73 protein-coding genes and 1 pseudogene are annotated in these 102,004 nt (G+C 49.4%); 63 read left to right on the top strand and 11 right to left on the bottom strand.

Annotated features, from left to right (window positions below):
- The first annotated feature begins 49 nt into the window (after positions 1–49).
- From AC6RNO_RS25640 to AC6RNO_RS25625, 4 genes are all read left to right on the top strand, one after another.
- On the top strand, positions 50–4,657 hold the full coding sequence (locus AC6RNO_RS25640) for an RHS repeat-associated core domain-containing protein (protein ID WP_497107210.1): 4,608 nt from the start codon (positions 50–52) through the stop codon (positions 4,655–4,657).
- Between the two features lie 16 nt (positions 4,658–4,673).
- A complete protein-coding gene (locus tag AC6RNO_RS25635) occupies positions 4,674–5,171 on the top strand; it encodes a hypothetical protein (RefSeq protein WP_497107209.1) in 498 nt (165 codons plus the stop codon).
- A gap of 192 nt (positions 5,172–5,363) precedes the next feature.
- Complete coding sequence (gene tnpA, locus AC6RNO_RS25630) at positions 5,364–5,744, top strand: IS200/IS605 family transposase (protein ID WP_497107208.1); 381 nt, start codon at positions 5,364–5,366, stop codon at positions 5,742–5,744.
- Positions 5,732–7,618, top strand: a complete 1,887-nt coding sequence (locus AC6RNO_RS25625) for an IS1182 family transposase (RefSeq protein ID WP_497107207.1) — start codon at positions 5,732–5,734, stop codon at positions 7,616–7,618. Before tnpA ends, AC6RNO_RS25625 begins: the two co-directional genes overlap by 13 nt.
- Here the strand turns inward: AC6RNO_RS25625 and AC6RNO_RS25620 are convergent.
- Positions 7,531–7,869: a helix-turn-helix domain-containing protein gene (locus AC6RNO_RS25620; protein ID WP_497107206.1), complete on the bottom strand. Its 339-nt coding sequence runs from the start codon at positions 7,867–7,869 to the stop codon at positions 7,531–7,533. The genes AC6RNO_RS25625 and AC6RNO_RS25620 overlap by 88 nt on opposite strands.
- 162 nt (positions 7,870–8,031) lie before the next feature.
- Between AC6RNO_RS25620 and AC6RNO_RS25615 the strand changes: the two genes are divergently transcribed.
- The 10 genes from AC6RNO_RS25615 to AC6RNO_RS25570 all read left to right on the top strand — a co-directional run bounded on the left by AC6RNO_RS25615 (position 8,032) and on the right by AC6RNO_RS25570 (position 20,937).
- Positions 8,032–8,301 (top strand): hypothetical protein, encoded by a 270-nt coding sequence (locus AC6RNO_RS25615; protein ID WP_497107205.1) that lies wholly within the window; start codon positions 8,032–8,034, stop codon positions 8,299–8,301.
- Positions 8,302–8,413: 112 nt separating this feature from the next.
- Positions 8,414–8,902, top strand: coding sequence for a hypothetical protein (locus AC6RNO_RS25610; RefSeq protein ID WP_497107204.1), 489 nt, complete (start codon positions 8,414–8,416; stop codon positions 8,900–8,902).
- A 934-nt stretch (positions 8,903–9,836) separates the two neighbouring features.
- Positions 9,837–10,361, top strand: coding sequence for a transposase (locus AC6RNO_RS25605; RefSeq protein WP_497107203.1), 525 nt, complete (start codon positions 9,837–9,839; stop codon positions 10,359–10,361).
- Positions 10,339–10,587, top strand: a complete 249-nt coding sequence (locus AC6RNO_RS25600; protein ID WP_497107202.1) for a hypothetical protein — start codon at positions 10,339–10,341, stop codon at positions 10,585–10,587. The genes AC6RNO_RS25605 and AC6RNO_RS25600 overlap by 23 nt, the downstream gene beginning before the upstream one ends.
- 99 nt (positions 10,588–10,686) lie before the next feature.
- Positions 10,687–10,983, top strand: a complete 297-nt coding sequence (locus tag AC6RNO_RS25595) for a hypothetical protein (RefSeq protein ID WP_497107201.1) — start codon at positions 10,687–10,689, stop codon at positions 10,981–10,983.
- Between the two features lie 490 nt (positions 10,984–11,473).
- Positions 11,474–14,191 (top strand): GmrSD restriction endonuclease domain-containing protein, encoded by a 2,718-nt coding sequence (locus tag AC6RNO_RS25590; protein WP_497107200.1) that lies wholly within the window; start codon positions 11,474–11,476, stop codon positions 14,189–14,191.
- Positions 14,192–14,195: 4 nt separating this feature from the next.
- Entirely contained in the window at positions 14,196–16,955 is a 2,760-nt protein-coding gene (locus tag AC6RNO_RS25585) for a GmrSD restriction endonuclease domain-containing protein (RefSeq protein WP_497107199.1), read from the top strand.
- Positions 16,956–17,753: 798 nt separating this feature from the next.
- Positions 17,754–18,275, top strand: coding sequence for an AAA family ATPase (locus AC6RNO_RS25580; protein ID WP_497107198.1), 522 nt, complete (start codon positions 17,754–17,756; stop codon positions 18,273–18,275).
- The gene (locus AC6RNO_RS25575) at positions 18,248–19,759 is read left to right on the top strand and encodes an AAA family ATPase (protein ID WP_497107197.1); all 1,512 of its coding nucleotides are present in this window, start codon (positions 18,248–18,250) and stop codon (positions 19,757–19,759) included. The genes AC6RNO_RS25580 and AC6RNO_RS25575 overlap by 28 nt, the downstream gene beginning before the upstream one ends.
- Positions 19,756–20,937: a hypothetical protein gene (locus AC6RNO_RS25570; RefSeq protein ID WP_497107196.1), complete on the top strand. Its 1,182-nt coding sequence runs from the start codon at positions 19,756–19,758 to the stop codon at positions 20,935–20,937. The genes AC6RNO_RS25575 and AC6RNO_RS25570 overlap by 4 nt, the downstream gene beginning before the upstream one ends.
- Before the next feature lie 119 nt (positions 20,938–21,056).
- Here AC6RNO_RS25570 and AC6RNO_RS25565 read toward each other — a convergent pair whose 3' ends face one another.
- Positions 21,057–21,173: a transposase gene (locus AC6RNO_RS25565; protein ID WP_497107213.1), complete on the bottom strand. Its 117-nt coding sequence runs from the start codon at positions 21,171–21,173 to the stop codon at positions 21,057–21,059.
- Positions 21,174–22,289: 1,116 nt separating this feature from the next.
- Here AC6RNO_RS25565 and AC6RNO_RS25560 point away from each other — a divergent pair.
- From AC6RNO_RS25560 to AC6RNO_RS25540, 5 genes are all read left to right on the top strand, one after another.
- The gene (locus AC6RNO_RS25560) at positions 22,290–23,957 is read left to right on the top strand and encodes a competence protein CoiA family protein (protein WP_497107195.1); all 1,668 of its coding nucleotides are present in this window, start codon (positions 22,290–22,292) and stop codon (positions 23,955–23,957) included.
- Between the two features lie 13 nt (positions 23,958–23,970).
- Complete coding sequence (locus AC6RNO_RS25555) at positions 23,971–25,803, top strand: hypothetical protein (RefSeq protein ID WP_497107194.1); 1,833 nt, start codon at positions 23,971–23,973, stop codon at positions 25,801–25,803.
- A gap of 2 nt (positions 25,804–25,805) precedes the next feature.
- Positions 25,806–26,879, top strand: coding sequence for a Druantia-type antiviral defence protein DruD (gene druD, locus AC6RNO_RS25550; RefSeq protein WP_497107193.1), 1,074 nt, complete (start codon positions 25,806–25,808; stop codon positions 26,877–26,879).
- Entirely contained in the window at positions 26,872–32,421 is a 5,550-nt protein-coding gene (locus AC6RNO_RS25545; protein WP_497107192.1) for a DEAD/DEAH box helicase, read from the top strand. Before druD ends, AC6RNO_RS25545 begins: the two co-directional genes overlap by 8 nt.
- Before the next feature lie 73 nt (positions 32,422–32,494).
- On the top strand, positions 32,495–34,396 hold the full coding sequence (locus AC6RNO_RS25540; protein ID WP_497107191.1) for a Druantia anti-phage system protein DruA: 1,902 nt from the start codon (positions 32,495–32,497) through the stop codon (positions 34,394–34,396).
- Positions 34,397–35,160: 764 nt separating this feature from the next.
- On the opposite strand, the gene AC6RNO_RS25535 is transcribed toward AC6RNO_RS25540, so the two are convergent.
- A complete protein-coding gene (locus AC6RNO_RS25535) occupies positions 35,161–35,661 on the bottom strand; it encodes an AAA family ATPase (RefSeq protein WP_497107190.1) in 501 nt (166 codons plus the stop codon).
- A gap of 873 nt (positions 35,662–36,534) precedes the next feature.
- On the opposite strand from AC6RNO_RS25535, the gene AC6RNO_RS25530 reads away from it, so the two are divergent.
- The 11 genes and pseudogenes from AC6RNO_RS25530 to AC6RNO_RS25480 all read left to right on the top strand — a co-directional run bounded on the left by AC6RNO_RS25530 (position 36,535) and on the right by AC6RNO_RS25480 (position 46,143).
- The gene (locus AC6RNO_RS25530) at positions 36,535–37,362 is read left to right on the top strand and encodes an AAA family ATPase (RefSeq protein ID WP_497107189.1); all 828 of its coding nucleotides are present in this window, start codon (positions 36,535–36,537) and stop codon (positions 37,360–37,362) included.
- Positions 37,310–37,790 (top strand): annotated as a pseudogene (locus AC6RNO_RS25525) (ParB/RepB/Spo0J family partition protein). The gene AC6RNO_RS25530 and the pseudogene AC6RNO_RS25525 overlap by 53 nt, the downstream one beginning before the upstream one ends.
- Positions 37,791–38,492: 702 nt before the next feature.
- Entirely contained in the window at positions 38,493–39,413 is a 921-nt protein-coding gene (locus tag AC6RNO_RS25520) for a TniB family NTP-binding protein (protein ID WP_497107188.1), read from the top strand.
- A gap of 165 nt (positions 39,414–39,578) precedes the next feature.
- Positions 39,579–39,869, top strand: a complete 291-nt coding sequence (locus AC6RNO_RS25515; protein ID WP_497107187.1) for a ComEC/Rec2 family competence protein — start codon at positions 39,579–39,581, stop codon at positions 39,867–39,869.
- Between the two features lie 115 nt (positions 39,870–39,984).
- Positions 39,985–40,752, top strand: a complete 768-nt coding sequence (pxpB, locus tag AC6RNO_RS25510) for a 5-oxoprolinase subunit PxpB (RefSeq protein WP_497107186.1) — start codon at positions 39,985–39,987, stop codon at positions 40,750–40,752.
- The gene (locus AC6RNO_RS25505; protein ID WP_497107185.1) at positions 40,749–41,759 is read left to right on the top strand and encodes a 5-oxoprolinase/urea amidolyase family protein; all 1,011 of its coding nucleotides are present in this window, start codon (positions 40,749–40,751) and stop codon (positions 41,757–41,759) included. The genes pxpB and AC6RNO_RS25505 overlap by 4 nt, the downstream gene beginning before the upstream one ends.
- 7 nt (positions 41,760–41,766) lie before the next feature.
- Positions 41,767–42,540: a LamB/YcsF family protein gene (locus AC6RNO_RS25500; protein ID WP_488435534.1), complete on the top strand. Its 774-nt coding sequence runs from the start codon at positions 41,767–41,769 to the stop codon at positions 42,538–42,540.
- 190 nt (positions 42,541–42,730) lie between these two features.
- Entirely contained in the window at positions 42,731–43,615 is an 885-nt protein-coding gene (locus AC6RNO_RS25495) for an ABC transporter ATP-binding protein (protein WP_488435533.1), read from the top strand.
- Positions 43,616–43,652: 37 nt separating this feature from the next.
- Entirely contained in the window at positions 43,653–44,396 is a 744-nt protein-coding gene (locus AC6RNO_RS25490; protein ID WP_474683416.1) for an ABC transporter permease, read from the top strand.
- Positions 44,397–44,398: 2 nt separating this feature from the next.
- Positions 44,399–45,520 carry a histidine kinase gene (locus AC6RNO_RS25485; RefSeq protein WP_497107184.1) on the top strand — a complete coding sequence of 374 codons (1,122 nt, stop codon included), beginning with the start codon at positions 44,399–44,401 and terminating at the stop codon, positions 45,518–45,520.
- A gap of 20 nt (positions 45,521–45,540) precedes the next feature.
- Positions 45,541–46,143 (top strand): response regulator, encoded by a 603-nt coding sequence (locus AC6RNO_RS25480; RefSeq protein ID WP_497107183.1) that lies wholly within the window; start codon positions 45,541–45,543, stop codon positions 46,141–46,143.
- 2 nt (positions 46,144–46,145) lie between these two features.
- On the opposite strand, the gene AC6RNO_RS25475 is transcribed toward AC6RNO_RS25480, so the two are convergent.
- From AC6RNO_RS25475 to AC6RNO_RS25465, 3 genes are read right to left on the bottom strand one after another with little or no spacing between them, the layout of a single operon-like run.
- Positions 46,146–47,267, bottom strand: coding sequence for a Ger(x)C family spore germination protein (locus AC6RNO_RS25475; protein ID WP_497107182.1), 1,122 nt, complete (start codon positions 47,265–47,267; stop codon positions 46,146–46,148).
- On the bottom strand, positions 47,260–48,363 hold the full coding sequence (locus AC6RNO_RS25470) for an endospore germination permease (protein ID WP_497107181.1): 1,104 nt from the start codon (positions 48,361–48,363) through the stop codon (positions 47,260–47,262). The genes AC6RNO_RS25475 and AC6RNO_RS25470 overlap by 8 nt, the downstream gene beginning before the upstream one ends.
- Entirely contained in the window at positions 48,360–49,892 is a 1,533-nt protein-coding gene (locus AC6RNO_RS25465) for a spore germination protein (RefSeq protein ID WP_497107180.1), read from the bottom strand. The genes AC6RNO_RS25470 and AC6RNO_RS25465 overlap by 4 nt, the downstream gene beginning before the upstream one ends.
- A gap of 393 nt (positions 49,893–50,285) precedes the next feature.
- Between AC6RNO_RS25465 and AC6RNO_RS25460 the strand changes: the two genes are divergently transcribed.
- The 3 genes from AC6RNO_RS25460 to holA all read left to right on the top strand — a co-directional run bounded on the left by AC6RNO_RS25460 (position 50,286) and on the right by holA (position 53,362).
- Entirely contained in the window at positions 50,286–50,834 is a 549-nt protein-coding gene (locus tag AC6RNO_RS25460; protein WP_474683422.1) for an RNA polymerase sigma factor, read from the top strand.
- Positions 50,831–52,078 (top strand): zf-HC2 domain-containing protein, encoded by a 1,248-nt coding sequence (locus AC6RNO_RS25455; RefSeq protein ID WP_497107179.1) that lies wholly within the window; start codon positions 50,831–50,833, stop codon positions 52,076–52,078. Before AC6RNO_RS25460 ends, AC6RNO_RS25455 begins: the two co-directional genes overlap by 4 nt.
- Before the next feature lie 264 nt (positions 52,079–52,342).
- Positions 52,343–53,362, top strand: coding sequence for a DNA polymerase III subunit delta (holA, locus tag AC6RNO_RS25450; RefSeq protein WP_497107178.1), 1,020 nt, complete (start codon positions 52,343–52,345; stop codon positions 53,360–53,362).
- 66 nt (positions 53,363–53,428) lie between these two features.
- On the opposite strand, the gene rpsT is transcribed toward holA, so the two are convergent.
- The gene (rpsT, locus tag AC6RNO_RS25445) at positions 53,429–53,701 is read right to left on the bottom strand and encodes a 30S ribosomal protein S20 (RefSeq protein WP_474683425.1); all 273 of its coding nucleotides are present in this window, start codon (positions 53,699–53,701) and stop codon (positions 53,429–53,431) included.
- 197 nt (positions 53,702–53,898) lie between these two features.
- Here rpsT and gpr point away from each other — a divergent pair, with 197 nt between their 5' ends.
- The 11 genes from gpr (at position 53,899) to dnaJ (ending at position 68,458) form a co-directional block, all read left to right on the top strand.
- A complete protein-coding gene (gpr, locus tag AC6RNO_RS25440) occupies positions 53,899–54,897 on the top strand; it encodes a GPR endopeptidase (protein ID WP_474683426.1) in 999 nt (332 codons plus the stop codon).
- 140 nt (positions 54,898–55,037) lie between these two features.
- Positions 55,038–56,258 carry a stage II sporulation protein P gene (gene spoIIP / locus AC6RNO_RS25435; RefSeq protein ID WP_497107212.1) on the top strand — a complete coding sequence of 407 codons (1,221 nt, stop codon included), beginning with the start codon at positions 55,038–55,040 and terminating at the stop codon, positions 56,256–56,258.
- A 33-nt stretch (positions 56,259–56,291) separates the two neighbouring features.
- Positions 56,292–56,711: a DUF3679 domain-containing protein gene (locus tag AC6RNO_RS25430; protein ID WP_497107177.1), complete on the top strand. Its 420-nt coding sequence runs from the start codon at positions 56,292–56,294 to the stop codon at positions 56,709–56,711.
- Positions 56,712–58,128: 1,417 nt separating this feature from the next.
- Positions 58,129–59,943: a translation elongation factor 4 gene (gene lepA, locus AC6RNO_RS25425; protein ID WP_474683428.1), complete on the top strand. Its 1,815-nt coding sequence runs from the start codon at positions 58,129–58,131 to the stop codon at positions 59,941–59,943.
- A gap of 73 nt (positions 59,944–60,016) precedes the next feature.
- Positions 60,017–61,177, top strand: a complete 1,161-nt coding sequence (gene hemW / locus AC6RNO_RS25420; RefSeq protein ID WP_497107176.1) for a radical SAM family heme chaperone HemW — start codon at positions 60,017–60,019, stop codon at positions 61,175–61,177.
- 361 nt (positions 61,178–61,538) lie between these two features.
- The gene (locus tag AC6RNO_RS25415) at positions 61,539–62,006 is read left to right on the top strand and encodes an N-acetyltransferase (RefSeq protein WP_474683430.1); all 468 of its coding nucleotides are present in this window, start codon (positions 61,539–61,541) and stop codon (positions 62,004–62,006) included.
- Between the two features lie 105 nt (positions 62,007–62,111).
- Positions 62,112–63,140, top strand: a complete 1,029-nt coding sequence (gene hrcA / locus AC6RNO_RS25410) for a heat-inducible transcriptional repressor HrcA (protein ID WP_474683431.1) — start codon at positions 62,112–62,114, stop codon at positions 63,138–63,140.
- Between the two features lie 33 nt (positions 63,141–63,173).
- Entirely contained in the window at positions 63,174–64,715 is a 1,542-nt protein-coding gene (locus tag AC6RNO_RS25405) for a TCP-1/cpn60 chaperonin family protein (protein ID WP_497107175.1), read from the top strand.
- 50 nt (positions 64,716–64,765) lie between these two features.
- The gene (grpE, locus tag AC6RNO_RS25400) at positions 64,766–65,338 is read left to right on the top strand and encodes a nucleotide exchange factor GrpE (protein ID WP_474683433.1); all 573 of its coding nucleotides are present in this window, start codon (positions 64,766–64,768) and stop codon (positions 65,336–65,338) included.
- 72 nt (positions 65,339–65,410) lie between these two features.
- Positions 65,411–67,255, top strand: a complete 1,845-nt coding sequence (dnaK, locus tag AC6RNO_RS25395) for a molecular chaperone DnaK (protein WP_497107174.1) — start codon at positions 65,411–65,413, stop codon at positions 67,253–67,255.
- Between the two features lie 84 nt (positions 67,256–67,339).
- A complete protein-coding gene (gene dnaJ, locus AC6RNO_RS25390) occupies positions 67,340–68,458 on the top strand; it encodes a molecular chaperone DnaJ (RefSeq protein ID WP_497107173.1) in 1,119 nt (372 codons plus the stop codon).
- A gap of 780 nt (positions 68,459–69,238) precedes the next feature.
- Here dnaJ and AC6RNO_RS25385 read toward each other — a convergent pair.
- Entirely contained in the window at positions 69,239–70,144 is a 906-nt protein-coding gene (locus AC6RNO_RS25385; RefSeq protein WP_497107172.1) for a cation diffusion facilitator family transporter, read from the bottom strand.
- Between the two features lie 387 nt (positions 70,145–70,531).
- Here AC6RNO_RS25385 and AC6RNO_RS25380 point away from each other — a divergent pair, with 387 nt between their 5' ends.
- The 12 genes from AC6RNO_RS25380 (at position 70,532) to AC6RNO_RS25325 (ending at position 82,113) form a co-directional block, all read left to right on the top strand.
- Positions 70,532–72,277 carry an alkaline phosphatase gene (locus AC6RNO_RS25380; protein ID WP_497107171.1) on the top strand — a complete coding sequence of 582 codons (1,746 nt, stop codon included), beginning with the start codon at positions 70,532–70,534 and terminating at the stop codon, positions 72,275–72,277.
- A 100-nt stretch (positions 72,278–72,377) separates the two neighbouring features.
- On the top strand, positions 72,378–73,055 hold the full coding sequence (locus tag AC6RNO_RS25375; RefSeq protein WP_497107170.1) for an ATP-binding cassette domain-containing protein: 678 nt from the start codon (positions 72,378–72,380) through the stop codon (positions 73,053–73,055).
- On the top strand, positions 73,052–74,257 hold the full coding sequence (locus AC6RNO_RS25370; protein WP_497107169.1) for an FtsX-like permease family protein: 1,206 nt from the start codon (positions 73,052–73,054) through the stop codon (positions 74,255–74,257). Before AC6RNO_RS25375 ends, AC6RNO_RS25370 begins: the two co-directional genes overlap by 4 nt.
- Positions 74,258–74,273: 16 nt before the next feature.
- On the top strand, positions 74,274–74,987 hold the full coding sequence (locus AC6RNO_RS25365) for a hypothetical protein (protein WP_497107168.1): 714 nt from the start codon (positions 74,274–74,276) through the stop codon (positions 74,985–74,987).
- Positions 74,988–75,089: 102 nt separating this feature from the next.
- The gene (locus AC6RNO_RS25360) at positions 75,090–75,239 is read left to right on the top strand and encodes a YfhD family protein (RefSeq protein ID WP_474683441.1); all 150 of its coding nucleotides are present in this window, start codon (positions 75,090–75,092) and stop codon (positions 75,237–75,239) included.
- A complete protein-coding gene (locus AC6RNO_RS25355; protein ID WP_474683442.1) occupies positions 75,239–75,610 on the top strand; it encodes a hypothetical protein in 372 nt (123 codons plus the stop codon). Before AC6RNO_RS25360 ends, AC6RNO_RS25355 begins: the two co-directional genes overlap by 1 nt.
- Positions 75,611–75,755: 145 nt before the next feature.
- Positions 75,756–76,730, top strand: a complete 975-nt coding sequence (gene prmA / locus AC6RNO_RS25350; protein WP_474683443.1) for a 50S ribosomal protein L11 methyltransferase — start codon at positions 75,756–75,758, stop codon at positions 76,728–76,730.
- A gap of 11 nt (positions 76,731–76,741) precedes the next feature.
- Positions 76,742–77,413, top strand: a complete 672-nt coding sequence (locus AC6RNO_RS25345; protein WP_497107167.1) for a site-2 protease family protein — start codon at positions 76,742–76,744, stop codon at positions 77,411–77,413.
- Between the two features lie 103 nt (positions 77,414–77,516).
- Positions 77,517–78,284, top strand: coding sequence for a 16S rRNA (uracil(1498)-N(3))-methyltransferase (locus AC6RNO_RS25340; protein WP_497107166.1), 768 nt, complete (start codon positions 77,517–77,519; stop codon positions 78,282–78,284).
- A gap of 5 nt (positions 78,285–78,289) precedes the next feature.
- The gene (mtaB, locus tag AC6RNO_RS25335; protein WP_488435517.1) at positions 78,290–79,630 is read left to right on the top strand and encodes a tRNA (N(6)-L-threonylcarbamoyladenosine(37)-C(2))-methylthiotransferase MtaB; all 1,341 of its coding nucleotides are present in this window, start codon (positions 78,290–78,292) and stop codon (positions 79,628–79,630) included.
- Positions 79,631–79,920: 290 nt separating this feature from the next.
- Positions 79,921–80,634, top strand: a complete 714-nt coding sequence (locus AC6RNO_RS25330) for a hypothetical protein (RefSeq protein ID WP_497107165.1) — start codon at positions 79,921–79,923, stop codon at positions 80,632–80,634.
- A 1,050-nt stretch (positions 80,635–81,684) separates the two neighbouring features.
- Positions 81,685–82,113: an NUDIX domain-containing protein gene (locus AC6RNO_RS25325; RefSeq protein ID WP_497107211.1), complete on the top strand. Its 429-nt coding sequence runs from the start codon at positions 81,685–81,687 to the stop codon at positions 82,111–82,113.
- A gap of 43 nt (positions 82,114–82,156) precedes the next feature.
- Here the strand turns inward: AC6RNO_RS25325 and AC6RNO_RS25320 are convergent, their stop codons facing one another.
- A complete protein-coding gene (locus tag AC6RNO_RS25320; RefSeq protein WP_497107164.1) occupies positions 82,157–83,227 on the bottom strand; it encodes a Na/Pi symporter in 1,071 nt (356 codons plus the stop codon).
- 56 nt (positions 83,228–83,283) lie between these two features.
- On the opposite strand from AC6RNO_RS25320, the gene AC6RNO_RS25315 reads away from it, so the two are divergent.
- Positions 83,284–84,651, top strand: coding sequence for a methyltransferase domain-containing protein (locus AC6RNO_RS25315; protein ID WP_497107163.1), 1,368 nt, complete (start codon positions 83,284–83,286; stop codon positions 84,649–84,651).
- Between the two features lie 47 nt (positions 84,652–84,698).
- Here AC6RNO_RS25315 and AC6RNO_RS25310 read toward each other — a convergent pair whose 3' ends face one another.
- Positions 84,699–86,267 (bottom strand): helix-turn-helix domain-containing protein, encoded by a 1,569-nt coding sequence (locus tag AC6RNO_RS25310; RefSeq protein WP_497107162.1) that lies wholly within the window; start codon positions 86,265–86,267, stop codon positions 84,699–84,701.
- Positions 86,268–86,485: 218 nt separating this feature from the next.
- On the opposite strand from AC6RNO_RS25310, the gene AC6RNO_RS25305 reads away from it, so the two are divergent.
- Positions 86,486–87,511, top strand: coding sequence for an ABC transporter substrate-binding protein (locus AC6RNO_RS25305; protein ID WP_497107161.1), 1,026 nt, complete (start codon positions 86,486–86,488; stop codon positions 87,509–87,511).
- A 27-nt stretch (positions 87,512–87,538) separates the two neighbouring features.
- Complete coding sequence (locus AC6RNO_RS25300) at positions 87,539–87,832, top strand: hypothetical protein (protein WP_474683451.1); 294 nt, start codon at positions 87,539–87,541, stop codon at positions 87,830–87,832.
- A 190-nt stretch (positions 87,833–88,022) separates the two neighbouring features.
- On the opposite strand, the gene helD is transcribed toward AC6RNO_RS25300, so the two are convergent.
- Positions 88,023–90,440 (bottom strand): RNA polymerase recycling motor HelD, encoded by a 2,418-nt coding sequence (gene helD / locus AC6RNO_RS25295; RefSeq protein ID WP_497107160.1) that lies wholly within the window; start codon positions 90,438–90,440, stop codon positions 88,023–88,025.
- Positions 90,441–90,815: 375 nt separating this feature from the next.
- On the opposite strand from helD, the gene addB reads away from it, so the two are divergent.
- The 4 genes from addB to AC6RNO_RS25275 all read left to right on the top strand — a co-directional run.
- Entirely contained in the window at positions 90,816–94,379 is a 3,564-nt protein-coding gene (gene addB / locus AC6RNO_RS25290; RefSeq protein ID WP_497107159.1) for a helicase-exonuclease AddAB subunit AddB, read from the top strand.
- Positions 94,376–98,332 carry a helicase-exonuclease AddAB subunit AddA gene (gene addA / locus AC6RNO_RS25285; RefSeq protein WP_497107158.1) on the top strand — a complete coding sequence of 1,319 codons (3,957 nt, stop codon included), beginning with the start codon at positions 94,376–94,378 and terminating at the stop codon, positions 98,330–98,332. Before addB ends, addA begins: the two co-directional genes overlap by 4 nt.
- Before the next feature lie 16 nt (positions 98,333–98,348).
- Entirely contained in the window at positions 98,349–99,524 is a 1,176-nt protein-coding gene (locus AC6RNO_RS25280; protein WP_488435562.1) for an exonuclease SbcCD subunit D, read from the top strand.
- A 23-nt stretch (positions 99,525–99,547) separates the two neighbouring features.
- The coding region (locus AC6RNO_RS25275; RefSeq protein WP_497107157.1) for an AAA family ATPase at positions 99,548–102,004 on the top strand (2,457 nt) is incomplete at its 3' end.

The raw sequence follows: 102,004 nt of genomic DNA, 5'->3' as shown, positions 1-102,004 counted from the left end.
TGTAGATGGTTCGAACTATAGAGGATGCAACGGAAGTATATGCAGCTTTGTGCCAGTTACATCAGATTCGTATATTCAGCTTGCAGGTACAGCAGGTGCAAGCATCACGTTAAGTTCAATCGACGGCTCGAACGTGAGCCAGGCATACAGCTTGACAGAAAGAAATGGTTTTGCCTTTACTACAAATGATCAACCGAGTAATAGTACTTCGTACTATGCTGTGACCCTTCAAGCTGGATTAAAGTACAGTTTTTACTCACAAGGGAATACTCCAAGCGGACTTGCTCTTTACAATAATAGCAATGTGAAAGCCATGGACGGACTTATACAGTCATTGCACTTTAGTCCGACAGTCACGGGAACCTATTATTTGCAAGTGAATGCGGGAGCAAGCGCTGGTAGCTATAACGTAGTTATGGAACGAGGAGCAATTCCATTTCAAATTCCAGGACCATACTCTAGTCCAATGCCTGATACTGGAAGCATTCGTTATGAAGTTGCTTTACAGTCTGAACGTACGGCAAACATTCATATTTCAGGGGCTACGACGATTGAGTCCTACGATAGTACAAGCAATGTAAGAATGCAGCTATGCTCGGGTGCTGAATGTAACTTCATACCGGCAAGCAGTGGCACCTATATTATCAAAACTTACGGTACGCCTAGTGCGTCTCAATCTTTAACCGTGCAGGATGGTTCAGGGTTCCAAGGAGCTTACGATTTGTTATTGTCAAATAGTATTGGCAGTCTCACGACGAATGCCCCGAGAGATGCAAACGTGTATTATAAAACTTTTTTATCTTCCAATACGGTATATAATTTCGCCGTAATAGGTTCTAAAGGAATGACCATTTACGATAGCAATTTCGCAGAGGTCATGAATAATGCTGGTCAAACGAAAATATCATTTACACCGATGAATACCGGTATTTACTACATTAAAGCAACCAGCGGATCGACTAGTGGCGCTTACACGCTGAAAGCCTATAAAACGATAGCCTCCCTGAATCTGGCTGATGATGCTATGGTTTCGGGTATTGTGCAAGTGACAGGAACGGCTTCTAGCGAAGCGCTAAAGAAGTGGGTGTTAAGTTATGGCGAAGGTTCTACTCCGAGTACGTGGAAAGAATTAAAAACTGGGTATAAGGTTATTGCTAATGGTTCTCTCTACGACTGGGATACGAATACTTTAGCAGCAGGGATCTATGCGCTGAAGCTGCAGGCTTTTGACGAATCGGGAACCACGATTACAGCGACAGTTAAAGTAAATGTGACCAGGAGTGGGCTCGTACTCGGAACGCCAACATCCATTACGGAAAATGCAGCTGAACTAAACTGGTCGATCGTCGATACGGTCTCCCTGCTTCGATTTGAATTGTATCAATCGACGAGCACAGGAGCAGCTTTTGTAATGAATGCTTCAACAATGAAAGCTTCGATAACGGATGTTGCGCGGCGTAAATACGAAGTCGTCTCTTTGACGCCAAACAGCACAACGTTCTATAAGGTACGAGCAGTGTATCAAGACGGTCGCATCTTTGATTCAAACGAGGTTTCTGTTACGACGCGAGGTAACTTGGCAAATACGCAAGTGACTACGTTCCAATATGATGCCGTCGGCGATGTCATTTCTGAGACGGATCCGAACGGGCATATGACCAGCTATGAGTATGATGCTCTCGACCGTGTCGTCGCGATCATTAGACCTAACCAGTCGAGAACAGCGAGTACATACGATCCGATGGGGAGGAGGCTGACGGAGAAAGACGGACTCGGCAACACAACTACGTATACGTACGATAAGCTGGGGCAACTGACCAGCATCACGGATGCAGAGGGAGGCGTTACCCAATTCGATTACGACAACAAGGGGAACCTACTCCAGACGCGCGACCCGAACGGCGGCTTGAGGCAGCAAACCGTTGATGTGCAAGGGAGAATAACGTCCCAAACGGATCCGCTTGGTAATCGAACGAACTATGTGTATGACCCGAACGGCAACCTGACACAAGTAACGGACCCGAATGGGCATACAACAACGTATACGTACAACAGTGTTAACTTGCAGGAGAGTATTACAGACCCTATTGGCAATAAAACCATCGTCAAGTACGATCTGCTCGGCAACCGATCGGAAGTGACGTTGCCGAATCAGGCTCGATGGCGCTATGCATATAATGAACGCAGCCAGCTTACTCGGGTGACAGACCCGGCAGATAGCGACACGACGATCACGTATGATGTGGCAGGCCGTATGCAAAGTATTACGGATGGCAACGGTTTGATGACGAGCTACGCTTACGATGCCTTGGGACGCTTGGCGACGGTTACTGATCCGATGGGATTACGTACACAAAATGCCTATGATAATGTCGGAAATCAGGTTGCCATGACAGACCGTTCGGGCCGAACGACAACCTACTCGTACAATGAGATGAACCAGTTAGCAACTGTTAACCTTAATGGGATAGACCCTATCACGTACGAATACGATGCGAGAGGCCAACGTGTCAAGATGAGCGACAGTACTCAGATGACAACATATACGTACACGAAGACAGGCATGCTGAAAGAAAAGAAAATCAATGACGGAAAATTCATCACCTACACTTATGATCTAATGGGGCAACTGATCGGTACAACGGATTTTAGCGGCATGCATGTAGCGCGATCTTACGACGCAGCCGGTCGCTTGGTTCAAGTGAAGGATGGCGATGGAACGATCACGTCCTACCAATATGATGCAGGCGGGCGGAGAATCAAGACGCTATTACCGATGGGAGCAAGCACCGAATATCGATACGATGCCAACAACCGCATCTTGCAATTGATCAATAGCAGTGTCAGTCAGTCTGTCTATGGCAGTACAGTAAGCCAATCCGTATATGGCAATACGGTAAGCAACAGTGTGTATGGTACGCTTCTTCCGCCACTGACAGAAACATACGCCTACACATATGATGCAGTGGGCAATATTCGTACGGTGACGGATGTGACAGGCACAACCGAGTATGGATATGACCTCAATGGACGTTTACTGCAAGGCATAACTGCTGATGGAACATTCCGAGGGTATACGTACGACCGTGTGGGCAATCGATTGACCGAAACGATCCGCTCTGCTGGAGAGTCGACGGGAAGAACGCAGATGTATCGGTATGACAAAAACAATCGACTGCTAGGCATGCAAGGTCCTTTTGGACAACGGGATTACACGTATGATTTGAATGGAAACCTGCTCGGCGACGGAAGCATGCAGTATACCTATGATGTGTACAACCAGCTTAGCTCGGTCACCCAGGGTACCTATGGTGGCACTATGTACCGCTACACCTATGACGGGGACGGATACCGCGTGAGTTCATCGGTGTATGGGGAGATGACGCGCTTCTATTGGGACGGCAGTCAAATCAATCTGGAGACGAACGCTAGGGGCCAGATCGTAGGACGCAATCTGTATGGGCTAGAGCGGATTTCACGGACACTCGGACCAGGTTCTACCGCCTACTTGACCGCACCGAATCTCCGCGGCTACTATGTATATAACGGACACGGGGATGTGACAGCCCTACGCGGTGCGGGCAACGAACTGCTCAGCACGTATTCGTACGATCCTTGGGGACAAGTGATCGGGGGCAGTGACGTTTTTGATAATCCGTACAAATATAGCGGAGAATATCAAGATAGTAGCGGATTACAATATTTGAGAGCGCGGTACTATAACCCGGCAGTAGGCAGATTCCTAACGGAAGATACGTATACAGGGAAGATTGATGATCCAGCTAGTTTGAATCGTTATGTGTACGTAAAGAATAATCCAATGATCTACACCGACCCGAGCGGGCATATCCCGATCGAGACAATCGCGGATGTTATCAGCATTGGTTATAGTGGGTATCAGTTATGGCAAGACCCGAGTTGGGGGAATTTAGGGTACTTGCTTTGGGATGTAGGAGCCACGCTGATTCCATATGCACCAGGTTCCTATGTAGGACGCGGAGTCAAAGTAGCAGCAACATGGGCAGATCGCGCACAGGATGCTTACGATTATACGAAAATAGGTATAAATACTACTCAAGCGTTAAGCAATATAGATGGGTGCGATACATTGCTTGGCGTGCTCTATGATGGTGTGGGCAGTGGTCTTGCCGCAGATATTCTGACACATTCTCGGAAAAAAGGTTTAGACTTCCGACATACGTTCTCGATGAACGGTGTTGGTGGAAGCAAAAGTAAGGGGAATGCTGTTGTGGATGAATACGGTATCTTGAAGAAAGATAATAGTGTTCCAGGGCAAGCCCATCATCTAAACCAAGATGCTGCATATAGGGACGTAATTCCCTCAAATAAAGGAATGTCAACAAAATTAGAAGGCAATGCATTTTCGGGAGTAGGTTCTCAACACTACAATGCACATGAAAGTCTGGAGCAGTTTTGGAGTCAATATAGACGGGGTGGAGCAAAGTTTGGTGAAGTGCCTACAAATTTAGAATATTCAAAGGCTATGGTTGATTCCTTAAAAGCAGCTGGGTATACTAAGCAGGAAGCGATGCAGATCGCCGCTAATGCTATAAAACAACGCGTCCAACACGGTTTACTTGGGGGAATGCCCGTGCCTAGAATACCCGGAAAAATGAATCAGAGACCAAGGCCCTAAAGCGAGGTGCTTCGTATTGAAAATAAATAAGAAAATATTTGAAAGAATTGATAACATTAAGTGGTTTGAAAAATGTGGCGCCGCTGTAAAGGAAGTGAGCATTAACCCCAATATTCTTCAAGTTAACAGTTGGGGGCAAGCACAAACATGGTACTCAGATGCTAACTGGGAGAACACAACACTAGAGGCAAGGAATATCTTAACTGAGTTTTTGCACAGCAGGTATCCCAGTAAGTATCTGGAATGGAATGCTACTGTAAGAGACGCAAAAGAATACATTGACTCGTCTCTCTCGGCCAAATTACAAAGTTACCAAGAGCAGTATAACCTTGATAACGTCTTTGTTGATTGTGTGAAATGGGACATACTGAATGCAATTATGGAACTGGTTTATTCTGATTGCAAAAAGCTTCCTGTATTTTTCATGGAATTACTCCTGGTTTACGAGAGTGGAAAATTCCCGTGCGGTTGGAACGGGGAATATCCAAACAATGGAGAGTTAGTAATATACTAAATGATTTGAAAATTAATACGTCCAAACCTTGATTGGCTTAGGCCAGTCAAGGTTTTTTTTGTATACGAAACCCCCCAGTTCGACTAGGGGTTCAGGAAAGCTTATAGCTATGAGTAGTCAATCCTTTGACCTCCATGATAAGATGAGTGCCGGTCTGCCAACCGCACAAAAGAAATCAAAGGAGAGCAAAGGATGGACAACAGCAGTCTAGCACATACGAAATGGAACTGCAAATACCATATTGTGTTTGCACCGAAGTATCGCAGACAAGTGATTTACGGAAAGTTGAAACGGGAAATTGGAAGGATCATTCGTCAGCTGTGTGAGAGAAAAGGGGCGGAAATTCTGGAAACGGAAGCATGTCTGGACCACATTCAAAGCTCGCTGATGATCCTCAATCAATTTGCGAATATGAAATACCGATACGGTAGTCGCCAATTTTGGTGCCGTGGGTATTACGTGGATACGGTAGGACGAAGCAAAAAAGTGATTGAGGGGTACATCGCCAAATCTTGTAGAATGGAAGTTACCACACAACCACTACGGAAAGGGCGATTTTTTTGCGTAATCTGAAGACTACTACCGAACAGTATACCATGCAACTGACACTTCCTCTAGGGAAAATCGAAGAAAAGGTGAAGGCTAAGCGGAGTCTCGCTCCCTCCTTCCAAGCCTACGACAACAAACAGATGCATATGATTGTAGATATAGAAGCACTGATCCCCGCCCGCCACGTGGCTCGCGTCATTGATGAGATGATTGACTCTATCCCTGACCCGCAATTGTTTGCCCACTATACGGGTGGAGGCCGCAGTTCCCGCCATCCGAAGATGATGCTCAAGGTCATTTTGTACGGCTACTCGCAAAAGGTTTATTCCTGCCGCGGCATCGAAAAGCTGCTGCGCGAAAACATCCCGACGATGTGGCTGGCCGCCATGCAGCAACCGGATTTCCGCACCTTGAATGACTTCCGGGGCGTGCGCATGAAGGCGTGCATGGACGAGTTGTTTGAAACGATGATCCGCAAGCTCATCGCGGACAACTACATCACGATGGAGAACTACTTTCTCGATGGCACGAAGATCGAAGCAGACGCTAGTAAGTACTCCTTTGTATGGAAAAAGTCTACGCTCCGCTTCGAGGAGAAGCTCCAAGAAAAGGTGCAGGCGACCCTGCAGCATATTCAGGCGCTCACGCAGCAAGAAGCCAGTGAATATGCCAAGGCACAGCCAGACGAGCTCACGGCCCGGCTCGAAGCCGCAGCGGCTGATCTGGAGGACAAGGTGGAGGAGTTAACCCGGCACATCGCGGAGGAAAGCAGCAGTGAAGGTCGGAAAGCGTTGCGGAAGCAGCGCAGTGCGATGAAGAAGCCCTTGAAGCACATTCGTGAGGATTTTCTTCCCCGCCTGGCCAAGTATGAGCAACAGAAAGAGATCTTTGGTGATCGCAACAGCTACTCCAAAACCGACCCCGACGCTACGTTTATGCGAATGAAGGAAGACCACATGAAAAATGGTCAACTGAAACCGGGCTACAATGTGCAAATGGCGACCGAAAACCAGTTCATTTTGTTCTACAGTCTTCATCAGCGTCCTACGGACACGCGCTGCTTCATTGCGCATATGGAGCAATTAGCGGCGTCTTCTTTGCCGATGCCCAAAACCGTGATCGCCGACGCGGGCTATGGCAGCGAGGAGAACTATTTGTATGCAGTGGGCGAAGAAAAAGAGCCGCGCTTTGATTTTCTCATTCCCTACGGCAGCTACATGAAAGAGAAAACGCGGCGCTACAAGAAGGATATGCGGCACGCCTCGAACTGGACGTATGAAGAACACGATGACCGGTTCGTTTGCCCGAATGGCCGCTACGTTTGCTTTAAGAAATACCAAACGAAGAAGAACGCTTCAGGACTGGAACAAAGCTTCAAGATTTATGAATGTGAAGATTGCAGCAACTGCCCTTTCAAGCCCGGATGCACCAAGGCCAAGGGAAACCGCCAGATACACTGGAATACGATCTGGGAAGAGTTAAAAGCAACAGCGAAAAAGGCCCTTGAGGATGACGAGAAATCCGCGATCTATGCCCGGCGCAAAGTCGAGGTAGAAAGCGTGTTCGGTCACATCAAGGGCAATCGCTCGTTTCGGCGCTTCTCCTTGCGAGGGCTGGAGAAGGTCCACACCGAGTTCGGGATTGTGGCTTTGGCCCACAATCTGCTGAAGGTGGCAAGCATCCGCCTCGCCCCTTTCCAGCAAAAACAAAAGAACCAAAAAAGTTGGTCGGAAACCATTGCGTTTTTCCGCCATCTTTTTTGGTTTTGGGGCTTTTTGGACAGCCCCTTATTTCTTTATAATCAGATTCATTATTTTCTCAGGAATTCAGTCAAAATAAACTTGGCTCGTTTAATTACCTCACTTGATTCACGAATTAGTAGATCGAGCACCTCTTGAAGATCTCTTTGTTTACTCGTTTCTTGGCCTAAATCAATTTCAGCGTATCTAAAAAGCTCCTGAACTTCAGCATCCAATGCCACAGCTAATTTTTCTAAATTAAGCAACGTAATATTCTTCTCCCCGCGTTCAATAGCTCCGATGTAAGTGTAATGAAACCCTGACACTTCTGCTAATTGTTCTTGTGTAAGTCCTTTAGCTTTTCTAATATCTCTAACTCGAGCTCCAACCACTTTTAGAATGTCACCCATTGTTAACACCTCTGATTAAAGTGTAGACAATGAGCAGGGAACGAGACACAACCGTAAAAATAGTAAAAACTAAAATACTATTCAAAAGTATTATTTCTAAAAATTTGGCAATAATTATTACTAGTTTAATAGAATCTAAATTTCATGGTGAGGTGTTTTAAAATGACAAAAATTTTTTCATTCGCATTAGTTACACCAATGGGTATTTATATCAATGATTCGTTTTACACATGTGCTAAAGCTGTTGAAAAACAATGGTTTAATCAAGCAGCAGTATGCGGAGTATGGATGATCCCGGTAATTTACTCAAAAGAAGTGAGGGATACGATCAGAGTCATTTACAATGGTGAAATCTTTACTGCTGCCATAGTTCCAGATACAACAAAAATTGCTGAATTTGTCGTTCGCTCAATCGCGAAGGAAATTTCATAACGAAGGAGAGTATTTCCCAAGAATTTTTTCGAGCCGCCTATCAACTTTACTTTTAGAGCTTATTGAGCCGGTTTCAAAATTTCACGAGAGAATTATTGACAGGAGTAATGAAGTGGTTATTAGCAATCAGAAAAAAAATCTTATCCAACAGGTAAGTCACAAGATTTTGCAGCTTAGCTGCTTTGGAAAAGTTACTTCTTATTATTGGGGTGTGAGGAAAATGGAAGAAATCTTGAAGGTAGTAAAAGAAAAAATAAAGATAATAGACGCCAACATAACCAGAAATAAAAAGTATTTTGATTATCCATTTACGAGTAACTGTAATCATTATTACAAATTAATTCTCTTGCACAGTCAAGTTGAGTGCTGGGAAGAATTTCTAAAATTACTTGTAAAATTTAATGGAGATCGACAACTGGACTTCCATAAGAAGTGTGATGGTTTCGAAAAACAAATTTCTTTTGAAAAGTCAGTTGCACCTGGATTCGTAACATCTAAGACATTGGCACAAATGTTTGAATATATGCGAACACTTGAGTGGAATATTGAAGAACTAATGAATAGACTCTCGGAATTAAGGGAACGTTCAGAGCTGGAATGAAGCCTAAAGCATGGAAAGCAAGCAGGGAAATCTGGATTTGAAATCCATTTACAAAAATGGGTATAGCAAAAAAGCCAACGAGGTTCATTTTTTAAAAATTAGAACAAGAAGCTAAAAATCCAGTAACATCATCTAACACCATATTATGCGAACCATTTTTCGACCCGTCAAAAATGCTGGAATCCCTTGTTCAATAAGGCTTATCTTTATCCCACTACTTCGCTTTTCTCGCTTCGTATTCACATAACTTTGATTTTGTCAGCTAAGATATACGAACCAGGCGCTAATAGGTTATATGCAGAAAAAGATATACGCACCTGATTTTTACGTGATATACGAAGCTGATAGTTAGAGCATACCTTGTGTCAAATTATCAGTCAAGGTTTAGTAACGATAAAGCAGCAGCCTGAATCATTGAAGTGACTTTACAAAAAGAGTGCGCCTCGGCACAATTTTTCTTATGTATCGTGATATTATCCGTAATTGAATATTTCATTACCAGGGAGCCATTGAGTTAATGTGTGAGAGCCACTTCGTTAATCATTAGAGCCACGCTGTTAACGACGAAAGCCAAATCGATCTTATGTCAATGAATGCAAGCTTCCCCTTCCGTCCCCCTCTCGGGGGAAACGCAGGGAGCACCAATGTTATCAGGTTAAGCAATGAGGCAATCTACCGTTGAGAGAATAGTAGATTTTGGTATAGTAGAGGTAAACGATAGAAATGGACGATAGCGCGTGAAAAAACGGAAAAGCCATTTTGCAACGTGTGTTCAGCCAAATGAGAAGCGACGAACTGAAAGATAAGGCAAAAAAAGAACAAAAACGATTTCAAACGAAACCGCAAGATCGTTTTTTTTTCGCTGGAGGTACTCATCCTGCGGATGGTTTGAAAATCGACACAACTGGAACTGGATGAGTTTCGAGAAAGATTCATGCCGGAGGAAGCGGCAAAGACGGCCTACACGAAGCAATCCTTTTCCGAAGCTCACCAGAAATTGCTGCCGGATGTCTTTACATTACTGAATGACGATCTGATCTGGGTGTATCACGAGGATGGCAATTTCAAAGCCTATCTCGGCTTTCGCCTGCTGGCGGTGGACGGAAGCGTGATGGAACTGTCGAACACCAAAGAGACCCAAAAGGAATACGGATACACGACGACCTACAAAGTTGGGTTTCGGATTGCCCGGGAGCTGTCCTCCCATCTCTACGACTTGGAAAACAAACTGGCGATCAGCATTTGCTTGAGCCGCTACGATGACAACGAACGCGATCTGGCCAAACAAAATATCGCGCATATGCTTGGTTTGGAGACCGCGCCGGTACCGAATTTGATCTTGTTTGATCGCGGCTATCCGTCTGCGGACTTTATGCTGTATTTACAGGAAAAGGGCATCTTTTATGCGAGCCTAAGACTCGTTTTACAAAGAAATCGTGAACACGACATGCCCGGATGAACTCGTTACTATTGAGATCATGAAGGCCCGGACGAAAGAACTGAAGAAGCAAGGGAAAAACAATGCGCCCGGGTCGGTGCTGCAAGTCCGTGTCATTAAAGTGGAACTGTCCACCGGCGAAACCAAAATCCTATTGACCAACGTGGGCGCGGAGGAATTGAGCTATGACGCATGCAAGCCCTTGTATTTCAAGAGATGGGCGTGGAAACCCGGTTCGACGATTTGAAACACAAATTCGAGATTGAGAATTTTTTAGGTCAGAAGCCCCTGTTTGATCGAATAGGACTTTTACACCACTGTGTTACTCAGCAACATGGCTTCGGTCATGGAACAAGAAGCCGAGGGGCAGATGAAAGAGAGCCAGCGGACAGAGACGTTGAAATATCCAGAGTACCGCATCAACAAAAACATGTTGGTCGGAAAATTACGTAATCGGCTCATCGCAATGGTACTTGAAGAAGACGATACGAAAATGGACGAGTTGCACGAGCGGTTTTTGGAAGAGCTGCGACGCAACATCGTCCCCATCGTCAAAGATCGCTCCTTTAAACGCGACAAGCAGACCATGGCTAATAAATTTACCAAAAAGCAAGCGACGAGGACTATAGCACTCTTCACCTGACGACATTGGCCTTACCTCCCCCCCTCGTCAAATTAACCTCCGGATATAAAAAGGGCTTTAACAGCAGTATTCACACTCAGATGGGAAAACAAATTCAAAAAAACCTTCATTATTTACTTGAATTGTAAGAGCCCATGAGAGAATTATCGTATAGACTGCTTTATTTTGTATCTATCTACTCAATAGAATATAATTTACAATATTAAGGGATAAAAGGGTGATGCTTAGTCTTTGAATAGAATGAAAGTATGGATTGAATTTTCTCAAGTTCATGAAGACCAATAAGAACTGATTGGAGGCTGGATATATCCGCTGAGTTAAAGAATGTGATGCAATATTTTATTCGTAATGAGGATTACTCCAGATTTATCAATGCGTCTCTGAACTCAGTATATGGGGGATCATCTCCCAGAGTCGACTTTCAAAAATTTGAATGTCATGACAGGCGCATTGGACAAAAAACAGAGAAGTGCTATTGTGGAGGTGCACAATGATAGAGGCAATTGATACTGAAAAAACAATAAGTGAAATTAGGAAAACAGTAAGTGAAATATTTAAGCTAGGAAAGGGTTTAAATATTCCGGCATATCAAAGAGGATATAGATGGAGCAAAGTACATGTTGTGCAAATCATCGAAGATATACTTGAAGGCTATCACAATAATGAGGAGTCTTATTGCTTACAAACGTTAATTCTGTCTGAGCATGAGAAAAAATTTCATATAATTGATGGTCAGCAGAGGTTGACGACAATACTGATTATTATGGGGGCGCTGAATTATTTATCGGGAATATATAATCAAGCAAGAACTGCTGATTTAACTTTAAGTTTAAAGTACGAAACGAGAGGGCACAGCGAGAAATTTCTCCATTTTCTGCTCATTATACCCAAGGAACTAGCTGATTTGAGCTGGAGTTCTATATGGATGGAATATTGCAACTATTTGGACGAGAGCTGTCACGATGAAAACATCGACTTTCGTTTTATGGTAGAAGCTTTTATTGTCTCTGTGAAAACATTAGAGGGAGTTAGGCCCTATGAAAAACTATATGAATACATATTAAATAAATGTTTTTTTCTATGGTATCCTGTAGCTCCGAGCATTAATGAAGAAGAACAGTTTTATAAAGTGAATATGGGCAAGTTGAGTTTGACTAATTCTGATCTTATCAAATCTGAATTTATGAAGCCGAGAATTTCTGGAGATGAAGAACACGATAAAAGAATTGCGTTGCTTGCTGAGAAATGGTACTCCATTGAAAAAGAGCTGCGAAACCCTGAGTTTTGGGCATTTATTCCGCATAAAAACCAGTACGGAATATGGAGTAATAGAGAAAAAAACTATGAGGAACGAAATGTTTACCTTCCAAGAATCGATGAAATATTTCAATTGTTTATTACAAGTCTGCCAGAAAAGTCGGAAACAGATATGTATGCTGAGAGTGATAAATATTTTCTTTATAATAAGTTGACTGAATGGATGAATGAGAAATTGCAAAATCAAAATATATCTATTATATGGGGAAATATTGAACGGTTGTATTTAGAAATAGTCGATTTGTATAATGCCGATGGCAGAGAAACGCTATATCATAAGTATTTTGAAACACAAAAAAAAGCCTATAAAGAAGGTTCGCTTTATAATTTGGTGGCCTATATTATATATTCATATTCAATAACTCTGGAAAAGTCAGAGATTTTTGTTGGAGAGGTAATATTAGAGATAATCGAAACCAACAGACAGGGAAGAAGACGTAAGATAAGAGAAATTATTCAATCGATATTGGAGGAGGTTACGGGGCTCAGTTCGGAAGAATTAAAGAAAAAAGACAGCTTCAAGGAAAAGCTAAGCTTAATGAAATATGAATCAGATCAAAAGAGTGAATATGATACTCATGATGAAAGAAAAGATAAAAACAAAAAAATTAAAAATCTTTTAATGCTGTTTAATTTTATTTTATTGGACAAAAATTCAGGGTTAAGTAATAGGTATGATTTTTTAAATCATAGGTACTGGGGAATAGAGCATATTTTTTCTCGAAAAGAAAGCCCAATTTCAGGTAATGATGAACTTAATAGGAAAAGGGAGGGAATTGAAAAAAACCTTCAGGAGCTTTGCACTTTTGAAAATAATAAAATTGAAAACCTTGATGTACAGCAATTCCAACATCATGATGACTTGAAGTCATTTGTCGAAAGCAAGAAAACCCAACTTGAAAAGGCTTCAGAGTCGAACAAAGAAGGTATAAGCGATAAAATAAATAGTGACTTTAAGAACAAGATTGAGAAAGTAAAACAAAAATTAAGAGGAGAATTAAATACTTTTAAAAAAACAATATCAACCGAAAGAGCCTTTGCAATGAGAAAAATCGTTTTAGAAAGTTTGTGTGAGTACTACGATTCAGTACAAGAATCAAAAGATTCAGGTTCAATTGATACTGAACGAATAAAAAAAATATTTAGGTTAACAAAACATATAGATGAATTAGGCGGATGCTGTAAAAATTTCGAATGGAAACAACTTGTTGAGAACGATATTATAGATGCGCAAGAAGATGAAATACTTGATGAAATGATAAAGAAAAATACGAAAGAAACTCTTTCATACGATGATTTTATTAAAAAGTTACTTAGCGAAAAGAATGAAAAGCAACGTGCAGCAAATGGAATCGAACAGGCTTTTGGGCTAGAAGAATTACATTTATATTTTGATTACATCGTTCTGAATGAAAATGCCGATGATGTTCATACTGAGGACTATGCAGGCCAAACAGAGTCATCTGAAAATAATTATGCAAAAGTTAAGGAGTTTGTACGAAAAGCAGCTATAAGAAAATTTAAAGAACATCATTCAGATATTAATAGTGAAATTTTGCGGTCCATTTATATAAGAGAGGTGGATCATTACTTCCTTAATGTGCATACAGAGCTATTAAAGGATGATTCATTACGGAATTTGTCCTTATTAAGGAGCAAAGAGAATAGGATTCTAGCCAATAGTTTTATTGAAAAGAAAGAAAAAGTCAATGAGTTTTTATCAAGAGGGACTGCTATTCCTTATTCAACCCTTTTGGTTTTTACCGACCGTTATTTTAAACTGGATGCAGTATTTAGTGGTGAAAGATTACAATGGTTACCGTCTTCTAGAGACAAGTATTTTGATGACATAGTAAATAATATACATAATTTTATTTTATCCGGAGATTGATTTCATGAAAAAACATACCCTAATTTCTTTGAATAAGAGCTACACTATTTGTATTCCTGCTATTCAGAGGGAATATGTGCAAGGATTTGATGAGGAAAAAAGCAAGGCAGTACGCAAACGTTTTCTTGATGACATATTTGGAGTTCTTGAAAGTGTTGATTCTGAAAAAACGCTAAACACAAGTATAATTTATGGATATAAAAAAAACGACACTTTTTATCCGGTGGATGGTCAGCAACGAATAACAACTTTATTTATTTTGCATTGGTTTTTATGGAATAAAACGGATAACAGTGCTGAGCCATTTTTTCAAAATAAGCCGATCGTTTATGAGATAAGGAGTGCTACGGGTAGTTTTTTCAGAGAATTGGTTAACCCGGATAGAATGTCCGCGTATAAGGAAATGTTGAATTCTGACAAACGTTTGTTTGATAGTATGGTTCAAAGCAAATGGTTTAAAAGTGAATGGCTTAGCGATGTTACGGTCTTATCTATAATTAATGTAATATCGGAATTAAAAGAAAGAAATATTTCTAAGGAACAGGCGGAGAATTATTATCTTAAGCTGGAAGAAAAAAAAGTAACCTTTGATTTGTATGTATTGGATAGTGAAAGTGCGAAGAGATCATCTATTACCGATTACGTAAGATTGAATTCGCGAGGCAAAGAATTAGAATGGTTTGAGAATATTAAAGCAATTATATCAACGATTGAAAAGCAGTTGGAAATTAGCAAAAAGGATAGATTTGTATATAAATACGATAAAATATATAGTGATTATTTTTATAAAGTATATAAATCAGATAATAAGTCTTTAGAGCAAATTACTAAGGACATGAATGATGCTACCTTAAATTTTATGATTAATTCTTATAATCTAATGGAATTATTATTAAATGATAAAAAGCAGGGGGGCGTGGATTCCTGGTTTAAACTGTATACAACTTTAAGTGAGGAATGTGATGCGATTAGAGGAAATAAACATACTTTTTTGGAGAACTATCTAGCATTTATAAATAATGCACTGAGTAGTATTGTTCAGTTAGCTGACAATGATTTAAGAGAGAGGTTTCAAGTTTACGAACAATTACTAGATATCAACAGCTCTTTTTCTGATAAAAGGAAAGAGATTGCTAAATTAATCTACTATCATCAATATTATTTAAAGCAGGGAGAGTTGGTGGATAAAGAGGCGAATCAAAAATTCAATTACGTTTTAGAGAATATGGCCTACCCGAAATGGAATCAACTATGGAGTCAACAAGGGGATCAACAAGGGCTGAAAATTATATTTCATTTCTCAAAAAAAATCTCTGACTTCAAAAGTATAATGGATTATTTCCAAGAAAGAAAAGAATCAGATATAGCTGATGATCTGCATTTAGGGGATTACAAGACTAATGCAGAGGGTATACGGATCAAAATAAAAGATGTAGCTACGAAAATACAAGAACAGAAAGTAAAGGCCAAGCTCTGTGGTTTAAATAACTTGCCATATGATTACTTTTACGAGTGGGAGGAAAAATTTCCGGACAAAAGAAGCGTTTACTTTCTTCTGGAATTTGTCGGTGTATGGAGCGATTATTCTGATGAAAAATGTAAAGCGGTTTTTATAAAATTAAAAGAGTATTTAAAGACAGCGAAAGCATTGTTTGAAAATAGGGCATCCTTAAAATTAAGGAAAATATTTGCGGTGGCAGCATATTATGATGAGGGGAATGAACGTTTGCTTAGTTCGGACGAAATTAATAGAAATGTAAGATCTAATTTGCATTATTGGGATGATTCATTTTATTTTATTGAAGATGAGATGCAGCTAAGAGATAAAAATCTCAGGAAAATGAAGTTAAGTAAATTAAAACTGGCATATGATTTATATGTTGCTAAATTGCCAAAGCTAGAACAAGAGTTAACTGCTGATAACTATAAAGATTGTTGGTTAAGGTATGCATATAAGAATAATTTTGAACCTTTATTGTTGCAGCCGATGACGTTTGAAAATAATAAAGTGAGGATAAAACCAAAGCTAGGAAAGAGTGATCATAGAATAGAGAAAAGCTTCGTAAATTTCTTTGCATATTTATACTTGCTTGAAAAATCTAAAGAGGGGTGGGTTGATAATCAATACCAGTCTCCTGTTTACGATCTGTATACTACTAATGTAAGGGATACGTTAACGGTTGAGAGGTTTACCAAGGTTAAAAGTATTGATAAAGATATGGATAAAAATAGAATAATAAACATGATTGAGCTTAACTTGATATGGGAAAATGAGATAGAAAGGCAACTGTATAGCAGGAGTTTCTTCTATATTAAGCAAACCATCGAGGTAGCTGGAGATGCTGATACATTGATAGCTTTGGAAGGAAATAAAATCATTAAAAGAATCTTTAATTATTCTGACTATAAAGAATTTATGTATGATTTAAGTCGCGATCTTGAATCAATTAACATGAATATAAAGAAAGAACAGAAGTGCAGAAATGAGATTTCGAAAAGATACGATGAATATCGGAGTCTTAAAACAGAGAAAAACATTAAGGAATCACATGAAAATAATGCACATCATGATGCACTTATTAAAATGGAAGAAGATATAAAAGAGAAATTTAATGAATTTAACTCTTCCATCAAAGAGAATTACAGTCTCGTGAAGTCATACTACAGGAACGGAATTATAGAAAAATATTTATATCGTTCAGGTTTGAAAAAGGAAATTGGTGCTGAATTGTTTAAGCAAAACGAAGAAAATGATGAATATTAGAGAAAGCAGATAAGAGTTCGACAATTTCAGGTTGAAAACGATAACTGAAGTGATTGCAGTGGTACGATATACAGCGATTAAAAATAGAAGCTAAGCCCGCTCCTATACAGTGACTAAATCAAAAAAGTTCCAACTAAATGAAAGGTGTGGATTATATTCTTATTCCCCAATACGACACATGTGCAGTGCGTGGTGGGGATATGTCGAGTCGATACCTAGAAGTCTATATTTATCAGTATTCGGCAAAGTATTTCTCCTTTGCGCAGGATGAGAGTGACTATAAGAACAAGGTGTTGAGAAATACGATAAAGGTTATAGATGTTTTGGCCGTGTTCTGTTATTCATGTGATGAGACTTAAACATTGGAATTAGCGGAAAATCGGAACGAAAGACCACCTTCTAAAGTAGAACGGAGGTGGTCTTTCTTATTACACCATACTATGTGAACCGTATTTTGGTCCTTTAAGAATGCCGCGGACCTCTGCGTAGCAAGTTTTTATCCCATGTCCTTATCTCGCATTTGTTGCTTTGTTTTCGCATACTTCGATTTTTAAAGCACGCCAACTGTGGTCACCGCAAAGGTTGTGGCCAGGACTTCATTTATTTTGGAAATAATGATAGTCATAAACCCAATATCTTGACGAAATACAGGAATCGGGACGGCGGTTTTATCATCAATTGTAGGAAAGAGGTATTATAAGTCGAAATGTGGAATGGGACTTATGAACTAACTGCTAGGCTTGAACGTTGGCAGTGAAAAGAATAGTGAGCAAGCACAAGGGAGGATAACCAGAAACAATGAAGCCACAGCTATTATACTTATACATTCATGATATTGGGAGATGCTTTGAACGACAGCAATTTTCATTTACAAACGATTTTGACATTCAATTCAATTCAGAAGACCGAAAGCTCAGCATTAAAAAACGATATAATCCCTTTAACGGTATGTGGGGGAATAACGTGAGCAGCATCAATCTTATTGTGGGGAAAAATGGTGCTGGAAAAACGACGATTATGGATTTGCTCGGCTCCACCAAAACTAGAAAGATAAATATGTTCTACAATTCTCAACGCAGAGAGCAGGAAATTAAGCCAGAAATGGACTGGTTTGTTCTCTATCATATGACTGACGATATTTTCGTAATCGAAGGATATGAACCTGATTTTATTGCCAATTTAGAAGGATTGTGGGGGGGAGCCAGCCAAGATTACAGCATTAGCGTACAATATAATATGATTATGCCGAGCAGAAAGCCCTTTTTCGCAGTTACATACAGGAGCCGGAGGAAATGGAAAAAAGACGATCGCGACCGCTAGAGGCTATATTTCGGACTTTATATATGACGAACGAGAGAAAGCGGGATTGGTTCAAGAGTAGTTTCCCAGCAGAAGGAGATGACCACTTTGTAGGTTTCAAGCGAGATTACATGAACCGTCCAGCAAATGCTGTCTTGTACCAGTTTATGAGCGCTCGGGTCATTTCACTGGAGCCCGACTTTGCGGCCATCGACCCGCGTTGTTCGCTTGAGTTGAAAGATTGGATGTTCAGAGATATAACGTTTACCGAAGATAGGAAGGGCGCCTTCGATCTGGAACTATACCAAGATAAGGAGAAAGCGATTTATTTCGACTGGCAATCTAAGAATGACCAAGTGTTCACCAATCCGGTGTCTTATCTCAAAAGACAACCACAGTATGGCCAATTGACCTTCAAACAGATGTTTATAATCTGTTATTTGGAGATGCTGATCATGGATATTTGGATGAATTCAATCAAAACACGTTATAAGCAGGAATTAATTGAGGAGTACCAAGAATATTTTCGGGAAGAATTGAAATTCACTGACGGAAACGAAAATCAGTATGACGCCAGGTTTTCTTATTTGTGCGATGCTTTGCGGTTTTTTGAGCAAATAAGAGTCGGATACTATGACCCTGATTGGCCTAATTTTGATACGGAATCAATCTTTCGCTTTGTTACGGTACTTCTTGACCTGCCAGACAATCTTTTCTCGTCAAGCAAAAAAATGCTCGTATCTGTTCGCGGAGGCTTCAACGAGGAGGTTTTTAAATGCTTGAAGTGTATTGACGACGAGGGCAAGGCACTGCATGGCAATCATTTTTTATTTCAGGTTCGTTTTGAAAATCTGAGCGCAGGGGAACTGGAATTTATCAGTGGTTTCGCTAATTTGTCTACAGCGATAGAATACACTGTAGCAAAATGGGAATTCGATACACTACTCCTGCAACTGGATGAGCCTGATGCTTCCTTCCACCCCGAGTGGTCGCGCCGGTATATCCACAATCTTGTCTCCTTTTTGAATGATATTGATATCAGACGACCAGTGAATTTTCAAATTATGATTACGACTCATTCACCTTTTATCGTATCGGATGTTCCAAGTCCGTTCATCACTTGTCTGGAGTTGAAAAGAGAAGAAGACGGCAGTTATACGCGAATCGTCAAAAAAGCCGATTTTGGGCTGATGAGCAATATTTACGATATTTTACGTACGGATTTTTTTATTAGTTCTCCAATCGGCGAGCAAGCGAGACATTTTTTTAATGAGCTGGCAGACCGCATCGACAAGCTTGACGATTATAACCCGGAACAGATAAAAGAACTTAGAGGACGTGTCACTGCGATCGGCGAACCATTCATACAAGAAAAGCTGATGGAGCAGCTTGAAGAAGCGGAGCGAAGACTGATGCCGGTTGATTGGCGTGAACGACGCATTCAAGAACTGCAAAGGCAAATCGAGCATCTTAGACAACTGAACGGAGATGAGGGTAGCCAATGATCAAACTGGACCGGATGCGACTCGCCAGACTTGAAGCCGATTACAAGGATCAGATGCGTGATACGCTGTTAAGAAGCTATGACCGAGCACTAGCGGATCAACCTATACCTGCTAATCCGTTCACGAAACGCAAGTACACCGCTATTTTCGAAAATGCCCATGGAACAGTCAACCTTACTTTAATCGACGATTTGCTCTCGAAACCGCTGGATGTCGTATGCCAGTCTTATCCAGAGATTAATAATTACCTACAGACTTGTAAACTCGTCTACTACAGCGCTTGGCAGATTGACCGCGAACTGGAGAAGACCGGCCGGCCTCTAACAAATGCGAACAGGCAGGATTATCGTAGTCGGTACGTAGACCGTTATAGCAATGTGAATTGGTGGCTTAACGACTTGCTTGCGAAGCATCGTAATTATGCGCAGAACATGGAATGCTTTTATGCGTTCATTAAGGATGCGAGACAGCATCTCGAAGTCCTAAACGGCTTCTTGAGCTGTATCGTCAATTATGGCATGATGGAACCGGATTATCGACACGATCTATTGACTCGGATGGGAACAGAGGTGTGTCCGTATTGCAACCGGCAATATATTACCAAGTTTGAGACGGATGACGGCAAGTTCAGGAGCATGGCTGATCTCGATCATTTCTATCCGAAGTCTGTTTTTCAACTTCTGTCGCTTTCGTTATATAACTTCGTTCCTTCCTGCCAGCATTGCAACTCTAGATTCAAATTGGCAAAAAGCTTGGAGATCATGTATCCATACGAGCAAGGGTTTGAGGACGATGCTTACTTCCAGGTGACGATGAATGGCAATACGAACATCGACTCACTTACCGGATTAAATACAGCTTTTGATCTGAAGCTTTTTGTTACGAAGAAGGGTGCGGACTCCGGGCCCATAAATAACAGCGTGAAAATGTTTCATATCAATGAGATGTATCAAAGTCATAAAGAATATGTGAGGGAGTTGCTTTATAAGAAACAAGCGTACTCCTCGCACTACAAGAATGAATTGTTGCATTTGTTCAAAATGATGAAGTTGACAGAAGCGGATATTCATCTATTTTTGTACGGTAATCGTCTTTCACCCGAGGAGTTACACAAAAAGCCGTTGTCCAAGCTCGCTTACGACGTAATTGTGCGCGAGCAAGAGGGAAGGAAAGTTTGAGAATCTTAGTTGATTGAAAGTGTGAGCAGGTGTCGAATCTGGATTAACCGAAGCGGGCTAGAGGAACTTGCAGAGGCTGCTTGCTTTTGGTTGAGGATTCGAGTGAAATAGTGGCGACGCTAAAAGGCTTTAATCCGATTATGGTGGTCTTCTACGGCTGCATTAGTCCAGTGGCACTGATGGTAATTCACAATTTCTTCTTCCCAATGGTACGTGGTTTTGAGGGACGGTAGCATGGCCAATTCGATCTCCTCGCTCATAACATTGTTCATCGCTGTTTCACAACCGCATAGTTAGAAGAGCAGTCATACCACTCTGTGAAGGCATCTTACCATTTCCATATATCGTGGAAAAAGAGAGAATAGTTGAGCATTGTTCCCAATCGCTTTCTACTTTCTTTACTAAGGGATTCCGCAAGCCGATGGTTGGACCTTAGCTCGGCTTTCGCCGCGGTGTTAGGGTGCACGCTTTCAATCACTTATCCCATGAACGTGGAAGCGATCGACGATGCGAATCTCATTCGGAAAGCATTCGCTAATCCAAGTGTGTGGTACGCCTGGGCTAACTCCATCACCAATGCCTTGGGTTTCAGCAGATAAACTTACTAAAGCAGATAATAAAATATTTTCAGCTAAACGTGATCCAGATACGGGACGCATTATGGATCAGAAGACATCTGGCGGGAAGTTCAAGGGCGTTCGAATAGAAAAGTGATAAGTCTAAGAGAACCGTCAGACCATAAACTGACGGTTCTTTCTATTATGATAACCGGCTTTCCGCATGAATAAAATGGAAAAAAGGAATTATCAAAAGTGGTGTTTACGCACTTTCTCTTAGATATCTCCAATTAATTTTTATGAACTACGCGTTTTTTTGAAATTAACTTGTTATTTTTTGACCAACTCGACGTCTCTGAGAGGTTCAATCAGGGATCTGCACAGACCAAACGAGATTATTTACTTGTTGGTCATAAGGTTTTGCTCTCATCAGAGCCCAAACGTGTTGAAAAACAGAAAAAAGTGCCGTCCTTTGAGCTAAATTTGAATATCTATAGCGATTTAATTCGAAATTGGAAAATTATTTCATGCGGAAAGTCGGATGATAAGATGCGACCTTCCCTCAGATGTTGGCGCGACACAAACATCTCTCGCTTTTGCCGATATGTACATACTAACTATTTTCAGGATAGTAGACTCCAAGCCTTGGCGATTAATCAATTCAAAATTTCGAATAGTTGTATTTGAGTATTCTTCTGATAGAAGAGATGGAAAATATGGAGGAAATGACCGATGAATGTCGAATTTTAGAGAGTAGGTATATAGTCTCAATTTTATTTGTTAGGTGTGATTATTATGGAATGGGCATTGAATTCAAGTTTGCAACATGTCCATGCGTTCTCTTCAGATGCGATAAGGGGCTTATCTTATACATGTCCTAGATGTAGAAAAGAGACATTTTTAAGAAAAGGAAAAAAAAGAATTGCTCATTTTGCACATGTTTCAGGGCAAACTATAAAAGATTGCGAATTATATGTTCCTCCTACGATTTATGCATCAAAAGTTGAGGACAGAATAATAGATAACTTACACGAAAAAACATTGGATTTGTATGTGGAAATAGAAAAGGAAAATTGGTCGCTACATGTAAAAATACCATCCGCAGTTGGGCAATATACGGGTAAGGCATTCCTTAAGATTCCATTTGCATGGGATGGTGAGAGAACAATCCCACTGTCCTCTGTTCGAAGCAATGGAAAGAAAGTAAGAGTTAAATTACAAGCACAAATTTATAATGTAATAGTAAATGGAGAAATAAAAGACGATTGGAAAAAGAAAGTTAATCATTCTGTAAAAGGTTTGGATGAAGATATGATTACTACCTTCTATTTTTCAAAATTAGGAGGGCGAAGGCTACAACTGAACACTCCCCTTCAATGGGGAGAGACCTATGTATTAATTTATGATCATCAGAACATAAAGAATTTTCTTAATTTGCCGCATCGTATTGCCCATCGAAACCTGAAAAAAGTAAATAGTTGGTCTGCTATGATCATAAAGTTACCAACTTCTTCGGATAGCTTTGTTGAGCAATGGATCAGAATTTATTTAAACAAGAGCGTGGTTGCCCCTGTCCCCCAATTACGACTAGTATCACCAGTTTCAAGTGCAGTAGATGATCAAGAAGCGGTAGTGATTTCCCCATCTGATAATGTAATTATTGCTGTAACTGGGGAACAAGGCGCGAAAGCGTGGTCAACAATACATATTTACAAGATAGATGAAATGCAGTTAATACGTCATTTTGGAAATGGCGAGATGCCTATATTGTTATCAATTGGAAATCTTCCAGAGGGAAGAGTGGAGATATGGTTGGATGATGACAGGCAAAGTGCCTTGAGATTAGTATGTCAAAATACAATTCAGGCAGTCCCAAGTATCAGAGGAGTCGTGTTTAAAGGAATATACTCTTCTTCGGGTACAGAAGATACATATAGCTTGCATTCTAAAGATGCCATGATTTTTTTTGAAATGATTCAAGAATATAAGTTTACTCTAACAGATGTCAATCTTCCAAGCAACGTTGCCCTCTTCTTAAAAACACAAGTGAATGAAATTGTTTTTAAGAAGGAAAATCCTATTGAAATTGCTCAAACCCTAAATCAAGTGCTACGTCAAGATGACGATGTCTATCTTGATGCTGGAGGATATGGATCTCTTGCAGTAAAGCCGTTAAAGGAAAGGGAGAATAGCTCAATTTCGATGAGCATGAGTTGGAGAGAGCAAGTGAAATGGATATTACTGAGTTTGCGCACAAAGCATCGGGCAGTAGGAATGATTAGGAATGACATTTTTAATGGAATTGATATAAAAAAATTAAAATACTTGAATCGATCTGATAAAGAAATGTTTCTTAAGGTGTCAAAGATAGAATTTTTTCCTGTTTCAATGTTACCTCAAATAAAGGAGTGTATTAGTGAGTTTTTACGAACTGTATCCATTAAAAAAACTGATAGAGACTAGGTGATGGAGAGAAATGAGTTTAATTGGCTATCCCGAGAATCGAAGAAATGCAATACAGACTTATTCGTTTGATGATTTCAAAACATTTTTGGAGAGTATACCCGCTGGAACTTTATCAAGTGCTATTAAAATACTGCCTAAAAGAAAAGGCTTTCGTGCAGGCAAGGATATAGAAATACGGCTGAGAGTGTATTTTACAAGAATTGAGCGTTGGGATGATAAAGAATGGAGTTTGTTTTTAAAACTATGGATTTTATGGACAGACTCGTATGAACCATTAAAGAGATTGCTGAATTATCAAGATGTAAAAGAATTTAATAGCTTGGTAATTAAGATGATAGAGAATCAAGATGAATTATTAAAAATTTTAAATAAGCTAGTAATTGGGGAATTGGAACAAGATGTTATCAGAGAGTGGATAAAATTTAGTCCATTCAGTATGAATATCGACAGCTTGTGGTTAGTCAATTTAGCACCTACATCATTTACTAAAAAACTACAGGCGCGCTTAGAATTACTAGAGGAGCGAGTGGTGTCAGATGTTAAGCAGAGTGAAGAGAAAATGCAAAACATGGTTAATGGGATTGACGAAAATGTGTTTGCGTTAAGAAAAGAGTTCAAAGAATTTAGTACGATTGCCGTTACATTGCGAGAAGAGACATCCGTTATGGCAAAGAAATCTCAAGATATTGAAGAAAATGTTTTAGAATTGAACGGTGAGATTGAAGTATTAACAAAACGAGAATCTGTTCCTTCAAATACATTTAAACATTTGACGGAACAGATTGGTGTTATAAATAAACAAAGTAACGAGCTAGTTAAACAAATTAATGAAATAGAATTAAAACTATCAAGACATGAGGAATCCTATAAGGGTCTTGATCTGAAAGAACTACTCTCAAATACACTGTGGGATAGAAAAACTACACAGGTGGCAGTGACTACAGAGAAAGTCAATCAACTCACCATAGAAGAGGTTGAATTCAAACTTCCACCAGTTCAACTTGCAAATGGTCAGGAAGCGATGACTCATTTGAAGAAAAACTTGAATAGTTTAGGTATAAAACTGGCTGATGCAAAAGAAATTGCATTTGAAGTATTGGCTGCAGTTCTTACCAATCAAATGATTATGTTTAGCGGATCTATGAGTTTGTTTGCTGCAGAATATTGCGCTGCTAGCCTATGTGGGAGTACTGTGAAGGTTATCAACATCCCATTTGGGCAAATAGATGAGCTAATTTCTGCAGAACAACTTAGGCAATGGCTTGATGAAGCGGAATCTTGTCATCATCCGATAGCAATTATACTTGAAGGGATCAATAGGTCAGCTTTTGAAATCTACGGTTCTAACTTAAGAAAATATATAGCTGAGCAAATAATAGGAAGAGCAAACTGGAATTATCCTATCATATTTATGGCAACCCTGGTTACGGGTCCTTCAGTTTTAAGTTTAAGTAAAGAATATCTGGAAATTGGTCCGGTGTTTAATACGGATTGTATTGGGTGGGGTTACAAAAATATCGAACCCTATGTCAATGGAGTCATTGATCCAAAGTTGCTCTTAAAGACAGATATGGATATAAGTGATTATTTAGAAATAGAGGATCTATTACCCGAAGCTATAATTGAACATGGCAGCATCCTATGGCGTAAAACAATAGCCGCAACGTATAAAATGATGATTCAATTAGATTCCTCTTTTAACTTTTCATCTGTAAATTATGGTTGGTTAATTCCAATAACCTCATTGCATTTCAAGGAACGGGTGGAGCAGTCGTTTGATGAGATTGAGTTAGATGAACGAAGTAAGTCACTTATCAAACATATGGCTATGGAAGATCGATAAATATGGAAGAACCAAAAGTGCTAACCTCAAAAGAATTTATTGAGTTGACAATGTCTCACAAGACTGTTTCATTCCCTGGAGATGATTATTTTCAAAGAGAACTATTTTTAACAGAATACTGGAGGTCCATTCTCTTTGAAATAGCAATTAAAGGTGATTCTTCAAACGACAATATACAACCAGTACACAATCGCAAAATTAAGAATAGGTTAAGCCAACAAGTAGATGCTATATGGCCTGAATTAAAAGAAGCAAATTTAAAAGAGCAAACGGATGTTACTAAACATGTTCGAAAGTGCTTGGAGAAAATTGGTGATACAGTCCACTTGGGAAGTGGATTTTATGTACCTTTGCCACTACGGATGATTGAACTCCCGGAAAGTGAGTACGCAGTCATTGTTGGTGGAACACCTACGACATTAATTCGAAATATGATCCCAAGCGCACGAATTTCAGGATACGGGCGAATAGTTGAGAAGAAAAGAATACCTGACTCAATAAAAACGGATCGGCATTTATGGCAAGATTATTCAAATTGGATAGGATGGAAACCTCGGAACATTAAGAATTGGATGATGTTGCAAATGCGTCAATTGTCTACTTTAGGAAGCCAAAGTATTCAAGGATTTGAAGAATTTGAAGTGTATAATTCTTTGGGGCATAAGGAACGCGGAAATAGGTCTTTCTGGATTGATCAAAGAACAATTCAAGCACAAAAATTATCAGGCATATTGCTTTGTAAAACATTAGACTCAAATAGACGTTATTTCTTGGGAGAACTAAATGAAGGTTATTTGTTGAGGGAATTTACAATCACAGATACTGATACTATTAGATGGTTGATGATAGGATTTCGATTAAATAGTGGACGATCTCCAATAGCCCGCTGGAATGATAGTTTTTTGAAAGTCAACTCTCTGCTCCCACAGGCATTAGAACGTCATATATTAGTTTTCTCGCTAAAACAGAATGCTTTTGAGTACTATGTATGTGAACAAGTTCAGGATCATGTTGAACAGTTCCTGAAATCACACGGATATGAGATTTTGGGTACAAGGAGGAACCACAATGAGTGATGCATACGGTGCATTTGAAGTTTCCAAATCATTGCACAAAACTTTAAGATCTTATCTTGAATCAGCGTATCATATTAAGAATGAAAGTTTAATTAGAGAGAGAAATCTTTTGCTTGACCAATTTGGCCAAATAAGCCAACAACCTTTTATTGAGGCAACTCCGAGTTATGAATTAGGCTCGTCATATGAGAAATTAAGTATTCCTGACGCAGCAAAAAATATTTTATTACAAGTCTCCCAATTGAGCAACCCTAGTGTAGGTGTATTCCCTAGTCCCTATACTCACCAGGCTAGAGCACTTGAAGCTTTTTTAGACGAGGACGAAGATATCATTGTTGCTACAGGGACGGGGTCAGGGAAAACAGAGAGTTTTTTGATGCCAATTCTAGGATCTTTAGCAATAGAGGCTGCTGACCGCCCAAATGTAGCTTCAATGCGCGGCTGCCGGGCAATTCTGTTATATCCAATGAATGCACTGGTCAATGATCAACTCGGAAGAATAAGAAAACTGTTTGGTGATGAGCGAGTTGCAGCTTTATTGAAGCAAGGTCGAGCTAGAAATGTTCAATTTGGATCATACACTTCAAAAACCCCTTATCCAGGGGTACATAAGTCTGCGAAGACTACAGCGCATATTGAGCCTTTATTTGAAAAGTTTTATTTGAAGTATGCGGGGGATGTCAATAAAGTTCGTGAACTTCAAGCCAAAGGGAAGTGGCCTAGTAAGGATCTTATTAAATTCTATGCTAAACATAAGGAACAGAATGAAATATATAGAACAGGCAAGCGTCAAGGGAAGCCTAGAATTATAAGGAATTGGCATGAACGTTTGAAAACACAACCCGATGATAGGGAATTATTGACTAGACATGAAATGCAAACATTATGCCCAGATGTTCTTATTACTAACTATTCGATGTTGGAATACATGCTCATGCGGCCAATTGAGAGGAGTATTTTTCAAGATACAAAAAAATGGCTAGAAGCCGACCACAGAAATAAGTTAATTCTTATTTTAGATGAAGCACATATGTATCGCGGAACTGGTGGAGCCGAAGTTGCTTTTCTAATAAGAAGGTTAATGGCCAGACTAGGAATTGATCGTAATAGAATGAAATGCATACTCACAAGTGCTAGCTTAGGAAAGAGTGAGGCTGATGAGCAAGCTATTATAAATTTTGCTGGTGAACTTACAGGTATCAATGAAAAAACATCACGTAAATTCCAATTGGTTACGGGTAATTTGGAGTTGCGTCATGGAGCACGCAGGGGAATTGCAGAAGAGGCAGTAATTTTGTCACGAATAAATCTTTCCGTAATTCAGAATACATTAGTATACCCGAAGGCTGCGATTAAGGAATTTAATGCTGTAGCAGGCATGCTAGGAATGGATGGTTTTAAAGGCAATGAGGTTAATGAATTTGTTAATCACCTTTTTTATCAACTGTCAGGATGGGGTCCAGTTGAGCAGATGATTAAAGCTTTAAGTGGGAATACTTTACCACTGCATCGTCTATCAACCGAACTCTTCCCTATTCAGGATACAGTGACCGCCCAACAAGCGACTGAAGTTGTTTTGGCATTGGGAGCACTGGCTAAGAGAAAAGTTGATAATAAAGTCTTGTTGCCTACAAGAATGCATCTGTTTTTTAGAGGTATTCCAGGTCTATACGTTTGTACCAACCAGGATTGTGAGGGGAGATTGGATAAAACAGAAAATCAATCAATATTAGGGCGGTTGCATACTGTTCCTATGTTGAACTGTAATTGCAAAAAAAATGCCCGGGTTTATGAATTGCTTACACATCGAGATTGTGGTGCTGCATTTATAGTTGGATACGTGCATGGTGAGAATGGTGACTTTTTACTCCATGAGCCTACAAATATAACTGGAGTAAATGATGAGAATGAAGATCGTCTGTATAAAATTCAACTGTTAGTTGATGGTCAACCTAACGAGCGAGATATTGAAAACAGTGTACCTGCATGGCTAGATATCAGTTCAGGCAAGTTATTTTATAATGAACCTCAGACAACAGAAGGGTTTCTGAAAGTGTATAGACCAATCAGTTCCGGTTCTGGAGATAAGCTGTTTCAACGTTGTCCAATCTGTTTGAAAAAATGGAAAAAGAACAGAAGTAAGATCATGAATCTAGCTACAAAGGGAGAGGCTCCGTTTGCAAACCTTGTTAAGGCTCAATTGTTTAATCAACCAGCACAACGTAGAGAAAACGATGAATTTCCGAATGGCGGAAGAAAAGTTTTGTTGTTCTCTGATGGACGACAGAAAGCAGCTCGCTTAGCGAGAGATATTCCAAGAGAAGTTGAATGGGATACTTTTAGACAAGCAATTGTTTTGGCTGCTGTTCGATATAAAGAAGTATGTAATAGAGAGCCCAAGATAAACGATGCACTCTATATTGCCTTTGTGTCGGTCGTAGCGGAGTTCAATCTCCAGTTTTTTGATCTAGAGGATAGAATAGCATTGCTTAAGCATGTTCGAGATTTTAAAGAAGACTATGATGGATCTTTAGAATTTGCAACAGAGCAGCAATGGGAGTGCAGACCTTCTTCCAGCTACTATAAAGCAGTCCTGCGACAATTGTGTAATAAAGAATATTCGTTAAGGGCTGCGATGGTTGGATATCTTGTACCTACTAATCTAATGGTACAAAAGATAAATAAAGAAGTATCGGTAATTACGGATAAACTAGATGCTTCCCATATAGAAGCTTTAACTAACTATTATATTGAAGATATTTTGGAGGATTTTGCTTTTGAATTAGAGACAAAAATATCTGCTTCTATAAGGCGAAAAGCGGCTGGATACCCGCAAAGTTCATGGACAAGTTCAGGGAAGATTGGAGAAGAACAAAGGTTTATCTTAGAAGAATATTTTAAATGCACTCCAGAAGAAGTAACGAGTATTCAAGAAGTTTTGCGTAAGAGACTGTGTCATAAGGTTGGCGATGCCTATGTTATAGACAGTAATGATGTTGTATTAAAGATTGACATCGATTCAGATTGGTACAAATGCAACTGTTGCACCTTTATATCTCCAGTAAAACTAGAGGATTACTGTGTTAACTGTGGGGACAAGGATGTCATCATTCTTGATCCTGACACCCATGATTATGTGCAGGCACGAAAGGGATTTCTACGCACTCCAGTCGTGCAGTCTATCCGAAATGAAAGTAGCCCTAAATACGTAACTGCTGAAGAGCACACAGCACAGCTATCACATAAAGATGCAGGTGAAATTTTTGCATCGAACGAAATATATGAGTTGCGTTTTCAAGATGTAAAATTGGAACAAGACGAATTAGTAGAAGGTTCGGTAGATGTGCTGAGTTGTACCACTACAATGGAAGTTGGGATTGACATAGGCTCTCTAGTTGCTGTTGGACTAAGAAATGTCCCGCCTCAACGTGAAAATTACCAACAAAGAGCAGGGAGAGCAGGGCGCCGCGGCTCGTCATTGTCAACAGTTATTACTTATGCCGAAGGGGCACCGCACGATAGCTTCTATTTTCAAAATCCAGAGAAAATTGTAGCAGGTTCCCCACGATTACCAATGATTAAAGTAAATAATACTAAGATTGCCAAAAGGCATGTTTTTGCTTATATGTTCCAAACCTTCTTTCATGAAATGATTGATAGAAGCGAAGTGAAAATAGATGAGGATAAGACATTATTTGCTGCTCTTGGTTCTGTCACAGATTTTTTTGGCATGGATTCAGATAATCAATTCAACAAGTTCAAGTTTATCGAATGGATTATACAGGGTATTTATGAGAATCACACTCTTGTTGATCGCATTATCGAGTGGTTGCCAGAAAACATAGCAACTGACAAAATTAAATGCGTGCACGACTTCGTAGAGGAATTGTTGTCAAAAATGGAATTAGTCTTGCCAAATAACGTAAATAAAGACGAGATTAGTGAAGAAGACGATGAAAATGAATTCGATCTCGGCATTAATAGAAATGAACTTCTTAGTTATTTATTTGATGAAGGATTTTTACCGAGTTATGCATTTCCCACGAATCTTTGCAGTTTTCCAATTGAGATAAAGAAAGAGAAAGGAAAAAATAGCTTCAAAATAATTACCAAAGAGTTGCCACAGCAATCTATTGATCAGGCATTGAGTGAATATGCGCCTGGCAGGTTAGTGGTTATTGATAAAACGACGTATCGATCAGGTGGGATTGTAGCAAATACAGCAAGAGCTACGGATATCAATCGAGCAGAAAAGCTATTCCAGGCGAAATCAAACTTTAGAAAATATGTGTCCTGCAGGAGATGTACCTTTGTTCGTGACATAGATGAGGCTGAAAAATTAAGTGAAAGAGATCCATGTCCTGTTTGTGCAGGCACACTTGATTCAGGACAACTTTTAATACCCGAAGTATTTCTACCTGAAAAGGGTGCAGCTATCATAGAAGGTGATGATGAACAAGAACTGACGTATGCTACAACTGCGCAATTCCCTCTTCCGTTATCTGAGGATGATATGGGGGGATGGACAAGGATTGGTGAAAAGTTGATTTCTGTTCAGGCGAAGGATCAATGGCTCGTTACAATTAATAAAGGCAATGATGAGAGTAATGCTGGATTTTATGTATGTGAATTGTGCGGAGCAGCAAAAGTTGTTGATCCTGAAGACAAAAAATCCCCTAACGTTTCTCATGATCGCCCCTATCAAGTAGAACCTACTTATGGCGTTCAAGTGCCGTCTAAATGTCACGGTGTATTTCATAACGTTTTTTTGGGACACGACTTTAAAAGTGATTTGTTGCTATTGCGTTTAAATATTGAAGAACCACTTATTAGTTCAGTAAAACTTAATCTTGACAACCATATCATTAATGACGCTCTGCGGACAGTTTCTGAAGCCTTGTTATTATCTGCTAGTAGAGAATTAGATATCGATCCCGCAGAGTTCAAAGTTGGATTTAGACTTGTGAAATTAAATCCAGATGATCCATTAAGAGCTGATATTTACATGTTTGATTCCTTAGCAGGTGGTGCGGGATATGCAGAACAAGCAGCTCACAAGTTGCCAATGATCCTAAATAAAGCCTTGGATCTATTAGAAAATTGTCATCAAGTGTGTGACCGTTCTTGTACGGATTGTATTCGACATTATCAAAATAGGTACTGGCACCTTCATTTGGATCGTCATTTAGGCGCGAGTTTGTTGAGATACATGGTTCATTCTAAGGTACCCAATATTTTGCATATTGATCGGCAAAAAAAAGTTCTTGAGCCATTGGTTAGAATTTTAGAATTGGAAGGCTACACATGCAAAGATAGTGTGAGTTATAATGGGATTCAGGTGCCGTGGGTGATAAGCTCTCAAAATCGTCAAATCGCTCTTGGTGTAACTCCAAGTCTAATTGATAAAGATCATGTAGAGAAACTCCATCCTCTCACAAGACATTATTCTGAAGCTCAGTTATTATTGATAAATGAATATCTAATAGGAAGAAACTTGTCTTTGGTCTATAAACAGTTTAAAGAGAAAATCGAAAAAAGTTAATTTTGCTTATAAAAATGTTACCTCCGAAAGGTGGGAGGTAACATTTTTATTTTAGGCGGTTAGGTGAGAGTTAATGATTAATAGAAAAACCATATTACAGCCTTCTCTATCTGAAGAAAACTTGAAGACGCTAAATGAAATATTAGAACAGGCTCTAGACATCCCAGAGGGGGAGGAGAGGGCCTATTGGATCACAAATAAAATTTCAGAACAGGATAATGAAAGTCTAGATAGTATTAAGTTCCGAGGCTTATTGCTATTGTTAAGAGATTTATTTCTACAGGGATGGGACTTGAAAATCCAAGACAAAACAGTGAGCATTCATCATCCTGAAACACCAGAGAATATGGAAAAAAAACAGTGGTTTAGAGAGGCATTATTCTATGAAAGAAACAAACAATTAGAAAGCGATTCATTTAAGAAGTTTATATTGAGAATGGAAAGACACAAAAAATATAAGGGAAAAGTTGTGTCTATAAAGAGTTTAACTGCACCTGTTAATCGACTTTTAAGTACGATTCAAGAACAAAAGGCGGATGCAATAAGGCCCTACTTACAAATCGTACAGAGTAGCACAGATCGGGATGAGCATACCGGATATAGGCTTCTAGATATTTGGAGATATTTCCGATTAACATGGACATTACCTCATAAGCCTACACCAGGGAGAAACATTTTTGTGTTAGTGAGAGATTCTGCACAGGAATGTCATCCAGTTATAGGTATTGCTGCTCTTGGCAGCAGTATCGTACAGATAACTTGCCGCGATAACGAAATAGGATGGACCATCGAAAGCTTGCGGGAACGTCTTCAAAACATGGACGAACTTACTGCTCAACAAGTATTAAATGGCTTAAGGCACTCTATTGAAAGATCAATTTTAGAAATTCAGTCACGAGATTTAATAAGTGAAGATATAAATCTTTTGAATGTCAATGAGTATGTAAATGATTTAAATGAGTTTTTGGAAAGTGAAAAAGACAATGTTGCAGTAGCACCGAAAATTACTTCGAATATTAATAATGCTGATTGGGATGATGTTTGTCAAGGTTTGTTTTATAAGAAGAAGCGAGCTAAGACGCTTCTTAAATTATTCAAAGCACAGGACTTTTTCAATCATCTAAATCTAAATGAGCCCCAAGAGTCGTTGCAACGACTCGTACAAACGTCACGAGGGCGATCTGCTTTATCTGTAGCTCTACAGTCGAATAAAAGAGAAAAGGTTGGCGCGAATATGATGGATATCATCGTTTGCGGCGCGGTTCCTCCATACAACTTTTTATTGGGCGGTAAGTTGACTGCATTATTGATGATGAGCCCTCAAATTATCCAAGCTTATGAAGAAAAATATAGAAAGCAGGTGTCAGTAATTGCTTCAGCAATGAAAGGTGAGCCTGTTATCAAACCTGCTCATTTAGTTTTGCTAGGAACAACAAGTCTATACGAGTCCGGTAGTAGTCAATACAACAGATTATATATTCCATCCCATGCTATCAATAGTAGCGAGCCCCCAAATAAAATTGGGTATCAATCATTAGGACTCACTAAAGGTTTTGGTACCGTATATATTTCCGATGAAACAGTTGAATCATTTTCTGAATTAACTACCAAAATACATGGGAGACGTTTAGTGAGTAATACTTTCGGGGAAGGAACTAGCCCTAGAATGCGTTTGATACGGGCAGGGTTAGATGCGCTAGGACTCCCGTCCGAACATTTGCTTAATCATAGTTTTAAAAGAATCGTATATGGCATCAAGTTAGCTGAGAATGCGTATGAGTACTTGCGAGGCGAAGAAGGTAGGCCAGAGTATTACTTATGTCAAAATACTCCAGTTCAGACGACCGAGGAAATTTGTAATTTTTGGAGAGAACGTTGGTTGTCGATGAGAATTGAAAATCACAGCGTAATACAACAATTACATGATTTTAATGTAGACAACTTTTTGTTGGGTAATAAATTTAATGGTAATTAAAGTTTTTAACTGATGCAGGGGATTTCTGAGTCAGCTTTTTTAATAATTCAGTCATCGGTTTGGCGAGTAAAGCTTACTTACTGTTTCTCAGTACTCTATTTAGAAGCCAATTTTTTGTGAAAGAGTTGCTTTCATGCAGGGGTTGCGGCCGGTGTGCCATGAATGTGTTCAGTGAACATCAGCACAATCAGCTTTTTTTATGAAAGCAGCAATCATTTTGGTTAATGTAATTGCCTTTGCCCAAAAAAACGTTGTGTCGTTAAAACGACAACCATCATAAATCTGTGCATCGGTTGCGGGAGGCAAGCTGTTGCCGTTGTACAAGGGAATCTTACATGCGCTTTAGGCTGTAGGGCTCTCGACAATCTGTTGATATCCTTTGCCACATTGCTAGGGAAAACGATGAAGGAAGAGCAGAATGAGCCGCTGTAAGGTACCTTGCCCAATTAGGAAGGCATCGGCTGGATGCCTGGCTATGGTGGTTGGAGTGTCACAGTTCAACATGTTGGCCCGGAAAAAGTGCCCATTGACGGTCAATCGTGTTTTGCTTAAGTGTCCTGTTGTCACAGAGCGCATATCAAACATGGAAATCAGCAGCGACAGTCCGAGTGAGAGGCCATCTTCGATATTAAAAGCGAAGGTGGCCTTTCACTTTCTTGGCAACGACTTTCAATTAAATGAAAGAAAATCCTCATTGACTACGCATTCTCTTAAGCTGTGTCTCTTTGTAACTACTGATTTCGTGTGGTTTGAATACTGACACTTCATATCTCCAGACCAAGCCTTTCACGAAGCATCCGCAAACTTTCGTCTACTGATTGATGAGCAGTATCGATAATAAGCCGTTCTCGATCCCACGCCTCGTATTGTCTATTTTTAACTTCATTCCAAGTCGGGAGAATAAAGCCAGGAATATCTGTTAGACGTGTGCGGACACGATGCCTGTGTTCACGTTCATCAGAGCAAATAACCTCGATTTCAACAAACGGAATCTTGAGAGATTCCACCACGTCCCGCCAAGCTTGGCGCGTGATGCTTATCGGATTGACCGTATCTGCGATGACATCAAGACCTAATCGCAGGTTTTGTTTTGCAAGTTCGTAGCATAAGATGTAGCCTTCCGGCCCGTTCACACGGATTCCGGCAGTACGCATCGCCTGTTCAACTACATCAACTCTGAGATACGTGGTTTGGAGTTCCTTAGCTAAAGCTGCTGATAATGTGGATTTGCCGGTACCCGGCAAGCCGCCAAAGATATATAACATATTGCGCCCTTCCCCTCAAAAATCGAGCTCGCCCTCAAAAAACGGTCTAACCTCTCACCATTCTACCTTTTAAAACAAGATATCCAACAGCTGTAGTCCGCTGCTGCAAGTTTTTTTGGCAAACAGAAGACCGCGAGATGTCCTCGAAAACTTTCCTCAAAAAAGTTTTTTCTCAGACTACCCGATTTTGCCCGAAAAATGAAACGGCTTATAGAGGGACAAAAACTCCTCGCCATCGCTCATTGAAAATTGAATACAAGTTTGTCCGGTACATTCCCCATGCAGCCTCGAAGGAAAGCCAATATGCCAGCGCGCCATGACCATTTTGTTCCTGCCCGTCCGTTCAAGACGCAGGGCAAGATAAGAGCGATTTCGTGATGCATAACGAAATGGTGGTTCCATTTACGGCGATGACCTGTGTGGAGAGATTATGATACTTCCGCCCAGCCACTGCTTATCGCAATGGGGGCGGCCTGCAGCGATCCTGGAGGAAGCGCAAGCTTGCGCTCATGGAGACAGTTCACCGCTGTTCGCCGGATAAATTTTTTCTATGTTTACCTGTAACTTGCCTATCAGTGATCCCTGCTGGGATACGTAAGGATTACTCTTTTTATGAAAATTTCAGATTGCCGTAGGTTTGGAGTCTGCATGGGTACAGACTCGTTGTTATTAGTCCCTGCTGCAACACAAAAAGCAAGAAACTTGATGGAAATGCAACATGCTATTGCCTGTAGATGAAAGTATAACGTTTAAAGTCGAAAATCCAAGAGTTCATCCTATGCGGGTGATCTCTTTTATATAGATAGCTTTGAAAACCGGTGTTTGGATTCCTCGAAACAATTGGTTTCTTCTATTGAAAGGAGACTGGACCACATGGCCAAGGTAATCGCTCTCGCCAATCAGAAAGGTGGCGTGGGCAAAACAACGACAGCGGTTAACCTCGGTATCGGGTTAGCAGCGGAAGGTAACCGGGTACTGCTGCTGGATGCTGATGCACAGGGGAATTTAACGGATTCGCTTGGCTTTCAAGAGCCGGACAACCTCCCCGTATCGCTAGCGACGATGCTGCAAAAATGTATGGCCGAGGAAGCCTACGACCCGCAGGAGGGTATTTTGCAGCATAATGAAGGAATTGACCTGATGCCCGGCAACATTGAACTATCTGCCGTTGAAGTGGCGCTCGTCAATACGATGAGTAGGGAAACGATTATGCGCGCGTATATCGACACCGTAAAGGACCGTTACGATTACATCATGATCGACTGCATGCCCAGCATGGGCATGATGACGATCAATGCTTTGGCAGCGGCAGATAGCGTGATCATTCCTGTTCAGGCGCACTATTTGCCCGCAAAAGGCATGACACAGTTGTTGCAGACGGTTGCTCGTATTCGCCGCCAAATTAACAAAAAGCTGGTGGTGGAGGGTGTGCTGCTTACAATGGTGGACAGCCGCACCAATTTTGCCAAGGATATTTCGTTCATTCTTCGCCGCGATTATGGGGACAAGTTGCGTGTGTTTCAAACGGAAATCCCTCTCTCCATCCGCGCGGCGGAAACCAGTACTCGCGGCAAAAGTATTTATGCGCACGATCCAAACGGACAGGTCGCCAAAGCGTACGCTTCATTAACGAGGGAAGTGCAGGGTATTGACAGCGAAAGAAGATCGGCGCGCCAGCATAAAGCTGACCACAGTCGATGATTTGTTTACAACGGAAGAAACACGGAATTCGACCCAGAAGGAACAGATTAAGGAAATTTCGCTGGCGGAGATCAGTGATTTTCTCGATCATCCTTTTAAAGTAAAGGCGGACGATGCAATGCTGGAGATGACAGAAAGCGTAAAGCAATACGGGGTGCTGGTTCCTGTGCTGGTACGTCCCAAAACAGATGGTGGCTGGGCATCGGCGTAAAAAGGCAAGTGAAATGGCGGGAATGGAGTCTATTCCATGCCTTGTTCGGGAATTGGACGACGACCAGGCGACCATTATTATGGTGGACAGTAACCTGCAGCGAGAGCATGTGTCCCCGAGTGAAAAGGCGTTTGCTTATAGGATGAAGCTAAATGCGATGAAACGTCGGCAGGCAGACCGAGCAAAGAAAATGCTGCCCAAGTTGGGCAGGATATAAATGGTAAATATTCGGTCGAGACTCTGGCGGATCAAGTAGGGCATACTTCCAGTACCATTTCTTCTGTTTTACGCAGTTGCTGCATAAGTTTGCGGACGGCTTCTTTCGTATGCGGAATCGTCCCCCAATAGCGAGGCTCTTGTCTGCCTTCTTCTGCGTAGCAACTGCGATTTTGGATTTAGACACGTCTAGGCCGACGTATTTTGTGGAAATACTCATAGTAGAAACCAACTCCTTTTTGTTTTGTAGCTCTGATTTGGCAACCAATGGTTCACTGACTCTCTGTACAATGCCATTGTTTCCAAATTAACCTACGTAGAAGCAAACTGGGATGTTGGTTTCGTTCATTATAACTATTATCTAATTTTTTCTCATAACACATCATAATCTCGGGTCAGTCTAAAACTTATTTTTTAAAAGCTGACGATTTTCCGATACAAAAACCGCGGCAAATCTGCAACATTAGTCTAATACTTTATTTTTCATTGACACCTCGGCGTATGCCGAGAGGCTATATGAGATACAAGGAGGATGATAAATAAAAAATATTGGAGTGATAGGAAGTGGAGAATGAAATATCGTATGGAGTATTATCCGATATATAACGTCCAAACATGCACTAAGGGACACTGTTTAAAAGACAAATTTGTGGGAATACTTGGAAGCGATGAAACAAATTACGATGTAAAGGTGTGAATGGTGATGGTAGCTACTTCTAGTGAGTTCTATAGTAATGACTTTGCTAGTACAATTATGAGGATAAAGCACACTATTTTCGTACATTTCGAATTTAAAAAAATAATTGACGCTATTTTTGAGTGTCATCAATCCTCAAAAGATGGATGTCCTAATAATCTTTTATTGACTGGGTCCTCAGGAACTGGAAAATCTGCTCTTTTATCATATTACAAAAACGAATATTTGGAGAACTATAAAGGTGATTCAGCTTTTCCAATCCTTTATTTGAAATTACCACTTCAAGCAAAGCCAAGGGAAATTGCTATAAGTCTATTAGAAGAAATGGATGTTAATTACCGTAGTAACCTCTCTTTATCTTCGATTACAAACAAAGTTGCTCAGTCAATTGAACAATCTGGTATTGAATTAATTTTTCTCGATAATACAGAACATCTTTTAGATATTAATACTGGAAGAATTCATAGTGATTCCGTCGAATGGCTTAGAATACTTTTTGAAAATTTACATGCTTCAGTTATTTTATCGGGTTTAGAAATTTCTAATAAATTACTAGTCCATAATGAGGCATTCGCTAGTAGGATTCTATCTAGGCTTACAGTGTCTCCATTCGATCAAGATGAGTATGACCGATTTCTTCGAATGATTGATTCTTGCTTGCCATTTTCTGAGAAGTCATGTCTTACTGAAGAGAAAGTGACTGAAAAATTGTTTCTAGCATCAGGCGGGCTAGCAGGCTACACTAAAGAGATAATAATAAAAGCAACGAGATTGGCTTTTAACGAGGACCGTCTTACAGATTGTCACATACTTAAAGCTTGTAATTTACTTAGTAGTCCGCAAAATTTAATGAAAATAGATTTTGATATGTTCGACGGACAGCTCCCCAAAGGAGTGATAAAAAGAAAGTCTAAGAAAGTATATTAAAAAGTTGAAAATAAATTCCAATAAATGGTAAGTACTAAGTTTGACTTTGATTGTCATAACTTAGTACTTTTTTTTATCCTAACCGTTACCATAATCTGCAGATTGACCTTGGTGTTATTTGGATGCATAAGTTTGCCACATGAAATTGGAAGCATATGCTTTCAAATGCGGCAAACTTATGGGTTAGGTCTCACGAAAGAACAGCCTGTCGATGTGCTGAAAGTGGCGCATCACGGCAGCAAAACCTCGACTATGGAAGAGTGGCTAGCTTATTGGCGGCCGGGCACAGCGGTCATTTCCGTCGGCGCGCAAAACAGCTACGGCCACCCGTCGCCCGCCGTTACGGAGCGGCTGCTGCAGCACGGGGCCAGGGTGCTGCGAACAGACACGATGGGGGAGGTTCAACTGGAAGTGAGAGATGGGGCAATATTCGCCAGAACGAGATTTCAGCAGTAAACGGCGCTTCAGCAGGGCAAAGGGAGGGTACATCTTGTATCTTTTTGGCCCAATTCATATAATGAAAGGGTAAATTTTAGTGCGGATGGGACAAACGTCATAAGAGGTGATCAGCATGTCCGAAATGCGATTGAATGACGGGGCGGATGTGGAGTTGTCGCCGCTCGGAGATAAGGCGGTTCTTGTCCGGTTGGGCGACAGCATTGACCGGCAAACGCACGATAAAGTTCAAGCCTTGAGCTTGCTCCTGAATCGGCAGCCATTTCCAGGCTTGGTCGAGATCGTGCCTGCTTTTGCGACGGTAGCCGTATTCTATGAACCTATGAAGGTGTGCGATCCGCATACGGGAGAGAGCTCGCGGCCCGGGCGCGGCGGCGCACGTTCGCCGTATGAATTGGTGTGCGGCGTGTTGAGGCGGATGGCTGCGAATCTGGACGGACAAGCTGCGGAATCGCCAAGAGTGATTCATATCCCCGTATGCTACGGAGGGGAGCTGGGTCCCGATCTGGCGGATGTCGCCGGGCATAACGGACTCGCCGTGGAGGAAGTGATAGAGATTCATTCCGCACAGGAATATTTGGTGCACATGATCGGGTTTGCTCCTGGATTCCCTTATTTGGGAGGCATGTCCGAACGCATTGCTGCGCCGAGGCGAAGCACGCCGAGATTCATGATTGAAGCGGGAACGGTCGGTATCGGGGGAAAGCAGACGGGCATTTATCCCGTACCGACTCCGGGGGGCTGGCAATTAATCGGCCGGACGCCGGTAGCGCTGTTTCGCCCGAACGACGAGAATCCCAGCCTGCTGCGAGCGGGAGACCGGGTTCGCTTTCAGCCGATCAGCTACGCGGATTTTGTCGAGCGGAAGGAGGGATTGCGATGAGTATCCATATTCTGCTCCCGGGTCTGCTTACTACGATTCAGGATAAAGGGAGATTCGGTTTTCAACAGCAGGGCGTTATTGTCGGCGGGGCGATGGACGGCTTTGCACTGCGGGCTGCGAATCTGGCGGTGGGCAACGAGGAAGGGGCCGCGGCATTGGAAGTTACTTTGCTGGGGCCGAAGCTCAGGTTTGACCGGGAATCGGTCATCGCTATATGCGGCGCAGATTTGTCTCCCGCAATGAACGGGGTGCCTGTCCCCCAGTGGCGCCCCGTTTTTATACAAGCCGGCGGCATACTTGAATTCGGGGCCTGCAAGTCGGGCGTCCGCGCGTACATAGCCGCAGCGGGCGGATTCGACGTGCCTTTGGTGATGCGCAGCCGCAGCACGTATCTTCGGGCCGGACTTGGGGGCTGCGAGGGCCGGGCGTTAAAAGCCGGCGATGTGCTGCATCCGGATCGGCCAACCGATTCGTCTCTTCTTTTGATAAAGCGATTATCAAAAGAAGGTTCTTCGCAGCCTTACCGGGCGGCGGATTGGTGCATAGGCCATGACGTGCGGCCCGCTTACGCGAAAAACCCGGTTGTTCGTTTCGTCCGGGGGAGCGATTACGGGCATTTCACCGAGGAAAGCCGGCACCTTCTGGTCTCGGGCCAGTTTCAAGTGTCCCCGCAATCGGATCGGATGGGTTATCGGCTGGAGGGAATAAAGTTGGGCTTGCAGGAAGCTTTGGAGCCGATTTCCGAAGCCGTCACGGCGGGGACGATTCAGGTGCCGCCCGGCGGAAATCCGATTATTCTTATGGCCGACCGTCAAACGATCGGCGGTTATCCGAAAATAGCGCAAATTGCCGAGGTCGATCTGCCGCTTCTTGCGCAAGTGCAGCCTGGCTCGGCCATTCGATTTTGCGAAATATCCCGGCAGGAGTCCGAGGAGCTTTATATCGGGCAGGAGCTGCAAATCCGGAAATTGTCCAGAGCTATTGAAATCAGGCTGAGGGAGATGTGATAAAAAGATGAGGACTGCGGTCGATTTGAACTGCGACCTAGGAGAAAGCTTCGGAGCTTATACGCTGGGCCGGGATGGAGAGCTGCTGTCGCTTGTTACTTCGGCCAATATTGCGTGCGGGTTTCATGCAGGCGATCCCGGCACGATGAGAACTACAGTGAAACTTGCTCTTGAACGGGGCGTAGCGATAGGGGCGCATCCGGGCTTGCCGGATCTGGTCGGTTTCGGCCGCCGGGAAATGAACATATCTACGCGGGAAGCTTGCGATATGACGGTTTATCAGATCGGCGCCCTGGACGCTTTTGTGAGAGCGGAAGGCGGTACCATGCAGCATGTAAAGCCGCATGGGGCCTTGTACAATATGGCCGCGCGCGACATGAAGCTGGCCGAGGCTATTGCCGAAGCCGTCTATCGGGTCAATCCCGAGCTGATTTTGTTCGGTCTCTCGGGCAGCCGGCTTATCGAGGCGGGGAACAAAATCGGCTTGCGTACCGCCAGCGAGGTTTTTGCCGACAGGACTTACCGGCAGGATGGATCGCTTACACCGCGCAATGAGCCGGAAGCCGTCATTGAAGACCCTGCTCAGGCCATGAAGCAATTGCTGCAAATGGTCAAAGCAGGGAAAGTGACTTCCAGGGAAGGCGCCGGCGTGCCCATTGCTGCCGAGACGGTGTGCGTTCATGGGGACGGCGAACAGGCTTTGCTGTTCGTCCGACAAATCCGCGAGCTGTTGGCGGCGGAAGGCATTGCCCTGAGCGCAGTCGGCGGCAGCCGACACTGACCCCGGGATTCGAGGGGCAAATAAAAGATTGCACATTCAGCCACTTGCCGAAGTGGCTTTTTGCTTTGGACATCGTTGTGGTTACGAAAATGACATTTGTCATATCAGATTGATGATATTCGTGAATTACGCATCGGAGCCATGCGCGGTATGATACATACATGACAACAACAATTACGAGGTGAACATAATGAAATCGATCATTGAATTGGAACATGTCTGTAAAGAGTTCAAAGGAAAGCGGGCTGTCGACAACTTGTCCCTTACTGTCGAGGAAGGCAGCGTAGTGGCGCTGCTCGGACCGAACGGCGCTGGCAAGACGACGACGGTTTCGATGATTCTCGGGCTTTTGCAGCCGACGCAGGGCACGATTCGCCTGCTGAACGGAAATCCGCGGGACCGGGCGGTTCGGGATCGGATGGGTGCGATGCTGCAGGAAGTGAATGTCATCGAAGGGCTGACCGTCGCCGAGACGATCGAGCTGTTCCGGCATTATTATTCCAGGCCGCTGTCGCTGGAAAAGCTGCTGAGCGTCTCGGGTCTGGAATCCGAGCGGAACAAGCGGGCCTCGTCGTTGTCCGGCGGGCAAAAGCGGCGGCTCGGCTTTGCGCTGGCGCTGGCCGGCGATCCGGCCGTGCTCTTTTTGGATGAGCCGACCGTCGGGATGGACATTACTTCGCGGCAGCAATTTTGGGAAACCGTCCGCGAGATGGCAGCCAGAGGAAAGACGATCATATTGACGACCCATTACCTGGAAGAAGCCGACAGCATCGCCGACCGGATCGTCGTCATCAATGGCGGCAAGCTGGTTGCCGACGGAACTCCGGCTGAAATCAAGGCTTCGACGAATCAAAAGACGATCTTTTTTACCGCCGGTCCAAAGCTCGATCCGGAGTCGCTGCAATCCATTCCGATGATTTCGAAGGTGACGTGGAGCGGACGAAAGGTGAAAATTACGAGCCCTGACACGGATCAGGTCATTATTGCGCTCATTCAGCGTCAGTTGGACATCAAAGATATCGAAATTCATACGGGCGGCTTGGAAGATGCCTTCCAGTTTTTGGTTCAAGCCTAAGCGGAAAACGAGTATACCAAAGGAGATGCAAAACATAATGATGAGAGCGATGATTGCCCAATGCAAGGCCGAACTGTTAAGGACGGTTCGCAATAAGCGGTTTTTCGTATTTTCGATGATTATGCCGGCCGTGTTTTATTTCATTTTCTCTTCAACGATAGGGGACAATGTTAATGTAGGCGGAGTCGCGTGGAAAGCTTACTATTTGATGTCGATGACCGTGTTCGGCGTTGTCGGGGCGTGCGTCAACACGCTGAGCATTAAATTCGCCCAGGAAAGAACGCAGGGCTGGGTCAAAATGATCGAGATTACGCCGCTGCCGTCGAGCGCTTACGTGCTATCCAAAATTGTGTCCCAATCGATCATTAATCTGTCCACGATCGTTTTCATGTTTATTTTGGGCGCCGCGTTGAAAGGGGTCGATCTGACGCTGGCGCAGTGGATCGGCTGCGGGCTCTGGATCTGGCTTGGCGCGCTGCCTTTCATGGCTCTGGGAACGCTGATCGGCACGCTGAAAAGCGTAGAGGTTACCCAAGTAGTCGCGCAAATCGTCTTTATGGGCACTTCGCTGCTGGGCGGCTTATGGATGCCGACGCAAAGCATGCCTGCGATACTGCAAAATATTGCTCTCGCTTCGCCGACTTACCGGTTCGGCCAAGGGGCGTGGAACATTATTGCGGGAATCGCTCCCAGTCTGAACGGCATGCTCATTCTTGCGGCGTACCTGATCCTGTTTGTGATATTATCTTCATATATAATCAAAAAGCAGAAAGCGGTCTGAGCATGAATTCTACCGGTTTTTCCCGCAAAAAAACGTTTGAAAGCTTTTGGCTGTTATGGTCTTTGTATTTGATCTTTCCGACTATGACTTTACTGAACAAGCCGGTTCCGCAAATGTGGATCGGCTTCGCTTTGCTGGCCTGTTTTGTCGGTCTGCTGATCATGTCCGTGAGAAACGCCGCGCACAGAATCTTTTATTTGCCGCCGGTTTTTACGATCCTCGTTATATTTTCATTAAACTACAGTCCTTATCTCGTCTATATGTTTTTTTATACCGCGCCGTTGATCGGCATGCTGCCTACGCGGAAGCAATTTATGACCATGTTCGCGTTGATGATAGCGGCAATCGGAGTGACTTGCCTGCTGGCTTTCGGCAAGCAGCACGAAGACGAACTTATGTATTTGCTTCCTTCGCTGCTTGTGCTGCTTGTGCTTCCGTTCGGCATCCGCTCCAGAATGAAGTCGAATGAGCTCAAGGCAAAGCTGAATCTGGCCCATGAGGAAATCACGCGCCTGGCGATGGTCGAGGAAAGGCAGCGCATATCCCGCGATCTTCACGATACGCTGGGGCATACGCTTTCGCTCATTACATTAAAAAGCGAGCTGGCGGAGAAATTAATTCCGACCCAGCCTGCACGTGCCGTTCAAGAGGTCAGGGACATACAATTGACTTCACGCGCGGCGCTCAAGCAGGTCCGCGAGCTTGTATCGGGAATGAACGCCTTGTCGATCGACGAAGAGCTTCGGCAGGCAAGACAAATGTTATCCGCCGCATCCGTGCAGCTCGACACTATCGGAGACGTGAAGCAATGGGACGCTCCTCCTCTGGTTCAAAACATATTGGCGATGTGTCTGAAAGAAGCGATCACCAACGTAGTCAAGCACAGCGGCGCGCGGCGGTGCCGCATCGCTTTTCAGGCCGCCCCCGGATATTGGGAAATGACCGTCGCCGATGACGGCTGCAGCGAGAGCCGTCGCGGAGATCGGCCTCCTTCTTCCGGCCGGGGACTGCTGGGGATTAAGGAGCGGCTGGAATTAATCGAAGGGACGATGTCGTTCCAAATGGATGCGGACAAAGGGACGCAATTGACCGCCAAAGTTCCGCGCATTATTAAGCATCAATGATCCGAAGGGAGCAGAAACAGATGAGAGTTATCGTTGCCGAAGACCAGGGCATGCTTCGCGGTGCGCTGAGCGCACTGCTCGATCTGGAAGCCGACATCGAAGTGGTCGGGCAGGCGGAAAACGGGGAGCAGGCGCTGCAGCTGATTCAAACGGTCGAACCGGATATTTGCATTATGGATATCGAAATGCCGAAGATGACCGGGTTGGATGTTGCCGAAAAATTAAAGGAACTCCGGCATCCTTGCCGCGTCGTCATCTTGACGACGTTTTCCCGCTCCGGATATTTCAGGCGGGCGATGAAGGCCGGCGTACACGGCTTTTTGCTCAAAGACGCCCCTATCGGCGAACTGGGCGAGGCGCTGCGCAAGGTGCATGCGGGCGGGCGCGCCGTCAGTCCCGAGCTGGCGTTGTCGGTTTGGGAAGCCGCCAATCCGCTGTCCGAAAGGGAACGGGAAATATTAAAGCTGATTGCGCAGGGCTTGTCGGCGGGCGAAATGGCCAAGCGGCTGTTTTTGTCAGGGGGCACGATCCGCAATTACGTTTCGGAAATTATGCAAAAGCTGGATGCCAAAAACCGCATCGATGCGATCAGCATCGCCGAAAAAAACGGCTGGCTGGACTAAAATCATTTCATAGGTCCGGTATCTTTGATCGTTGCCTTAACAGCTACGCGAATGTCCGCCTTGGCCAGCTCTGCGCCCCAGTTTTGCGCCACCTTCTCAAATTCGGCAAATGAATTCGCCCGTGCATACAGCCCTAGACCGATCGGATCGATCTTGTGGGCTTGAATTTTTTTAATCAACCGTTCAAACCGCTTTTCCAACTGCTTTGTAATGAGTGCCTCCAGTTTTTTTTCATTTTTTTGCACATCAAAAGGGAGCATTCGTTCCCTGATACCAATGAACATGCGAACTTTAATATCGTAGTGAAACTTGTTCCCGCTGTACGATGTTCGAATGTTCGTTTTGATCCGGCTGGCCTCGAAACCTAATTTATTCGTAGAAAACGGGTCCTGCGGGGGAGCGCCGGGAATGGTCGCCGTCATGTTGACCGGGGTTTTCGCCTCTTTTTGTAGTATTCGCAGCAATTTCGTTTCCGAGGCATTCAACGTGAGCACATATTTTCCTTTGTTGTCCAGCAGCGCCGTACCTTTTAACCGGATTTCTTTTCTTTTGTCCAATGTAATTTCGGACATGCTGGGGGTAAGCCCGGTATCGCTCATTTGCCGGCGCAGCTCCAGCAGAGTCGTGGCTACGGTCTCCGATCTGGCGTTTTTGGTGTCGACCATCCCGCGAAGCAGCATTGGCGTGTACGGCTGGTCTTTCGGATTCAAATAAATAATTTTGGAGACCGGCCCGTCCACAGCGATCATTCTAGGTGTCAGCTGATTTTTCGTATCGCGGAAAAACACATCAAGGAGCGGGAACCAGTCTTCACGCTCGAGGATGCGCTTGCCGATCAGTATCGTCAGCACCTTTTTGCCGACGATAGATCCCGCCGATTTCTCCTCCATTTTGCTTCTCGCCTCGCGAATCGTATCCACTTCGACGCTTCTCTCCTGCGTTTTCTTTTTTGCGCTTTTACTGTATACGGGCGAACTCATATAGAAAATCACATGTTTATCCGGAGTCAGATCGATGCCAAGCGAGAAGTTATTCGTAACATTTTCCAAATCCACGCGATCGCTGCAACCGGTGGCGGCAAGGAGTGCGGCGATAAGCCCGGCACGCAGAAGATGTCTAATCATTGTTCCTCCTCCGGCGAAAGCGATCATACAGCCACAAGTAAAGAAGCATGCACACGGGAAACACATATTCTACGCCCAAGCCGAGCTGGCCAAGCAGGGCATTCAACTTCGTGCTCTGCGGAAAGGTCGGCATGAAGAAATACGTGCCCACGGCGAGCAGCAGCCACAGCGCCCGCAGGTGGTTGGTGTGATCCGATTTTCCGAGCAGCCAGCTCGTGCAGTAGACGATAATGAACATCGGAGGTATCCATGCCATCGTAAAAATGATCAAATAGAAGACGATAAAGATCATTTCGATTCGTTCAACAAACTTGAATTCTATAGTCTTCAGGGCGAAGATCCCAGGTTCGCTGTATTTTGCTATGTCATTCGGGCTGAAATAGACGAAGCAGACGATCGTGACCAGCAGGTAGGCGAGTGTAGCTAACGAATTGGCGATCGTCAAGCCGAGCGCAGCCCTCCTTTTGTTTTGCAAATACGGATAGAAAATAAAGGTAGCCGCAAAACCCAAGAAATAATATATCGTATCCGGTACCGCAGCAATAACGGGCTGCCATCCTTTCTTGAACAAGGGAAACAAATGGAGCCAATGGGCGTTTTTCAGCGGAAGCAGGTAAACGAGCGGTATCCATAAGGTGAGAAGCAGCACGGTTTCGGCGAATCTGCCTGTTATGCGCAGACCGCCGCGCACGACGTTATACGTGGGAATGAGCAGCAAAATCATAATCAAATACTCGGGAGTTTGCGGCAAAAGCCACTCTTTCGTAATCAAAACCGCATACACAATACATGTATAGCTGAAATAGAAGAAGTAAAGCGCAAGCAGAACTGCCCCCGTTCTGCCAGCCCATTTGCCAAAGTAATGCGTCAGCAGGTCAAGCAAAGTCCCGTCGGGATATTTTTTCATCACCTGGACGACAACCAGGCTGGAAACCGTGGTAATGACCCAACAGGCAAAGAGCGTCATCCAGCCGTCTGTGCCCGCCTTCTCGGCCAACACCCGCGGTATGGATATGAAGCCGACGCTGATCACCATGCTCGCTTGGATGCAAATAAATTGCACGAGCGTAATCTCGTTGCGGACGCATTTGTTCATCCCGGATCACCGTCCGAACGACTCGGCTTTTTTCTCCGCGATTGTATCGCCTTTGTTCCGGAAGGGCGTCTTCTCATTAGCCAAAGGGGCAGCCGGACAGCCGTATCTTTCCAATCGGCGGGACGCGCCGGCGCGAACGGATTGGTGTAAGGAGTGCCGAGCGACTCCAGCGAAATCAGATGGCTGATCATCGTCAGCATTCCGATCAAGATGCCGACGAGGCCGAACATGGAAGCTGCGATCATCATTCCGAAGCGGGTAAGCCGGATGGCGGCGACCATATCGTAGTTGGGCAAAATGAACGATGCAATAGCCGTGAAAGCGACGACAATCACCATGACACTGCTGATTAGCCCTGCCTGTACGATGGCCTGCCCGATGACGATGCCGCCGACGATGCCGACCGTTTGCCCGACCGGCGCAGGGAGGCGGACTCCCGCCTCGCGGATCATTTCGAGGGTGAGCTCCATCAGAACGGCTTCAAAGAACGGCGGAAAGGGAACCCGGCCCCTGTATTCGCCGATCGACAGCAGCAGTTTAACTGGAATGATCTCAAAATTATAGGAAATAACGGAAATATAAAAGGCCGGCAAAAGAATCGCAACGAAAAAAGCGAACATCCGCAGCAGCCGAATAAAAGTGGCGATCGACCAGCGCGTGCTGTAGTCGTCAACGGTCTGAAAGAACGACATAAAAACGACGGGCGCAATGAGCACGCTTGGAGAACGGTCCAGCACAACGGCGAATCTGCCCTGCAAAATTTGCGAAGCGGCGGAATCCGGCCTTTCCGTTGTAATAAATTGCGGGAACAGAGAACGGGGATTGTCTTCGATCATCTCGGCCAGCTCGCCGGTGGTGATCACAGTGTCTACATCCAGATTTTGTAGACGGCTCTCCAGCACTTGCAAAACTTCCGGATTTGCGACATCGGCCAAATATAAAATCGATGCGGAAGTTTGCCCTCGTTGTCCTACCGTCAGTTCCTTTATTTTCAATTCCCGGTCCGGAATGTAGCGGCGGATTAATGCGATGTTTTGCATGCCTGTCTCCACAAAACCTTGGTGGGCTCCGGACAGGGAAGCCTCAAGCTGCGGATCGACAATCGCGCGCTGCGGCCATCCCTGCGTATCCAAGGCATAGGCTTCGGTCCGCCCGTCGACAAAAAGCACGCTTTTGCCGTGAAAAATGGCCGCCTGCACATGCGACCATACGGAGAGGGACTGGACTTGTCCGACCAAGGTCGTAAAATCGCTGTTTGCGACGCCCGTTTCATGTTGAAGCGGCTGAAGCACATTGTTATTGATCGAGCTTTTGTCCACGAGCCCATTCAGATAAACGAGCGCTGCCGCCTCACCGGTCTGTCTGATCGTAAGCCGGCGGATATTCAGGTCCGGCGTCTTCGTGAACAAGGTTTGTATGTCCGCAATATGCTGCGACAATGACGCGGTCAAGTGTTCGTTCAAGAGCGGACTGCACTGCTTTTTGGCCGAGCGGTACTTTGTGCTTCCGAACCAACTGGTAAATTGCATCGATCGTCACCTCGCCAAAGCATCATGCTGGAATCTCTGCCATACGCAGCAACAGCCGCACAGGCAGTTGATCGTATTTTTACCGTTTATAGAAAATTCTAACCGCGTTTTCTCGGTACTACATAAACATAGTACTATGCCTTCTGCAGGAATTCCTTACAATGGAAGTAATTCTAGTCTATAATAATCGGGAGGAGCTGCGTGTTTCCATGAATTCTCTTTAACCTAATTCCGCTTTGCCTCGTCTAATATACGGATCAAGGATATTTTTTTGTTTTTTGCGCTATTTTTGTTATTTCGATAGTGACTTTTGGTAAAATGTTTTTTATTCTATAGATTGCAACCTTCTGAGCTAAGCATACGTCTGTAAGGTTGCAAGAGGGAGGGATCCCAGTGGTAGCACCCGAACTGGTAAGAAACGCTCAAGCCGGTGACCGTGATGCTCTCATAACCCTATTGCGAGAAATTGAATCTCACGTCTATCGAACCGCTTACTATATTCTTGGCAATGAACAGGATGCGCTCGACGCTTCGCAGGAGGCGTTGATCCGAATTTATACCAAAATTCATTCATACGAGGAAAAAGCGTTATTCAAGACGTGGGTACAGCGGATTGTGACCAACATCTGCATAGATAAATTCCGCAAAGCGAAGCCTACGGTATCCATTGATGAGCATGAGATGATTTTTACAGCAGAGCACAATGTAGAACAGGAAATTTTAACCGGTTATTTGGCAAAAGATATTCGAGAAGCGATTGACAAGCTTCCCGAGCACCATCGATCTGTAGTTGTGCTTCGCTATTTGCAAGACTTTTCGTATCATGAGATTGCAGAATCGTTGAACTTGCCGCTGAATACGGTGAAGTCTTATTTGTTTCGAGCCAGGCAGCAACTGCAAACTTTACTCCAAGATTATCAGAAAGGAGGTGTTCGGGGATGAATTGTCAAGAGGTGATGGAGCTTATGCAAAGACATCTGGATGGAGATTTGAATGCTCAGGAGGAAGAGGAGCTGCATGTCCACCTGATGCATTGTTTGGAATGCGCGGAAATGTTCGAACGGCTGCGAAGTTTGTCCGATGAGCTGACCCAGCTGCCCAAGGTGCTTCCGCCCTACAGCCTGGTTGATGCCATACTGCCGCAGTTGAACGAAATACGGTTGCAGGCAGAAGCTCCCATTGCCGATACAACAATGGTTGCCGTTCAGCCGGCAAGCCATTCATCCGTTTCCGGGCACCCTCAACGACAACCTCGGAGACGCGCGTTCGGATCGCAAATTTCATGGAAGTTGGCTGGCGGTATCGTCGCTGCCGGTTTAATTATCGGATTTTTTGTTTTCCAGACAGGCAAGCCTTCATATGACCAGGCGGACGCGCTTCTTCAGCCGCAGGCCAAGAAGGAGTCGAAATCCACAGCAGCGCAAACAGCCGCATCGGCGGATAACAGCGCCGGCGCCGGCGGTGAAGCAAAGCGGAACGTGTTGTCCGTTCCAGAGCCGACCGCTTCCATATTTCCGGCACAGCAGGAGTCTAAAGCTTTCGGGCCGACAAGTACCCCGGGTGCGGTGAGTGCGGGCAGTGCCGCCAAGCTGGAGCCGCCGGCTATGCTCGATCAGCGTTCGGATTCCAAAGACGATAAAGCTTCGGCTGCATCTTCCAAAATGGGACCGATAGCGACCGATCCCGAGCCTTTGGGCCATCAGGCTGCGCCCGCTTCTTCGCCAAGCAGTAAGCAGCCGCCTGCCGCAAATCAGACGCCGGCTGCTTCGCAGGAGTCCGCCGCTGCTGACCGGGCGCCGGTGCCGACGGAGACGCCCCAGGCCGCAAACAAGCTGAAAACGGAGGGTCCTTCATCTTCCCCTGCTCCTACGTCTTCAGAGCCGCCGGCAGATCCGAATGTAAGCAATCAGGCCGGAATGCGCGGATTTCTGATGGCCGAACCGCAAGCTTTCAAATCTGTCACGGGAACGTATGAGGCTGTCGTGAAAGATCAGCAGGTTGTCGTTCGGGACGCTGCGTCCAAGGAAACCGTCTTTACGTCCAAACAAAAATGGCCGTCGTCGGATGAAATTGTTTTCGTTGAATGGTCCAAAGACAACAAGCTTACGTATCAGGTGTCCACGGGCGACGGGAAGACGCAGACGTTCGTCATCGACGTTTCGGCCAAATCGGAGAAATCCAAATAATTTTTTTAACACGATGCACCAAACGTTAACGTTCAGCGTATTTTATCGTAAAGAGAGTTTAAGAGAGCGAACCTCGGGTTCGGTCACTCGGCCAAAGGTTTCTAGAGCCTTTGCGCCGGTGTTTAAATAGATGCTGTTTCCGGGAGAAGGAGACTGCTTCCGGTACAAATTCTTCCTGTTGCTCGGCAAAGGGATTGCGTCAACATCTTCGGATTTTGACGCAATCCCTTTGTTGTTGGTAAGATAGTCAAGAGGTGGATGCACATGGATGCGAAAAAGGCGTTGAAAGAAATTCAAGCAGGCCGCACCGCGCCGGTTTATTTATGCTACGGACCTGAGAAATATAGAATGCGCGAGTTTATTCAATATCTGTCGGACGCGCTGATTGAGCCCGAGCACAGGGAATTTGCCGTAAGCAAATTCGACCTCGGGGAAACCGGTTTGTCTTCCGTGCTGGAAGATGCCGAGACGCTGCCGTTTATGGTGCCCAAGAAGCTGATTATCGCAACCAATGCGGTATTTTTCACCGGGGCCAGAGACAACAGCAAGGCGGAGCACAACCTGGAACGTTTGATCGAATATTTAAAGTCGCCTGTCGACCATTCCGTCATCGTGTTTACCGTAGACGCGGACAAGCTGGATGAGCGCAAAAAAGTGGTCAAATCGCTGAAGGAGCGCGATGCGGCGATTCCTTTCTTGTCGCTGACCGCGGAAGAGCTGCAGCAGTGGGTAGTAAGGCAGGCCCAGAAGCTGGGCTTTTCGTTCGCGTCCGGCGCAGCCGACCAGCTGATTTTGTATACCGGCGGTAATCTCCAGGCGCTGTCTGCCGAAATCGAGAAAATATATTTATACATCGGCTCCGGAGGCACGGCGACCGGGGAGACGATCGATCAGCTTGTCGCCCGCAGCACCGAGCAGAACGTATTTATTTTGATCGAAGATATCGTACAGCTCCGGCTGGAACGCGCCTTTGTCATTCTTGAAGAGCTGCTCAAGCAGCGTGAAGAGCCGATCAAAATCGCCGCGCTTATTGCCAGGCAGTTCCGGATTATGCTGCAGGTAAAAGAGCTTGGCAAGCAGGGATATTCCCAGCAGCAGATGGCTTCCCAAGTCGGTCTGCATCCGTATGCGGTAAAAATCGCGGAAGGCCAGGCGAGAAAATACGAGACGGACAAGCTTTGTCTCATTTTATCGCAGCTCGCCGACCTCGATTTTCAAATGAAGAGCGGCCGCATCGACAAGGTGCTCGGTTTGGAAATGTTTTTGCTCCGCCTGGCGGCGTGAGCGGCTGACAACAAAAAAGTCCAGTTCCCGCGAGGGAAACTGGACTTTTGCTTGTATGTGCTGGGATTACGCTTGAGCCGAAAGAGCGTTCAGCTTTTTAGCCAGACGGGACTTCTTGCGGTTAGCGGCATTTTTATGGATTAAACCTTTAGAAGCTGCTTTGTCCAATTTCTTAGAAGCATTGATCAGCGCTTCTTTGGCAGTTTCTACATTATTGCTAGCAGCAGTGGTTTCGAAAGCTTTCACAGCGGTGCGCAGAGCGGACCTTTGGGAAGCGTTGCGAAGACGGCGCTTTTCGCTAACTTTTACTCGTTTGATAGCGGATTTAATGTTTGGCATGAAATTCACCTCCTACTTCACAAAACACGTTCAACGATACATTTTCATGTTTGCTGACAACTTTAAGTATTCTACCATGCTAAATCTGAAAATGCAATAGCTGGTATTGTTCAATGAGCTTTCTTTTTTGCATAACGGCCGCGTCTTCGTCGCACAATAATTTTACTTGCCGACAGAGAAGAGGGAGAGCATTCACTATGGACTTAAACATTTACTCATCGCATACCGACCTGGCTCTGGACGCCAGAGACATGGCGCAAGCAGCGCGACAGGGGCAAAATATTCCGGGCATTGAAACGGAGTCCGAACGGGAGAACGGAATCAGAGTGACGAAGATTCACGTCATGGACGAGCAGGGCTCGCAAGCGCTCGGCAAACTTCCCGGTCATTACATAACGATCGAAGTGCCTGCGCTGCGGCAAAAGGACAGCGATCTTCAGGACCGGGTTGCGACCAAGTTCGCCCAGGAATTCGAGCGCTTCCTGAAAGATATCGGGATCGCTGCGGACGCCAAAGCGCTGATCATCGGTCTCGGCAACTGGAATGTTACGCCCGATGCGCTGGGGCCGCTCGTTGTGGAGAATGTGATGGTGACCCGCCATTATTTTGAGCTTTACCCGAACGACGTAACGCCCGGCTACCGGGCTGTGAGCGCCGTGGCCCCCGGCGTACTTGGCACTACGGGCATTGAAAGCGGCGATATCGTACAGGGAATTGTCGACAGATCCCGTCCGGACGTCATTATCGCCATCGATGCGCTCGCTTCGCGGTCGCTGGAGCGGGTGAATACGACGATCCAGATCGCCGACACCGGCATACATCCGGGTTCGGGCATCGGGAATAAGCGCAAAGGGCTGACGAAAGAGGTGCTGGGCGTTCCCGTAATCGCGATCGGCGTGCCGACCGTCGTCTACGCTTCGACGATCGTGAACAACACCTTCGATATGATGCGCAAACACTTTGGCGAGCGGACGAGCAACACCGGGCAAATTCTCGGGCTGCTCGACGGGATGCAGGAGGAAGAGAGACTGATGCTCGTCAGAGAGGTGCTCAATCCGGTCGGTCACGACCTGCTCGTAACGCCAAAGGAGATCGACGAGTTCATCGAGGACATCGCCAACATCATCGCCAGCGGCCTTAACGCCGCGCTGCACGACGCGGTCAGCGCCGAGAACGTCTCGGCTTACACGCATTAAAGGCATATGCTTTTTTACGGGAGCTCCTGAACAGGGGTTCTTTCTATTTTGTCTATCAAAAATTTTCTATCGTCTCGGGTTCTACGCGGGCAGGCCTGTTTCATAGATTAAAGTAAGATAGATTAGGAGGAATCGCTGTGATGAAATGGACATCCGCCACACTCAATCTTAGCCGCATCCGTAAAACGTACCAGAGCGCCAACACGCTGGGGAGAACTTTTTTCCTGCTCGGCCTGGCCACCCTAGCCATTTTCGTTCTCATAGGGCTCGGAAGCTACCTGCAATCGCGGGTGATGACCGCCTCCCCCGTCTCATCCATGAAAGGACTTGCCGCATCGGTTACCAATCAGTTTTTTATCGACATGCTGGGCATGGAAGTGCCGCATCTGAACAAAAACAACAAAAAATTTACGTTTTCCCAACATAACGTATTCAATTTCGCTTTTCGCCTCGTGACCGATATTAATCCGCATGATCCGAAAAGCTTGATGGCCCGCGAGCTGCCGGGCATGGATACGGACAGAACGACGGTGCTGGTCGCGGGCAGCGCGGCCAATCCCAGCGAGCCGTTCCATGCGAACCCGCCTGCCGATGTTTTTGCAAAGGCAGAACAGACGTCGCTTCCCGCCGCCCCTGATGCGTCAACGGCTCCAAGCCCTATGCCGACTGCAGTTTCCGGTGCCACGCCGCCGAAATTGGCAGGCAAAAATGTCGCTTTTGTTTATCAAACGCACAGCAACGAATCGTTCCTGCCCGAGCTCAAGGGCATTACAGACCCTGACGAAGCCTACAGCGACAAGATCGGCGTCATTAACGTCGGCAGTCGGCTGGCGCAAAACCTGGAAAAAGACGGCATCGGCGCGGTCCACTCGGATACCGTTTATCCGAACACGGTGAAAGGTTTCAAGTACCCGTACTCTTATAAATATTCGCTGAAAACGCTGCAGGAAGCAGCGGCCGCGCATCCGGACCTGCAATATTTTTTCGACATTCACCGCGACTCGGCCGTCCGCAAAAATACGACGGTCACGATCGACGGGAAAGACTACGCTCAGGTTTACTTTATTATCGGCGGCAAAAACCCGGAATGGAAAAAGAACGAAGAGTTCGCAAACGCTATCCATCAGGCGCTGGAATCGAAGCATCCGGGAATATCGAAGGGCATCCATGCGAAGGAAGCCAACGAAGGCAACGGCCTGTACAACCAGAACTTCTCGCCGAGCAGCATCCTGATCGAGGTCGGCGGACCTTACAATACGCTTGAAGAGTGCTACCGGACAACCGACTGGCTGGCGGGCGCCATATCGGAAGTCATTCTGAACGCGAAAAAAGTGGACGCCCCGGCGCCGAAACCATTATGAGCCGCTTGGGCCGGAGGGAAGGGGACGATGAGGATGAAACATTTTTACCTGAAAGTGGCGCTGCTGGGACTGCTGCTGTTGTTCTGCATCTTGTTCGGGGTTAGCCTGGCCACCAACGGCGTCGAACAGATCCAGGGGCCGCTGACGCTCGCCACGGCAAACGTGCAGGAGGCCGCGGCCAAGCCGAAGGAGAAGGCGGCCGTTCCTTCGCCAAGTCCAGCCCCGGCCAAGGCGGACAGCGGCGCGAAAGCGAAAACGTCGGCCGCCAACGCCAAGGAAAGCCCGGCGAAGGACAAGGAGCAGGCCGATCCCGTCGCCGACCACGACAACGCGCTGAACCGCGTCGGCAACAAGCTCGGCGACCTGCTGCAAATCACCGCCCACCACGGGATCAAGGCGTTCGTTTCGCTATTCGACGGCGTGCTCGGCAAAGGGGAAGGGAAACAAAGCTGAAGTGGCTTCGCACCGCGTGCAGCTAGCTCCCAGCGCGTGGTGTTGCGCTGCATGACGGCGGGTAGGCCGACCGCTNGTGCTCGGCAAAGGGGAAGGGAAACAAAGCTGAAGTGGCTTCGCACCGCGTGCAGCTAGCTCCCAGCGCGTGGTGTTGCGCTGCATGACGGCGGGTAGGCCGACCGCTCCGCCGTCATCCCGCGGCCGGGCCGTCCGCAAAAACCTGCGATGCGTGCAAACCTGTGGTGTGTGCAAAACCTGTGATGCGTGCCGAACCTGTGGTATGTGCAAAACCTGGGATGTGTGCCGAACCTGTGGTATGTACAGAACCTGGGAACCTATGGTATGTGTAAAACCTGCGATGTGTGCGGAACCTATGGTATGTGTAAAACCTGCGATGTGTGCGGAACCTGTGGTATGTGCAAAACTTGCGATGTGTGCCGAACCTGTGGTATGTGTAAAACCTGCGATGTGTGCGGAACCTGTGGTATGTGCAAAACCTGCAATGTGTGCGGAACCTGTGGTATGTGCAAAACCTGTGAAAATCAGGCTGCTCCCGAACTCCATACGCCAGAGTCCAGTTGTACAATCTGCCTGGTTGCGCGAAGAAAACCTGCAAAAGTACAGTTTTTGCTCGGTTGATACGCTGGAGACGAAAAATTCCTGCGAAAGTGCAGGCTTTTTGCCAAGAACATGGGCTCAGATTCATTTTCGTTGAAAATTCCTGCACAATTGCAGGCTTTTCACCAAAATGAAATACTTTTACAGAAAAAAACTGCACTTTCGCAGGTTTTCTCCCTGCCAAGCCACCCGTATCCCCATTTCAGCACCGCAACCCGTGCAAGAGAGGCGTGGGTTGGGAAGAGCGTTAACTCGCCACTTTATCAACAATCTACGTGTTTATACAGATGAGCTCTTTCTAATGTGCATTATTTCAAAAATATGGAAAATGCAGATTTTGGCTAGCAGATAATGCTTGTTAGGAAAAATTCCTGTAAATCTACAGTTTTTTCAGTTAACATGCTGCTCTCGACTCCCACTGACGGATAGTTCCCGCACAATCGCAGGCTCTTCTCAAAAACGGGCTATTTCCTGGGCAAAAGTCTGTACAATCGGGTACAATCGCAGGTTTTCTACATGATGGCGGGATACACACGCACGATGCCGGAGGTACTGACGCAGGTTAGCGGCGGTGTGCACACATGCTACCATCGATGTTCACGCATGCCGATGAAACACACTCATGTGCCCGACAATACGTACGCAAGCAACTGTTTATGCTCACGCACGATGTAGGCGATACGCGGGCGGCAGGCTCCGAAAGGCGGAGTTTTTCCGCAGTATTCTAGCAGCACATTGCTGTACATTCCCACAACTGCTATAATGAAAATTATTTGCATGTTGGGGGTTAGTCGTAAGAATGACGGACATTCGGGCCAGACAAAAGAAAATTCGCAACTTTTCGATCATTGCACATATCGACCATGGAAAGTCGACGCTTGCCGACCGGATATTGGAATATACAGGCGCGCTCTCCTCGAGGGAAATGCAGGAGCAGGTGCTCGACCAGATGGATCTGGAGCGGGAACGCGGCATTACGATCAAGCTGCAGGCGGTGCGGCTCAGCTACCGCGCGGATGACGGCGAGGAATATATCCTTAACCTGATCGATACGCCGGGACACGTCGATTTTACATACGAGGTGTCCCGTAGTTTGGCGGCCTGCGAAGGGGCGCTGCTTGTCGTGGACGCCGCGCAGGGCATCGAAGCGCAAACGCTCGCCAACGTGTATCTGGCGCTCGACAACAATCTCGAAATCTTGCCTGTTATTAATAAAATCGATTTGCCAAGCGCCGATCCGGAAAAAGTGAAGCAGGAAATCGAGGACGTGATCGGACTTGACGCCAGCGAAGCGGTGCTCGCCTCCGCGAAAGCCGGTATCGGCATCAAGGAAATTCTCGAGCAGGTGTGCCAAAAAGTTCCGGCTCCGCAGGGCGACCCGGACAATCCGCTGAAGGCGCTGATTTTCGACTCGCATTACGATGCCTACAAAGGCGTAATCGTGTACGTGAGGGTTGTGGACGGCTCGATCAGGGCCGGTTCCAAAATCAAGATGATGGCGACGAACAAAACGTTCGAGGTCATCGAGGTAGGCGCGTTCAAGCCGCGCATGTCCATCGTCGACTCGCTCGACGTGGGCGACGTAGGCTTTATCGTAGCCGGCATCAAAAACGTAGGCGACACGCGCGTCGGGGATACCGTGACGGAAGCGGGCCGGCCTGCGCTCGAGCCGCTGCCGGGTTATCGCCGCATCAACCCGATGGTCTTTTGCGGATTGTATCCGATCGAAACGTCGGATTACAACGATCTGCGCGAGGCGCTGCAAAAGCTGGAGCTGAACGACGCTTCGCTGCGCTTCGAGCCGGAAACATCCTCGGCGCTCGGATTCGGCTTCCGCTGCGGCTTTCTGGGCCTGCTGCACATGGAAATTATCCAGGAGCGGATCGAGCGGGAATTCAACATTCCGCTCATTACGACCGCGCCGAGCGTAATTTACCGCATCACGCTGACCAACGGCGAAGTGATGGACATCGACAACCCGTCCAACTACCCGGATCAGCAGCGCATCGACTTCGTCGAGGAGCCTTACGTGAAAGCTTCCGTCATCGTTCCCAATGATTATGTCGGAACCATTATGGAGCTTTGCCAGGGCAAGCGCGGCGAATACCTGAACATGGAATATTTGGATGCCAACCGCGTCACGTTGACCTATGACATCCCGCTGTCGGAAATCGTCTACGATTTCTTCGACCAGCTGAAATCCAGAACGAAAGGCTATGCGTCGTTCGACTACGAGCTCACCGGCTACAAAAAATCCAGTCTTGTGAAGATGGACATTTTGCTGAACGGCGAGCAGGTTGACGCGCTATCCTTTATCGTGCATCGCGACGGCGCCTACAACCGCGGCAAAATCATCTGCGACAAGCTCAAGGAGCTGATCCCGCGACAAATGTTCGAGGTGCCGATTCAAGCGGCGATCGGACAAAAAATTGTCGCCCGCGAAACCGTGAAGGCGATGCGCAAAAACGTTCTCGCCAAATGTTACGGCGGCGACATTTCCCGGAAAAGAAAGCTGCTGGAGAAGCAGAAGGAAGGGAAAAAGCGCATGAAGCAGGTCGGCAGCGTCGAAGTGCCGCAGGAAGCGTTCATGGCCGTATTGAAAATCGACGAGTAAAAGATGATAAGCCGGGGACAGCTGCGAACTGTCCCTTGGCTTTTTTCGCAAAGAAAAGAAAGGAACGGTTGCGATGCAAGTCATTCAAAAAGCCCAAGCGGCCCCGGCGGCCGTTTATATTCATATCCCTTTTTGCACGAACAAATGCCATTATTGCGACTTCAATTCTTATGTGCTGAAAGGCCAGCCGGTCATGGAGTATCTCGACGCCCTGGAGCGGGAGATGGAGCAGACGGTGCAGCGGCAGCCGATCGGCAGGGTAGAGACGATTTTCGTCGGCGGGGGCACTCCGACCGTCCTGCTGCCCGATCAGATGGAACGTTTTCTGCGCATGGTGCGCACTTATTTTCCCGCAGACAGCGGCGAGGTCGAGTTCACGATGGAAGCGAACCCCGGCACGACGGACGAAGACAAGCTGGCTGTCATGAAAGAAGGCGGCGTCAACCGCATCAGCTTCGGCGTGCAGTCCTTCAACAACGATCTGCTCGCGGCAATCGGGCGGATTCATAATACGGACGACGTCTACCGCAGCCTGGACAACGCGAAAAAGCTGGGCTTCCGCAATTTGTCCATCGACCTGATGTTCGGCTTGCCGAAGCAAACGGTGGAGATCATGCAGGCAACGCTAAAAGAGGCGCTGGCGCTAAATTTGCAGCACTATTCGATCTACAGCCTCAAAGTGGAGGAAAATACATTGTTCCACACGCTGTACCACAAAAATCAGCTTCCGCTGCCGAGCGAAGAGGAAGAAGTGGACATGTACTTGCTGATTATGCAAACATTGACGGAGGCCGGTTACGGACAGTACGAGATCAGCAATTTTGCCAAGCCGGGCTACGAAAGCAAGCACAATTCAATGTACTGGCGCAACCGCAGCTATTACGGTCTCGGTGCAGGCGCGCACGGATATATGAACGGGCAAAGGCACGTCAATGTGAAAGGCATCCAGCCTTACATCGACGCAACCCGAACGGGCCTGCCGATTATGGAACAGTTCGAGGTGACGCGGCAGGAAGCGATGGAAGACTTCATGATGGTCGGACTCCGCATGATGGAGGGTGTAACAAACACCGATTTCACCAGCCAGTTCGGCGTGACGATCGAATCCGAGTTCGGCCCGACGCTGGATAAATGGCTCCAGCGCAAACTGCTGGAACAAACGGCAGACGGATACCGCCTGTCAAAGGAAGGCATCCTGCTGGGCAATGAGGTTTTTGGCTCTTTCTTGTCGTAGCAGTGGGTACGGGGGAAGCGCGTCACGCCGCCAGGCGCTAAGACCGCTTCCCTCATCACTCTAGCTGAAAGCGTGTACCTGAAAGGTACGAAAGCGATCCAACCGCTCCCGAAGCTCACAAACGCAGACGTTCCTCTTTCCCGCAAATCGCCGTCGTCCAGGGGACGGAACCCCTGGGGTCTCCCTTTCAGGGAGATTTAGAGGGTGCCTTGCCTAGATTTAGAGGGTAAAAAAAGTCTTGTGCAAATATACGAATTACTGTATATTTATACATAAATCCACGGGCGCTCCGCGGTGCAGCCGCTTCCTCGCGCCGGCGTGGGTTTTATGTATTTTTCGTGTGTGAATGGTGGGATATAGGATGACGACGACAGTTACGGTGAGAAAAGCTTCTATAGAGGATATAGAAAAGCTTTACGATATTATACAAGGGTATGCGAAGCAGGGAATCATGCTCCCAAGAACGAGGCAGATGCTTGAAGAACAGATCGAGACGTTCGTCGTGGCGGAATTTGACGGCAAGCTGATCGGCTGCGGCTCCTTGACCAGACTAGGCCCCGATCTGGTGGAGATTCGCTCGCTCGGCATTACGCAAGGTTACAAGGGACAAGGCATCGGCGGCAAATTGGTCGATTTTCTCGTAGAAGAGGCGCGGAACCAGCACATCGTAAAAGTGATGGCTTTGACCTACGAGGTCGCTTTTTTTCAAAAAAACGGCTTTACCGTCGTGCCAAAGGAAATTTTTCCGGAGAAGGTATGGAAGGATTGCATTCATTGCAAAAAGCAGTACTGCTGCGATGAAATCGCCGTGCTGAAACGATTGGATTGACTTGACAACAGACCTTAGGGTCTGTTATTTTTGTATTAGGATTTAGCACTCACTCAGCAAGAGTGCTAACGACATCGAGAGTGCGATTAGCAGGGAGGGGTTTGGATGTTATCTGAGCGTCAACGAATGATTTTGAGTACGATCATTGATGATTATGTTCGCTCGGCAGAGCCGATCGGATCGCGGAGCATTTCCAAGCGGGGGAACGTCGGGTTCAGTCCGGCTACGATCCGCAATGAAATGTCGGATCTGGAGGAAATGGGCTTTTTGGAGCAGCCTCATACATCGGCAGGACGTATTCCCTCTCACAAAGGCTATCGCTACTATGTCGACCATCTGCTTCAGCAAGGTACGCTGAACGCGCATGAGCTTGATGCGATGAAGCTGGTATTCGCCCAACGCATCCAGGAGATGGAGGATGTCATCCAGCACGTTGCGGGCATGCTGTCCAGCCTTACCAATTACACATCCATCGTTCTTGGACCCGAGGTGTTCAGCACGACGCTCAAGCATCTTCAAATCGTGCCGCTTACCGATACGACGGCGGTAGCTATTATCGTCACGAATACGGGACATGTCGAGAACAAGACCGTCACGATTCCCGACGGGGTTCCGATGTCGGAAATCGAGAAAGTCGTTAACCTTTTGAACGCCAGGCTGAAAGATGTGCCGCTGCTGCAATTCAAGTCCAAGCTATATAATGAAATTTCCACAGAGCTGAGCAAATATGTGAATGGCTACGAGGAGCTGCTTTCCGTTGTGGAGAGCGTGCTTCAGAACGATGAGAAGGACCGCGTTTTTCTAAGCGGCATGACCAATATGTTGATCCAGCCCGAGTTCAAGGACGTCGATAAGGTGAAAAGCATTCTCGACCTGCTCGAAGAAGCGCCGACCTTGATCAAGTTGTTTGCGCCGTCGAGCGGGGGCATTGAAGTCAAGATCGGCACCGAGAACAGCCTTGAAGCGATTAACGATTGCAGCTTGATTACCGCGTCTTACTCGATTGGCGACAAGCCGATCGGCACGATCGGCATTTTGGGGCCTACCCGGATGGAGTACGGCAGGGTCATTAATTTGCTCAACCATTTATCCAGACACCTTGAAGTTGTACTGGGCCGATGGTACGGTAAATAAGATGCTAACGTTTGAAAGAAGGTGCCTGCAGGGATGAGTGGAAACAAGCAGGTCCACAGCGATGGGGAAGACCGCTACTCCACGCTCATGAACAATGCGTCGGCCGTTCGGGCCATATGTTCGGCTGTCGAAGGCACATTAGGCCCCAAAGGGCTGGATACGATGCTCGTAGGGGCGCATGGGGAAGTCATTATTACGAATGACGGCGTGACGATCCTGGAGAAAATGGATGTTACGCATCCCGCGGCCAGGCTGATGATCCAGGTCGCCCAGAGCCAGCAAAAGCAAATCGGCGACGGGACGACGACAGCGACCGTGCTCGCCGGCGCTTTGGTCAGCGAAGGCGTCGCGCAAGTGACGCGCGGCGTACCGGTCGCCAAAGTCGTGAGCGGCATGCAGCACGGCATCGAGCTGGCCGTCCGCAGCTTTCGCGAGCGGCGCAGGGAAATATCCGGACTCGGCGACGCCGCACTCGTCCGGATCGCCTATACGGCAGGCCGCGAACAGGCTGATTTGGCCAGACTGATCGTGGACGCCGCGGAGGCGGTCGGCGAGGCAAAGCTGCGCGATGAAGGCTACTGTTTCGCCGATAGCGTGCTGGCGCATGAAGATGCGGGAAGCGAAGTGTGGCCCGGCATCGTCTTGAGTCAAAAGCCGATGAACGTGCATATGGATACAGAATTAAGAGATATATCCGTTCTCGTGCTCCAGGACGCTTTGGAGCCGGAGGCGGTCAGCGAGGAATCGCTGGTGACCGAAGCGGGCTATCAGCGGTACATGTCGCTGAGAGAGCAGTTCCGCAGCAGCCTGGACCTGCTGCCGGAACTCGGGGTCGGCCTGATCGCGGCCGACCGGGGGGTGGACCCGGAGGCGGAGCAGTTTTGCTCCGACCACGGCATTCTCGTGCTGCAGCGGCTGTCCCGCAGGGACCTGCAGCAGCTGAGCGAGCACACCGGCGCCCGGCCGGTGAGGCGCACGGCGCTGCGCAAGAGCGCACGCGAGCTTGAGGCCGCGCTCGGCCGCGCAGGCTACGCCGCGTACGACGAGCGGCTTGCGCGCGTGCGCGTCGGCCGCGGCGGCGGCGAGCAGCGCGTGACGGTCGTCGTCGGCGCGGCGACGCGCGAAGCCGCCCGAGAGCGCGCGCGTATCGCGAAGGACGCCGCCTCGGCCGTCCAAGCCGCCGTGCGCGGCGGGTACTTGCCCGGCGGCGGCGCCGCGGAGCTGGCGGTCGCGCGCGATCTGGAGCGCCGCCGCGAGACGATGCGCGGCATGGAGGCGTTCGGCGTTGACGCGGTAGCGGGAGCGCTGCGCAAGCCGCTGTCGCAGATTGTCGTCAACGCGGGCTACAACCCGCTGGAGAAGGTCGAGGAGCTGAAGGCGGCGCAAATTGCGCGCGATTCCGACAGTCTCGGCATCGACTGCGACAGCGGCCAGGTGACGGATTTCATCGCGGCGGGCGTCGTCGACCCCGCGGAAGTGAAAATCCACGCGCTGCAAGCAGCCGGAGAAGTAGCTGCGGCGGTGCTGCGCATTCATACCGTAATCAAAATGAAACAGCCTTTTGAAGAGGCTTGAAGATGGGTACACTTACGGTAAGAAGCAGTTTTTTAAGGAGGTGAAGGACATTGAGTACAGGAGAGAAGCAAGCAGAGCAGGAAGTGAATGCTACATACGCAGCCGAAGAAGCGCAAAACGGCCAACAGGAAGAAGCGGTAGAGCAGGGAGCTTCGGCAGAAGCTGCCGAACAGCCTGATGAGTTGGCACAGCTGCGTGTGCAAGCCGAAGAAAACTATCAACGGTTTTTACGCGTTCAAGCAGACTTCGATAATTTCCGCCGCCGTGCAAGAACGGAGAAAGAAGATTTTGCGAAGTACGCTTCGCTTAAATTAATCGAACAACTGCTGCCGGTAGTTGATAACTTCGAGCGCGCGCTTTCTTCAAGCAAGGAAACGAAAGATTTTGACTCGCTGGTAAAAGGATTGGAAATGACTTTCCGCCAAATCGACCAAGTGCTTGCCCAAGAAGGCTTACAGCCGATTGAATCGGTCGGACAACCGTTTAACCCGGAATTCCATCAGGCGGTTATGCAAGTTGAATCCGATGAGCACGAGGAAGGCATCGTTGTGGAGGAACTGCAAAAAGGCTATATGCTGAAAGAAAAAGTCATCCGTCCGGCGATGGTTAAAGTTAGCGTGTAATCGATCTTATTCTTCGATTCGAATAGATGGCAGTATGACAAAGCATGAATACAATCAAAGGAGGCAACTCTCATGAGTAAAGTAATTGGTATTGACTTAGGTACGACAAACTCTTGCGTAGCCGTAATGGAAGGCGGAGAGGCTGTCGTCATCCCTAACGCCGAAGGAAACCGTACAACCCCGTCGGTCGTTGGCTTCAAAAAAGACGGAGAACGGGTAGTGGGTGAAACGGCGAAACGCCAGGCGATCACGAATCCGGACAAAACGGTTATTTCCATCAAGCGCCATATGGGTACCAACCATAAGGAAATCATCGACGGCAAAGAATTCACGCCGCAGGAAATTTCCGCGATCATTCTGCAAAAGCTGAAAGCTGATGCGGAAGCCTATCTGGGCTCGACTGTAACTCAAGCGGTTATTACGGTGCCTGCTTATTTCAACGACAGCCAGCGCCAAGCGACTAAAGACGCCGGTAAAATCGCAGGTCTTGAAGTTCTGCGTATCGTCAACGAACCTACGGCGGCGGCGCTTGCTTACGGTTTGGAAAAAACGGAAGATCAAACGATTCTCGTGTACGATCTTGGCGGCGGTACGTTTGACGTATCCATCCTGGAGCTTGGCGACGGCTTCTTCGAAGTAAAAGCGACCAGCGGGGACAACCGTCTGGGCGGCGACGATTTTGACCAAGTCATCATCGATTACCTCGTAGCCGAGTTCAAAAAAGAGCAGGGCATCGACCTGAGCAAAGACAAAGCGGCAGTACAACGTTTGAAAGATGCGGCTGAGAAAGCGAAAAAAGAACTTTCCGGCGTTCTGACCACGACGATTTCCCTTCCGTTCATTACGGTAGTCGACGGCGTGCCTCAGCACTTGGAGTTGAACTTGACCCGCGCGAAATTCGAAGAACTTTCTGCGCCGCTTGTCGAAAGAACGCTTGGACCGACTCGCCAGGCGCTTAGCGATTCGGGCTTGACTTCAAGCGGCATCGATAAAGTCGTTCTCGTCGGCGGCTCCACCCGTATTCCAGCGGTCGTCGAAGCAATCAAAAAACTGATCGGCAAAGAGCCTCATAAAGGCGTGAACCCGGATGAAGTCGTTGCTCTCGGCGCAGCCGTTCAGGCCGGCGTATTGACCGGTGACGTTAAAGACGTCGTTCTTCTGGACGTTACTCCGCTGTCCCTCGGCATCGAGACGGCAGGCGGCGTGTTCACGAAAATGATCGACCGCAATACGACGATTCCGACGACAAAATCGCAGGTGTTCTCCACTTACGCGGACAGCCAGACGAGCGTAGAAATTCACGTTCTCCAAGGCGAGCGCTCGATGGCGACGGACAACAAAACGCTGGGCCGCTTCATGCTTGGCGATATTCCTCCGGCTCCGCGCGGCATTCCACAAATCGAAGTCAGCTTCGATATCGATGCCAACGGTATCGTGAACGTATCGGCGCTCGATAAAGGAACAGGAAAAAGCCAAAAAATTACGATCACTTCCTCCAGCGGCTTGAGCGATGAAGAAGTGGAAAAAATGATGAAAGACGCGGAAGCGCACGCGGAAGAAGACCGCAAGCGCAAAGAGCTGGTCGAAGCCCGCAACCAGGCGGACCAACTCGTATACTCCGTGGACAAAACGATCAAAGACCTCGGCGACAAAGTAGACCAGGGCGAAATCGACAAAGCGAACGCTGCGAAAGAAAAAGTAACGGCGGCGCTCTCCGGCAACGATCTGGAAGAGATCAAGAAGGCGACCGAAGAGCTGACGGAAATTATTCAACAGCTTTCCGTGAAGCTGTATGAGCAAGCGGCAGCGAATCAGGGAGCGGCCGAAGGCGGCGCGGCGGCAGGTGCAGGCGAGAACGCCAAAGCACGCGATAATGTGGTTGATGCCGACTATGAAGTCGTAGACGACAAGAAGTAAGATGGACGGGTGAAGTCAAAGCCGGCTGGGGAGCTCCAGCGGCTTTGACTTTCCGTTTGTAGTCTTGAACATGGGAGTGGAACGATGAGCAAACGCGATTATTATGAGGTGCTTGGGGTAGAGAAGGATGCTTCGACAGAAGACATCAAGAAGGCCTACCGTAAAGCGGCCCGTCAATATCACCCTGACGTCAATAAATCTCCGGACGCCGAGGATAAGTTCAAAGAAGCCAAGGAAGCCTACGATGTTCTAAGCGACGATCAGAAAAAAGCGCAGTACGACCGTTTCGGCCACGTTGATCCGAATCAGGGCATGGGCGGTATGGGCGGCGCCGACTTTGGCGGCTTCGGCGATATTTTCGATATGTTTTTTGGCGGCGGCGGAGGAGGCAGACGCAATCCGAACGCACCGCAGCGGGGCAACGATCTGCAGTATACGATGACGATCGAATTCAAGGAAGCGGTGTTCGGCAAAGAAACGGACATCCATATTCCGCGTACGGAAACGTGCGACACTTGCCACGGTTCCGGCGCCAAAGCGGGCACGAAGCCGGAGACGTGCGGCGTATGTCACGGCAGCGGGCAGCAGGAGGTTGTACAAAATACGGCGTTCGGCCGGATCGTCAACCGACGGGTGTGCTCCGCTTGTAACGGGCAGGGCCGCATCATTAAAGACAAGTGCGGTACGTGCCACGGCTCGGGCAAAGTGAAGAAGCAGCGCACGATTCATATCAAAATTCCTGCGGGCGTAGACGACGGCGCGCAGCTGCGCGTTACCGGCGAAGGGGAGTCCGGCACCCGCGGCGGCCCGTCCGGCGATCTTTACGTGGTGATCCGTGTGAAATCCCACGAATTTTTCGAGCGCGAAGGCGACGACATCTACTGCGAGGTGCCGCTCACGTTCATGCAGGCGGCGCTCGGCGACGAGATCGAAATTCCGACCTTGACCGAGAAGGTCAAGCTGAAAATTCCCGCCGGGACGCAGACCGACACCCATTTCCGCCTCAAAGGAAAAGGGGTCCCGCGCTTGCGCGGCTACGGCCAGGGCGACCAGCACGTGAAAGTCGTCGTCGTCACGCCGACGAACTTGAGCGAGGAGCAGAAGGACCTGCTGCGCCAATTCGGCAAGCAGAGCGGCGAACTTACGCACGAGCAGAGCGAGTCGATTTTCGAACGCATGAAAAGAGCCTTTTTGGGCGATTAAACAAAAAAAGCACTCCGCTAGCGGATGCGACGGCCGGGAAGTTCAGCCGAAGCGTCGCTTAAGCGGAGTGCTTTTTTTAGTCAGCCGAAGGCTGCCGTCCCCGGCGGCGCTGCCGAAGCGGCCTGCCAGGTCTGTCAGCTCCGTCAGGCCCGTCGGCCCGCGAAAACTGCGAAAACCGAGTGTCGGACGAGAAAGTCGCGACACTTTGACAGGGCTGGCAGCCGGAGGGGGGCTTGACTATGAGCACAGCCAATCGGCAGACTTCGCGCTCGGGCGAGCGACGTGACCGCAGCCATAGCTGCTGGCTTCGCCCGCCCGTGAGCTTAAAAAGCCTGCGAAAGTGCAGGCTTTTTCTGTGCATGAGGCCCATTTTGGGGAAAAGCCTGCAATTGTGCAGGAATTCCCGACAAAATGGGCCTACAGCTCGTACAGCAGCTAAAAAACCTGCACATTTGCAGGAATTTTCAGCTGCTGAGCGTATTCATGTGCAAAAACCTGCACTTTTGCAGGCTTTCTCCGCGTTGCCAGGCAGATGTGCTTATCTCCGGGCACGCGAGTTTTTCAACAGCCTGACATTTGCAGGAGTATCTCGCCCCAGGTGCACCACGAGTAATGGTCGACCGACCGCCGTTATGCGGCGAAACACCGCGCGCTGGGAGCTGCGCGCGGTGCGATTCTGTGCGGTGCCATCCACGGCGGCGTGGGAGTTTCGCAGGCTTTTCACGTGCTAGTGACGGAGACGAGTCAATCGAGCGTTCTTGAGCCGCCCGCCCGCTTGGTTTAGCGGACGGCTTCTTCCGCGCGGTCGATTTTTATCGGATCGGATATAGGTTCGATATGAATGTGAACGTGTTCCACCCGATGTTTGTCCTTCATCCGGCGTTCGATCACTTCTGTGATCGTATGGCTTTCTTTGACGCTCAGCTTTTCGTCCACCAGAATCGTTACGTCCAGCAGAATGAATGCGCCGTGCGCTCTTGCCTTTATGTCTTTGACGGTCTGGACGCCGGCAATTTTTTTAATCGTTTTGGCGAAATCGGCCAGCTGCTTTTCATCGAACCCGTCGGATAAGGAGTGGATCGCTTCGCGGAAAATATCGACCGCCGTCTTTATGATGATGACGCCGACGATCGTCGCGGTCAAAGGATCAAGCCAGCCGAGCCCGAACTGCGAACCGACGATGCCGACGAAGGCGCCGAAGCTGACGAACGCGTCGGAGCGGTTATCCTGGGCGGCGGCCATAACGGCGCTGCTGTTCGTCCGCTTGGCCAGCTTGAAGTTGTACGCGTACACGCCGAACATGAAGATGCCGGAAGCGAGCGCGGTCCAGGCGGATATCATGCCCGGAACCGGGGGCGAGTCCGCAAAGCACGATTTGATGGCGCTGACCAGCACTTCGATGCCGACGATGGCCATAATAAAAGACGCGATCAGCGTGGAGATCGTTTCCGCGCGGAAATGTCCGTATTTATGGTTTTGATCAGGGGGCTTTCGCGATATTTTCAGCCCGATCAGCACGGCCACCGATGCGACGATGTCCGTCGTATTGTTCAATCCGTCCGCTTGAAGCGCTTCGGAATTTGCATAATAGCCGACAGCCAGCTTGCAAGCCGATAAAAAGACATAGGCCCCAATGCTCAGCCATGCCCCTTTTTCCCCCTCTTGCAAACTATTGTAAATATCCATAACTTCAATCTCCCCCACAATTTAATGACTCACTCATCATAAAGGATGCCGATCGTGTGGGTCTAGAGAAACAGTCTTGGCGGCTGCGAAATTCATTCACATGGTAAAATACTTTTTGGACAGCTAAACAAAGTTGGCCGGATCAAACTTTGCCACACGTTTGGCGGTTGTACCGGGCAGGACGGTGATTTTTTTCATTGTTGGCGGTTCGTAAACGGCTTGTCAGCGGATCGCTCACAGCGAGAACCGGACGGCACCCATGCTTGTTTTTACATTCTCTTAATCTTTGATAAAACTTTTAATGCTGTGAAAACATAGAGTTGAACCTCCTAAAATCAACGGGGATTATGCTGAAGAAGTTGAAATACATTTTTGGAGGGAATTCATTTGAAAAAGGGCTTGAAACAAATCATCGGTTCCACCTTAACGCTCTCCCTGGTTTCCATCAGCGTCTACGGTTCCGCATTTGCGGCTGATACGGCTGCTCCGGCCAAAACGCAGGAAGCGACAGCTCCAGCATCGCCATCCAAAAACTTGATCGTGCTGATCGGCGATGGCATGGGTCCGGCTGAGGTAACGGCCGCACGGTATTATTCCAAAAAGTTTTTAAATAAAGACCGTTTGGAACTTGACGGCGGCTACTATGTCGGCAAAGCCACTACATACTCGGTTGCAGGCCCTTACACGTCGGAATCCGGAGCGGTAACGGACTCGGCTGCGGCAGGAACTGCATTTTCCACCGGCAACAAAACATACAACAACGCGATCAGCGTATCGAACGGCGATGTGGCGAAACCTTTTGCTTCCGTGATCGAAGCGGCTATGAAGCAGGGCAAAGCAACCGGACTTGTTACGACAGATAGCATTACAGGCGCTACGCCGGCAGTTTGGGCTTCCCATGTGCGCCAGCGCAGCAACCAAAACGCGATTGCCAGCCAATATTTGAACAGCGGCGTGAACGTATTGTTCGGCGGCGGCAAAGTGAACTTCGTGACGAAGGATGAAAAAGGCAAGCGGACGGACAAAAATATTATTCCTGATTTCGAAGCCAAGGGCTACAAAACGGCTTTCGACAAAAAAGGTCTGGACGCCATTCCGGCAACGGCGGGCAAAGCGCTCGGTGTTTTTGCTCCGGTTGAAATCCCTTACGTGCTTGACCGCGACACTGCGACGACGCCTGACCTGCCGGAAATGGCTAAAAAAGCGATCGATATTCTTTCCCAAAACAAAAACGGCTTTGTGCTCATGGTAGAAGCGGGACGTATCGACCATGCCGGACATGCAAACGACCTTCCTGCCAACATTCAGGAAATGCTTGAAATGGACGCAACTTTCAAAGCGCTTGTCGACTTTGCGAAAAAAGACGGCAACACTTCGGTTGTCGTTACGGCTGACCATGAAACCGGCGGATTGTCGCTGGCGATCAACAACGTGTATGAGTTGAACGTGGATTTGTTCAATAAAGAGAAGCATTCCTACGAGTATTTGGACGGCCTGCTCAAAAAAGCGGAAACTGCCGACGATATCCGTAAAATCGTTGCCGACAACACAGGCTTCACGGATCTGTCGGACGATGAAGTAGCGCTGATCCTTAAAGGCGACGGTTCTTCTTACGGTCGTGCCGGAGGTTACAACGCAGTCGTTTCGAAACGTCTTGCTGTAGGTTGGACTGGTCATGGACATACTGGCGTAGACGTTGGCGTATGGGCTTACGGTCCGATCGCTTCGCTCGTCAAAGGCGACGTGGACAATACCGATATCGCGAAAAGCGGAGCGAAAGTAATCGGTGCGGATCTGACTGCAGCAACGAAAGAACTGCAAGACAAATATCTGTACCCGCTGTTCAAAGTTACCCGCGACAACCAAACGCTGTTCGTGGCAAAATCGCTTGCCGAAGAGCTGGGCATTACTGTCGCATGGGATGAAGCTACCAAAACAATAACATTAACAAAAGACAGCAAAAAATATTCCGTCCTCGCAGCGACTGGCGAAATTTCGGAAAACGGCGCAAGCATCGGCCTTTCGGGCAATGTCGACAACGGCAAGCTGTACCTGCCGCTTGACGTATTCAACAAGCTGACAGGCAAAAGCTATACGTGGGACGCTTTCAACGAGCGCATCGTGAAAAACTAAGATTTCCGCAAGACAGGAAAGGAGCGGACAGGGGGAAGTTAGGGCCTCTGTCCTCTTTCTTTTGTATCGCAAACGAAATCAAGCTTAAGGGGTGAACCGAATGATCGAGATGAAGGAAGTAAGCAAACATTTTACGGCAGGCGGTACCCGATATCCTGTTTTGCAGGTGAAGCATTGGCAGGTAACCCAGGGGGAGCGCATCGCATTGATCGGTCCGAGCGGAAGCGGGAAGAGCACGCTGCTCCATCTGCTCAGCGGCGTTATGGCGCCGGATGACGGCGAAATTACGATAGACGGCGAGCCGATTCATTCGTTTTCCGAATCGAAGCGCGATCAGTTCAGAGCCCGGAAGGTCGGCTACGTTTTTCAGGACTTTCACCTGATCTCATCGTTATCCATCAAGCAAAATGTCGAGCTGATCGTTCCGAAGGAGTGGAGCGCCAACCAGCGGCGCGAGCAGCTTGACGCATGGTTTGAACGGGTGGGGCTGCAAGACCGCCGGCACCATCTGCCTTCCCAGCTGTCCCGCGGGCAGCAGCAGCGGGCTGCGATCGTAAGAGCTTTGGCGGCCAAGCCGGCGCTCGTGCTGGCCGACGAGCCGACCGGCAGTCTGGATTGGGAGACGGCGCGCGATATTATGTCACTGCTGCTTGACATATGCGGCTCGGAGAAGCTGACTTTGCTGACCGTGACCCATGATCTGCATTTGGCGGAGCTGTTTCCGAAGCGGGTTCACATTCACGAGTTGAATCAACTTCATAGAGGAGAAGCGGTATGAGCCTGTTTTCATTGCTTTGGAGCAATATTATACATCGTAAAATGCTGTCGCTTCTGACGGTATTGTCCGTGGCGATCACCGTAGCGCTGATCGTTTTCCTGCTGCTGTGCAGCGCCGGCGTGGAACAGGGAGCCGAGAAGGGATACGGTCCTTTCGAAGTGACGATCGGAGCAAAGGGCAGCGCCTCCCAGCTGGCTTTGAACACGTATTATCATATCGGCGCTCCGACGGGAAATGTCCCGTTTTCTTTGCTGGAGGACGTTCGTAAAGACGGGCAAGTGGACACCGCGTTTGCCATGACGACCGGGGATAACTACAACGGTTTCCCGATCGTCGGGATGGAACAGGGTTATTTTACGACCCGATACGGCGACAAGCAAATGGCTTCCGGCAGACTGTACGGCAAGCTGGGCGAAGCCGTGATCGGATCGCATGCCGCGCAAGCGATGAATCTCCGCGTAGGCGATAAGTTTCAAGGCGCGCATGGCTTGATCCAGGGAGAAGCGGACCATGATGAGGACGGTGGGGAAGAGCACGATCATCACAGTTTTTCCTACACGGTTGTCGGCATTTTGCCGCCTTTAATGACATCGGACGACAGGGCGGTTTTCACGACGCTGGATTACGCCTGGGCCGTGCATCACACGGAGTCCGCCGAGCATAAGGAAATCACCGCAATACTCGTCAAGCCCAAAACGCTGCTCGGCGCGCAAAATATCAAAACCAAATACGGGCAAATGAGCAACATACAGGCCGTATATACAAGCAAAGCGGTCGCGGATGTAGTGAATGTAGTGGACAAAGGGACGCAGGCGCTTAGCGTCGTAACCGTGATCTGCGTCCTGCTGGCCGCAGTTTCGATTTTGCTTTCGCTGATTGCTGCGGTCAACGAGCGGAGAAAAGACGTCGGTCTGCTTCGGCTTATTGGCAAGTCCAGACAGTTTATTTGGAGCTCGCTTATCGGCGAAGGCTTGCTGCTGACGGCGATCGGCCTGGTGCTCGGGCTCGTGATCGGCCATGTCGGCGGTTACATCAGCCGCGATGCCGTATTTGAATTCACAGGACTGCAAATTCAATCCTGGAATCTGCTTCCAGGGGAATGGCTGCTTGCAGCCGGCGCTTTGCTGATCGGCGTTTTGGCTTCCGCCGGTCCGGCGCTGCAAGCTTACCGTGTCGATCCCCTGCAGCTTTTCAGGTCGTGAGGTGATCGCTATGAAAATGAAAAAATCAGTTATCGCATTGAGCTTGCTCACGATGGTTGCGGCAGGCTGCGGACAAAAAAACGCGCAGCCTGCGGGCGAATCGTTTGCCAGCGGCGCTGAGGCAGCCGCCGGAGGAAACAGCGCAGCCTTCATACCGGCGGCTTCCTCGCCGACGCCGACGCTGTCGCCAGCGGCTACGGCGGCGGCGCCGGCGGAAACCGCGGCTGCCGCATCGCCTGCGGCGCCGTCGGCTTCGCCAAGCGCAGCGCCCGCGGCCTCGCCGGCGCCGACGCCCGCGCCGCCGGCCTCCGAGCCGAAGCAGGAAGCCGCTCCCAGCGAGGCTCCCAAGCAGGCGGGCACAGCGTCCAACGAAATCAATTGGTCGCAGTTTTTTGACAACGACAAGCAGGACCGGCCGTCGGAGCATTTTTGGGACATGAACGGCAAAACGGTGCAAATCAAAGGGTTTATGGGCGAAGTGCTGTCTTTTGAGAAGCACTGGTTTCTGCTCATTCCGAAGCCTGGGGCGGAGTGTCCTTTCGATAACGGCGACGAAACGTACTGGAATAAAATTATGATTGTCTACGTGCCTGACGATGTGAAGCTGCGGTATACGTCCGGACCGCTGCTAATTACAGGGAAGCTGGACGTAGGAGTTAAGCTGGACGAATCCGGTTATAAAACGATGTTTCGTTTGTACAATGCCTCTTTCGAAAAGATCAAGGAGTAGCTGCGTTTGAGCGCGGCCAGGGATCGTTCCGAGCATAATAACGTTTTTGCCTGCGAACAATAAAACGGGATAATATCTTGGAGCGATCAGGAGGCTGAAGCGATGAACGACAACAAACGGCAATCGGAAACAAGCAGCTTGCCCGTTGCGAAAAATGAAGACGTTGAATTCTCGGCCGAGCAGGCCGACGCAGACGACGTAGAAGCTGTGGAACGGGCAGAAGCGGCGGATTACAGACAGGAACATTCGTAATGGCGGAGAAAAACATTTTGGCTTATTTCCGCTCGGAGGAACAGGCTAACGCCGTTCAGGCGAAGCTTAAAGCGCTGCGGGCCATCGACGTACAGGTCGATCAATTCGGCCGCTATCCGGGCTACGGGCTGCTCTCCGTGCACAATCCGTATGCGGGAGACTTCGGCAGCCTGGGACGGCTGACACAAGCCGCCGATATTTCTACGCCGGATGAAGGAATTTTGATTGCCGCCGATCCGGCTGCGAGCGGAATGAGCGACGGGGGCGGAGGCGGCGTGACGGGATTTAATTTTATCGTGGCGGCCGTAGTCGACGATGCCGTTTACGAGCAATCGCTGCGCGTCATCGAATCCGCGGGAGGACTGGTTTAAAACAAAAACATCTGCTTGACGGGCGCTGCGGCGCACGCAGGCGGATGTTTTTTGCTTTTTGAAAGGCGTTATTTTACCCGGAAGGCGAAGTATAGTACAATAGTCATTATGAATTTTAGGCAACTTGACAGGAGGAGCAGTACACATGCGTTGGCACGAAATTACCGTACATACGACGGAAGAAGCAATAGAAATGATTTCGAACTTTATTCACGAACTCGGCGCCGGGGGCGTATCTATTGAGGAATCCGGCACGTTGAACAAACAAAGGGATACTTCGCTCGGACAGTGGTACGAACTGCCGCTGAACGACATTCCGGAAGGAAGAGCGGTGATCAAAGGATATTTTGCTCAAGGGACGGAGATGGATGCGATTCTGGAGCAGCTGCGGGCTTCGGTCGAACAGCTTCGCGAATACGACATCGATACCGGAAACCCGTCTTACGAAATGCGCGAAGTCGACGACGAAGATTGGGCGAACGCCTGGAAGCAGTATTTCAAGCCGATTCGCGTATCGGACCGCTTGACGATCAAGCCGACCTGGGAAGAGTATGCAGGCGGACCGGACGAGCTTATCCTGGAGCTTGACCCCGGAATGGCGTTCGGCACCGGCACGCATGCGACGACTGCGCTCTGCCTGAGAACGCTGGAGAAAGTCGTGCAGCCCGGCGACGACGTGATCGACGTAGGAACCGGCTCGGGCATTTTATCCATTGCCGCCGCCAAATTGGGCGCGAGACATGTGCTCGCCGTCGATTTGGACCCCGTTGCGGTGTCAAGCGCAACCGAAAATGCGAAGCTGAACAGGCTTGAGAACGATATAACCGTCAAGCTGAGCGATTTGCTGGGCGTGCTCAAAGCAAGCGAAACCGGCGCTTCTTCCGAGCTGGGGGTTGCGATTCCGGTGCAAGTTGTGGTCGCGAACATTTTGGCGGAAATTATTTTGCTGTTCGTTGGCGATGTATACGAGGTGCTTCAGCCTGGCGGCTATTACGTAGCTTCGGGCATCATTACAAGCAAGGAAGCGGATGTGGAGAAAGCGCTGGTCGCTGCGGGCTTTGCGATCGTAGATAAAAGCTACGATTCCGATTGGGTAGTGATTACGGCGAGAAAGCTGTAGGTGCGTCATACATGGGAGGATTATTGTTTTATAATTGGGACGTGCTGCCGTTCGTCATTTTAGTATTGATTTTATCTTTTACGCTTCATGAATTCGCGCATGCGTACAGCGCTTATAAACTGGGGGATTCGACGGCTTATCAATTCGGCAGAGTTACGCTGAATCCGATGGCGCATCTGGATTTGTTCGGCACGATCATGCTGCTGATCGCCGGGTTCGGCTGGGCCAAGCCCGTGCCGGTCAACCGCGGGAATTTCAAAAATCCCCGTCTGATGGGCATTATCGTGACGGCCGCCGGGCCGCTCAGCAATTTGATTTTAGTATTTATCGCTTACGCCCTGCTGAATTTTGCCGGGTATTATCACTGGTTTGACGGTCTATCCGGAGGAACCCAGAAAGCGATCGTGATCTTTTTGAATCTGATGGTCAGCATTAATTTAACGCTATTCCTGTTCAACCTGATCCCGATTCCGCCGCTGGACGGCTACCGGATCATTCAGGATTTGGTCAATTTGCGATACAGCGAAGGTTTGCAAAAGCTTGAGCAATGGGCCTACATTATTTTCCTTTTGGTCGTATTTATCAGACCGCTGAGGCAGGTTACGCTTGATCCTTACCTCGGTTTGGGAGATCATATTCTTAGGCTGTTCGAATACCCGATCGCGTGGATGCTAGGCATTTGAGTAAAAAGCCGCCTGTAGATTTTCCGCTCGAAAACAGGTATGATGGTGTGTGGACGTTTCATTAGAAAAATGAATTTAATGCAGATAGAGAGGCTTCGAATTTATGCAGCGTTATTTTCTTCCGCCCGGTCAATTTCAGCCGGGCTCCGATACGGTGACGATCGAGGGCGACGATGCGCACCATTTGCAGCGTGTTATGAGGGCCGAGATCGGGGACAAGGTCATTTGCAGCAACGGCAAGGACCGCGAGGCGATCGTCCGCATCACTGCGCTGGATAAGGCGGCGGTGACCGCGGAAGTGGTGGAAGAGCTGCCGATGGACGCCGAGCCGGCCGTTGAGGTATGGGTCGCGCAGAGCTTGCCGAAAGGCGACAAGATGGAGACGGTTATTCAAAAAGGGACCGAGATCGGGGCAGCCCGGTTTCTTCCTTTTTTATCGGAGCGCACGGTTGTCCAGTACGACGCCAAAAAAGAAGCCAAGCGCACCGAGCGCTGGCAAAAAATCGCCAAGGAAGCGGCCGAGCAGGCGCACCGCAACCGCGTGCCGGAGGTGGAGGCGGTGCTGAGCTGGAAGCAGCTGCTGCAGTGCGCCCGGGAAGCGGATGCCGCCTGGATCTGCTACGAAAAAGAGGACGGGCAGCAATTGAAGCCTGCGCTGCAGGAAGCCGCCTCGTCCGGCAAGCTTGCCCCGGGCAAGCGGGTGCTGCTTGCGGTAGGTCCCGAGGGCGGATTTACGGAGCAGGAGATCCGACAGGCCGAAGAGGCGGGATTCCGTTCCGTGTCGCTCGGATCGCGCATTTTACGGACGGAGACCGCGGCAATGGTAGGTCTTGCGTGTCTTTTCTATGAAACCGGAGAGATGGGAGGATAAGCATCATGGCAACAGTAGCGTTTCATACATTGGGATGTAAAGTAAATTTCTATGATACGGAGGCCATATGGCAGCTGTTCAAAAACGAAGGCTATGAGCAGGTCGATTTCGAACAAACGGCCGATGTCTACGTCATCAATACATGTACGGTCACCAATACGGGCGACAAAAAAAGCCGGCAGATGATCCGGAGGGCGATTCGCCGCAACCCGGAAGCGATCGTCGCGGTAACGGGCTGCTACGCGCAGACGTCCCCCGCCGAAATTATGGCGATCCCGGGCGTAGACATGGTCATCGGCACCCAGGACCGGGATAAAATTATCCCGCTGGTCAAGCAGTTTGAGGGGGAGCGCATGCCGATTAACGCGGTGCGCAACATTATGAAAACACGCCAGTTCGAGGAACTGGACGTGCCGGATTTTGCAGACCGCACGCGGGCTTTTTTGAAAATCCAGGAAGGCTGCAACAATTTCTGCACCTTTTGCATTATCCCGTGGTCGCGCGGCCTGATGCGCAGCCGTGAACCGCAGAGCGTAATCCAGCAGGCGAGAACGCTGGTCGAGGCGGGCTACAAAGAAATCGTACTGACCGGCATCCATACCGGCGGCTACGGCGAAGATATCGAGGATTACAGTCTCGCGAAGCTGCTGTGGGATCTCGACAAAGTGGACGGTCTGAAACGCATCCGCATCAGCTCCATCGAAGCCAGCCAAATCACCGACGAAGTGATCGAGGTGCTGCAGGCGTCCGACAAAATGTGCCGCCATCTGCACATTCCGCTGCAAGCCGGCGACGATCAGGTGCTCGCACGGATGCGCAGAAAATATACGACGGCCGAATTCGCCGGCAAAATCGAACGGCTCCATGCGATCATGCCGGACGTAGCCATCACAACGGACGTCATCGTCGGCTTCCCGGGGGAAACCGAAGAAATGTTCCGTAACGGTTACAAGTTCATGGAGCAGATGCAATTTTCGGAAATGCACGTATTTCCGTATTCCAAGCGAACAGGCACGCCTGCCGCGCGGATGGAAGATCAGATCGACGAAGAAATCAAAAATGCGCGCGTGCACGAGCTGATCGATCTTTCGGAGAAAATGCAGCTTGCCTACGCGCAAAAATTCGTCGGCCAAGTGCTGGAAGTCATTCCCGAGCGTTCCTATAAAGGAGCTCCCGACAGCGGCTTGCTGATGGGGTACTCCGACAACTATTTGAACCTCGTTTTTGAAGGGGCCGACAGCCTGATCGGAGAAGTGTGCCGCGTTCAAGTTGCCGAAGCCGGAGTCAACGAAAGCAAAGGACGGATCGTCCGCCTGGCCGAGCATGCGCAGGCAGTGAGTTTGTAAAGGGCTGACCTTTCAGCGGCGAAAGCCGCCGGAGGGTCAGCCTTCTCGCGAAAAAACGATGCCAAAAGCATCGTTCCAACCGGCGCACCGGGCCAGAACGCGCGCAAAGATGCGCAGCATTGTTACGGCAGGCATGGGCCCGAGCCGGAGCCGGAGCGCCATGTGCAGCGGTGTGAAACATCGTTGGAGCAGGGGCTGGGTCGGCTCGTCGCCTCCCCAATAACGATATGAAACATCGTTAAAGCAGGGGACCGAGTAGGGGCGGCCATGTGTAGCGGTGCAAAACATCGTTGCAGCAAGAGCACGGACAGCCCGTTTCCGTGCAGCGCTTCATAGCATACCGCAGAGCCGGACCTTCGCTTGACGCTGCAAAGAAACGTCTGCAAAAATTGCCGGCTAAGATGCCGCTGGCCATGCGGGTAGTGGTTGACCGACTGTCGTCATGCAGCGCAACACCGTGTGGTGGGAGCTGTGCGCGGCGCACAGAAAACCTGCAAAAGTGCATCTTTTTACCGTCGGATGCCCTGGTTTCGGAATATTCCTGCAAAAATGCAGGTTTTTTTGCGGATTTGCAGGCTCTGGCTCCTCGTGACCGGAAATTCCTGCACAATCGCAGGCTTTTCAGCGAAACGAGCCGTTTCCGTCGAAAAAGCCTGCACTTTTGCAGTTTTACGTGCCGGCAAGAAGAAACTTGCCGGCTAAGACATTGCTTGCCACGCGCGCAGTGGTTGACCAACCGTCGTCATGCAGCGCAACACCGTGTGCTGGGACCTGTGCGCGGCGCACAGAAAACCTGCAAAAGTGCATCTTTTTACCGTCGGATGCCCTGGTTTCGGAATATTCCTGCAAAAATGCAGGTTTTTTTGCGGATTTGCAGGCTCTGGCTCCTCGTGACCGGAAATTCCTGCACAATCGCAGGCTTTTCAGCGAAACGAGCCGTTTCCGTCGAAAAAGCCTGCACTTTTGCAGTTTTACGTGCCGGCAAGAAGAAACTTGCCGGCTAAGACATTGCTTGCCACGCGCGCAGTGGTTGACCAACCGTCGTCATGCAGCGCAACACCGTGTGCTGGGAGCTGTGCGCGGCGCACAGAAAACCTGCAAAAGTGCATCTTTTTACCGTCGGATGCCCCGGTTTCGGATTATTCCTGCAAATCTGCAGGCTTTTTTGCGGATTTGCAGGCTCTGGCTCCTCGTGACCGGAAATTCCTGCACAATCGCAGGCTTTTCAGCGAAACGAGCTGCTTCCGTCGAAAAAGCCTGCACTTTTGCAGTTTTAAGTGCCGGCAAGAAGAAACTTGCCGGCTAAGACATTGCTTGCCACGCGCGGAGTGGTTGACCGACCGTCGTCATGCAGCGCAACACCGTGTGCTGGGACCTGTGCGCGGCGCACAGAAAACCTGCAAAAGTGCATCTTTTTACCGTCGGATGCCCTGGTTTCGGAATATTCCTGCAAAAATGCAGGTTTTTTTGCGGATTTGCAGGCTCTGGCTCCTCGTGACCGGAAATTCCTGCACAATCGCAGGCTTTTCAGCGAAACGAGCCGTTTCCATCGAAAAAGCCTGCACTTTTGCAGGTTTTGTCGGCTGGCAAGAAGAAACTTGCCGGCTAAGACATTGCTTGCCACGCGCGCAGTGTTCAACCGACCGCTGTCATGCTGCGCAACACCGCGCGCAGCTCCCAAGCAAGCGGTGTTGCATTCGCTGGTGCAAGCTGGTCCGCTAATGGCCGCGCGGTTTTGGGACGGCCCGCGGCGGGTGACATGCGCAGCGCACGGCGGCTTACAGCAAGAACTACAACGCCGTGGGCTTTCGTTCCATAACAGCAGGGAAGCGCGGGGGCGGGGCTGTATGCGGTTCAAGAGGCGCGGTCCGCTCACCGATACGCAATTTCCGCGAAAAGACGCCTCATCCCTGCTTGCAAAGTGATTGTGGAGGCGTCTTTCATCCATTTTGGGGCCCGGCTCATTTGCTGACGTTTTTAGGCGGTCGGTCGACTACATGCACGCGGTCCCTTTTTACGCATAAAATTCTCAAGTTCACACTGGAGGTTAAATGATGAAAGAAATATCGGCTGGCGGAGTCGTATACCGCAGGCAGGACGGCAAGCTGCACGTCCAAATGATTCAGGACAGGTACGGTAAAATTACTTTGGCCAAAGGCAAAATGGAGCCGGGCGAAACGGTCGAGCAGACGGCGCTAAGGGAGATTTTGGAGGAAACAGGAATACATGGTAGAATCGTCGAACCGGTTGAAGTGATCGCGTATCAGTACACGAATGCGAAAGCGGAAACCATCGATAAGGAAGTCCACTATTATCTCGTGGAAGCGGTAGACGGGGCGCTGCAGGCGCAAGTCGAAGAAATCAGAGGCGTCGAGTGGCTGGCGCCTGAAGAAGCCTGGCGGCAGCAGCTTGAGTCCGGCTACGAGAACAATAATAGCGTACTGGGCGAAGCTTTGCGGAAATTGGGGTTCGATGTGAAGTAAAAGCAGCCGGAAGCCGGACCCGGCGCGAGCTGCGGCCCGGCGGTTACGGCCGGGCTTCGAGGCGCCGCCAAATGCTAAGATAGCAAAACGGCAGCGCGATCAGCGAGCTTACGACGTTGAACACCGTCTGAGCGCGGGCGATTTGCACGGATTCGCTGCCGGCCAGCCAGGCGGATAGGCTGACGAGCTGGTGAATAAACGGATAAAACAGCACGGCGCCGCCGATGTTAAGGATCAGATGCGACCAGGCGACGAACCGGCCGGCGCGGGAGCCGCTTATCCCGGCGATGAGCGCGGTCGCGCAAGTGCCGACGTTCGCCCCGATCGTGATCGCTACGCCGAGCTCGACGGGGATGCTCTGGATGGAGGCGAGCCCCATCGCCATCGCAATGACCGCCGCGCTGCTGTGGACCAGCGCGGTGACTGCTGCGCCTGCGAGGACGCCCCAGAGCAGGCTTTGCTTCGCTTGGTCGACGAACCAAGCGAACAGGCCTCGGGACTGCAGCGCAGGCCCGATCGTTTGCATGATCTCGATGCCGAGCAGCACGAGAGCAAAGCCCGCCGCCGCCAGCGCGCCGTAGCGCACGCTGCGCAGCAGCCCGCGGGCGCCCGGCGGAGCCGCGCCGCGGGCCATATCAAGGCCGCGCACCGCAGGGGGCAGCGGCCCGGCCAGCCAGCTCGCGAGCCAGACGCCTGCGCTCGCGTACAGCATCGGCAGGCCGAGGCCGCCGATGCTGAGCCCGATCAGCTCGGTCGTCAGGCACGTGCCGATGTTCGTGCCGAGAATGATGCCGAGCGTTCGCGAGAAGGACAGCACGCCGGCGTTGACCAGGCCGATGGAGATGACGGTAATCGCGGTGCTGCTCTGAAGCGCCGCGGTTAACGCCGTACCGGCCGCGAGGCCGTGCAGCGGCGTCCGCGTGAACCGCTCCAGCCACAGCTGGAGGCTGGCGCCGGCCCAGTGGTGAAGCGCGGTTTCCATCAGCTTCATCCCGAACAAAAACATCGCCAAACCCGTAAGAACAGGCAGTACAATCGAAGACATCATAAGCGGAGAGCTCCTTCGCACTAACTTGTATTCGTTATCAACCAATATATGTGGCCGTACAGACAAGCATGACAAGCTGGGCACTGGAGAGCGGTTTCACGCAAAGGAAGGCATATCAACTTATGGCAGCCGTAATTTTACAAAAGAAACGCAAGTTCCGTTTGGAGCAGGGACACCCTTGGGTGTACCGCAGCGAAATCGAGCGCGTGGACGGAGAAGTAGAGCCGGGTGCGCTAGTGGCGGTTCATAATCACCTGGGCCAATACTTGGGAACGGGCTATTACAACGAAGCATCGCAAATTACAGTGCGGATCGTCTCTTATCAGCCGCTGGAGGCTTTGACCACGGAGGTGTTCACAGAGCGGATTGCACAGTGCCTGCAGCATCGCAAACGCTTTTTGGGCGAGACGGAGTCGTACCGGTTGGTATATGGAGAGGCCGATTTTCTCCCGGGGCTCATTGTCGACAAATTTGCCGACGTGCTGGTCGTGCAATTGCTGACTTTGGGCATGGACCGCTGCCGCGCGCAAATCGTGGAGGCGCTTGTTCGGGTAATGAGCCCTGCGGGCATTTACGAGCGCAGCGATGTGGCGGTTCGCGAGCTGGAAGGCTTGCAGCAAACCAAAGGAGTTCTTTACGGCGAGTGTCCGAGGCATGTGGATATTTTGGAAAACGGACTCCGCATCCGGGTGGACATTGAGGAAGGGCAAAAGACGGGCTATTTTTTCGATCAAAGAGAAAATCGCGCGTCCCTTGCATCGCTGATGACAGGCTGGGGCTATCGCAGCGGCATCGTTTTGCAGGATGTGGAAGAAGACGGCGTCAGCCGCAAGCGGCCTGTGAACGCCAACGGCAAAATCGTCTCTTTCCCTTACTGGGACGGCGCGACGGTGCTCGAATGCTTCTCGCATACGGGCAGCTTTACTTTAAACGCCTGCAAATACGGCGCTAAAAAAGTAACCTGCCTCGACATATCCGAACATGCCATCGAAAGCGCCAGAACGAACGTGCAGTTGAACGGGTTCGAAGAGCGCGTCGAATTTGTCGTCGCCGATGCGTTTGACTATTTGCGCCAGCAGGTCAAAGGCTTGGACGAACGCAAAGCGCGGGCATCCGCGAACACGGCCCAGTCCAAAATCGACACGTCGAAGCCGGTTAGCGGTGGACGCACGTGGGATGTCGTCATTCTCGACCCGCCGGCCTTCGCCAAAACGAAAAGCGCCGTCGAAGGCGCCTGCCGCGGATACAAGGATATTAATTTGCACGGCATGAAGCTTGTGAACGAAGGGGGCTACCTGGTCACGGCGAGCTGCTCGTATCATATGCGTCCCGAGCTGTTTCTGGAGACGATTCACGCGGCGGCTGCGGATGCGGGCAAAATTCTCCGGCTCGTCGAGTTTCGCGGAGCCGGAATGGACCACCCTCGTATTCTTGGCGTAGATGAGGGTCATTATTTGAAATTCGCTATTTTCGAAGTGCGCAGCAAATAGGGGGCTATCTATCCCTATCGCCGCCCAATTCGGACCTTTCGCGTTTTTTACACCGATAACATCTCCACCACCTCATCCATAATGCTCGTTCTCCCTTGAGGCGTCCAGCTCATAATAAACCAGTTCGGTATAAATTTCACTTTCTCATGGGCAGCGGTATCCATGCGCCATGCCGGACTGCGCCGCATTTTATCCAGAGTGTTCTCCACCTCCGCATGATCGCTGAACCGCCGGATCCATAGGTGATCGGTATCAAGCGGAGGGACGTCCTGCGGGTACAGCTCCAGCCTCATTTTATTCGTGGGCGCTCCGGCCCCGGGCGTCAATTTCAACTCCCTGTAAAGCAGTTCGTTTAACGGATGGTTAACCGTCCCCTGCAGCATGACATGGTCGTGCATAATTTGCAGGACGGTGACTCGCTGCTTATTTTTTAACAACGACAAATGTTTGCTTGCCGCCTCCACCTTACTCTCCAGCTTTTTCAACACAAGCTGCGCTTCGGCTTCCCTTCCTACGACCTCGGCTATTTGCAAATAAGGCTTTTGCCACTCCAAATAAAAATCGACGATGACCGTTGGTGCAATTTGTTTGAATCGTTCGTGAAAGTCGCGGTGCGAATAATCCCCCAGGATGAGATCGGGGCGGGCAAGCCGCAATTCCTCGAATTGGGACTGCAAGCGGCGCTGATAATCTTCCGGATCGATGCCCGGATGCTTGTAGCAATCGACCATGGCCACGGGCGTAATCCCCAACGATATGAGGCTGTGATGATAATCGAACCTTGATGCGACGGCGATTCGCATGCATTCGCGCTTCATGTACAGCGTAGGCGAAAGGCCCGACGCTTTTTTGAAAACGCGGCTGAAATAGTATTCGTTTGCATACCCCAGCGCCGCGGCTACCTCTTTGACGGAAGCCCCGTCATGAAGCCGGCTTTTGGCGTGTTCGATCCGGATTTGGTTTAGAAAGTCCATGGGCGACATTCCGGTTGCTTTTTTAAAGCTTCGCCAGTAAGCCCCTGGGCTTAGACTGGCAATGGCGGCCAGCGAGTCACGCGTAATTTTTTGCTGAAAATGCTCCTGCATAAACGCGATGCTCCGCTGCAGGCCGTTGTCTCCGCTTGCTGCCGCCGCCTGCTGCCGGGCGTCATCGTCGATCAAAGCGAGAAGTTCCTGCAGCCGCAGATCCTTGGTTGCGTCGACGGAGCGATTTCCGAGCGCGTAGAGCCCTTCTATTTTTACTTGCACAGCCTCCGTGCCGCGCAGGGGAATTGCGCCTTTTTCCAATGAAGCGGGATATAGTTCCGTGTCGGCGCCGGTCCAGTGGCCGTCTGCTTCCATCATGGTAACGGATCGAAAGCCTATCGCGTAATAACGAATGCCAGCGGGCCCGGCGGATGCCTGCACCTTACTTCCCGGCGGGATGAAGTACAGGGACGCGGGTTCGGCTTTAAAAGAAGCTTTTTCTATCGTGAGGGTGCCCGAGCCGTTGATCACCCAGATGAGAACGGCTTCGCGGGAGCCGGCGAAATTCAGGAGCGACTGTTTCTTTTGTCTCCGTTTGCGAATGAAAGCGAGCAGGTGAACGGTGTGCTGCCGGGATAATGTCGTGGTCATGTTGGAATGCTCCTTCGATAAGTTGTAAAGCTACAATCAGATAAGAAAAAGGGTACAGAGAGATATGGACGGCCAGACCGGCATATAATATCCTTTTAATGATAACAATTCTCATTAACAATGAAAAGGAGGAATGAGTGCCCGGGCATCGCAGAAAGGCACAACATCCAAGCAAGCTGTTCGACATTTTAAGCAAACACAAGGGAGAGAGAGAAGAAATGAATTGGTATGCAAGCAAGCAATCCTGGACCGTCATGTCCATCGTTTTATGTTTCATGATCGTAATAAGCGGATGCGCATCCGGCGCCAAGTCAACTTCCGGGTCGACGTCAGAGCCGGCGTCCGGGGCAGCCGCAACGCCGGCAGGAACGGCCGCAGCAGCGGATAAGGCGGCGGATGCGCCGTATAAAGTGACGCACGCCATGGGTGAAACGACGATCAAGGGTACGCCTAAACGGGTTGTCGTATTGACCAACGAAGGAATGGAAGCCGTCATATCGCTCGGCATCAAGCCGGTGGGAATTGTGAAGGCGTGGGGGATGGACCCCGTTTATCAGCATCTGACGAAAGAGTTCGAAGGCATCCCGATTCTCGGCGATGAAAACCAGCCGAATTTGGAGCAAATAGCCGCTCTGAAGCCGGATTTGATTTTGGGCAATAAATTCCGTCAAGAAAAAGTATATCCGCAGCTCAGCGCTATCGCACCGACCGTATTCTCCGAGCGCATTCACGGCGATTGGCAGATCAATTACAAGATTTATGCTGAAGCGTTGAACAAGAAAGCGGAAGGCGAGAAAAAGTTCGCCGAGTTCGATGCCCGCGTACAGGACCTCAAACAGAAGTTGGGCGACAAAATCAATACGAAAGTTTCACTCGTGCGTTTTAATCCGGGCGGAGTCGTGCGCATTTATTATAATGACACATTTGCCGGCACTTTGCTCAAAAAAGTAGGATTGCAGCGCCCCGAGGTTCAAAATAAAGACAAGTTTTCGGACGATGTAGGCAAAGAGCGCATTCCGGATATGGATGGCGACGTTCTCTTCTATTTCACTTACGACAATGAAAAAGGCGAAGCGGCCAAAAGCGAGCAGGAATGGCAAAACGATCCGCTTTGGAAAAACTTGAATGTCGTGAAAAACAATAACGTTCATAAAGTGTACGACGGAATTTGGAATTCATCAGGCGGCATTATTTCGGCGAATTTAGTGCTGGACGATTTGGCGAAATATGTAGCGAAAAAATAAACCGCAAATAAATGAAAAGCCTGCTTCTTGGATTTGGAAAATCTGGGTGGCAGGCTTATTTCTATTTGGAAAGAAGGCGCGAAATTAGTCATTGCTGCCCGCCGTGAGGACCGTTTGAAAGCTTTGGCCCAATCCCTGCCGGATGCCGAAACTACTTCAAAGGATCCTCAGATCCAAGAATGGCTGAAGAATACGGCGCGTACAGAAGGCATGGGGTTGCGTTCAAGCGATATTGCCGATGCCGTGGCTTACGCCATCAACACGTCTGACACGGTAGCGGTAAACGAAATCTTAATCCGTCCGACCAAACAAGCAGTATAATATAAATCGACTCAACATGCTAAAAATAGCCTTGGCCGACTAACAGCCAAGGCTATTTGCATATGAGCGAATCGGAGCCGATTCACGAGTAGTGACCGATCATCGCCGGGTTCGGATTGTCCCCGCCGGCTGCCATCGGTTTTGTTTGCGTAGGAGTTGACATAGGTTCCTGCTTTCCGCTCATCGAGCTTTATATGGAGACTTTCTCGTACAAATACGCAGGCAATGCCTGCACGAACGGCGACCAATCGCCCGTCGTGTAAAGATGAAGCCGGTGCATGGCCCGCGTACACGCCGTATAAAGAAGCTTGCGCTCGTTGTTCCGGCCGTAAGCTGCGGACGAAGCATCATAGACCAAGACTGCATCGAACTCGATACCTTTGGCGAGATACACGGGAATGACCATCACTCCTTTTTCAAAGCCTGACGTCCCCTTCGTAATGAGCTGCAGAGCTTCACTTCCATGAATCCGTAACGATTCATAAGCCTCACGGCTTTCGGCCGCGGTCTTCGTAATGACGGCGATGGAATCGAAGCCCTCGGCTCTGAGCGCCGCAATGTCTGCCACAATTTGCGCATCACGCTTCTCCCCGCTGTCCGGTCTCGTGAGAAGTGGTTTTGGGCCGCGCCTTTCAAACGGTGCAATTTCTTCCCCGCCTGGAAGCATCGATTTCGTAAATTCAACGATCTCCCTGGTTGAACGATAACTGCGTACCAGGCGGACAAGGCTTGTATCGGCTTCGCCGAAAAGGCGGACAAGCGGCGAATCGGCTGCGTCCAGACTTGTGGCCTGCATGAAGATAGCCTGCCCGAAATCGCCGAGCACTGTCATCCGGGCACGGGGGAACAGCTTTTTTAAATATTCATATTGAAACATCGAGTAATCCTGGCCCTCATCAACGAAAACATACCGGATTTCCGTGTTCGTCCGGACGCCTTCGATCAGTTCTTTTACATACAAATAGGGAGTCGCATCCTCGTAGAATAACTCGTTCCGGAGCAGCGCTTCCTTGGTTTGCCTGCATATTTCAGGCCACAGCGGGGGGATGACGGCCCCATTCGTTTTCTCCCGATAAGCGGTATCGCCCTCAAACAATTGGCCATATATGCCTTTGATATCTACAAACGAGAGTTTCTTCACGATTTTCCTTAGCGGTTTGAAACTTTCTTTCACGATCCTGCGGCGGAGCAGATCTTCCTCCTTTTGGGCGAAGTCAAAGTCGCCTTCATCTTCGCGGCGCTTGTTGTTCATTTTCTCGCGAACTACAGCGTAATGTTCCGCAACGTCGAATACTTCCTTCTCTTTATGCAGCATTCCGTAGACTTCCGTGTACTGCTCGGTGTCGAGATAATTCAACTCTTCCTCTACCCAAAGCGCGTCCCGTTCCATGCGTTCCAGCGAGGCCAGTTCATTCAGCAGCCATTCTTGCAAGAGAACGATACGATTGAACAACGGCAGTGAACGGTCATAACCGTAAAATTTCGCTCTCATTCGCTCCGCGGTAATCAAATCGCGTTCCCGAAACCGAATAGCGTTGAATCGCATGCCTTCCCGTCCCAGCCACATTCCATAGTTTTGCAGAGCTTGCAGGAAAGCTTCGGAAGCTTTATATTCGATCCCCTGAAGACGAGCCTCATATCCCGGCGCTCCTTGTGCGGTCAGTACGTATTCGATCTGATCAAAGGGATCCTCCGGCCGTAACGAGGAACTCAACCAATAATCGAGATATTCTTGAAAAGTCGTCTGCTGCATATTTTCTTCACCGAGCTCCGGAAGGACAGTGGAGATATAACCGGCAAACATCGGATTCGGTGAGAAAAGAACGATCTGATCGGCCTTGATCGTCTGGCGGTGTTTGTACAGAAGGTACGCCACCCGCTGCAATGCCGCGGAAGTCTTACCGCTGCCGGCAGCCCCCTGTACGATAAGCATCCGGTTTTTGTCATTGCGGATGATGGCGTTTTGCTCCTTCTGGATAGTTGCCACGATACTCTTCATTTGCGAGTCCGCACCTTTGCCGAGCACTTGCTGCAGGATTTCGTCTCCGATCGTTTCGCTTGCGTCAAACATGTTGCGGATTTGCCCGTTTTGAATCTGAAACTGCCGCTTGAGCTCCATCGTTCCTTCGATTCGTCCGGCCGGCGTGACATAAGACGCCGGGCCGGGGGAGAAGTCGTAGTACATGCTCGCGATTGGCGTTCGCCAGTCATAGATCAGAAAGCTCAACCCGTCTTCGTCGACGAAGGAAGATACGCCGATATAAATCTGCTCGCTGAGGCCCAGGCCATCCTCTTGAAAGTCGAGGCGTCCGAAATAAGGAGAAGGGAGCAGACGGTTCATGCTTTTCCATTGCTGTGTCAACAGTTTGTGGCCGCGTTCCCGTTCGGCCAATAACGCGGACTGCTGGTTAATCGTGTAAAAGGTCTCTTCGAAATCTTCGAATGTGCTTGTGTTAATCGTAACTTCTTCCCAAAACCGCTTGCGAAAGTCCGCAGCCTGATTCCGCAGTCCGACAACCTCCGGCTCCAGTTCGGCGATTCTCGCCTGCAGCTTGTTCCTGACCCGTTCCAATCGCTCCTGTTCCTGCTGCCAATCCTTCGCTTCCATATCCGAACACACTCCTTTTTCCGTTTTTTTGGGGATGAAAAAGAGCATTGACAAATCAAAGTTCCAGATGTATAATTAAATTGGGAATAAAATTGGATACACTGATTATTTAAATTTGTCAATACCGCTAATGATTATATCATAGCGTTATTTTTCGTTCAATATATTTTTTCGCCCTCCGACAGGGCTGAATACTGACCCGGATTGCGGGGCAGTTTTAACAAACCACCGCGGAGTTAAGCTGCCAGAAGATGACCCTTGAATTCATCAAGGGTCATCTTTTTTTACGTCCACCCGCTCCATCATCTGCCACGCCTCTATTTCGGTCAAAGTGTGATAGAATAGAAAAATAGGCTGGAGAAAAGGAGACCTTTCATGACGATAAGATTCGTGATAGGCCGGGCCGGGAGCGGCAAAAGCGAACGCTGTCTGGCCGAGCTGAAGCAGCGTCTGGCGGCCGAACCGGAGGGACCGCCGCTGATTCTGCTCGTCCCGGAGCAAGCGACCTTTCAAGCGGAGCATGCGCTTGTGTCCGATCCGCAGATCGGCGGCATGATCCGTGCGCAGGTGCTGAGCTTTCACCGCCTGGCCTGGCGCGTGATGCAGGAGGAAGGCGGCACGGCAAGGCTGCCGATTGACGATACCGGCAAAAAACTGCTTTTGACGAGCATTTTACATACATGCAAGGAACAGCTTCGCCTGTTCGGCCATGCGGCCGGGCAGATGGGATTTGTCGACAGGCTCAACCAACTGTTTACGGAGTTCAAACGGTACTGCGTGACGGCGGGGCAGCTTGACGAACATGAGCGCAATCATATGGCTGGAATCGGAGCAAGCGGCCTTCTCCGCGAGAAGCTGCACGATATCCGGCTGGTGTACCGGGAGTTCGAGTCGTCGCTGGCACGGCAGTATTTGGACGGAGAAGACTATTTGACCCTGCTGGCGGAGCAAATTCCGAATTCCGCTTATTTGCGGTCGGCCTCGATCTGGATCGACGGCTTTCACGGTTTTACGCCGCAGGAGTTCGCCGTGCTTGGCGGGCTTTTTGCAAGCTGCAAAGATGTGACGATCACGCTCTGCCTCGACCGCGCCCTGGCGGCGGAAGACAGGCCTGACGAGCTGGATCTGTTTCATCCGACGGCAAAAACGATGGTGCGCCTGCAGCAAATGATCTGGGAGCTGGGGCTTGGCCCTGCGGAAGTTTTGTGCCTATCGCCGGACAGCTCGCCGCGCTTCAAGGATAGTCCTGCGCTCAGTCATCTGGAACGTATGTTCGATGGTCGTATCGGCGGGCTGGCGCAGCGTTACAAGCCAAGCGGAGACGAGAAGCTGAGCGATCAGCTCGTCGTGCAGGAAGCCGTTCACCGCCGGGCGGAGGTGGAGGGGGCGGTGCGCGACATGCTGCGGCTCGTGCGCGAGCAGGGGGTGCGCTGGCGTGAAATCGCCATTATGGTGCGCAACATGGAGGGGTATCAGGATTTGCTCAAGTCGGTGCTGTCCGACTATGAAATCCCTCATTTTTTTGACCAAAAGCGCGCCGTGCTGCATCACCCGCTAGTGGAATTTATCCGCTCGGCTATGGAGGTCGTGCAGCATAACTGGCACTATGACGCAGTTTTCCGCCTGATCAAAACGGATCTGCTGCTCCCCGCCGATGCTGCATCCGACCGTCCTCTCATGGACAAGCTGGAAAACTACGTGCTGGCCTTCGGCATTCAAGGCTACCGCTGGACGGACGGCAAGCCGTGGACGTTCAAGCTGCGCGCCAATTTGGAGCAGGCAGAAGACGCGATTCAGTCAGACGCTGTTGAGTTGGAGCGGTTGAACGCGGCCAGGGAAATCGTCGTCAAGCCGCTGCTTGCTTTCGCCAAGCGTTTGCATCAGGCGAAGACGGTCAAAGCGCAGGTTGAGGCGCTCTATATGCTGCTGGAAAGCGTCGATGCGCCCCAAAAGCTCGAGGCATGGGGGGAGGCCTCCCTTCATGGGGGCAAGCCGGAAAAAGCGCGCGAGCACGGACAAATGTGGAACAGCGTCATGGACATGCTCGACCAATTGGTCGAGACGATGGGGGACGATGCGGTGTCCGCGGAGCTTTTTGCCGAGCTGTTGGAGACAGGGATGGAAAGCATGAAGCTCGGCCTCGTGCCGCCGTCCATGGATCAGCTGCTGGTCGGCAGCATGGACCGGACGCGCTCAAGCGGCATCCGCTACGCTTACATACTGGGTGTGAACGACGGCGTCATTCCGGCGCAGATGGATGAAAAAGGCGTGCTGACCGAAGCGGAGCGCGAGGCGCTGACGGAATCGGGCCTGCCGATGGCCGACGGCAGCAGGCGCAAGCTGCTGGATGAGCAGTTTATTATTTACACGTCGCTGACCGTGCCCGGCAAAAGATTATGGCTCAGCTATCCGCTGGCCGACGAGGAAGGGAAATCGCTGCTGCCCTCGGAGCTGATCAAGCAATTGCGCCAGCTGTTCCCGGGGACCGAGCAGCCGCTTCTGCTCGCCGAACCGGCGGCGGAAGCGCCGGAAAGCGAGCAGGCTGCCTACATCGCCCATCCAAGCCAGGCGATTTCCTATTTGGCCGTCCGCATGAAGCATTGGATGCTCGGCGGCCGCATGGCCGATCTCTGGTGGCAGACTTACAATTGGTATGCCGACCGGCCGGACTGGCGGATGAAGCTGCAAGCGATCGTCGGCGCGCTGCAATATACGAACAAAGAGGCGGACTTAAGCGCGCGAACGAGCCAGCGCCTGTACGGCCAACATTTGCGCGCAAGCGTCTCGCGGATGGAGCGGTATGTCGCGTGCCCGTTCTCCCATTTCTTGTCTCACGGCTTACGGCTGCAGGAAAGGCGGGTATACAGGCTGGATGCACCGGACATCGGCCAATTGTTCCACGCTGCCCTGAATCAGTTCGTCCGCAATCTTCAGCAGGACCAATTGTCCTGGGGCGAGCTTTCGGCGGAGGCATGCATGGAGCGTTCCGCGCAGGTCGTCGACGAGCTGGCGCCGAGGCTGCAGGGGGAAATACTGCTGAGCTCCAGCCGTTACGCCTACATTGCGCGTAAGCTGAAGCAGGTGGTCGGACGGGCTGCGGTCGTGCTCGGCGAACATGCCAAACGCGGTCAATTCCAGCCACTCGGCCTGGAAATCGACTTCGGACCGGGCAAAGAGCTGCCGGCGCTGACCTTTCAGCTCGACAACGGCTGCACGATGGAAATTATCGGACGCATCGACCGCGTCGACAAAGCCGACGGCGAACAGGGCGTGCTGCTGCGCGTTATCGACTACAAATCAAGCCAGACTTCGCTGCAGCTCTCCGAGGTGTACTACGGTCTTTCTCTGCAAATGCTCACCTATCTGGATGTCATCCTGACGCACGCCGAGCAGTGGCTGGGCATTCCGGCGAAGCCGGCGGGCGTGCTGTACTTTCATGTACATAACCCGATGCTGCAGCAAAAAAATGCGCTTGCACCGAGCGAAGTCGAACAGGAGCTGCGCAAGCGGTTTAAAATGAAAGGCCTGATCACCGCCGACGCCGCCGTCGCGGGTCTGATGGACGATCAGCTCGTCCAGGCGGCAGGCCACTCCCAGCTCATTCCGGTGGCGATCAAAAAGGACGGCACCTTCTATTCCAGCTCTTCGGTAGCGACGGATGCCCAGTGGGACACGCTGCGCAGCTATGTGCGCAAGCAGGTGAAGCGAATCGGTACCGGCATTACCGACGGGCATGTCGATATCGCGCCTTACCGGCTGGGCAAAAAAACGGCTTGCCAGCATTGCTCGTACCGTTCCGTCTGCCAGTTCGACCCGCTGTTTGAAGGCAATGAAATGCAAATATGGAGACAGCGCGGAAAAGATCAGCTTTGGTCCGAATTGGAGCAGGGTGCCCGCACGGCCGCGTCCGGGGCCGCGGAAAGGAGCGCAGCAAATTGAACCGACACCAACAACCAAAGCCGGCGGGCAGCACCTGGACGGACGACCAATGGGATGCGATTACGCTCGGCGGCCGGCATATGCTCGTCGCTGCTGCGGCCGGCTCCGGCAAAACGGCGGTGCTCGTCGAGCGGATCATTCGCCGGATCTCCAGCGAATGGGAGCCGATCGATGTCGACCGCCTGCTCGTCGCGACGTTCACCAAAGCGGCGGCAGCGGAAATGAAGCACCGCATCCGCGACGCGCTGGAGAAAGAGCTGACGAAGCAGCCGAACTCGCAGCATTTGCGCAAGCAGCTCGCCCTGATGGGGCGCGCGTCCATTACGACGCTGCATTCTTTTTGTCTGGAAGTGGTGCAGCGCTACTTCAGTCTGATTCGTTTGGACCCGGGGTTTCGGATCGCCAACGAGACGGAAGCGGAATTGCTAAGACAGGATCTGCTCGGCGAGATGCTGGAACAGTATTACGCCGCGAGCGGAGAAGCCAGCGCCTTCTGGCGGCTGGTCGATTCGTTCAGCGGCGAGCGCAGCGACGACGCGATCATGCAGCTTGTGCAGAAGCTGTATGACGTGTCGCGCAGCCACCCGTGGCCGGAATACTGGCTGCGGGCGACGGCCTCGATGTTCGGGCCGCCCGCTCCCGCAGTCGGCGAGGCAGCGGATGCGGGAGCGCCCGGGATGGAGGCGCTGCGCGAGGCGGCCGCCGCCCTGGCGCCGGCGGATATGTCGGTCTGGGAGCGGGCTTTGGTCCGCGACCTGTCGCTGGAGCTGGAAGGCGCAGCGGATTTGCTGCGCCAGGCGCAGGAACTGGCCGAGCTGCCCGGCGGTCCGGCGCCTTATTTGGACAATTTGCGGGAAGACCTGCTGCTTGTGCACAATTTGCTGGAAACGACGTCCTATCCGTGGTCCGTTCTGTACCAGGGCTTCCAAACGGTTGAATTCGGGAAGCTGAAGGCGTGCAAGGGCGACGATTACGACAAAGAGCTGCAGGAAGAAGTGAAAGAGCTCCGCAACCGGGCCAAAGAGCAGATCGGCAAAATCAAAGAGGAGCTGTTCGGCCGAACGCCCGAACAGTTTACGCAGGAAATCGCCGAGCTGGCTCCTGTACTGCATACGCTGGTCGATCTTGTGAAGGACTTCGGGCAGCGCTACCGGCAGGCGAAAGCGGAAAAAGGCTTGATCGATTTTGCCGACCTGGAGCATTACTGCCTGCAAATTTTAATTGCGCCGGGCTCACCGCCGGGCGAACTGATTCCGTCCGAAGCGGCGCTGGCCTACCGCAAACAATTTGCGGAGGTGCTGCTCGACGAGTATCAGGATACGAACCGGGTGCAGGAGGCGATCGTGACGCTGATCTCGAACTCCGCGCCGGGAAACCGCTTTATGGTCGGCGATGTGAAGCAAAGCATATATAAATTTCGATTGGCCGAGCCGGAGCTGTTTCTTGAGAAATACAAAGCTTACCGCTCCAAGCGCGAGCAGGCGGAACAGGCCGGAGGAACGGCGGAAGGCGGACGCATCGATCTGGCGCGCAATTTTCGCAGCCGGGTGGAAGTTGTCGACGCCGTCAATTTTTTGTTCAAGCAGGTGATGAACGAAAAAGTCGGGGAGATCGAATACGACACGAGAGCGGAGCTCGTATACGGCGCGGGTTATCCGCCCCCGGCCTCGGACTGCTCGGTCGAGCTGCTGGTCGTCGATCGCTCCTCGGACAGCCGGGCTGCGGGCGAGGCCGATGACAGCGGGGAGCCGGACGATGCGGACGGCATGGAGCCGGAAAACGGCGGCGATGGCAGCGCCGCTTTCGCCGATCCCGTGCTGGAGGCGCAGGAGATGGAAACGGCGCAGCTGGAAGCGCGGGCTATTGCCGCACGTATTCGCGAGATCCTGGGCGACGGCGGGAAGAGCGAGCCGTTTCGCGTATTCGACAAGCGCACAGGCGGCACACGTCCGGCGACATACAGGGATATCGTCATTTTGCTGCGGGCGACCCAGCAATGGTCGCCGGTTCTGATCGACGAGCTCAAGCAGCAGGGCATTCCCGCTTATGCGGAGCTGAGCACCGGCTACTTTTCGGCTACCGAGGTCGAGGTGATGATTTCACTGCTGAAAATCATCGACAACCCTTACCAGGACGTGCCGCTGGCGGCGGTGCTGCGCTCTCCGGTCGGGCAATTGACCGCCGACGAGCTGGCACAGGTCCGCATCACGGACAAATCGCTGCCGTTTTATGAAGCGCTGCTCCAGTTTGCTGGCGAAAGCGGACATGCACCGGAACAGAGCCCGCCGGATGCGGAGCTGCTCGGCCGGCTGAACCTGTTTACGGAGCGGCTTGAGCAGTGGCGAAACGATGCCCGCCAAGGCTCGCTCGCCGACTTGATCTGGAACATTTACCGCCAGACCGGATATTACGATTTTGCGGGCGGCCTGCCCGGCGGCTTGCAGCGCCAGGCGAACCTCCGCGCGCTGTACGACCGGGCAAGGCAATACGAAAGTACGTCCCTGCGCGGGTTGTTCCGCTTCCTCCGGTTCATCGAACGGATGAAGGACAGTGGAGGCGATCTCGGCACGGCGCGCGCGCTCGGCGAGCAGGAAGACGTCGTCCGGATCATGTCGATTCATAAAAGCAAAGGGCTGGAATTCCCGGTCGTTTTCGTTGCTGGAATGGCGAAAATGTTCAACCAGCGCGATTTGAACGACGCCTTCCTGCTTCACAAGGAGCTTGGCTTCGGGCCGCGCTTTGTCGATACGGCGCTTCGCGTCAGCTATCCGACGCTGCCGCAGCTGGCGATCAAAAGGCGCATGAAGCTGGAGCTTTTGGCTGAGGAAATGCGCGTGCTGTACGTAGCGCTTACGCGGGCCAGAGAAAAGCTGTATTTGCTCGGCACGGTGAAGTCGCTGGAGAAACAGCTGCGCAGCTGGGGGAGGCATTTGTCCAGGACGCAGTGGTATTTGCCCGATTTTGAATTAGCCAAAGCCAAAAGCTACCTCGACTGGGTCGGACCAGCCGTGCTGCGCCATCCGGACGCGGCTCCGTGGCGGGAGCGGATCGGGATGAACGACAGCTCGCCGGAGGTGCGCCTGCTGCAAGATCCGTCCGTGTGGAAAGTGACCGTCCTGACGCCGGAAACGCTGCAAGCCGTCCTGACGGACGAGCAGGCCTCGCTGCTCCCGGATGCGGAGCGGTGGGCAGAAGTCCGCGGCATGGAACCTGTTCCCGCTTCCGGCAAATGGGCGGATTGGCTGGGGGCAAGGCTTTCATGGTCATACGCGCATGCGGAGGCGCCGAAGCTTTACGCCAAGACGACGGTATCCGAGATGAAGCGGTTGTCCGATACGGGCCGCCTGGAAGGCGAAGGCGAGCTGCCGGCCGCTCCGGAGCAGCCGCAGGCTGTGATTTGGCGCAGACCGCGTTTTATGGAAGAGAAGAAGCTGACCGCTGCGGAGAAAGGGACTGTTGTGCATGCGGTTATGCAAAACATTTCGCTGGCCGAAATGCCGACCGAGGCGAGCATTCGCCAGACGCTTGAAGAGATGCTGCGCAAGCAAACGCTGACCGTGCAGCAAACCGGTGTTGTGGATATTCCGGTTATTTTGAAGTTTTTCCACAGCGATATCGGCCGCCGCATGGTGAAGGCTGCGCATGTCCTGCGCGAGGTGCCGTTCAGCTTCGGCCTGCCCGCAGGCGATGTTTATGGAGAGACGGAGCATTCCACATCTGGGGAAACTGTGCTCATACAAGGGGTCATCGACTGCTTGTTCGAGGATGAAGAGGGGTTGGTACTGGTCGATTTCAAAACGGATGCGGTAAAAGGCAGCTCCCCGGACGAGCTTCGCACGCGTTATGAGACGCAGATCAGCCTGTATACCCGCGCAGTTGAACATATTTGGAAACGTCCGGTGGCCGGCAAATATTTATATTTTTTTGACGGTTCGCTGCTGCTGGACATGTAAAGAAAGGAGCTGAATGATGCGTATTTTGCATACCGGAGATTGGCATTTCGGCAGGACGCTGGAAGGCCGCAGCCGCATGGAGGAGCAGGAAGCTTTTATGGACGAGCTGGTGCGGATCGTGCGCGATCAGCAGATCGATCTGGTGCTGGTGGCCGGCGATATATACGATTCCGTCAATCCGCCGGCCGCAGCGGAGCAGCTGTTTTATGAAGGAATCGCCAGGCTTGCTGACGGAGGAGCGCGGCATGTGGCGGTCATTGCCGGCAATCACGACCACCCGGACCGTCTGGCGGCTTCCGCTCCGCTTGCGGCCAAGCAGTCCATAACGCTGGTCGGTCTGCCCGTGCCGGACATTCAAACAGTCGGCATTGCCCGCACCGGCGAGCTGGCCAAGCTGGTCATGCTCCCTTACCCTTCCGAATCCAGGCTTAAAGAGATGCTATCGTTTGAGGCGGAGGAGGAAGCGCTGCGCAGCAAATATTCGGAACGGGTCGGCGCTTTAATCCGCCGGCAAGCGGCGTCGTTTGCGCCGGATACGGTCAATTTGATCATGAGCCACGTGTACGTGCTGGGCGGACAGGAGACGGAATCGGAGCGTCCGATCCAGGTCGGCGGCGCATATACCGTCGATACGGCCGCATTGACGGCGGGCGCGCAGTACGTCGCGTTAGGCCATCTTCACCGCCCGCAAAATGTGAAGGCCGCATCGCCGATCCGCTACTGCGGCTCGCCGATGGCGTACAGCTTCTCGGAAGCGGGTCAAGCCAAATCGGTCACTGTGCTGGACCTGGCTCCGGGACAGGCGGCCGAGCCGCAGGAAATTTATTTGATCTCCGGGCGGCCGCTCGTCGGCTGGAAAGCGAAGCAGGGCATCCGGCAGGTGTATGAGTGGTTGGACGAAGGCCGGGATGCCGGGGCCTGGATCGACCTGGAAATTACGATGACGGAAGCGATGTCCATGGAGCAAATTCAGTCGCTGCGCAAAGCGTGCGACGGTTTCATCCACATTCGCCCGATCTATCCGGAAATCGAAACCGCCAGAGCGTCTGTTCCGCAGGACGCCCTTTCGATGGAAGAACAGTTTGCCCGGTTCTATGCCCGGCAAACCGGCGGCGCGCAGCCGGAGCCTGAGCTGGTCAGGCTGTTTTTGGAGCTGCTGCAGGAAACCGATTCGGCGGAAGAATCCGCTTAAGCGCGCATAGGAGGAAATGATTTATGCGACCGATACAATTGCAAATGTCCGGGCTGCAAAGCTACAGGGAGCTGCAGACGATCGATTTCAGCCGGCTGTGCGACGCCGGTGTGTTCGGCATATTCGGCCCGACAGGCAGCGGCAAATCGTCGATTCTCGACGCGATTACACTGTCGCTGTACGGAAAAGTCGAACGGGCGAGCGGAGGCACGCAAGCGATCATGAATCATGCGGAGCAGACGCTTTTCGTCTCGTTCACGTTTGAGCTGACGAACGCTGCGGGGACGCAGCGCTACAAAGTGGAGCGGCAATTCAAGCGCGGCTCGGAGCTGTCGATCAACGGGACGGTCAGCCGGCTGCTGCAAATGAATGGCGATGAAACGATCGTTCTGGCGGATAAAGCCGGTGAAGTCAATCAGCGGGTGCAGGCCATTTTGGGGCTGTCGATGCAGGATTTCACGAGAGCAGTCGTGCTCCCGCAAGGCAAGTTCGCGGAGTTTTTGACGCTCACGGGCAAGGACCGCAGGCAGATGCTGCAGCGGCTGTTTCATTTGGAGCAGTACGGCGATCGGTTGAGCGGAAAAGTGAGTTCCAGACTGAAGGAAACGGACGTCTCGGTCAAACAGCTTGCGGCCGAGCAGCAGGGGCTTGGCGAGGCGTCGGAGCAGGCGCTGGCGGAAGCCGAGTCCCGGCTGCGGGAGGCGGAGCAGGAGGCCGAGCGGGGCAAATTGCTTTTGCAGCGGCAGGAAGCCATATACGAAGAGTGCAAGCAGTTGTTTCAGTGGCAGGAGGAACAAAAAAAGCTGGAGCAAGAAGCCGCCCGGCTGCAGCAGGACGAGGCCCGCATAGCGGAAAAAGAGACACTGCTCCGGCAGGCTGAGCAGGCCGAACGCGTTCGCCCTTTTTTGGAGCAGCATGGCGCTGCTTCCGGGGAAGTTCAAGCAACGGCCGCTCAGCTTCAGCAGGCGCAATCCGCGCAATTAGCCGCGGACGGGACGTTCCGGCTGGCCGAAGAGGCGTTCGAACAGGCGCAGCAGGAGCTTGCCGCAAGCGAAGGTCCTTTGCTGCTGCGTTTGGATCAGCTTCAGCAAGCGCTCGTTTTGCAGCAGGAGCTTGAGCTGCTGCAGGCGCAGCAGCGGGAAGCGGCCGCAGGCGAGGCTGCGGCTTTGGAGCAGTACCACGGCATTCAGACGGAACTGCACAAAAATGCCGAAACGAAAGAGCGGGCGCTCCAGAAACAGGCGGAGCTCAAAGAGCAGCTGAAGCGCACGGAGACGAGCGTGTCGGTCAGGCAGCAGCTGCAAACCGCCGCCCACGAAAAGAAATCGATCGAAATGCTGGAGGCGCAAAAGCTCGGGCAGGAGAAGGAGCGGGAGCTAAAAGCCGCTGCTTTGAAATCGTTGGAGCAAAGCAGCCTGGACTTGTCGGCGAAGCGCCGGACGGCAGCGGATAGACTGCTCGATTTGTTGGAATCGGCAGCCGCAACCATTAGCTGCGTTCAGCAGGATGAGGAGCGGCTGAGCAGCCTCGCGCCTCTGCTGTCCGCTGAAGCGGAGCGGTGCAGGCTGGCATGGCTGCGCCGGGAGCGGCAGGCGTTGGCGGCCCAATTGGCCGGCCAGCTTGCGGACGGAGAAGCGTGTCCCGTCTGCGGCTCGACGCATCATCCGGCGCCGCTGGACGCTGCGCATGCGGATGATGCCGGAAGCGGTGAGGAAGCATTCAACAGGCTGCAGAACATGCTGCAGAAGACGAAGGAAATGCAGTTCGCGAACAGACAGCGGCTGAAGCGGGTTTCGGCAATACATACGCAAGTGCTTGAATATAGTGAGCGGGTACTGCCGGATTCCGGGGAAGCGGCGCGGCTGGAGGCCGCTCCCGCGCTGACTGCGGCGGACGAGCGGCCGCAGATGAGCCCGGAAGCTATCGATGGGCTTTGGAGTGCGCTGCACGCTTCGGAAGCGTCTGTTCAGCAGCAAATCGAAGGGCTGGAGCGCGGCTGGGTAAATGTGCAAAAAGAGCTGCAGCAGTTGGAGCAGCAGCAGGCGCAGATGGAAGCGCAGCAGCAGGCGGCCTCGGCTGCACTGAGCGAGGCTGAGAGCAAACTGGCTGCGGCGGTGCATATACTGCAGCAGCACGCAGACGCTTGGCGATCGCGCTTCGCCGAGCTTGCCTGGGAGCACGTCGACCGGCAGCTCGAGGAGCTGCTGGAGAAGGAACGGCTCGCGGACGAGCTGCGCGGCCGCATCGAGAAGAGCATCCCGTTTCTCGACGGGCTGCTCGCGCGCATGAACGAACTCCAGCAGGACGCGCTGGAGTTCGACAAAACCGCCCTGCAGCTGCGCGAGCGGCTGCAGGGGCTGGCGCAGCTCGCCGCCGACAAGGAGCGGCAGCTCGCCCAGCGCGCGCCCGGCGGCGCCGTGCCGCAGCTCATCGCGGAGGCGAGCGCCGCGCTGGAGCGGCTGCGGCTGCGCGCGCAGCAG

This window comes from Paenibacillus sp. sgz302190 (assembly GCF_059820445.1).
This window is presented reverse-complemented; position numbering and strand designations above follow the sequence as displayed.

What these genes read in the sequence shown, in the direction of transcription:
- AC6RNO_RS25345 (WP_497107167.1), top strand. Translation starts at nt 76,742, where the DNA reads ATGGGAGGATTATTGTTTTATAATTGGGACGTGCTGCCGTTCGTCATT.
- addB (WP_497107159.1), top strand. Translation starts at nt 90,816, where the DNA reads ATGACGATAAGATTCGTGATAGGCCGGGCCGGGAGCGGCAAAAGCGAA.
- AC6RNO_RS25360 (WP_474683441.1), top strand. Translation starts at nt 75,090, where the DNA reads ATGAACGACAACAAACGGCAATCGGAAACAAGCAGCTTGCCCGTTGCG.
- AC6RNO_RS25385 (WP_497107172.1), bottom strand. Translation starts at nt 70,144, where the DNA reads ATGGATATTTACAATAGTTTGCAAGAGGGGGAAAAAGGGGCATGGCTG.
- AC6RNO_RS25475 (WP_497107182.1), bottom strand. Translation starts at nt 47,267, where the DNA reads ATGATTAGACATCTTCTGCGTGCCGGGCTTATCGCCGCACTCCTTGCC.
- AC6RNO_RS25565 (WP_497107213.1), bottom strand. Translation starts at nt 21,173, where the DNA reads ATGCTACCGTCCCTCAAAACCACGTACCATTGGGAAGAAGAAATTGTG.
- AC6RNO_RS25415 (WP_474683430.1), top strand. Translation starts at nt 61,539, where the DNA reads ATGACGACGACAGTTACGGTGAGAAAAGCTTCTATAGAGGATATAGAA.
- AC6RNO_RS25325 (WP_497107211.1), top strand. Translation starts at nt 81,685, where the DNA reads ATGAAAGAAATATCGGCTGGCGGAGTCGTATACCGCAGGCAGGACGGC.
- AC6RNO_RS25530 (WP_497107189.1), top strand. Translation starts at nt 36,535, where the DNA reads ATGGCCAAGGTAATCGCTCTCGCCAATCAGAAAGGTGGCGTGGGCAAA.
- lepA (WP_474683428.1), top strand. Translation starts at nt 58,129, where the DNA reads ATGACGGACATTCGGGCCAGACAAAAGAAAATTCGCAACTTTTCGATC.
- AC6RNO_RS25505 (WP_497107185.1), top strand. Translation starts at nt 40,749, where the DNA reads ATGAGTATCCATATTCTGCTCCCGGGTCTGCTTACTACGATTCAGGAT.
- AC6RNO_RS25355 (WP_474683442.1), top strand. Translation starts at nt 75,239, where the DNA reads ATGGCGGAGAAAAACATTTTGGCTTATTTCCGCTCGGAGGAACAGGCT.
- AC6RNO_RS25340 (WP_497107166.1), top strand. Translation starts at nt 77,517, where the DNA reads ATGCAGCGTTATTTTCTTCCGCCCGGTCAATTTCAGCCGGGCTCCGAT.
- AC6RNO_RS25375 (WP_497107170.1), top strand. Translation starts at nt 72,378, where the DNA reads ATGATCGAGATGAAGGAAGTAAGCAAACATTTTACGGCAGGCGGTACC.
- helD (WP_497107160.1), bottom strand. Translation starts at nt 90,440, where the DNA reads ATGGAAGCGAAGGATTGGCAGCAGGAACAGGAGCGATTGGAACGGGTC.
- AC6RNO_RS25310 (WP_497107162.1), bottom strand. Translation starts at nt 86,267, where the DNA reads ATGACCACGACATTATCCCGGCAGCACACCGTTCACCTGCTCGCTTTC.
- AC6RNO_RS25520 (WP_497107188.1), top strand. Translation starts at nt 38,493, where the DNA reads ATGGTAGCTACTTCTAGTGAGTTCTATAGTAATGACTTTGCTAGTACA.
- AC6RNO_RS25280 (WP_488435562.1), top strand. Translation starts at nt 98,349, where the DNA reads ATGCGTATTTTGCATACCGGAGATTGGCATTTCGGCAGGACGCTGGAA.
- AC6RNO_RS25615 (WP_497107205.1), top strand. Translation starts at nt 8,032, where the DNA reads ATGACAAAAATTTTTTCATTCGCATTAGTTACACCAATGGGTATTTAT.
- AC6RNO_RS25405 (WP_497107175.1), top strand. Translation starts at nt 63,174, where the DNA reads ATGAGTGGAAACAAGCAGGTCCACAGCGATGGGGAAGACCGCTACTCC.
- AC6RNO_RS25560 (WP_497107195.1), top strand. Translation starts at nt 22,290, where the DNA reads ATGGAATGGGCATTGAATTCAAGTTTGCAACATGTCCATGCGTTCTCT.
- AC6RNO_RS25455 (WP_497107179.1), top strand. Translation starts at nt 50,831, where the DNA reads ATGAATTGTCAAGAGGTGATGGAGCTTATGCAAAGACATCTGGATGGA.
- gpr (WP_474683426.1), top strand. Translation starts at nt 53,899, where the DNA reads ATGGACTTAAACATTTACTCATCGCATACCGACCTGGCTCTGGACGCC.
- AC6RNO_RS25470 (WP_497107181.1), bottom strand. Translation starts at nt 48,363, where the DNA reads ATGAACAAATGCGTCCGCAACGAGATTACGCTCGTGCAATTTATTTGC.
- AC6RNO_RS25305 (WP_497107161.1), top strand. Translation starts at nt 86,486, where the DNA reads ATGAATTGGTATGCAAGCAAGCAATCCTGGACCGTCATGTCCATCGTT.
- rpsT (WP_474683425.1), bottom strand. Translation starts at nt 53,701, where the DNA reads ATGCCAAACATTAAATCCGCTATCAAACGAGTAAAAGTTAGCGAAAAG.
- AC6RNO_RS25430 (WP_497107177.1), top strand. Translation starts at nt 56,292, where the DNA reads ATGAAACATTTTTACCTGAAAGTGGCGCTGCTGGGACTGCTGCTGTTG.
- AC6RNO_RS25590 (WP_497107200.1), top strand. Translation starts at nt 11,474, where the DNA reads ATGATAGAGGCAATTGATACTGAAAAAACAATAAGTGAAATTAGGAAA.
- druD (WP_497107193.1), top strand. Translation starts at nt 25,806, where the DNA reads ATGGAAGAACCAAAAGTGCTAACCTCAAAAGAATTTATTGAGTTGACA.
- holA (WP_497107178.1), top strand. Translation starts at nt 52,343, where the DNA reads ATGGATGCGAAAAAGGCGTTGAAAGAAATTCAAGCAGGCCGCACCGCG.
- AC6RNO_RS25540 (WP_497107191.1), top strand. Translation starts at nt 32,495, where the DNA reads ATGATTAATAGAAAAACCATATTACAGCCTTCTCTATCTGAAGAAAAC.
- AC6RNO_RS25485 (WP_497107184.1), top strand. Translation starts at nt 44,399, where the DNA reads ATGAATTCTACCGGTTTTTCCCGCAAAAAAACGTTTGAAAGCTTTTGG.
- AC6RNO_RS25605 (WP_497107203.1), top strand. Translation starts at nt 9,837, where the DNA reads ATGCCGGAGGAAGCGGCAAAGACGGCCTACACGAAGCAATCCTTTTCC.
- AC6RNO_RS25585 (WP_497107199.1), top strand. Translation starts at nt 14,196, where the DNA reads ATGAAAAAACATACCCTAATTTCTTTGAATAAGAGCTACACTATTTGT.
- dnaJ (WP_497107173.1), top strand. Translation starts at nt 67,340, where the DNA reads ATGAGCAAACGCGATTATTATGAGGTGCTTGGGGTAGAGAAGGATGCT.
- hemW (WP_497107176.1), top strand. Translation starts at nt 60,017, where the DNA reads ATGCAAGTCATTCAAAAAGCCCAAGCGGCCCCGGCGGCCGTTTATATT.
- AC6RNO_RS25620 (WP_497107206.1), bottom strand. Translation starts at nt 7,869, where the DNA reads ATGGGTGACATTCTAAAAGTGGTTGGAGCTCGAGTTAGAGATATTAGA.
- AC6RNO_RS25555 (WP_497107194.1), top strand. Translation starts at nt 23,971, where the DNA reads ATGAGTTTAATTGGCTATCCCGAGAATCGAAGAAATGCAATACAGACT.
- mtaB (WP_488435517.1), top strand. Translation starts at nt 78,290, where the DNA reads ATGGCAACAGTAGCGTTTCATACATTGGGATGTAAAGTAAATTTCTAT.
- prmA (WP_474683443.1), top strand. Translation starts at nt 75,756, where the DNA reads ATGCGTTGGCACGAAATTACCGTACATACGACGGAAGAAGCAATAGAA.
- AC6RNO_RS25580 (WP_497107198.1), top strand. Translation starts at nt 17,754, where the DNA reads ATGAAGCCACAGCTATTATACTTATACATTCATGATATTGGGAGATGC.
- AC6RNO_RS25595 (WP_497107201.1), top strand. Translation starts at nt 10,687, where the DNA reads ATGGAACAAGAAGCCGAGGGGCAGATGAAAGAGAGCCAGCGGACAGAG.
- AC6RNO_RS25545 (WP_497107192.1), top strand. Translation starts at nt 26,872, where the DNA reads ATGAGTGATGCATACGGTGCATTTGAAGTTTCCAAATCATTGCACAAA.
- AC6RNO_RS25500 (WP_488435534.1), top strand. Translation starts at nt 41,767, where the DNA reads ATGAGGACTGCGGTCGATTTGAACTGCGACCTAGGAGAAAGCTTCGGA.
- spoIIP (WP_497107212.1), top strand. Translation starts at nt 55,038, where the DNA reads ATGAAATGGACATCCGCCACACTCAATCTTAGCCGCATCCGTAAAACG.
- AC6RNO_RS25315 (WP_497107163.1), top strand. Translation starts at nt 83,284, where the DNA reads ATGGCAGCCGTAATTTTACAAAAGAAACGCAAGTTCCGTTTGGAGCAG.
- AC6RNO_RS25365 (WP_497107168.1), top strand. Translation starts at nt 74,274, where the DNA reads ATGAAAAAATCAGTTATCGCATTGAGCTTGCTCACGATGGTTGCGGCA.
- AC6RNO_RS25490 (WP_474683416.1), top strand. Translation starts at nt 43,653, where the DNA reads ATGATGAGAGCGATGATTGCCCAATGCAAGGCCGAACTGTTAAGGACG.
- dnaK (WP_497107174.1), top strand. Translation starts at nt 65,411, where the DNA reads ATGAGTAAAGTAATTGGTATTGACTTAGGTACGACAAACTCTTGCGTA.
- AC6RNO_RS25570 (WP_497107196.1), top strand. Translation starts at nt 19,756, where the DNA reads ATGATCAAACTGGACCGGATGCGACTCGCCAGACTTGAAGCCGATTAC.
- AC6RNO_RS25515 (WP_497107187.1), top strand. Translation starts at nt 39,579, where the DNA reads ATGCGGCAAACTTATGGGTTAGGTCTCACGAAAGAACAGCCTGTCGAT.
- tnpA (WP_497107208.1), top strand. Translation starts at nt 5,364, where the DNA reads ATGGACAACAGCAGTCTAGCACATACGAAATGGAACTGCAAATACCAT.
- AC6RNO_RS25495 (WP_488435533.1), top strand. Translation starts at nt 42,731, where the DNA reads ATGAAATCGATCATTGAATTGGAACATGTCTGTAAAGAGTTCAAAGGA.
- AC6RNO_RS25575 (WP_497107197.1), top strand. Translation starts at nt 18,248, where the DNA reads ATGGAAAAAAGACGATCGCGACCGCTAGAGGCTATATTTCGGACTTTA.
- hrcA (WP_474683431.1), top strand. Translation starts at nt 62,112, where the DNA reads ATGTTATCTGAGCGTCAACGAATGATTTTGAGTACGATCATTGATGAT.
- AC6RNO_RS25370 (WP_497107169.1), top strand. Translation starts at nt 73,052, where the DNA reads ATGAGCCTGTTTTCATTGCTTTGGAGCAATATTATACATCGTAAAATG.
- AC6RNO_RS25465 (WP_497107180.1), bottom strand. Translation starts at nt 49,892, where the DNA reads ATGCAATTTACCAGTTGGTTCGGAAGCACAAAGTACCGCTCGGCCAAA.
- AC6RNO_RS25535 (WP_497107190.1), bottom strand. Translation starts at nt 35,661, where the DNA reads ATGTTATATATCTTTGGCGGCTTGCCGGGTACCGGCAAATCCACATTA.
- AC6RNO_RS25480 (WP_497107183.1), top strand. Translation starts at nt 45,541, where the DNA reads ATGAGAGTTATCGTTGCCGAAGACCAGGGCATGCTTCGCGGTGCGCTG.
- pxpB (WP_497107186.1), top strand. Translation starts at nt 39,985, where the DNA reads ATGTCCGAAATGCGATTGAATGACGGGGCGGATGTGGAGTTGTCGCCG.